101 protein-coding genes and 4 pseudogenes (2 of these 105 running past the window's edge) are annotated in these 115,343 nt (G+C 42.5%); 80 read left to right on the forward strand and 25 right to left on the reverse strand.

Annotated features, from left to right (window positions below; translation table 11 throughout):
• Both NSS67_RS15410 and NSS67_RS15415 read right to left on the reverse strand, forming a co-directional pair.
• Positions 1-484, reverse strand: the 5' portion of a protein-coding gene (locus tag NSS67_RS15410; RefSeq protein WP_339320335.1) for a MerR family transcriptional regulator. 56 nt of this gene lie to the left of the window's left edge; the window shows 484 of its 540 coding nt (coding positions 1-484); it begins with the start codon at positions 482-484; its stop codon lies beyond the left edge, outside the window.
• A 15-nt stretch (positions 485-499) separates the two neighbouring features.
• The gene (locus tag NSS67_RS15415) at positions 500-622 is read right to left on the reverse strand and encodes a hypothetical protein (protein ID WP_339320336.1); all 123 of its coding nucleotides are present in this window, start codon (positions 620-622) and stop codon (positions 500-502) included.
• A gap of 80 nt (positions 623-702) precedes the next feature.
• On the opposite strand from NSS67_RS15415, the gene NSS67_RS15420 reads away from it, so the two are divergent.
• The 5 genes from NSS67_RS15420 to ybaK all read left to right on the forward strand — a co-directional run bounded on the left by NSS67_RS15420 (position 703) and on the right by ybaK (position 3,662).
• Positions 703-1,317 carry a bifunctional transcriptional activator/DNA repair enzyme AdaA gene (locus NSS67_RS15420; RefSeq protein ID WP_339320337.1) on the forward strand — a complete coding sequence of 205 codons (615 nt, stop codon included), beginning with the start codon at positions 703-705 and terminating at the stop codon, positions 1,315-1,317.
• Entirely contained in the window at positions 1,307-1,840 is a 534-nt protein-coding gene (locus tag NSS67_RS15425; protein WP_339320338.1) for a methylated-DNA--[protein]-cysteine S-methyltransferase, read from the forward strand. Before NSS67_RS15420 ends, NSS67_RS15425 begins: the two co-directional genes overlap by 11 nt.
• Positions 1,837-2,655 (forward strand): radical SAM protein, encoded by an 819-nt coding sequence (locus NSS67_RS15430; RefSeq protein WP_339320339.1) that lies wholly within the window; start codon positions 1,837-1,839, stop codon positions 2,653-2,655. The genes NSS67_RS15425 and NSS67_RS15430 overlap by 4 nt, the downstream gene beginning before the upstream one ends.
• A 185-nt stretch (positions 2,656-2,840) precedes the next feature.
• Entirely contained in the window at positions 2,841-3,092 is a 252-nt protein-coding gene (locus tag NSS67_RS15435) for a YolD-like family protein (RefSeq protein WP_283907861.1), read from the forward strand.
• 96 nt (positions 3,093-3,188) lie between these two features.
• Positions 3,189-3,662: a Cys-tRNA(Pro) deacylase gene (ybaK, locus tag NSS67_RS15440; RefSeq protein ID WP_339320340.1), complete on the forward strand. Its 474-nt coding sequence runs from the start codon at positions 3,189-3,191 to the stop codon at positions 3,660-3,662.
• On the opposite strand, the gene NSS67_RS15445 is transcribed toward ybaK, so the two are convergent.
• Complete coding sequence (locus NSS67_RS15445) at positions 3,651-4,403, reverse strand: YdcF family protein (RefSeq protein ID WP_339320341.1); 753 nt, start codon at positions 4,401-4,403, stop codon at positions 3,651-3,653. The two genes, ybaK and NSS67_RS15445, sit on opposite strands and share 12 nt — an antisense overlap.
• Before the next feature lie 188 nt (positions 4,404-4,591).
• Between NSS67_RS15445 and NSS67_RS15450 the strand changes: the two genes are divergently transcribed.
• The 9 genes from NSS67_RS15450 to NSS67_RS15490 all read left to right on the forward strand — a co-directional run bounded on the left by NSS67_RS15450 (position 4,592) and on the right by NSS67_RS15490 (position 13,416).
• On the forward strand, positions 4,592-6,211 hold the full coding sequence (locus NSS67_RS15450; protein WP_339320342.1) for an RNA polymerase sigma factor: 1,620 nt from the start codon (positions 4,592-4,594) through the stop codon (positions 6,209-6,211).
• Between the two features lie 81 nt (positions 6,212-6,292).
• Complete coding sequence (locus NSS67_RS15455) at positions 6,293-6,880, forward strand: AAA family ATPase (protein ID WP_339320343.1); 588 nt, start codon at positions 6,293-6,295, stop codon at positions 6,878-6,880.
• 316 nt (positions 6,881-7,196) lie between these two features.
• The gene (locus tag NSS67_RS15460; RefSeq protein ID WP_339320344.1) at positions 7,197-8,273 is read left to right on the forward strand and encodes a LytTR family transcriptional regulator DNA-binding domain-containing protein; all 1,077 of its coding nucleotides are present in this window, start codon (positions 7,197-7,199) and stop codon (positions 8,271-8,273) included.
• A gap of 160 nt (positions 8,274-8,433) precedes the next feature.
• Entirely contained in the window at positions 8,434-9,282 is an 849-nt protein-coding gene (locus NSS67_RS15465) for an ABC transporter ATP-binding protein (RefSeq protein ID WP_339320345.1), read from the forward strand.
• A complete protein-coding gene (locus tag NSS67_RS15470) occupies positions 9,279-9,992 on the forward strand; it encodes an ABC transporter permease (protein WP_339320346.1) in 714 nt (237 codons plus the stop codon). Before NSS67_RS15465 ends, NSS67_RS15470 begins: the two co-directional genes overlap by 4 nt.
• A 238-nt stretch (positions 9,993-10,230) precedes the next feature.
• Positions 10,231-10,968 (forward strand): hypothetical protein, encoded by a 738-nt coding sequence (locus NSS67_RS15475; RefSeq protein ID WP_339320347.1) that lies wholly within the window; start codon positions 10,231-10,233, stop codon positions 10,966-10,968.
• A 641-nt stretch (positions 10,969-11,609) separates the two neighbouring features.
• Positions 11,610-12,050, forward strand: a complete 441-nt coding sequence (locus NSS67_RS15480; RefSeq protein ID WP_339320348.1) for a GNAT family N-acetyltransferase — start codon at positions 11,610-11,612, stop codon at positions 12,048-12,050.
• A 200-nt stretch (positions 12,051-12,250) separates the two neighbouring features.
• Positions 12,251-12,844, forward strand: a complete 594-nt coding sequence (locus tag NSS67_RS15485; protein ID WP_339320349.1) for an AAA family ATPase — start codon at positions 12,251-12,253, stop codon at positions 12,842-12,844.
• Positions 12,845-13,101: 257 nt separating this feature from the next.
• Positions 13,102-13,416, forward strand: coding sequence for an NUDIX domain-containing protein (locus tag NSS67_RS15490; RefSeq protein WP_339320350.1), 315 nt, complete (start codon positions 13,102-13,104; stop codon positions 13,414-13,416).
• 107 nt (positions 13,417-13,523) lie between these two features.
• On the opposite strand, the gene NSS67_RS15495 is transcribed toward NSS67_RS15490, so the two are convergent.
• Positions 13,524-14,540 (reverse strand): aminoglycoside phosphotransferase family protein, encoded by a 1,017-nt coding sequence (locus NSS67_RS15495; protein WP_339320351.1) that lies wholly within the window; start codon positions 14,538-14,540, stop codon positions 13,524-13,526.
• Positions 14,537-15,610, reverse strand: coding sequence for a ribosome small subunit-dependent GTPase A (gene rsgA / locus NSS67_RS15500; protein ID WP_339320352.1), 1,074 nt, complete (start codon positions 15,608-15,610; stop codon positions 14,537-14,539). The genes NSS67_RS15495 and rsgA overlap by 4 nt, the downstream gene beginning before the upstream one ends.
• 1,389 nt (positions 15,611-16,999) lie before the next feature.
• Here rsgA and NSS67_RS15505 point away from each other — a divergent pair.
• Positions 17,000-17,171: pseudogene (locus NSS67_RS15505) on the forward strand (3-hydroxyacyl-[acyl-carrier-protein] dehydratase FabZ); the annotation flags it as partial.
• Positions 17,172-17,271: 100 nt separating this feature from the next.
• Positions 17,272-17,766 (forward strand): GNAT family N-acetyltransferase, encoded by a 495-nt coding sequence (locus tag NSS67_RS15510; RefSeq protein ID WP_339320353.1) that lies wholly within the window; start codon positions 17,272-17,274, stop codon positions 17,764-17,766.
• Between the two features lie 159 nt (positions 17,767-17,925).
• Here the strand turns inward: NSS67_RS15510 and NSS67_RS15515 are convergent, their stop codons facing one another.
• The gene (locus NSS67_RS15515) at positions 17,926-18,327 is read right to left on the reverse strand and encodes a VOC family protein (RefSeq protein WP_339320354.1); all 402 of its coding nucleotides are present in this window, start codon (positions 18,325-18,327) and stop codon (positions 17,926-17,928) included.
• A gap of 154 nt (positions 18,328-18,481) precedes the next feature.
• Complete coding sequence (locus tag NSS67_RS15520; protein WP_339320355.1) at positions 18,482-19,342, reverse strand: LysR family transcriptional regulator; 861 nt, start codon at positions 19,340-19,342, stop codon at positions 18,482-18,484.
• A 183-nt stretch (positions 19,343-19,525) separates the two neighbouring features.
• On the opposite strand from NSS67_RS15520, the gene NSS67_RS15525 reads away from it, so the two are divergent.
• The 8 genes and pseudogenes from NSS67_RS15525 to NSS67_RS15560 form a co-directional block, all read left to right on the forward strand.
• Complete coding sequence (locus tag NSS67_RS15525; protein WP_339320356.1) at positions 19,526-20,701, forward strand: MFS transporter; 1,176 nt, start codon at positions 19,526-19,528, stop codon at positions 20,699-20,701.
• 399 nt (positions 20,702-21,100) lie between these two features.
• Complete coding sequence (locus NSS67_RS15530; RefSeq protein ID WP_339320357.1) at positions 21,101-21,652, forward strand: glutathione peroxidase; 552 nt, start codon at positions 21,101-21,103, stop codon at positions 21,650-21,652.
• Between the two features lie 136 nt (positions 21,653-21,788).
• Complete coding sequence (locus NSS67_RS15535) at positions 21,789-22,364, forward strand: dihydrofolate reductase family protein (RefSeq protein ID WP_339320358.1); 576 nt, start codon at positions 21,789-21,791, stop codon at positions 22,362-22,364.
• 167 nt (positions 22,365-22,531) lie between these two features.
• Complete coding sequence (locus NSS67_RS15540) at positions 22,532-23,434, forward strand: DUF3885 domain-containing protein (protein WP_339320359.1); 903 nt, start codon at positions 22,532-22,534, stop codon at positions 23,432-23,434.
• A 491-nt stretch (positions 23,435-23,925) separates the two neighbouring features.
• Complete coding sequence (locus NSS67_RS15545; RefSeq protein WP_339320360.1) at positions 23,926-24,576, forward strand: hypothetical protein; 651 nt, start codon at positions 23,926-23,928, stop codon at positions 24,574-24,576.
• Between the two features lie 232 nt (positions 24,577-24,808).
• Positions 24,809-24,964 carry a hypothetical protein gene (locus NSS67_RS15550; RefSeq protein ID WP_339320361.1) on the forward strand — a complete coding sequence of 52 codons (156 nt, stop codon included), beginning with the start codon at positions 24,809-24,811 and terminating at the stop codon, positions 24,962-24,964.
• A 275-nt stretch (positions 24,965-25,239) separates the two neighbouring features.
• On the forward strand, positions 25,240-25,707 hold the full coding sequence (locus NSS67_RS15555) for a GNAT family N-acetyltransferase (RefSeq protein ID WP_339320362.1): 468 nt from the start codon (positions 25,240-25,242) through the stop codon (positions 25,705-25,707).
• Between the two features lie 12 nt (positions 25,708-25,719).
• Positions 25,720-25,815: pseudogene (locus NSS67_RS15560) on the forward strand (aminoglycoside phosphotransferase); the annotation flags it as partial.
• A 169-nt stretch (positions 25,816-25,984) separates the two neighbouring features.
• On the opposite strand, the gene NSS67_RS15565 reads toward NSS67_RS15560, so the two are convergent.
• Entirely contained in the window at positions 25,985-26,797 is an 813-nt protein-coding gene (locus NSS67_RS15565) for a class I SAM-dependent methyltransferase (RefSeq protein ID WP_339320363.1), read from the reverse strand.
• 296 nt (positions 26,798-27,093) lie between these two features.
• Between NSS67_RS15565 and NSS67_RS15570 the strand changes: the two genes are divergently transcribed.
• From NSS67_RS15570 to NSS67_RS15635, 14 genes and pseudogenes are all read left to right on the forward strand, one after another.
• A complete protein-coding gene (locus tag NSS67_RS15570; RefSeq protein WP_339320364.1) occupies positions 27,094-27,441 on the forward strand; it encodes a glyoxalase in 348 nt (115 codons plus the stop codon).
• Between the two features lie 57 nt (positions 27,442-27,498).
• Entirely contained in the window at positions 27,499-28,068 is a 570-nt protein-coding gene (locus NSS67_RS15575; protein WP_339320365.1) for a MarR family transcriptional regulator, read from the forward strand.
• Positions 28,069-28,176: 108 nt separating this feature from the next.
• Positions 28,177-28,683 (forward strand): hypothetical protein, encoded by a 507-nt coding sequence (locus tag NSS67_RS15580; protein ID WP_339320366.1) that lies wholly within the window; start codon positions 28,177-28,179, stop codon positions 28,681-28,683.
• Positions 28,683-29,549: an SDR family oxidoreductase gene (locus NSS67_RS15585; protein WP_339320367.1), complete on the forward strand. Its 867-nt coding sequence runs from the start codon at positions 28,683-28,685 to the stop codon at positions 29,547-29,549. The genes NSS67_RS15580 and NSS67_RS15585 overlap by 1 nt, the downstream gene beginning before the upstream one ends.
• Before the next feature lie 196 nt (positions 29,550-29,745).
• Positions 29,746-29,865, forward strand: a pseudogene (locus NSS67_RS15590) (glyoxalase); the annotation flags it as partial.
• Between the two features lie 269 nt (positions 29,866-30,134).
• Positions 30,135-30,650 carry a hypothetical protein gene (locus tag NSS67_RS15595; protein WP_339320368.1) on the forward strand — a complete coding sequence of 172 codons (516 nt, stop codon included), beginning with the start codon at positions 30,135-30,137 and terminating at the stop codon, positions 30,648-30,650.
• A gap of 141 nt (positions 30,651-30,791) precedes the next feature.
• Positions 30,792-31,370: a DUF4367 domain-containing protein gene (locus NSS67_RS15600; protein WP_339320369.1), complete on the forward strand. Its 579-nt coding sequence runs from the start codon at positions 30,792-30,794 to the stop codon at positions 31,368-31,370.
• A 288-nt stretch (positions 31,371-31,658) separates the two neighbouring features.
• Positions 31,659-32,270 carry a TetR/AcrR family transcriptional regulator gene (locus NSS67_RS15605; protein ID WP_339320370.1) on the forward strand — a complete coding sequence of 204 codons (612 nt, stop codon included), beginning with the start codon at positions 31,659-31,661 and terminating at the stop codon, positions 32,268-32,270.
• Between the two features lie 7 nt (positions 32,271-32,277).
• Positions 32,278-32,871 carry a GNAT family N-acetyltransferase gene (locus tag NSS67_RS15610; protein WP_339320371.1) on the forward strand — a complete coding sequence of 198 codons (594 nt, stop codon included), beginning with the start codon at positions 32,278-32,280 and terminating at the stop codon, positions 32,869-32,871.
• Positions 32,872-33,099: 228 nt separating this feature from the next.
• On the forward strand, positions 33,100-34,701 hold the full coding sequence (locus tag NSS67_RS15615) for a response regulator (protein ID WP_339320372.1): 1,602 nt from the start codon (positions 33,100-33,102) through the stop codon (positions 34,699-34,701).
• 32 nt (positions 34,702-34,733) lie between these two features.
• Positions 34,734-36,515, forward strand: coding sequence for a sensor histidine kinase (locus NSS67_RS15620; protein WP_339320373.1), 1,782 nt, complete (start codon positions 34,734-34,736; stop codon positions 36,513-36,515).
• 216 nt (positions 36,516-36,731) lie between these two features.
• Entirely contained in the window at positions 36,732-38,081 is a 1,350-nt protein-coding gene (locus NSS67_RS15625) for an extracellular solute-binding protein (protein WP_339320374.1), read from the forward strand.
• Between the two features lie 80 nt (positions 38,082-38,161).
• On the forward strand, positions 38,162-39,100 hold the full coding sequence (locus NSS67_RS15630) for a sugar ABC transporter permease (protein WP_339320375.1): 939 nt from the start codon (positions 38,162-38,164) through the stop codon (positions 39,098-39,100).
• 1 nt (position 39,101) lies between these two features.
• The gene (locus NSS67_RS15635) at positions 39,102-39,938 is read left to right on the forward strand and encodes a carbohydrate ABC transporter permease (RefSeq protein WP_339320376.1); all 837 of its coding nucleotides are present in this window, start codon (positions 39,102-39,104) and stop codon (positions 39,936-39,938) included.
• A 100-nt stretch (positions 39,939-40,038) separates the two neighbouring features.
• Here the strand turns inward: NSS67_RS15635 and NSS67_RS15640 are convergent, their stop codons facing one another.
• The gene (locus NSS67_RS15640) at positions 40,039-40,953 is read right to left on the reverse strand and encodes a helix-turn-helix transcriptional regulator (protein WP_339320377.1); all 915 of its coding nucleotides are present in this window, start codon (positions 40,951-40,953) and stop codon (positions 40,039-40,041) included.
• Positions 40,954-41,125: 172 nt separating this feature from the next.
• Here NSS67_RS15640 and NSS67_RS15645 point away from each other — a divergent pair, with 172 nt between their 5' ends.
• The 6 genes from NSS67_RS15645 to NSS67_RS15670 all read left to right on the forward strand — a co-directional run bounded on the left by NSS67_RS15645 (position 41,126) and on the right by NSS67_RS15670 (position 49,428).
• Positions 41,126-43,240: a glycoside hydrolase family 52 protein gene (locus NSS67_RS15645; RefSeq protein ID WP_339320378.1), complete on the forward strand. Its 2,115-nt coding sequence runs from the start codon at positions 41,126-41,128 to the stop codon at positions 43,238-43,240.
• 163 nt (positions 43,241-43,403) lie between these two features.
• Positions 43,404-45,185: a methyl-accepting chemotaxis protein gene (locus NSS67_RS15650; RefSeq protein WP_339320379.1), complete on the forward strand. Its 1,782-nt coding sequence runs from the start codon at positions 43,404-43,406 to the stop codon at positions 45,183-45,185.
• Positions 45,186-45,403: 218 nt separating this feature from the next.
• Complete coding sequence (locus NSS67_RS15655) at positions 45,404-46,432, forward strand: ROK family protein (RefSeq protein ID WP_339320380.1); 1,029 nt, start codon at positions 45,404-45,406, stop codon at positions 46,430-46,432.
• Positions 46,433-46,451: 19 nt separating this feature from the next.
• Positions 46,452-47,654 carry an MFS transporter gene (locus NSS67_RS15660; RefSeq protein ID WP_339320381.1) on the forward strand — a complete coding sequence of 401 codons (1,203 nt, stop codon included), beginning with the start codon at positions 46,452-46,454 and terminating at the stop codon, positions 47,652-47,654.
• Positions 47,655-47,719: 65 nt separating this feature from the next.
• Positions 47,720-48,811: a glycosyltransferase family 2 protein gene (locus tag NSS67_RS15665; RefSeq protein ID WP_339320382.1), complete on the forward strand. Its 1,092-nt coding sequence runs from the start codon at positions 47,720-47,722 to the stop codon at positions 48,809-48,811.
• A complete protein-coding gene (locus tag NSS67_RS15670) occupies positions 48,811-49,428 on the forward strand; it encodes a glycerol-3-phosphate acyltransferase (RefSeq protein ID WP_339320383.1) in 618 nt (205 codons plus the stop codon). Before NSS67_RS15665 ends, NSS67_RS15670 begins: the two co-directional genes overlap by 1 nt.
• A 93-nt stretch (positions 49,429-49,521) precedes the next feature.
• Here the strand turns inward: NSS67_RS15670 and NSS67_RS15675 are convergent, their stop codons facing one another.
• Entirely contained in the window at positions 49,522-51,030 is a 1,509-nt protein-coding gene (locus NSS67_RS15675; RefSeq protein WP_339320384.1) for an MFS transporter, read from the reverse strand.
• A gap of 114 nt (positions 51,031-51,144) precedes the next feature.
• Here NSS67_RS15675 and NSS67_RS15680 point away from each other — a divergent pair, with 114 nt between their 5' ends.
• From NSS67_RS15680 to NSS67_RS15775, 20 genes and pseudogenes are all read left to right on the forward strand, one after another.
• Positions 51,145-51,960, forward strand: coding sequence for a MerR family transcriptional regulator (locus NSS67_RS15680; protein WP_339320385.1), 816 nt, complete (start codon positions 51,145-51,147; stop codon positions 51,958-51,960).
• A 257-nt stretch (positions 51,961-52,217) separates the two neighbouring features.
• On the forward strand, positions 52,218-52,640 hold the full coding sequence (locus NSS67_RS15685; RefSeq protein WP_339320386.1) for an SRPBCC domain-containing protein: 423 nt from the start codon (positions 52,218-52,220) through the stop codon (positions 52,638-52,640).
• A 1-nt stretch (position 52,641) separates the two neighbouring features.
• Positions 52,642-52,974: a metalloregulator ArsR/SmtB family transcription factor gene (locus NSS67_RS15690; RefSeq protein WP_339320387.1), complete on the forward strand. Its 333-nt coding sequence runs from the start codon at positions 52,642-52,644 to the stop codon at positions 52,972-52,974.
• Positions 52,975-53,104: 130 nt separating this feature from the next.
• The gene (locus NSS67_RS15695) at positions 53,105-53,299 is read left to right on the forward strand and encodes a bacteriocin (RefSeq protein ID WP_339320388.1); all 195 of its coding nucleotides are present in this window, start codon (positions 53,105-53,107) and stop codon (positions 53,297-53,299) included.
• A gap of 363 nt (positions 53,300-53,662) precedes the next feature.
• A pseudogene (locus NSS67_RS15700) lies at positions 53,663-53,782 on the forward strand (hypothetical protein); the annotation flags it as partial.
• A 497-nt stretch (positions 53,783-54,279) separates the two neighbouring features.
• The gene (locus tag NSS67_RS15705; protein WP_339320389.1) at positions 54,280-55,314 is read left to right on the forward strand and encodes an ATP-binding cassette domain-containing protein; all 1,035 of its coding nucleotides are present in this window, start codon (positions 54,280-54,282) and stop codon (positions 55,312-55,314) included.
• On the forward strand, positions 55,311-56,132 hold the full coding sequence (locus NSS67_RS15710; RefSeq protein ID WP_339320390.1) for an ABC transporter permease: 822 nt from the start codon (positions 55,311-55,313) through the stop codon (positions 56,130-56,132). The genes NSS67_RS15705 and NSS67_RS15710 overlap by 4 nt, the downstream gene beginning before the upstream one ends.
• Before the next feature lie 153 nt (positions 56,133-56,285).
• Positions 56,286-57,005, forward strand: coding sequence for an SDR family NAD(P)-dependent oxidoreductase (locus tag NSS67_RS15715; protein WP_339320391.1), 720 nt, complete (start codon positions 56,286-56,288; stop codon positions 57,003-57,005).
• Between the two features lie 217 nt (positions 57,006-57,222).
• On the forward strand, positions 57,223-57,789 hold the full coding sequence (locus tag NSS67_RS15720) for a hypothetical protein (protein ID WP_339320392.1): 567 nt from the start codon (positions 57,223-57,225) through the stop codon (positions 57,787-57,789).
• Positions 57,790-58,453: 664 nt separating this feature from the next.
• Positions 58,454-59,212 carry a Wzz/FepE/Etk N-terminal domain-containing protein gene (locus tag NSS67_RS15725; protein ID WP_339320393.1) on the forward strand — a complete coding sequence of 253 codons (759 nt, stop codon included), beginning with the start codon at positions 58,454-58,456 and terminating at the stop codon, positions 59,210-59,212.
• Complete coding sequence (locus tag NSS67_RS15730) at positions 59,160-59,867, forward strand: CpsD/CapB family tyrosine-protein kinase (RefSeq protein WP_339320394.1); 708 nt, start codon at positions 59,160-59,162, stop codon at positions 59,865-59,867. Before NSS67_RS15725 ends, NSS67_RS15730 begins: the two co-directional genes overlap by 53 nt.
• 6 nt (positions 59,868-59,873) lie before the next feature.
• On the forward strand, positions 59,874-61,109 hold the full coding sequence (locus NSS67_RS15735; RefSeq protein WP_339320395.1) for an oligosaccharide flippase family protein: 1,236 nt from the start codon (positions 59,874-59,876) through the stop codon (positions 61,107-61,109).
• A gap of 32 nt (positions 61,110-61,141) precedes the next feature.
• The gene (locus tag NSS67_RS15740; protein WP_339320396.1) at positions 61,142-62,413 is read left to right on the forward strand and encodes an O-antigen ligase family protein; all 1,272 of its coding nucleotides are present in this window, start codon (positions 61,142-61,144) and stop codon (positions 62,411-62,413) included.
• Entirely contained in the window at positions 62,352-63,659 is a 1,308-nt protein-coding gene (locus NSS67_RS15745; protein ID WP_339320397.1) for a glycosyltransferase family 4 protein, read from the forward strand. Before NSS67_RS15740 ends, NSS67_RS15745 begins: the two co-directional genes overlap by 62 nt.
• Positions 63,660-63,721: 62 nt before the next feature.
• Positions 63,722-65,632 carry a nucleoside-diphosphate sugar epimerase/dehydratase gene (locus NSS67_RS15750; RefSeq protein WP_339320398.1) on the forward strand — a complete coding sequence of 637 codons (1,911 nt, stop codon included), beginning with the start codon at positions 63,722-63,724 and terminating at the stop codon, positions 65,630-65,632.
• A 3-nt stretch (positions 65,633-65,635) separates the two neighbouring features.
• Entirely contained in the window at positions 65,636-66,748 is a 1,113-nt protein-coding gene (locus NSS67_RS15755) for an LCP family protein (protein WP_339320399.1), read from the forward strand.
• Positions 66,749-66,771: 23 nt separating this feature from the next.
• On the forward strand, positions 66,772-67,398 hold the full coding sequence (locus tag NSS67_RS15760; RefSeq protein WP_339320400.1) for a sugar transferase: 627 nt from the start codon (positions 66,772-66,774) through the stop codon (positions 67,396-67,398).
• Entirely contained in the window at positions 67,395-68,225 is an 831-nt protein-coding gene (locus NSS67_RS15765; RefSeq protein ID WP_339320401.1) for a GNAT family N-acetyltransferase, read from the forward strand. Before NSS67_RS15760 ends, NSS67_RS15765 begins: the two co-directional genes overlap by 4 nt.
• On the forward strand, positions 68,218-69,327 hold the full coding sequence (locus NSS67_RS15770) for a GNAT family N-acetyltransferase (RefSeq protein ID WP_339320402.1): 1,110 nt from the start codon (positions 68,218-68,220) through the stop codon (positions 69,325-69,327). The genes NSS67_RS15765 and NSS67_RS15770 overlap by 8 nt, the downstream gene beginning before the upstream one ends.
• A gap of 59 nt (positions 69,328-69,386) precedes the next feature.
• A complete protein-coding gene (locus NSS67_RS15775) occupies positions 69,387-70,553 on the forward strand; it encodes an aminotransferase class I/II-fold pyridoxal phosphate-dependent enzyme (protein ID WP_339320403.1) in 1,167 nt (388 codons plus the stop codon).
• Positions 70,554-70,557: 4 nt separating this feature from the next.
• Here the strand turns inward: NSS67_RS15775 and NSS67_RS15780 are convergent, their stop codons facing one another.
• Entirely contained in the window at positions 70,558-72,204 is a 1,647-nt protein-coding gene (locus NSS67_RS15780) for a glycosyl hydrolase family 28-related protein (RefSeq protein ID WP_339320404.1), read from the reverse strand.
• A 99-nt stretch (positions 72,205-72,303) separates the two neighbouring features.
• Here NSS67_RS15780 and NSS67_RS15785 point away from each other — a divergent pair, with 99 nt between their 5' ends.
• A complete protein-coding gene (locus NSS67_RS15785; protein ID WP_339320405.1) occupies positions 72,304-73,248 on the forward strand; it encodes an NAD-dependent epimerase/dehydratase family protein in 945 nt (314 codons plus the stop codon).
• A 27-nt stretch (positions 73,249-73,275) separates the two neighbouring features.
• Entirely contained in the window at positions 73,276-74,394 is a 1,119-nt protein-coding gene (locus tag NSS67_RS15790; protein ID WP_339320406.1) for an acyltransferase family protein, read from the forward strand.
• Positions 74,395-74,584: 190 nt separating this feature from the next.
• Here NSS67_RS15790 and NSS67_RS15795 read toward each other — a convergent pair whose 3' ends face one another.
• From NSS67_RS15795 to NSS67_RS15805, 3 genes are all read right to left on the reverse strand, one after another.
• Positions 74,585-74,743 carry a hypothetical protein gene (locus tag NSS67_RS15795; protein WP_339320407.1) on the reverse strand — a complete coding sequence of 53 codons (159 nt, stop codon included), beginning with the start codon at positions 74,741-74,743 and terminating at the stop codon, positions 74,585-74,587.
• Positions 74,744-74,820: 77 nt separating this feature from the next.
• Entirely contained in the window at positions 74,821-75,741 is a 921-nt protein-coding gene (locus tag NSS67_RS15800; protein WP_339320536.1) for an IS3 family transposase, read from the reverse strand.
• A gap of 11 nt (positions 75,742-75,752) precedes the next feature.
• Positions 75,753-76,073, reverse strand: coding sequence for a helix-turn-helix domain-containing protein (locus NSS67_RS15805; RefSeq protein ID WP_339319020.1), 321 nt, complete (start codon positions 76,071-76,073; stop codon positions 75,753-75,755).
• A 459-nt stretch (positions 76,074-76,532) separates the two neighbouring features.
• Between NSS67_RS15805 and NSS67_RS15810 the strand changes: the two genes are divergently transcribed.
• The 4 genes from NSS67_RS15810 to NSS67_RS15825 all read left to right on the forward strand — a co-directional run bounded on the left by NSS67_RS15810 (position 76,533) and on the right by NSS67_RS15825 (position 81,070).
• Positions 76,533-77,588: an LLM class flavin-dependent oxidoreductase gene (locus tag NSS67_RS15810; protein ID WP_339320408.1), complete on the forward strand. Its 1,056-nt coding sequence runs from the start codon at positions 76,533-76,535 to the stop codon at positions 77,586-77,588.
• A gap of 82 nt (positions 77,589-77,670) precedes the next feature.
• Positions 77,671-78,354 (forward strand): Crp/Fnr family transcriptional regulator, encoded by a 684-nt coding sequence (locus NSS67_RS15815; RefSeq protein ID WP_339320409.1) that lies wholly within the window; start codon positions 77,671-77,673, stop codon positions 78,352-78,354.
• A gap of 108 nt (positions 78,355-78,462) precedes the next feature.
• Positions 78,463-79,275 carry a DNA alkylation repair protein gene (locus NSS67_RS15820; protein ID WP_339320410.1) on the forward strand — a complete coding sequence of 271 codons (813 nt, stop codon included), beginning with the start codon at positions 78,463-78,465 and terminating at the stop codon, positions 79,273-79,275.
• 244 nt (positions 79,276-79,519) lie between these two features.
• The gene (locus NSS67_RS15825; protein ID WP_339320411.1) at positions 79,520-81,070 is read left to right on the forward strand and encodes an acetamidase/formamidase family protein; all 1,551 of its coding nucleotides are present in this window, start codon (positions 79,520-79,522) and stop codon (positions 81,068-81,070) included.
• Positions 81,071-81,148: 78 nt separating this feature from the next.
• On the opposite strand, the gene NSS67_RS15830 is transcribed toward NSS67_RS15825, so the two are convergent.
• Positions 81,149-81,595, reverse strand: coding sequence for an Lrp/AsnC family transcriptional regulator (locus NSS67_RS15830; RefSeq protein WP_339320412.1), 447 nt, complete (start codon positions 81,593-81,595; stop codon positions 81,149-81,151).
• Between the two features lie 573 nt (positions 81,596-82,168).
• On the opposite strand from NSS67_RS15830, the gene tyrS reads away from it, so the two are divergent.
• Positions 82,169-83,428, forward strand: coding sequence for a tyrosine--tRNA ligase (tyrS, locus tag NSS67_RS15835; RefSeq protein ID WP_339320413.1), 1,260 nt, complete (start codon positions 82,169-82,171; stop codon positions 83,426-83,428).
• A gap of 376 nt (positions 83,429-83,804) precedes the next feature.
• Positions 83,805-90,851, forward strand: coding sequence for an RICIN domain-containing protein (locus NSS67_RS15840; RefSeq protein WP_339320414.1), 7,047 nt, complete (start codon positions 83,805-83,807; stop codon positions 90,849-90,851).
• Positions 90,852-91,076: 225 nt separating this feature from the next.
• Here NSS67_RS15840 and NSS67_RS15845 read toward each other — a convergent pair whose 3' ends face one another.
• The 6 genes from NSS67_RS15845 to NSS67_RS15870 all read right to left on the reverse strand — a co-directional run bounded on the left by NSS67_RS15845 (position 91,077) and on the right by NSS67_RS15870 (position 100,083).
• On the reverse strand, positions 91,077-92,237 hold the full coding sequence (locus NSS67_RS15845; protein ID WP_339320415.1) for a glycoside hydrolase family 88 protein: 1,161 nt from the start codon (positions 92,235-92,237) through the stop codon (positions 91,077-91,079).
• A 29-nt stretch (positions 92,238-92,266) separates the two neighbouring features.
• The gene (locus NSS67_RS15850; RefSeq protein WP_339320416.1) at positions 92,267-93,724 is read right to left on the reverse strand and encodes a sulfatase-like hydrolase/transferase; all 1,458 of its coding nucleotides are present in this window, start codon (positions 93,722-93,724) and stop codon (positions 92,267-92,269) included.
• A gap of 7 nt (positions 93,725-93,731) precedes the next feature.
• Entirely contained in the window at positions 93,732-96,530 is a 2,799-nt protein-coding gene (locus NSS67_RS15855) for a heparinase II/III family protein (protein ID WP_339320417.1), read from the reverse strand.
• A gap of 21 nt (positions 96,531-96,551) precedes the next feature.
• Positions 96,552-97,388, reverse strand: coding sequence for a carbohydrate ABC transporter permease (locus NSS67_RS15860; protein WP_339320610.1), 837 nt, complete (start codon positions 97,386-97,388; stop codon positions 96,552-96,554).
• A 77-nt stretch (positions 97,389-97,465) separates the two neighbouring features.
• A complete protein-coding gene (locus tag NSS67_RS15865) occupies positions 97,466-98,323 on the reverse strand; it encodes an ABC transporter permease subunit (RefSeq protein WP_339320611.1) in 858 nt (285 codons plus the stop codon).
• A 143-nt stretch (positions 98,324-98,466) separates the two neighbouring features.
• Positions 98,467-100,083 carry an extracellular solute-binding protein gene (locus tag NSS67_RS15870; protein WP_339320418.1) on the reverse strand — a complete coding sequence of 539 codons (1,617 nt, stop codon included), beginning with the start codon at positions 100,081-100,083 and terminating at the stop codon, positions 98,467-98,469.
• 287 nt (positions 100,084-100,370) lie between these two features.
• Here NSS67_RS15870 and NSS67_RS15875 point away from each other — a divergent pair, with 287 nt between their 5' ends.
• From NSS67_RS15875 to NSS67_RS15885, 3 genes are all read left to right on the forward strand, one after another.
• Positions 100,371-101,981: an extracellular solute-binding protein gene (locus NSS67_RS15875; RefSeq protein WP_339320419.1), complete on the forward strand. Its 1,611-nt coding sequence runs from the start codon at positions 100,371-100,373 to the stop codon at positions 101,979-101,981.
• 112 nt (positions 101,982-102,093) lie between these two features.
• A complete protein-coding gene (locus NSS67_RS15880) occupies positions 102,094-104,370 on the forward strand; it encodes a helix-turn-helix domain-containing protein (RefSeq protein WP_339320420.1) in 2,277 nt (758 codons plus the stop codon).
• Positions 104,371-104,531: 161 nt separating this feature from the next.
• Positions 104,532-104,816: a hypothetical protein gene (locus NSS67_RS15885; RefSeq protein ID WP_339320612.1), complete on the forward strand. Its 285-nt coding sequence runs from the start codon at positions 104,532-104,534 to the stop codon at positions 104,814-104,816.
• 165 nt (positions 104,817-104,981) lie between these two features.
• Here NSS67_RS15885 and NSS67_RS15890 read toward each other — a convergent pair whose 3' ends face one another.
• From NSS67_RS15890 to NSS67_RS15905, 4 genes are all read right to left on the reverse strand, one after another.
• Positions 104,982-106,358 (reverse strand): sugar porter family MFS transporter, encoded by a 1,377-nt coding sequence (locus NSS67_RS15890; protein WP_339320421.1) that lies wholly within the window; start codon positions 106,356-106,358, stop codon positions 104,982-104,984.
• A 202-nt stretch (positions 106,359-106,560) separates the two neighbouring features.
• Positions 106,561-107,898 carry a response regulator gene (locus tag NSS67_RS15895; RefSeq protein ID WP_339320422.1) on the reverse strand — a complete coding sequence of 446 codons (1,338 nt, stop codon included), beginning with the start codon at positions 107,896-107,898 and terminating at the stop codon, positions 106,561-106,563.
• Positions 107,883-109,319 (reverse strand): histidine kinase, encoded by a 1,437-nt coding sequence (locus NSS67_RS15900; protein WP_339320423.1) that lies wholly within the window; start codon positions 109,317-109,319, stop codon positions 107,883-107,885. The genes NSS67_RS15895 and NSS67_RS15900 overlap by 16 nt, the downstream gene beginning before the upstream one ends.
• Positions 109,316-110,311, reverse strand: a complete 996-nt coding sequence (locus tag NSS67_RS15905; protein ID WP_339320424.1) for a sugar-binding protein — start codon at positions 110,309-110,311, stop codon at positions 109,316-109,318. The genes NSS67_RS15900 and NSS67_RS15905 overlap by 4 nt, the downstream gene beginning before the upstream one ends.
• Positions 110,312-110,652: 341 nt before the next feature.
• Here NSS67_RS15905 and NSS67_RS15910 point away from each other — a divergent pair, with 341 nt between their 5' ends.
• The 5 genes from NSS67_RS15910 to NSS67_RS15930 form a co-directional block, all read left to right on the forward strand.
• Entirely contained in the window at positions 110,653-111,072 is a 420-nt protein-coding gene (locus NSS67_RS15910) for a DUF1259 domain-containing protein (protein ID WP_339320425.1), read from the forward strand.
• 54 nt (positions 111,073-111,126) lie between these two features.
• Entirely contained in the window at positions 111,127-111,549 is a 423-nt protein-coding gene (locus NSS67_RS15915) for a DUF1259 domain-containing protein (RefSeq protein WP_339320426.1), read from the forward strand.
• A 211-nt stretch (positions 111,550-111,760) separates the two neighbouring features.
• Complete coding sequence (locus NSS67_RS15920) at positions 111,761-112,984, forward strand: chloride channel protein (RefSeq protein ID WP_339320427.1); 1,224 nt, start codon at positions 111,761-111,763, stop codon at positions 112,982-112,984.
• 284 nt (positions 112,985-113,268) lie between these two features.
• Complete coding sequence (locus NSS67_RS15925) at positions 113,269-114,108, forward strand: amidohydrolase family protein (protein WP_339320428.1); 840 nt, start codon at positions 113,269-113,271, stop codon at positions 114,106-114,108.
• A gap of 9 nt (positions 114,109-114,117) precedes the next feature.
• Positions 114,118-115,343 carry the 5' portion of an AraC family transcriptional regulator gene (locus NSS67_RS15930; protein ID WP_339320429.1) on the forward strand. 1,069 nt of this gene lie beyond the right edge of the window, so 1,226 of the gene's 2,295 nt are visible here — the first part of the coding sequence; it begins with the start codon at positions 114,118-114,120; its stop codon lies off the right edge, out of view.

Here is a 115,343-nt window from a genome sequence, read left to right on the forward strand (position 1 = left end):
TTGTAGTGGTAACGGGAGGGGAAGCTTCATTAGGGGGATAGTAGTTCCCTTTTGAAACTTGCGTTGGTTCTAGAGATGCCGCTATTTCTTTGATCATCATACGTAGATCCTCAAGCTCCTCACGCTGCTGGAGCAGCTGTATCATGACTACTTCGTCAGCCTTTTGATCGAGTGTACGTTCAATATAATGAATCCGGGACAATATATCCTGCATAGGCTCAGCATCTGTGTGATGAATTGGATCTTGTAGTGACTTGGACATCTGATTTTCATTAGGGATAGATAATTGAATGCTCTCTAGGGGTTCTCCGTGATTAATGCAGTCTTTAATATGACTAAGCAAGCTGATTTGCTGCTCTGAGAATGTATAGTGGCCAAATCGGTCCTTTGGAAAAAAATCAGGGAACATAGCAGCCCAACGTTTGATCGTTGTTTGGCTAACAGACAACAGCTCTGCGGCATCCTTTGTTTTCAGAATTTCCATTTTGATTCCTCCAGTTCAGGTAGTCATGTTATGAGTAATTCGCCCAACAATTGCTGCTCCCTGCACGGTTGACAAAGGAAGTGCGGATTCGATAAACAAAGTGGAAATACGAGCAATCTCACCATTCTTGTATTTCACTATCTTGCTTTTACATTCCAGATTGAGTACAGATGACCCAGAAGCAGGGTATACTTGGTTTAGAGGTGAAGCGTATGGAAATGAGCGGAGAAGAGGAAAAAATGACTGAGGAACAATGGCAGGCTATTTTGCAAAATGATGCAGCCTATAACGATAAATTCTTTTATGCTGTGAAGACTACGGGGGTTTTTTGCCGACCTTCCTGTAAGTCCAAAGCACCTAATCGAGAGAATGCGTGCATCTTTCAAAATGCAGAACAAGCGCTAGAATCCGGATTTCGTCCCTGTAAAAGATGCAAACCGACAGGTGAGCGGCTGCCTGATAAGGAATGGGTAGCTGTAATGACTGAATATATCGACAAACATTATATTGAACCCCTCACACTTGAAACGCTGGCTGAAGTCTGTCATGGAAGTCCCTATCATTTACATCGAACCTTCAAGAAAGTAACGGGAATCACTCCAGTGGATTATATCCAGCAAAAGAGAATCGAGAAGGCATCAGAATATTTGGTTACCACGGAGCGGGCAGTAGCTGATATCGGGTTACACGTGGGTCTGCCTAATACGTCGTATTTTATAACCTTGTTTAAGAAAAAAACGGGCTGCACCCCAACGCAGTTCCGTCAGCTGAACAAAATAGAAGCAACGAATCATTCTGAACTTATTGTGGAGGAACAGAAACATGGAGAATAGAACAAATACAACACTATACTGGACCTTGCTAACTTATAAGGAATGGAGTTTCTATATCGCAGCATCGGAGAAAGGGTTAAGTTATGTGGGATCGCAGCAGAAGCCATTCGATGAAATGAGTGAGTGGGTTACGCGTCGGTTTCCTGGAAGTGAACTGGTGCAGGACGAAGAGAAAATGGAGCCATATGCAAAGGAACTGATCGAATATTTGCAAGGGAACCGTCAAACGTTTAGCTTTCCTTTTGATTACCGTGGGACTCCATTTCAACTTGCGGTGTGGAAAGCGTTATGTGAAATTCCATATGGACAAACGTGGTCTTATTCGGACATTGCCACACATATTCAAAAGCCAGCTGCTGTACGTGCGGTAGGGACGGCCATTGGTGCGAATCCGATACTAATTACGGTGCCCTGCCACCGAGTGATTGGCAAGAATGGAACACTAACTGGATACCGGGGCGGTCTAGAGATGAAGACAAACCTGCTTAACTTGGAAAAAGGAGGGAGTGTAAGGGAGCTATGAAAATTGAATCCCGTTACACATCCCCGAAGACTCTTCTGAATAAAGGGACAGGCTACTTGTCTGGTTATAGCCATTCCTTAAATCCGTATACCGGCTGTACCTATGGTTGTTCCTATTGTTATGTACGTCAAATGCCAGTATCGCTGTTCCGCACAGAGGAGTGGGGAACGTGGGTAGATGTCAAACAAGAGGCAGCAGCTATTTTACGCAAAGAACTCCAGAAAGCAAAGTCCAAAGGACCGGTCTCCATCTTTATGTCCTCTAGCACAGATCCTTACCAACCGATTGAGCACAAGGAGCAGGTAACAAGAGCTTTGCTGGAGGTTATGGTAGAGAATCCGCCCGATTTTTTGTTCGTGCAGACGCGTAGTCCGCTCGTACGTAGAGATATGGATTTACTATTACGCTTAGAGGATAAGGTTCGCGTAAGTATGACGGTAGAGACGGATCTGGAAGATATTCGAAAAAAATTCACACCAAGTGCTCCACCCATTTCTGCAAGATTAAAGACACTGCAATTACTGCGTAAAGCAGGCATTCCTGTTCAGGCTACCATCGCTCCGGTATTACCGAGCAGCCCGTCCTTTCCAGAGATTCTAAGGGGTTTGGTAGATAGAGTTTGTATTGATGATTATTTTATGGGAGATGGCAGTGGGGGCAAACGTACACGGAGATTAGGTATTTATTCCCTTTATGAAGAGCTGAAACTGGAAGATTGGTACGATCCATCTGCGTATCGTAAGGTGTACGATGGACTCCGGAATGTTTTTTATGAAGATGAGCTGTTCTTGAGCCAGAAGGGGTTCGAGCCTTAAACTGAAACATGGTATAATAAACGAGAGCATTCATACCTAGTATTTTAAAATATAAGAACGTATAAGTTTCACGCAATACTTTATGTCTTATATTTCTCGCATATACGCTTAGCGTCCTTATAAGGACACCGAAGGCGTTTATGCTTGTATACTTAATACCTGTAATCGCTTATTGGAGGAGTAGAATGGCAAAAGCAAAAGTGGCTAAGCGGCCCACAAGAGATGAATTTGTACTTGAGGAGCTAGGCAATCAGTTAGTTGAAGCCAAGCAAGAAAGTTCTGAGATTTTATTGACTGTATGGGGAAAAGAAGAACAGGTACGCGGAACAATTGTTGAAATGGACTCGCGGACTGGAAAAGTACACATCAGTAATAACCAAGGTATCGAAAAAGTTCCGTTTATGGATATTATGCAAGTTAATTATCCCAGAGATTAATGGGAACGCAGCAATAAGAGGTCCTGTGAGCCATGTTGGCTTTGGGGCCTCTTTGACCATAAAGTATCGACTAGATTAAAGAGAGGTAGATCAGATATGGCAGTAACCAAAACCAACGCGATGCGAATTCTGGATGCGAAAAAGATCGGATATGAAGTGTTTGTTTATGACAATGAGGATGGACAAATCCATGGTACGGCTGTAGCCGAGAAGATTGGGAAGGCGGCAGAGATGGTTTTTAAAACTTTGGTCGCTCATAGCGGAGCAAATCTTTATGTGTTTGTTATACCGGTTGCCGAAGAGCTCGATCTAAAAAAGGCGGCCAAGGCCGCCGGAGAGAAAAAGATTGAGATGCTGCCAGTAAAGGATTTGCAGAAGTGGACAGGTTATATCCGTGGTGGATGTTCTCCGGTCGGAATGAAAAAGCTATACCCAACGTTCATTGACATCAGCGCAGAAAGTCAGGAAACGATAGCCGTTAGTGCTGGAAAGATTGGCCAGCAAATGGACGTATCACCGCAGCTTCTTGCTGGGGTAATAAATGCAAAATTCACAGAACTAATTAAATAGATGAGCAGCAAGTAGACCTAAATACTCCTTCAAGGCAGAGCCTGTAGTGGAGATTGCTCCTGGCGAAGGAGTGAACTTCGAGGGTTGCAGTGAAAATTCAGCGCTGGCGATATAATCTGTAGGATAAGCTTGAGCTGTTAGCCCTGCATTCTTGAAGTGCTGCATCGAGCGGGGCATATGAAACCCTGATGTGACTAGTACAGGACGCTTAAGTCCCTTCTCTTGTAGGATTGCGGCGGTATTTACAGCATTCTGCTCCGTGTTAAGAGATTGATTGTCGGTCAGGATATCCTCTTCGGGGACACCGAGACCAAGTAGTTGTCTTTTGGCGATGTCGGCTTCGTTACCGCTGTCAGAGAATACTTGGCCACCAGAGAATAGGATAGGTAGACCACTTTGGCGATGAAGACGGACCGCGGTAATCAGACGATTCGCCGCTGAGCCATATAGATTACCCTCGCCATCAATATCTGGTGTGCCAGAGCTGGCGCCTCCACCAAGCACGACAATGACATCTCCCTGCAATGTATCCGGCTGTGGATATTTTCGTTCCAAACCTCCGATTAATGCATCGCTGACTAAAGGAGTCATGGAGAAATACATAAGCAGAGTAACGCCAAGCAGTACTAGAGCTGGACGACGATTCTTTTTCCATAACCAAATGACAAGACCGAGCAGAAGAATGATAAATAGACCTGGAGGAAGCACAAAGCTGTATACAAATTTGATGATGTAAATCAACAGTATCAACCGCCTTCGTAAAAAATGAGTTCAGGTTGTATTGTAACATGAGATTGGGTGTTCTTAGTTGCACTAAAGACCGAAACGGTCTTTTTTTTATTTGATGAGAAATCTAAACTACCCAACCTTTTTCGTTTTCGCTGCAGTATATATTTGAGTGCTACCCGATAAGAAGGAGCTTTTAGAACATGAATAAAGAAGATGCTGACCTTGTCATCAAGGATTACATCAAGCCGCTATATGGTTTTGCTTTGAACAAAACGGGAAAGATCGCCGAAGCCGAGGAGCTGGCGGGTAGAATTACGCTGGAAGTATATCAAGCGCTTCTCAAGAAGTCAGAGTTACTGGATCTGAACAGCTACGTCTTTAAGATTGCTCATTATGTGTGGGTGAGATTCGTAGGCGAGAAAGTGAAAGCTTCTAACCAAATGCGGATTGATGACAATGAGGTAATGTCCAAAGACGAGGGCTTCGAAGAGATCATCCGTCAAGAAACGGCTGGCGCATTGCGGCGGGAAATAGCTTTTTTATCTCACCAGCAACGGGGAATCGTAGTCAAGTACTATTACGATGGAATGAAAATTAGCGAAATCGCGACTGAGATGGGTCTTTCTATCGGCACAATTAAATGGCACTTATTCGAAGCAAAAAAGGAGCTGAAACACAAGATGAACACAATTCGATCGATGGGTAATCTCGGTATCAAACCGATTCGTATGACAGGTTTTGGGCATAACGGATCCCCAGGAAACAAAGGTGACACCGCTGACTTTTTAGCTACGGCGATCAAACAAAACATCGCTTTCTCAGCTTATCACAAGCCGCTCACGGTTAATGAAATTGCCGAAGAATTGGGCATTTCACCTGTATTTATCGAGGATGAAATCGAACTTCTGGAAGAATACGGTTTCATGGATAAATTACCGGGTAGAAAGTATCGTACCAATATGTATATTGAAGATCCGTCCCCTATGAAAAGCGAGGTATTGTACTCATTGTTCAAAGAATATGCGGAGATTGCGGTCGAACATTATTTCAAGACATTTTTCTCGATGGGTGAAGTGTTCCAAGAGACGGGTGTCTACATTCCAGACGGTGATGTCAATCTACTGATGTGGAGCCTCATTCCGTATGCTGGTAATCAATTGAGTTTCAAAGAACTCAATAGGGTTAGCCATGAAGAGGTTTCCGTCAGCCGCAAAGATGGAGGACATTACGCCGCTCATGCAACGATCCACAGAGAGTTTGACGTCAGTTTTGATTATAAACAATATTATTATAGTGGCGATATGAATCGGGATTCCGATGAGTTTGCATTAAAAGCAAGGCAGGTCGATACGTGGTGGTGTGGTAGACAGGACAGTTGGCGAGACAATCTAAGTTCGGATTTCATCAGCCTGATGCATGTGATCAATGGGAATTTACCGCAAAACGATGTGAACATTGACGCCTATCGCCGTCTTTTCGACAAACAATATTTGCTGCGAACTGAATCTGACCTTGAAGTTAACATTGTTTATTGCAAGGATAAGCAAACAGGAGAACGTCTGCATGCGGCGATTCCACAACCGTCCGAACGAATCAAAGAAGCTGCCAAGAAATTGGATCAAGCTGTTTATCAAGTGAAACTCGATGGACAACCAGATCATGCACATAAATATGTGCGTTACTGGTCACAGAATTGCATGGCGTCGGGAACCATACTTGCCTTTGTACTCAAACATTTAGTCGACAGCGGCATGTTAAAAGTGCCTGATCTGCATCGTAAAAATGGCATTTCCACAATCATGTTCATGAATCAAAGCTAGCTTCAATTTAACTATAAGAAAATGAAATATTTTGTTAAAGTTATCAGGAAATGAACGCTTAATAAAGGTGGAAGTAGACAAATGAAAGATTTTATTTTTATCATAGGTCCTAGTGGTGTTGGCAAGACAACATTAGCTAAACAAGTCTTTGAATATTACAAGAGTGTTTATATAGAACAAAGCATGATTCCTGAGTTTCTAACTCTTGATGGAAAGGCTGAGATTACTGGAGAGTTTGAAGAAGAAACCTGTTGGTCAAATACAGTTGTTCTTCTCAAAAATTTTAATAAGCTAGGGTATAAGAATGTTATTGGATTAGACTTTGACGATTTAAGAACAAGAGATATTCCAGAAGTCTTTAGAGGATATAACTATATAACTATTAAACTTATCTGTAGTAATTACGAGCAGAATTTAAATCAAATGGTTAATCGTGAGGCGGGAGGTCTGGTTGATACTGAATTACTTGAAAAAATGTATTTAAAAATTCCATCAAGAAAATTACTCATAAATGAATATGAAATTGATGTTAAAGATAAAACACCCAAACAAGTCTTGCAAGAGGCGGTCGAACTTATTGATAGTGGTACGACATTATTAGATTATGAGTATATTAAGCCTGAAAAGGAACAGTTTTATTCCTGGGTTTACAGTAATGGTTTGCGATAGTTGGAACCGTCATATATTAATTCTGTACAGGAATAAATAATAAAATGCAATTAACTGTATCTGGAATTAACTAATGTCCAGAATTGGCCTGACATTCTCGAGAGCATCCGATAAGAACGAAACATGGCTTTCACATGGAATATTGTAGTATAATCGTCCGAATAAGAGACCATTTTCATCTATTCACTAAGTTGCATGAAGCTCCTTAATCGCGACTACTTAGTCCGCCCAACGCCAACGTTACACTCTTATAGGAATAAAATAATATTGAAAATATGCTCATGGGGAATTATTTTCGAATAGCGAGGGGAACTTTATGGCTGTACTTTCGATTGATCATTTAATAAAGAGACAAGGAAATGCACTACTATTACCAGAGATCAACCTGCAGATCACGAGCGGTCAATGTGTCGTTATACAATGTAACAATGAACTAGGCCAACTACTAATCCAATTGCTTCTAGGCGATATTCCGGCATCTGGTGGCCATGTGTTAATCGAAGGCACAAATCTACCTCAGACCTTTAAGAAAAAGGCACACAAAATAGGCGTTTCTCTTCTGAATGATGGAATTTACGGGCGGCTTAAAGTAAAAGATTCGCTCACTTTTTATAAGAACATATACCAGGCAACCATCTCCATCGATGAGGTATTGCACAAAATCGGATTAACGGACAAAAAAAACAACAAAGTTTCTTCATTAACCTTCTCCGAGCAAAAACGATTACATCTAGGAAGAACGATTATACATAACCCTGTATTACTCATTTGGGAAGAACCCGAGCAGAACGTGGATATTGAAAGCCATATCATTATTCGAGCATTACTTTCTGAACTTCTGAACGAAGGAAAGGCCATTCTGATCACAACATCCTACCTTGCCGATGCCATTTCCATCACCAATGAGGTATACAGACTGAATGAGCATGAGTTTAAAAAATTAGATGTTATCGATGATTCGGGAACTGATGCTCAAACGGACGTTACTGCTCCCACTTCGAAACATCCATCACAAACTGCAATACTTCCACTCGCAACCATCGAAGTTCGACCTGTTCGGGTGGAGAAAATTCCCGCTAAGGTGGACGATAAGATCATCTTGTTCGATCCAACAGAAATCAATTTCATTGAAAGCAGTGATGGGACATCCTTACTTCATGTTAAGGGGGCCACTTTCCCTTGTGTGTTCACTTTAAGTGATCTTGAGATAAAGCTAACCCCGCTTGGTTTCTTTCGGTGTCATCGTTCCTATATTGTAAATCTACAAAAAGTGCGTGAAGTCATTTCATGGACACGTAATAGTTTTAGTCTCATATTGGATGATGACAAGAAAAGCTCCATTCCACTTTCCAAAGGAAAATATGATGAATTAAAGGGGACCTTGGGCATCTAAAGGTGCCTTTTTTTAATAGAACAGACACTCCATTCCTCCTCCAAAATGCAGCATTCGACCCCTCGTTTACTCTTTTTATCCTGTAAATGCTGCGCAGTTATGCGGTTTTCCTTACAATTGGTTTTGCATAGCAAGATCAACCGATAAAGGAGCTAACAGGATGGGACATGAGATTGTAATAAGGCAGTTGGTAAAATTTTTTGGAAAAAAGTCGGCTCTGAATGGCGTTGACTTCCATATTCAAAAAGGGGAGATTTTCGGATTGTTAGGACCTAGTGGTTCCGGTAAAACAACGATGGTGAAAATTCTGACCTCACAACTCCGGTATACATCAGGGTCCGTGCAAGTGTTCGGTAAAGATGTAAACAAGCTACGTGATTCATCGCAATTGAAACGGATAGGTATTCTTACTGACAACAGTAGTTTATACGATCGACTGACTGTGTATGAGAATCTGGAACTCTTTTGTAAGCTATATGATGTAGATGTAAAGCGCATTGATGAAGTGCTGGAGGAAGTTAAACTTATTCAAGACAAGAAAACCATAGTAAGAAAGCTCTCCAAAGGAATGAAGCAGAGAGTCACATTAATGAGGTCCTTATTGCATAAACCTGATCTTTTGTTTCTAGATGAACCTACTTCTGCATTAGACCCAACCAACAAGCAACAAATTCATGCAAGCCTGCGTAAGTTGAATGAGTCAGGTACAACCATTTTTTTAAGCACCCATGACATGCAAGAAGCAGAGGATCTCTGTCAGCGTCTCGCTTTCCTCGATAATGGGAGAATTGTAGAGCTCGACAATCCACACAATCTTCGAGTGAAATATGGGGATTCTGCAATTAACCTCGTACTAAGAAACGGTAGTCGTATTCAAATCGAACAAAATGAAGCTGGAGCACAATCGGTTGCCCAATATATAACCAAAGGGGAGTTGATATCCATTCACTCGAATGAACCAACTTTAGGAGAAATATTCATTCAACTCACTGGGAGGTCTTTGCAATGACATTTTCAATTCGAAGAGTATCTGCCATCGTTGTAAAAGATGTAAAGGATCTGCTGAAGAACTCTTATATTATTTTAATCACTATATTTTTGCCATTGGGATTGGCAGCTATGTTATCTCGTTCGGACTCGGACGACGCCAGTCTGCTAGGTACTCCGATTAATCTGGCACTTGTTATAACAGGTGCCTTTGTTCAAGCTACTATGATGGCGGAAGAAAAGGAGAAAAACACCTTACGCGCCTTATTGCTATCTCCAGCTACAAGAATGGAAATTATGTTAGGGAAGAGTTTCCTATCTTCTCTAATTACAATTTTGGTCGTTATTGGTTCGATCTTTTTAAGCAAAATGCAGGTACCTGGTTTTTTTTATTTCAGCATTATGATTCTGCTTTCCTTAATTATATTCATCTCATTTGGCACCATTATTGGACTTGTCTCTCGTACAGTTATGGAAACCTCCATTGTGGGTCTGCCTCTTCTCGTGATCTTTACCTACGGATCGTTAATAAGCACAATGCTGGATAACCCTGTCATCAAAACATTCATTAGCTATCTTCCTACCGAGAGCTTCTCAGCAGCACTCACCAGCCTGGAGCAAAATGGCGGTTTCTCAGAGATCAAATGGCATCTCCTTAATATGCTTCTCTGGGCGATTGGTTCTCTCGTCATCGCAGTCATCGTCTATGGCAAGCGGAGCTTTGATAAGTAATATAAAAAAATAGAATATGAGGTCATATAAATGAAATTTACCTTGAAAAGTTTTATTATTCAACTTGTAATAGCTGTGGTTATTGTCGTTGTTATCATAGCTTTAGCCAAATAATGACCTAGAATACTATAGTTAAACCGGCCGACCTTCTAACTTATTTGTTATGCTAAGAGGATGTCATTTGTTTCAACATTGATTTACATTAGCATATAAACACGAAGCCATTCCGATAAATGGAGTGGCTTCTTTAATAGAATTAGTTCAGGAAAAACAAGTGAAAGGAAAACTAGATTCAGTTGATCCTTATGTTCGCTATGATGATTATAAACTGAATTTTCATGTTGAAAATGAAAAAGGAGAGAAAGTAAAAGATTTAACTAGGGCACTTGATACTCCGCGCAAGGCCGTGGGAGAATACGGTCATTCTAATCGAAAGTATGGATTTGCTCCCCTGTCTCCTGATCATCAATATACACTAGTATTGGATTCTTTAGAAAAAACAGAGCCGTATGAGCTAGGCGTATCATTTGAGCCAAAACAGCTTGCCGAAAAACCTGTAAGAGTAGATGAGAATGGCAAAACGATTGAGATCATGTCAGTAACCTTTGACGAACCATTAAATGAAGCGTCTCCAAAGAATGAGAAGCACGCTACTATTTTACTAGAGGCTTATTTAAAGGATATATCATATATTAATCTAGCAGATACGATTTTAATGGATGATGACACAGATAACATTATTAATCGTTTTGGTTGGACTATAAAGGATGAAAAGGGCAAAATATACAATGTAACAGGTGGAGATTTTAAAATGATAGGAAAGGATGAACAAGGCAGAAACCATATCCGAATAAAATTGCAAAGTGATGAAATGAAAGAACTCCCTCAAAAGCTCAGTCTTACTTCAGAATTGGCAAAAAAGAGCTATGACCTGGATTGGAAAGTACCATTGCCAATGCCAAAAGAAGATAAATAAGAAGAAAATAGAAGCGAGAAAAGCAATAAAGGAAAGGGGGATAATGCTAAATAAGCATTTTGTAATGTCTTTATCGAGACTATTCAACTAACGGGAAACGATAGTGGAGTAGGTTGCAGCGATACAGTTCCTCTTGTTCATTGAAGTAAGGGGCAGGATCGTTGAGCATGTTGCCGAATCGTATAGATAGAAAAGAAATCGATATTTGGAGTGATTCTATATGCGATGAGAACAACAATCATCAGAAATAAGCACGCCATTAAGCTATCGGGGAACGTTAGCTCAATAAAAACAAGAAGACAGCCGATCTCAACGTGATCGGCTGCTTATGTTAATCAAACGGGCAGTTTAATGGGATTTCAAGGTCATTATGGAAGGTAAATATTTAGTGATAACTAATATAGTGATAAACCTTGTATGAGATGGAGATGCACTATGGTCGTCGAGACGTTCGTCACGCTGCTGTCGGTGGTGATGTTTTCGTATAATCCTTTTTTACCATGTTAGTTCATACCAAGTGTTGTATTGTTATGTTATGAATAGGAGGAGAGTTGAACACTGTTTTGTTAACGGAAAGCAATTAGTAAAATAATAAACAAAGGGTATCCAGCGAATGGCTACCTTTAAGAAAGGAAGTATCTGTGCAAATAGAATCGATTATTTATAGCAATAAGTTGTGGGAAATCGTTGCTGAGTATGCGCAGGAATGTTCTTGGAGAGCAGGAACCACTTTAGCGAAACAAATGAAAGAATGCCATTTTTCAGACTGGGAAAGAATTTTTGTGGCACTTGATGGTGATCACATTGCTGGTTATTGCGCTTTAGCAAAAACTGACTGCATACCTGATATTCCCTATACACCTTATATAGGATTTATTTTTGTGGGAGAGCAGTATAGAGGCAATCGATTAAGCGAAAAGTTGATTTTATCTGCCTCGGCATACGCGAAGGGACTGGGTTTTGATAAAGTATACCTTGTCAGTGACCATGTTAATTTGTACGAAAAATATGGCTTCGTGAAGATAGATGAGAAAGAAGCACCTTGGGGAGCAATGGAGACCATTTATATGCAACTGACGTAACGTGCTGCCATCAGCAAAGGATGGCAGCATGTTACAGACAGCGTATCAAACCGTATCAGAAAGTAAACCAGGGCATTAAGCTAACTGGCAGGATAGTTGAAACGTTCCTCGAATATTTTATCAGTTGGATAATCTAATGAAATTTGTTGAAATAAGGTTGTCTGAATGAAACGCAAATCTTATAGATAAGGGTGATTCATGTGAAGCAAGGACTCATTGTGTTTTTGAACGGAACGTCAAGTTCTGGAAAGACCTCCATATCGACTGAACTGATAAATCAGAAAGAGATTCCTTTTTATCATTTATCAATTGATGATTTTTTTAATAATTACAATGATTTTGTTAATAATAAATTTCCAGATGAACCTCCAAGAGGAATAGATCATCAAGTTGTCTCACAAATAGTTGATGATTCCATATTCTCAGTGTACCATTCGACAATTAAATTGTTATCAGAACTAGGTTTTAATGTAATAGTAGATACCATAATCACAAATGACAAGTCGTTTAATGATTTTTATGATTTACTTGTTGATTATCCTATATTGTTTGTAGGCGTACGATGCTCGAAAGAAGAACTCACAAGAAGAGAGCAGAGTAGGGGAGATCGATTAATTGGACTAGCACATTCCCAGTTCGACAGAGTATATTCCTATAATGAATATGATCTTGAAGTAAATACGGAAAAGTTGAGTCCAACCGAATGTGCCGATAAAATATTAAGTTTTATTAAGTCCGATCAGGGTTACTCTGCATTTAAGAAATTAAGTAAAAGAGAGATTAGTGTTTCATAGTAGGCAAATCCATCAGATAACAACATATTCAAGCATTGGGGCTATTGCCTCCTCGGTCTGCCCACAAGATTTCGGAATTAAGCTAACGAAGAACGATAGTTGAATAACACACAATGATGAGCAGGAGCTACGTAGTCTGTTCTTTTTTATTAAGCTAACAGGCAGGATAAGCGAATATCACCAATCCCTAGAGGATCTTTGCTTGAAACTAAGAATACATAACTTGCTATAACTAACCGTGTTGGGAGTTACTGAAAATGAGGATTGTTGTAACAGGCGGAGGTATGAATCCAAGTGAGACTCTTCAAGAGACTATGATTCGAGAAGTAGTTGAGGAAACAGGATTATCTGTTAAGGATTGTGAGTTTTACGCAGTATATAGCGGACCTAGGATGGAATACACCTACCCTGATGGAAACAAGGTTATTTTCGTTATGTTTCTCTTCAATGCTACGACTAATCACTATGAGCACTTATCAGAAGATGGGGATACGATAAAATTTCATGACGATCTAAGTGAATCGTTGAAATTACAGTTCTGGAATATAGAACACGTTAGTTATGTGGAGTAGTGACAGTCTAGGACTTTATTTCCATTGTCGATTCACCGAATGGGAGTAATGAAAGAAACTCCGAAAAACCATTATATTCAAGGGGTTTCGGAGTTCTTTTTTTAGAGTCAACCCTGCGCAGGGCTGGTCTTCATTTCATGGATTTTTTGGAGCGTATGAAGACACTTTGTTTTCTCGTCATCGCTCTCTGTGTGGAGATACCACTCTACAAGCCTGTACCCGAATATGAGAAGGATCATTTCGAAGACGCAATTATCGGCGATAGGGGATGCATCTGCATACTCCGAAAAACCTTTGTAATACGCAGGGACACATCGGTGGTAGTATTCGACCATGTGATCGATATCCGCTTCATCCGCGATCAAGCTTGCGAGATCCTCGCCCATGTAGCCCCAACCGCATGTATCCCAGTCAATGAGTGCGATTTTTCCGTCGGCATAGATCAGGTTGGTCACCCAGAAGTCCCGGTGGCATAGCACTAGGGGCAATTGCACGATGCGGGCGAGTATCTCATCTGCGTGCTCATCGATGTCGATGAGCAATTGCCGCATGTGTTGCGGGAATTCACAGTCCTCCGAGCGTATATAATTGTAGACGACTGGCCACGACCGGTAATGCAGATACGTATTCTTCATGAGATCCGCATGGCTCAGGTTTGTCAGGCTCTGCAGCACAGCGGGCTTCTCCGCATACAGCTTGCCTTGATAGCGTCCTAACTCCAGCGCCGCCTGTTCATACATGTCACCGGTTAAGTCTAAACCGGTTACGCCATCGATATATTCCAGCCACAGCCGGAATTCATTTTCTTCGGCATTCATCTCCGCATGGTAACATGTTGGCCAGCGGAAGGTATCCGAGAACGTCGTTCCCAAGTCAGACATATAGAGATCATATTCCCGGCGCCAGGAATCTGGATCGTTGTAACGTTCCCATTTCTTTTGAATTTTCAGCACGATACGGTACGGCATTTTTTCACCATCCGCGGTTTCGGCGATCCCGTTTACCAGGTGCACATTTCCCACAGTTCCACCCTGTAACGGCATGGTTTGGCAGTCAGCCGAGATAATATCCTTCTTGAACTGTCGGCTTAAGGCATAGATCAGCGTTTCAAATTTAATATTCATTTCTTCCATCCTCCGTTTTTCTTCGTTTGCTTGCTTGACATAGCTATCGTTTTGTTTCGAGCCCTCTTATCGATGAGGTAGCTTGTTTTATCTTGGACATACTTGTGCTCATGCTGCTGGGCAACATAATGCTCCCACCGTTCACGCGGCAACGAACCGTCGGCAAGCGCGGCGAGAACGGCACAGCCCGGCTCGTCCTGATGGCGGCAATCTGCAAACCGGCATTGCGGGAACCATTCCTCCACATCGGTAAAGCTTGCACGTATGCCTTCGCCGGCATCAAAAAGCCCGAGCTCACGCATTCCCGGCGTATCGATGACCATCGTACCGGAGGGGAGCATGAACAGTTGACGATGCGTTGTCGTATGCCGCCCCCGGCTATCAACCTCTCGGATCGCCTGAACCCTCATTACGTCCTGTTCTATCAATGCATTGAGCAGAGATGATTTACCGACGCCGGACATGCCGAGAAAGACGACTGTTTTACCAGGCATCAAGTAGGTAGCGAGTTGGTTCAGCCCCAGGCCGGTATGACTGCAGATCGCATGAACTGGCACATCAGGGATGCTTTGAGTAACTTCTGCGAGCGGGAGACTATAATCTTCAACGAGATCAGCCTTGGTCAGAATGACGACTGGCTGACTGCCGCTCTGTCTGACTTGTGTCAGGTACCGCATGAGGCGGGTAATGTTGAAATCCCAATTCAAAGAAGAAAGAATGAACACATAGTCAAAGTTGGTTGCAACGACCTGTTCCCGCACGGTTTTGGCGTAGCCTACGGCATGCCCTGAGTAATCTGCGCGTGAGAACTTGGAACGGCGGGGCAGTACCGTAACGATGAACGAATCTCCGCTCTCGTTGTAGCGCAGCAAGACGAAATCCCCGACGCATGGAAAATCTACGCGTGTTTCCACGCTGTGATAGAATGCTCCTTTGAGCACCGCCGTTACTTCGTCGCGCTCGGTCATGACCGTGAAGCGCTCGCGCCGAAGCTCTGTCACCCTGCCGGGCAATAATCCGTCGGGAATTGCTTCTATTTCTGTATAGCCATAGGTTTTCAGATTTATCATAGTTTTTTTGTTAGCTCCTTTAATGTTGTTTTTGGACGCAAAAATGCCACGGACAAGCAGCCTCTAAAGAAGCTGCTGTCACGCGGCATCAGGACGCAAAAAAGACACGACCTTCATCGTATCTTGCAAACAGCAATATTCACGAAAGGTTACTTCGGATGGCATACCAAATAATAGGGGCGTTTCCCCGCTTTTTTCACGTATGCCTACTATTCAGTTTTAAGACCAAACCACCATATAAGTAGTTGCCATTAAAACACATCTCCCTTCGTGTCAGGAACTTGCTTATCGCTAAGCTTTCTATAAAATAACCTATTTTGGAAAAAAAATCAATGTCTTAAAGCGGAGAGTTTGTCGGCCTGCTCCATCGAGTCTGTCGTTGATAAAGAACTCGCGAGCATTAAAAGTCAACGTGAACGCTTCCTCAAGTTGTTGGAGGAAACGGCGATGGTATATCAAAGATCGACGTAATTGCAGAAATCGACAGAAACTCATTAAAAACTAATAATTCATCATTCAACTAACGGCAGGTTAAGTGAGAGTTATTTACAGATAGAATCTGTTAGTGTATTTTCTTTTTATGTTATATGAATTTATGATAGGATATGGATTATCTGAATTAGACGAGAATAGAATGAAATTTCATCAAATTATTGATACTTTATTATTGTGATTTATAAAGTAGTAACTCTAAGAAGGCGTTGACATCCTGTAACACCATTTTCCTGCTGAGTCGCATTCACTCCTTGATTTTGTCCGAAGCATTTCTAGGAAGAGCAATCAGGTAGACAATTCAGCATGGCGAAGTCCGACGGACCCTCGCGTCATGTCGTTAAACTCACGGGACACGATAGTTGAATAATACATATTGATAAGCAGGTTACCTTAATAAACTAAGTGATGGATAAAATATAAATATAAGTTCTCTCTCAAACTATTGGAAAATATTATGGTGCGAAGTCCTGATTCGGTTGTTTCAAGGGGAGGGAAGATACCGTGCTAAATACTCAGGATATTGCTATAGAAGCATTAACTTGTTATCTAATTACATGGGTAGATGGTGAACAAAAACAATTTGTTCCAACAGTCAATGATGCCGAGTGTGTATGCGAATTGATCGGAAAGCTTCATAAACATTCATCTTTTTGGGAAATTCCGTCATCATTTACTCGACCGTCATTTGATAATTCTAGAATTTCACAATCATTAGAAAAGCTAAAACTGCTTGCTAACGGTGGTGAGCTCAATAAAAATGATGTGGAAATTCTGCAATTGGCAGGAGAGTGTACAATTTTAATGATTAACGACATAGAAAGAACACCTGGCAATTGGGGGATAATTCACGCAGATTTGATTTCAAGTAATTTTGTGTTTCATGAACAACTGACTGGTATTGATAGTTGTCGTTTCAAACGACAAAGTAAAACCAGGAGACCAACTCCTTCTTGTATTTGATGTAATTCGAATCAAGGGACAAATCGTCAAAGGAAAGGGACTCGCCACGGTAAATAATGAATTGGTATGCGAATCTGAAATAATGTTTGCATTCAGTTCGATTTAGGTTTAAGCTAACGGGCATTTTTGCTTCAGAAGAATAGAGATCATGATAAGCTTAAAGTCGAAAAGAATCTATAAGCGCATAAAACAGAAGGAGAGTTACTTTGAAAAAAATTAGGGAAGCAACAAAAGAGGAAATGTTAGAAATTTATAAGATGGGCTATGATGTTTGGGGAGATAATTTGCTATATGAAGAATATATAACTATGTGCCAGGCTTCTAAAAAGTATAAAAAGGGAAAGTGGTACGTTCTTGAAGCAACAGATACAAAGGAACTATTAAGCTCCCTCATCGTATATGAACTAAATCTTTCTGATGACCAAATTGTAAAAGGCATTGGTTCAATTGCTACCCCTTTATATTTAAGAAAAAAAGGATATGCTTCTTTATTAGTCAAAGAAACGATAAATAAACTTGAACAGGAAGAAAAGTGTAACAACTTTTTCCTTTATAGTGATATTGGAATAGAATTTTACAAAGAATTAGGTTTTATTGTACTACCTAATGAGTTTCAAAAATATAAAGACAGTGTTTGTATGTATTACTCAAAAGAAAATGATATCGACTCCATAGGATTTGATATCCCCGATTACTTTTAAAGCACATCCTTATTGAAGGAATGGGAAACGATAGGCTAACCCAGGTGATTTGTTTAAGTTTCACCCTCGAATTTTCCTTCTAAGCAACGATTTTGTATGAGATTATAGTGGGTGAAAAAAAACGCTTGTCACCTTAAGCATGTGACCGGCGTTTTCGTATTAGCTTTTAGGCATTTTTCTCTCATCCATGTACAGCAGGTTCCAGCGGTGACCGTCCAGGTCGGCAAATCCTGCGCCGTACATCCAGCCGTCAATTTCACTCGGCTTGCCAAAGATGTTTCCTCCGGCAGACTCTGCTTTTTGAATAAAGGCATCTACTTCTTCTCTGCTTTCAGCGCCAATGGAGAATATTACTTCTGCGCTATGGGAAGTATCTGCGGTTTTAGAACCTGTGAATTTCTCAAACGCCGCATCCGGGAACAGCAGAATCGTTGTTTGGCCTATGTCAAGCTTGGCTCTCTCGTTACCAACGCTAACTGCATGGAATCCAATCTCATTGAAAAAGGCAGTTGACCTCTCAACATCTTTGACCGGCAGGTTAATCCAGATCTCCTGTGGCATGGCTAAAGCCTCCTGGAATATATTTCTAACAACTCCTACTACACTCTAATTCTGGCAGCAGAAGCGAATCTTACAAAAGAATCCGCAATGACATTTCTGTCATGCATTATGCGGTTTCCTTAGTAACTTCTCTTCTCTATATCGCAACTCACTCTTAATTGAAATACTCGATAGTTTTCTCAATAAATGCCTTGGCCGATTTTGTCAGAAAACGGTCGGACCTATGAATGATCTCAAAATGACGGTATGGCGGATCGTCTGTAATTCGGATGCAGTGTAGTGTTGGTTCATTCATCATTTGGATCAAACGATAAGGCAGCAATGTTCCTCCGATGTTGGCTTTAACCAAGCTAATAATGGAAGTAGCCGAACTGGTCTCCATGATCGTATTTAAACTGAATCCATATTTACGGCAATAGCCATCAACCAGTTCTCTGCCTGTAAATCCTTCGGGGAACATCACAGTTTGGATATTTCGCAGTTCCTGGATTCCAATCGTACTACGTTCAGCCCAATCATGATTCTCGGAAACGACGAGTACATATTCTTCACTGCACAAAGGAATGCGTATAAGCCGATCATCAGGAGCAGACGTGATCTCGATGCCGATGTCTACTTCATTATCCAGCACTTGATTCAAGACATAGATCGAAGAGATAACCTTCAGTTGTACCTTGGGGAATCGTTGATGAAAATTCACGAGCAATGGGGTGAGCCGATAGTCCAGATCGGAAGGGAGAACACCAATTACCAACCGACCTCGTTGATCATTGCGGAATTCAGTTAACGCATCCTGGGTATTCTGTAAATGCCGAATCATCTGTACACAGTGCTCCAGAAACAGATTTCCTGCCTGGGTCATCACAATCTTTTTGCCGACTCGGTCAAATAAGGGAACACCGAGTTCATCCTCCAACGCACGTATTTGTTGGCTTAACGTAGGTTGAGATATGCCGAGTTTCTCAGCTGCTCGTGTAAAATGAAGCTCTTCACACACCGCAATGAAGTTTTCCATCTGACGAATCTCCATATGAATTACCTCTAATCATTGGTTTTAGTAATCATTTTAATAGAAACTATAGTATTGTTCAATCATTCTAATGATTCTATACTTAATCGTGCACCACCCAACGATCTGTCGTTAACAAATAGGATGTTGGGTGAATGTAACGATACTACTACCATGAGGTGATTCATAATGAAACTTTTTTATATCGTCCTGGCGCTTATCCTGGCTTCACTGAATTTACGACCACCCATTACTTCCATTTCACCTCTAATGAGCACCGTGCAGAATGATCTGAGTATAAGCGGGATTACCGCCAGTCTGTTAACCACACTTCCGGTATTATGCATGGGCATATTTGCTCCGTTCTCCGTAAGATTAAGCAGAAAGTGGGGAAATGAGGGCGCAATTGCTCTGGCTTTAATCCTCATTGGGTTAGGTACGGGATTACGATGGTTTGTTGGTACAACTCCATTGATGATGTTCACTTCTTTTCTGTCCGGTGTAGGAATAGCATTGGCAGGGCCGCTATTATCCAGCTTCATTAAGCAGTACTTCCCTGACCGAGTGGCAGCTATGGTGGGTATCTACTCTACAGCGATGGTGATGGGGGCCAGCATTAGTGTGGGATTATCGGTTCCGCTTCAGCATACGCTGGGTGGTTCGTGGAGGGGCTCGTTGGCTGTATGGGCATTTCTCGCAGCCATTGCATTGCCGATCTGGTTGAGATTAGCCTGGTCTGCGCGCATAGATCGACAATCCGGTAAAATCTCGAGTGTACTTAATTCACCACTTCCGGTGAACAACAAGCGTGCCTGGATGTTGACATTATTCTTCGGGCTGATGGCAGCGATCTTCTACTCGTTGACCGCTTGGCTTGCGCCAGCAATCCAAAGCCAGGGGTATAGTCAAGAGACGGCCGGCAACATCCAAACCTTATTTACATTGATATCTCTGCCCTCTACGTTGTTCATTCCCATGCTTGTACACCGTTACCAAAGACGTGTATTCTGGCTTGTCGGGTGTGCGTTATTAGAGTTGACGGGTGTCCTGATGCTGAACATATCCGTTAGCCCCTGGCTCGCGGCGATTCCACTCGGAATTGGAGCAGGTGGACTGTTCCCGATTGCACTGATGTTGCCCATTGATGAAACAAGCAATGCTCAGGAAGCCAGTAGCTGGTCCGCAATGACCCAATCTGGTGGCTACATTCTCGGAGCGCTTGGGCCGCTAGCCATTGGCTGGCTCCATGATGCAACGGGCAGCTTCGTCCAAGCATTCTATGGTTTGGCTGTAATCATCGTGCTTCAGATTATCGTTCAATTGGCTATAGGCAACAAAAAAAAGTTCTCCAGCGAGTTAGGATAAGCCCCAGAGCTGAGATGATGTACTATTTTCATGATTAATTTTACAACCCTGAGGAAACTGAAATTATTCATTCAAAGTCCGGAAAGTTTAAACTTGAAATCCATCACTATAACCATGTAGAGGATATTAACAGATATAATTACACAAAAGGGATTGTTAAGGATAGTGAGAATAAAACCATCGACATAATATATAAAAACGGATTTTGTTGGGGGGATATAAGTAGAGGAGCTTCCTATATGGTAGCTCCTCTTTTCTAGTAAATTAAACGGGCAATATACTAAGGTAATATTGGATTATAGGTTAATTCTATAAAGATTATTTCTTTTATATATTAGACCAATAAAAGCCTGTAGCGATATTATGTTATTTATAATAATAATGCGGAGGAATGGTCTGATGTCTATTTATGATTTTCAAGCGAAGTCAATTAATGGTGAGCCTGTTGAATTGTCAATTTATCGTGGAAAAGTTCTACTTATTCTGAACACTGCCAGTAGATGCAGCTATTCTCGCCAATTACCTGATCTTCAAAGGCTTTACGAAATTCACCATGAGCAAGGGTTTGAAATACTAGGTTTTCCTTGTAACCAATTCAACGAGAAAGAGCCAGAGAGCAACTCGGAAGTACATGAATATTGTGAGAGCAACTTTGGAGTTAAGTTTCCTTTATTCGAGAAAGTTGAGGTTAGGGGACCGTCTGCTCATCCGTTATTTAAATATTTAACACAGCAAGCACCATTTCAAGGATTCGATACTGAGACATCAGGTGGTCAATGGATGCAGGATTTTCTGGAGGAAAAGTATCCGGACATATATGTCGGTGACGGGATCAAGTGGAATTTCTCAAAGTTTTTAATCGATCGAAACGGCCATATATATGGTAGATATGAAACTACGACTGAACCATTTGACATAGAGTTATTTATTGAATCACTTCTTTTAAAGTAAATGAATCCGATTAGTGATTAAGCTAACGGGCAGGTTTTGGGATTAGCAATCCATAAGAAACAACCCAAGTTGAATTCTGCTAAAATGTAGTTAATGTATAATGTAGATATCCTTCATGAACAAAGGAGAACTGAAAATGAGAAAACTCGTTCTATTTCTTCACGCATCGCTTGACGGTTTTGTAGAAGGGCCGAATGGTGAAATGGACATAGGCTGGGTTTCCTACGATGCTGATTTGGAGAATCATGCGAAAGAAATTCTGAGTACTTCCGACACTGTCATTTGGGGACGTGGGACTTATCAGATGATGCACAGTTACTGGCCATCTGTGCCTTCGAACCCATCAGCTTCGCAGCATGAACGGAATCATGCCGAGTGGATCGAAAAGACAGCCAAAATCGTTTTTTCCACGACGCTGGAGAAAGTCGAATGGAATAATTCCAGACTCGTGAAAGAAGATGTCGTGGAAGAGATCAATAACCTCAAACAGCAGCCAGGCAAGGATATGGTCATCCTCGGCAGTCCTAGGTTCGCACACCACCTTATGCAGCTTGATTTAATTGATGAGTATAAAATTACGGTTTCTCCCGTCCTGATCGGTAAGGGATTGCCGTTATTCCAAGGTCTCAAGGAGAAGATCAATCTTAAGCTAATAGAAAACAAGACCTTTGATTCTGGAGCCATAGGTCTCGTTTACCAGACGGTAAGATGACCTTGTCCCTTAAGGTGATTACGCTAACGGGACACTATAGTTGAACGGAACAAGGAACAATTTGCTTCGGCAGCTGTTCCTTGTTTTTATTAGCAAAAGGGCAGTTTAGCGTGGAACATTATTATGATAAGATCCTCCTATATATTAAGTCGAAGGGGATAATTGCATTGAATATTGTAAAAGAATTCATGGCGCATGGTCCTTATATTCGTTTTGAACTAGGACTCGAAAATTTGATGGATGAAGCGTATAGAAACGAAGGTCTTCGTCGTGCGAGTGCCATTTGGCGTTCCATATTCGATCCTGAAGATGATGTGATTTTTATGCATCGCACCAGCTATGGTACCAATGAAAAACGAGTCGGAAAAATACGATTAAAGCGTTTTTTCAAAACACAATTGAAACAAATGCTATTGAGCACTTTGCCGTATGAGTTAGATGAATCTGATGACGAACTTTACACGAAAGAATGGTCCGTTGAGATTAAAGCAAAAGAAATCCGAATATCGTACGTACTCGAATCCATTGAAAACGCCGATTTCATGCGTAAACCGAACTCCGACGGTCAAATTTACCTCTACAACAAAACAAAGGGTATTTTGTTTCACATGTATGACGATCGTGGCTGTGATGTTTTCAGTTCCGACAAAGGCAAACTTCTATCTCTCTACCACCAGCATAGAAAATGGATCTTGGACTATAACCGTTACCAAATTGACAACCTTATCGGAGAAGGACTCGCTGGCATCACTGAAACAGAGGAAGAACGAAAGAATCGATGGCAACTTGATGACAGTAAAGTTTCTCCTTCCGGAATCAATCTTAGATGTGTGAATACTTGTCTCATATCGCATTTTTTTGAGATTCCTTCAGTTAACGCCGATAAGTTTGAAAATGAAATTTCATTCACGTCGTTCGATATTCGACGAAACTCAATAGTGGGTAATCAAGTCTCGTTTATAGCTAGCAAGACGCAAGCCCTGGCGCTTATTGATTCTCAAACGCATCTCATGAGTATGTATGGCAAAAAATACGGGACCTATACCGGTTGGAGTTTTGAAAGAGTATAATTTAGGTCAACGTTATCGACTGCCTTTATTCAACTATGGGCAGTTTAGCGTAGTAAAGTTAGTGATAATTGACCATTGTGTCGGGAAGAGTTTGTTGTTAAATGGAAGTAGCCTTAGAGCCCTTCATTAATCTGTCGCCCCGCGCCCCGCAGAATTGGTTCAACTAACGCGTATGATATCTTCAAATTTGAAGGGGACATGAAATTGTAAAGAAAGATATTTCTTTCAATGCATGTGGCACCATACATTTACTCAGAGACTCAAGAAAAACTTGAGGAATGGGACAAAGAACTTTTTTAAACAGTTGTGATATTCATTAATTTGTTGTTAATCAGCCGGTAAGTAATTAGCTGCTGTTGTGTTGTTTTGAACGAAAGAGCGGGATAGTGGAATAGTTAGAGGGAATTAATAAACACACATTTTATATTACATATATATTTTTTATATGATAGACATTTGCATTTGATTAATCTGTACGAGGGAGAATAATTATGGGGTCCTCATGGTGGAAAAATTTATTTTATTTTGTTGTTTTCGTATTTGCGTTATTCATGACAATCAATGATTATCCCCCACTCCTGACAGTCGGGGTTGTTATCGTTGCAGCCTTATTAGCGTTTCTACTGTTCTTTTATTATCCATTGATATTTGAAAAGCGCATAGACCGCTTGGAGTCCTTTTTGCGCAAACAGAAAAAAACGCCTACGATTTATATTAACTATGTCTTAGCGAACAGGCTAGAGGGTGAAGCAAGATTGATTATAGATCAGCTTATGAGTAAATATAAGAAGGCAGAGACACAGGCACAGTTCAAAGCGGCTTTCGGTGTTTATCAGAAGGATATGGCTACTGTTCGGGAAGCTGTGCCTCATATGCGTAAATCCGATTATCGCACGTATTACGAAACGTTTTTGCTAATAGAAAACGGGGAGAGCGATCAAGCGAGAGAAACCCTTCGGTCAATCAAGAAACACTGGATGAGATTAACGCTGCTTGTGGAAATAGAAATTAATGCTGGCCGCTATGAAGCCGCCACTCAGTATGCTAGGGAAGCACTAAACTCTTCCAGAGGCGTCCACCGTTATGTGCTATATAGGAAATACGAAGAGGTATTGCCGCAAGCTGTTGAAGGCATAACATAAATTCACAAGTTTAGCCAGGTTGTTACCATGCATCAGATTCGCCATCAGATGGCCACGTGAATTGAACGGCGCGCAGTCGTCCTGCTTTTTGATTAAGGTAACGGGACACTTTAGTTCAAAAATGAGAGGGCTGCCGTGAGGTAGCCCTTTGTTCAACAAACAGGCAGGATAGTTGAAAAGAAAATGGTACAGTTTTCTTATGAAAATTTGAAAGTTTGGGGGTAATGTAATTATGCGTTTATCACTTTTAGGTATTTCAATATCACTTTTTGGAATAGCACTTATATTAACCTCAAGTGGTTCAGCAACTGCATTGGGACTTGGTGTTTCATTTTTAGGTTTGATAGTTTCATTAATTGCTTGTTTTAGAGGTGAACATAAAGCTTAGAAGACAAGTAACTCACGGGACACGATAGTTGAATAATACACATTGATGAGCAGGTGCTTCGGTATTCTGCTCTTTTTATTAAGCTAATGGGCAAGATAGCGCAACATTCACTTGCTATCTGCGTCCTAATTTATGGAATTAGATTCGGTTTTCAACTAACGGAGAACGTTAGACTAATTACCTTGGGAGCAGTTACCTCCACGGAAGCTGCTCCTTCTGTCGTTAAGCTTAAGGGCTAATTACATAATGTACGAAACCGATGTAGGAGGCGGAAAATGGAATACAGTATAAGAGCGGCGGATGAAGAAGATATTAATGGCTTATGTAATATTAGAAATAATAAGGACTTGTTTGTTAAGTATTTGAAACAACATAAAAGTAAGGAAGTATATTTGGCGGTAGCCGCGGAAGACAATACAATTCTAGGTTTTGGTGTTCTAAAACTAAAGGGGAGTTTATTACCCAAATTAAGTGACCTTTATGTAAAGGATATTTATCGTGGCAAAGGAGTCGGTACAGATTTAATAAGATATCGCGAGGAAATTGCAAAAAGTCTTGGATATTCTGATTTAATCGTTAGTGTTGACCCAATAGAAAATCCAAAGATGATAAAGCTCATTACAAAACACGGGTACGAGGCTATTTCCGAACCATATATTAAAACTGCTATTTTCTACAATGATGACGGGACTACTTATGAGAAAACTTATTCAAGAATTGACTTGAAGAGGTCGTTAAACTAACGGGTAGTATAGAATGTCTCTAACGCTTATCGTTCGGGAGATACAGTACGACGAGAATTAAAGCCAGATAGTCACCAAATTCACAAGCTATTGAAGCATATGGAGAACACAAAGGTTTCAGTTAAATTCATTCGTGAATGTGGAAAAGAGTGGACTTTAGAGTAGGTTTTTTTGATCTAATGGGTAACGTTATCTCTATAAACACGATAAGGCAGCTGGTTACTCAACGTATCGGCTGCCTTTATTCAACTAACGGGCAGTTGTCTTTAACTATTAACTATAGTTTTCTTGCCTTGATTACAAAAGTTACAGGAAGCATCTTTGCTTTTTTTGCAAAATCGTCGTTATCGTCCCGCAATTGCATAATTTCATCTTCAGATTGCTCAATCATTTCTTCAATGACAAAACCCGCTCTTGAGAGCGCATTCACATAAGTTGATAGTTTACGGTCCGATAGTGTTAGCGTACTTTCGTCAAGAGATACCGAATACCAAGATTCATCGAAATAACATTTTTTAAATACAAGCATATCATTTTCTGCAACAACACATTTATGTATAGGGTGAGACCAACTGAAAATAAATACGCCGTCTTTTTTTAGGTAAGAAGCAATCCTGCAAAAAGTACCCTCGAGGTCGGTGGTCCAGCCTATTGCATAAATCGAATAAACAAAGTCGAAATAATCCTCTGGTATGCCACATTTTTCTTCCATGGGAGAACAGATTAATTTTGCTGAAAGACTACACGCCGTCAAATATTGCCTTGTCTTTTCGATTTGGTTTTCTGATAGGTCCATACCCCATAGTTCAGATGCTTTACGTTCCCCGTGATATTGCAAAGATTGACCGCTACCACAGCCTATCTCCAACATCTTTTTTCCTGAAACATCACCAAAAAGTTGGCATTGTTCTTCTGATACAAATGCTCCATATAAAGGAAGTGCGGTTGCTCCTAAAACATCATTTCCTTTTGTATCCCAAAATAAGCTGTTTGTTTCATGAATAACTTTCTTGTCCATGTCGACCGAGAAAGCGACGCCAACTTCACCAGCGCCTATAACGTTTGTTCTATAACCAGAATTTTTGTCCATGCCGGTACCATCCCCCAATATTAAAATATGAGTCTAAACTTATATCCCGACCCCAAAATAATGTACCATTTTTCTATGAACCAATCCACCTAAAATATTCCATTAAACATCCATTTAATCTAGCAGAACTCACTGCGCTAACGGGAAAAGATAGTGAAATAGTGGCTACTTCGGCAGCAGTTTTTATTTGTTCAATTAATGGGAAAGATAGTTGAAAAAGGAACTTAAATTTAAATCTCGAATATCTAATGTAAATTGATAGGTGAAAATTTGATGACAGACAGGAGTTAGATACGATGATAAAAGGTTTTGGAGGAATATTTTGGAGAACTAAGAATCTTGAGGTTATAAAAAAATGGTACAGTGAGGTGTTGAAGATTGAAATAGATAATTGGAATGGGACTGTGATAAAACCCCAATTAGGAAATGAGACGATCTTTTCGTTCTTTACCGAAGATGATAGTTATTTTCCTACAGAACAACAAGTGATGTTAAATTTCCAAGTACACAATATAGACGAGACTATTAAGCATCTTGAACAAATTGCTGTACCACTTGCAAAGAAAAAAGAGATTAGTGAATTTGGAAAGTTTATTTGGATTGAAGATCCTGAAGGTAGACTGGTCGAACTTTGGGAGAAATAACGAGTTGTGTTAGAAGAATATGTTGACACAAAAGTAATTAGGGACCATACTATATTTATGAACAACAACAATAATAAAAAAATAAATGACATTGAAGCTATTCCCTCGCTTGTACAATCCAAGCGTCAGATTGATCGCTATAACCTAGACATAGACGCACAGGCTATACTCGTCGCGTCTAGGCTAATGGCAGCGGGAGCCAAGCTTGGACATGCCTCGGAGATTCATTTCTCTAGATTCGGTTTATCAACAGGGCGATATCGTTTATTGGCAGATCTTGAAGATAACGAAGGAGAAGAGTTGCCTTCGCAATTAGCGGAGCATCTAGGTGTTACACGTGCTACAGTGACTGGTCTTATCGACATTCTTGAACGAGATGGCCTAGTATCTCGGCGAGCAAGCTCAGAAGATGGCCGTCAGAGAACGGTCATTTTGACGGAAGAAGGAGCGAAGAAGCTCCGTGAAATGGCTCCAGAGCATTTCGCTCGGCTGGAAGCGATGGTGGGCTTACTCAATATCGATGAGCGAAGCGTATTTCTCGACTTGCTAGACCGAGTTACACAAGGCATCTCAGCACTTACGGGCGAGCTAGGCTCGAAACCAAAGGGAAACATCAGTAATGAGTAGAATGGGCTAGTGAAGCTAGCCCATTTTTACTCTTATATAGTTAGGCACCTAATTATATCTCGCTGAAAGCAATCGTTGAGCTACTTCAAAGAAGAAAGGAGCAACTAAATGAACCAGATGAAATACTCGAATCAGACAGATGATGTTTACGGCATCAAGGCTGCTGGTTCCAAGAAAAAGACTTTTGTACTGTGGCGTGAAGTTGTAATGGCCTATGCTGCTCCTGCCATTATGGCAGGTATCGGGGGATTGGTTACTGCTGATAGGGGGCTTCTACTAGGAGCATTGACCACAATTGGCGGTGCATCGGCCTTGATGGCCTTGATGATTGGCCTCTTGTTGCGCAGCAGAGTGGGCCATATGCGATGGGTCATCGGTGCACCTCACTTGGTTGTAGTAGGAGGGTTCGCATTAGTCGGGGCCTCGTTTGGACTATATGCCGCATGGGTAACATCTGTTGTAATTGAAATTATGATTCCGAGTAATCACTTAGCTTGGGTCGGTCGTGTCTGGATTGATTTCCCATTGTCTGGATTCATAGCAAGCACGATTGTTACATGGCGGTGGCGCTTTGCCGTTACAACTAATTATTCATCCAAAAGGAGAAAAAAATAATGATAGTTATTATGGGAGCAACAGGTACGATAGGTAGTGCGCTTTTGGAACGTTTGGTTGATCTTGGCATACCTATTAAGGCGCTGAGCAGAGAGCCTGAGAAATTGCTTGATCAGATAGGAGAAAAAGGTCGATCGACTATCGAGGTCGCTTTTGTGGATGCTTCCGACCCCGAATCGCTGCGCCGCGCGTTTACAGATGCTAGTCAGCTCTTCCTTGCCATGTCCAACAGTCCAAGACAAATCGAATTGGAAACTTCGATCATTCAGATTGCCGCCGAATCTGGAATCAGACACATCGTAAAAATATCCAGCCCTGCCTTTGAGCAAAGCTCTCCAGTGGCAGTGGCGGGCTGGCATCAAGAAATTGAGAAAACGCTGAGGGAATCGGGTCTCATCCACACCGTATTGCGTCCTTATGCATTCATGCAAAACTTAATGCGCCTTGCGCCAACGATCAGAACCCAAAATGTTTTCTTCGGCTCCATGGGCGATTCACCATGTAATTTCATTGACTGTCGCGATATCGCAGATGTTGCCGCAGAAGTTCTGACCAACCGCGAGGTATCCGGTCAAATATATACGCTTACTGGTTCGGAGATTTTCAGTTATCCCCAGATCGCGAATCAAATATCTGCCCTGCTTAATCGGCCGATAAGTTACATCAACATGGAGCCCCAAGTACTACTCCGTAATCTTATCGAACACGGGCATATGCCTTCTTGGCTCGCGAACCACGTTGTGGAAATTCAAACCATGTCTACGGTTGTACCAGAAAGTCCAAATGACACTGTAAAGCGCTTGCTTGGCAGAGAGCCACGCACATTAGACGCCTTCCTGCATGAGTATGTAGAAAATTTCCGGTAGAGGTGGAGTTCACCTATTTTGAAATTAAGCTAACGGAGAACTATAGTGAAATAGCGGTTGCTTCGGCAGCCGTTTTTTTATTTGTTCAATGAATGGGAAGGATAGTTAAAAAAGGAACTTGAATTTAAATCTCGAATATCTAATGTAAATTGATAGCTGAAAATTTGATGACAGACAGGAGTTAGATGCGATGATCATTAAGCATCTTGAACAAATTGGTGTACCACTTGCAAAGGAAAAAGAGGCTAGTGAATTAGGGGAATTCATTTGGATTGAAGATCCTGAAGGTCGACTGGTCGAGCTTTGGGAGAAATAACGAGTTGTAATTCATTGCTATTGAACTACTCAACAAGAGCAAGAAATGGAGCGAAAATATGGTTGAGGAAAGATCTACAATTACAATTGATTTCCCGGAACGGTATCTCAGCGGGGTTACGTAAATCTTTGGTCCCCTGCTTCTCTTTGTTGGTGTGACTCTGCGATATAATTTTAACTTTTTCTTTCCGGACCCAACTTACGGCATTTCATGAACACCCTACTTTATTGATTGCATCTTACAGCACATTCGCCGCAGGAAATGTTTTGATGTGGCCAGCCATCATTATGTTAGCAAAGATGATAAGCGCCAAAAGACCAGGCTGGGCCTTTTGGGGAGGAACATTCGCAATCTTTGGTTTGTTTGCTCGTACATTTCATGCTGGTATTGACCATCTTGCCTTCCAACTGGTGCGGGAAGAAAATGTGGATTTGGCTACCAAGGTGATTGCTAATTCATACGGTTCGTTTCATATTTTTAAAACTTTCAATCTTGCCATTATGTTGGGTTGGATCGTCCTCGCAATTGGTGCATACCGGGCTGCAACATTGAAAATCTATCAGTGTGTTGCATTAGCCCTTATGGCGTCACTTCCATTAGGCGTCTTGAAAGGTAGCACACCATTTTCATTCATTGCGACTTTGGGGCTTTGTGTGGCACTTTTACCTTTAGGGATCAAAGTTCTTCGAGAAGACCCGAAACCTTCGACAATTGTCATCTTTGGTTGGATTATATTATCCATCGCATTGATCGGTTTCTTTTATTTCTTTGGTCAAGCGGGATAATGATAGAATCCAGTTTAACTAACGGAGAACGATAGTGGATTAACGGTTGCTAAGGCAGCCGTTTTTTGTTTGCTAATTAAAGGGCAGGATACTTGAATTAAACAAGGGCATAATTGTACCGAAAATTTGGAGGAATTACCCATGTTTAAATGGATTATTTCATTGATTTTTATCTTTACACTGTCTATCGGAATCAACAATGAACTACTCTTCGCATCAACTAAAACTACGCTAGCTTTTTCAAATGTGGAATTGGACAAGCTGAAAAATGTTTCGGATTTCAAACTACTAGTGCCGTCATACTCGGTACAAAGCTATAAGTTAGAAATTAAGGAACCATATCCGCTTGTTCTTAGTCAATCCGTTTCGAAAGTTATACTTTATTTTTTTGATGAATCAGGACAGACATATTTGTTTGGAATTGAAGAACATAAGGCGGTTGGTCATAAAATAAACCGAGTTGTCACGAACATCGATGTTCGTAACCAAATAAGTACAACAAGAACTATAGTGGAGGATTTTAAATTTAATGAACGTGGAGAGAAAATTAACATAAATGGAATCGAAGGACGGTTTGAAGCATGGGCAAATCATACACCAGGAGGATACTTACGTTGGGTACAAAATGGTACTTTCATTGAAATCGACAGCGGAGATTTGACTAAAGAGGAAATGGTCGAGTTAGCAAAATCAATGAAAATGAATACGTGGTTGAACTAACGGAGAACGATAGTTGAATGGGACATCTAAAGAAGAATTAGATGTCTCAATTAGATCTATACATGTAACCCTTGCCGAAGCAAAGAGCTATATTAAAATGCTGCAAGAAGGAAATAGTTAGGCGATTGAGCTTACGGAAAAAGATAGTACCATGACAACAGGCAGCCGAGGTCATCCGCTGCCTGTTCAGCTCACGAGCAGATTTACTAACTGGAGTTGAATATTGTTATTGCACTCTCAATATTATATAATGAGTAAAAACTCATTCATTAAAAGGGAGCGGATTGTTTGCCACGTAGCAAGGAACAGTTTGAAGAAATGCGCAATGCCACTAGGGAAAAAATTCATTCAGCTGCGATGAAGTTATTTGTTCATCAAGGTTTCGGCTCTACGAATGTTCAAGAAATCGCGGATACAGCTGGCATTAGTATTGGGCTGCTGTATCGTCATTACAAAACGAAGGATCAGTTATTTAACGAATTGGTTGCCTACGCTGTTGAAGGATTGAAACGTAATATTACTTTTTTTGAATCCGATGATTCCCCTAAAAAGTTATTGGCACAGTTTGTCGACGAAGTCTACACTGACATGATTAATGGGGAGGAACTAGCCAATCTGCTGATCCTTATTAATCAATCACTATTAGCTGGAACTGTTACAGGCTCAAAACATTATGAAGAGATCCTCCATGTAAATGCCAGACTGCTTGATTCTACAGCACAGCTCATTCGCAAGGGTCAGCAGCTTGGGGAATTTCACTCGGGTGATGCACAGGAAATGGCTGTCCTTTTTTATGCATCGATTCAAGGCTTGGCACAGATGAAAGTATTACTAAAGAGCAACTTTACTATGCCCTCGCCATCTATCCTCACCGCATTTCTATTGAAGGAAAGGAAGTGACCCTGTCATGATTAACGTGGTTAGAGCCGATCAAGCTGGACCTGATGTGAGGCGAGGAATATCTGAAATATTCGCTGAGGGATTCACACAGTGGCTAGGGTATTTCTCTAAGGATCCGAAAAGGATTGCTGCTGCTTTCGCCCATATATTCGTTTTGAACCAATTTTATGTGGCTTTATACAAGGGGCAAGTGGTCGGAATGGCTGCATGTACGGATGGAACTTCACCTTCAGTTAAACTGGATAAAAAGGAGCTTTGTAAACATTTGGGGTTTTATAGAGGTACTATGGCCAGTATTTTCTTGAAAAAAGAATTTGAAACTACCTTCGTTCAACCATCACCTGGTGTAGGCTCCATTGAATTTGTAGGAACGGCCGCCGAATTTAGGGGGCAAGGCGTAGCTTCGCAACTGATTCGTCAAATTCTTGAGTATACACCATATGACGTTTATTTAATTGAAGAAGTCGCAGATAGCAATATTCCAGCCATGAAACTCTATAATAAATTAGGTTTTGAAGAATACAAACGCAAGCAAATACCAATTAAACGTGCAAAGAAAATCGGGATCAATTACGTTGTATCATTGAGGTATTCGAAATAATGGAGATTAGAAAAATCTGAAGACAACAGCGGCCGGAAGTCCAAACATTCCCCGCAGTTACGACCGCCACCGTATAATATTTTCTTTAAATAAGATTCTTAAAAAACTGCACTTTCTCCTTAAGAAAGTTCATCCCTGTAGAGACACCAAAGATTGTTTGTCTGTTATCATTAGAATAAGTTTATTGTAATGCTGTGTGATGATTTTTTTAGGTAGGAGGACTGCAGCATGAAGACAATTCGAGTACTGCTCGCTGATGATGAACCGGTGATATTACGTGGCTTAAAAAAACTGATCTCGTGGGAGAAGCTTGGAACTAGGATCGTTGGAGAAGCCAGTGATGGAATAGAGCTGAAACAACAGATTGAAGAACACAATCCTGACCTGATCATTAGTGATATAAGCATGCCTGGTTATACAGGAATAGATATCATTCGAGAGATTCATGAAGCTGGCAGGTCGGTAAAGGTTATTTTTATAAGCGCTTATCAGGAGTTTACTTATGCCCGTCAGGCATTGCAGTATGGTGCGCTAGATTACTTGGTGAAACCAGTGAATAAGAACCAGTTGGAGCAGGTTGTAAGCAAAGCTGTTTCTCTTATTCGTCAGGAGACTGAAGGAGAACGTAACAAAGAGAAGCTGAACCATTACGAACAGAGAAATCACAGATTAACCATCGAAGAAATGCTCGACAAGCTGACGGACGGTAACAAAGGGACAGCGGATACCCTGCTTGATATGGGGATTATTGCGCTCAGTCGGTACGTTAGTATTTGTTTAGTAGAGACAGACGAGGCTTCAGGGCAGCCCTCAAGATGGGAGGAACGTGAACGTAAGCTGATTGACTTTGCGCTCTCTAATATTATTAAAGAAACCGTAGAGCAAAGAGAGAATAGTTATATGTTCCGCAAAGGTGAACGTTTTTGCATTCTTCTTCAACATGAAGATTCGAAAGAACCAGAGAGACTGGCAGAGGATCTGCACGGGAAAATAAATGATTTTCTAAAATTAAAGGTTTCTATTGGTGTGGGCAACACCGTTGACGGAATGGACGATGCGGATGATTCTTATCGTAATGCTTTGAAAGCGCTACAATGTAAGTATTTCGCTGGGTTAAATCGTGTCATCCCATATAGAAAGAAGGAGTTCGAAAACGAATCATTGATCGTAACTCCTTTGTATGAAATCCAATCCGCACTAAGCATCGCCTTGAAATCTCAGAACAGAGAGCAAATCGCGCAAGAAAGCATACGATTATTTCAGAAGATTCGGATCATGGCAGACGGGAATAGAAACCAAGCGGTGTCCACCGTTTATAATACGATCATTCAGCTTGAGCAGGAGCTTATTCATTTTGGAGTGGAGGCAGCTCCTTCAGTTCAGGATTCCAGCCCGATTCTAGAGCGAATGACTAGTCTTTCTACGTTCCAAGAAGTGGAGGAAGAATTCCGTATGATTCTATGTAAGCTGTCAGAGCAAATCGGCAGTCGTATGGGCAGCAAGGAGCTGAAGCAGCTTTCTCAGGTGAAGGCTTATATTGATGAGCATTATCCAGAAAATATTACGCTGGAGTCTATGGCAGGGATGATGTTTATGAATTCCTATTATTTCAGCAGCTTTTTTAAAAAGCATACGGGACAGAACTTTAAGAACTATGTAACCGAGGTCAGAATGAATCACGCACTCCGCCTTTTGCTGCAAAGCGATATGATGGTTTATGAAATTGCCGACAGTGTAGGATATAACAACGCTCGGCATTTTAGCGATATGTTTAAGAAGAAATTTGGCAAACTGCCTCAAGAGTATAAGCAATCCTTAAAAAGCCAATAGACAGATGGATAACAAAGGGGATACCTTCATTCATGCATATCTGGGGACGAAGATCCAAAAGCATATTTGTTAAATTCTCAGCTTCATTTTTACTAGTCGGCCTGATTCCGTTAATTGCGCTCAGCTATATTTCAGTACAGACATTCTCAGGATATGTCGAGCGTTACACTACAAGTAACTTGCAGCAAATGGTGCTATATATGAGTTATAACTTGAATTCTGCTTTTAATCAGTACAATGAGGTCTCCAAACTGATGTATACGGGGCGTTATGAAGGCTTTATCGAGAGTTACTCGCAGAATCAGGCCTATAATGTAAATGAGCTGGAGCAGATTAACACGATCCCTATTGAATCTTTTCTAAAAACGGTGCTCTACAGCGACCCTTATATCACCAGTGTTTATTTTCATAGGAAGTCGGATGATAAGCTATATTATCAGGAAAAAGAAAACAAAGGGATCAACTTCGATCTGTTGCCCTATAAAGAGTGGTTAACAGAAATGGCCCCGAATCCTTCTAAAGTAGCCATATTCCCAACTCATTCCGAGGATTATTTCATAGGCTCAAAACGTAATGTATTCACGATTGGTCGTACGCTGATTGATATTTCCGGGCGTGTTACCAAAGAACCTAAGGTCGTAGGGACCTTATTTATGGACGTGGATACATCACTATTTAACCAGTTCTTTAGGGAGCTAAATCTCGGTGAACAGGATGATCTGTTTCTGCTAGATGGCGATGGAAATGTATATTTCACGAATGAGAACCTATCAGAGAACGGTGAGGAGCAGCAAGCCAAGAAAGATGAGAAAATGATCGTTCTCAGTGAGGACATTCCCTTCCTTAATGGTACTGTGACTGCAAGAATACATAAGTCCGATTTGTTTGACCAGCTTTTTTCCGCCCGAACGACCGTGTTTATAGCGATGTTTATTTGTGCGATTGTAATGATCATCATGGGAGTCTGGTTCTCTAGGCGTCTGGCTGCCCCGATTCGGAACTTAATTAAGCAAATGGCCATCGTAGAATCCGGTAATTTAGATACCCAGATGATCGTAAATAGCAATGACGAGATGGGAAGACTCAGTCATGGTTTCAATCGAATGGTTGAACGACTGCAAGCCTATATTGATGAAGCCTACGTTGCCCAGATCAAGCAGAAGCAAACCGAGTTAAATGCATTGAAAAGCCAGATTCGTCCTCATTATTTATACAACACATTGGAAGTCATTCGAATGAATGCGGTGGATAAAGATAATGACGAGGTCGCAGATATGATATTATCGCTCTCCAACCAGCTGAAATATGTAATTGACTATGGAGAGGATAAGGTAAGCCTCCGTCAGGAGCTCGAGCATTTACGGGATTATTTCTACATTATTTCTGTTCGATATGAGAATAAATTTGAGCTTGTTGTTGATCTTTCTCCTGAAGTGGATTTGAACTGGTACATTCTGAAATTGTCTCTACAGCCGATTGTTGAAAATGCTATACAGCATGGCTTGCGCAGTCAGGGAAGAGGGACAGTTGGGCTGACGATTGAAAAGAAGGATGAAATGCTGCTGGTTACGATCTATGACGATGGAATTGGAATGAACAAGGAAAAGGTGCAGCAGCTATCTGAAACCTTAGAGGAGCCTAGTTCGCCCAGCAAAAATGTCGGCTTAAAAAATGTGCAAGAACGGATTCGTACAGTGTATGGTGTGGAATACGGGTTGTCCATCAGCAGTCGGGAGCATATTGGGACATCCATTCTGTTGTTGTTTCCGATTGTAGAGAACCCGTATAAATTTGTAGATGGGGAGAACGAATAAAGGGATATGCGATGAGCGGAAGGCTGCGGTCTTTCGTTCTTTTTTTTGAAATATCCTGAATACTTCTTAAATTCACTACACATCCTGCTTAAAAAAGTTCATTCAACCGATCTATAATGAATGCTATTCTATTAGCAACGGAAACGCTTTCGAGAGATGATGCGCACATCTTGCTTCAGTTTCCACAGTGTATACAAAAGGGGAGGCTACTAAGTTATGTATAAAAAAACAATGATGAAATTATCCGTAATGTTACTCGCTACAACGACAGTTCTCACTGCTTGCGGTGGAAATAATAATAATGCCAGCAATAGTGCTGGAAATAAACCAGCATCTGAAACACCTGCAAATACGACACAAGAGACGAAGAAAGAGGTTAGCTTTACGATTGGATACGCATCTGGGGACCCGGCAACTAAAAAGGCTATTGCTGATACAGTCAAAAAGTTCACCGAAGCTAATCCGAACGTCACCATCAAAGATTTAAGCGAAACTTCATCCGCTGCCTATCTCGACTGGCTCAAAACAAAAGATGCGGTGGGTGAATTCCCAGACCTGGTGGAAATGCGTGATACTGAAGTCTTTGCCGATGCAGGGAAAATCGTGGAATTGCCTTCAGATTTGCTAGATTTGTTCGAAGCTCCACCTCAAGTGGATGGAAAGGTGTGGAATGCTCCGCTGCAAGTGAATGCACCTCAAGGAATCATCTACAGTAAAAAAGCATATGCGGACGCAGGGATCACAGAGCTTCCCAAAACGTATGACGAATTCATCGCCATTCAAGAAAAATTGAAAACATCGGGCATTACTCCGATTGTAGTAGGCGGAAAAGATATTTTCCACATGGGCTTCTGGGTTAACAAATTTTTGATTGATGATGTGTACACTAAGGATCCAGATTGGAACTCCAAACGTACGGCCAAAACCGTCAGCTTCACGGATGCAAATGTAGTTCAAGCCATGACGGATTTTAAAGATTTGTTTAAAAATTATGTCGATAAAGGCTGGCTGAGCACGGGCGATAACCAAACGGCTTCGATTCTCGTTTCAGGTAAGGCAGCACAGTTGTACTCCGGTACATGGATGTTTACACAAATCGCAGAAGCTGACCCGAGCTTCGAATTCGGATTCTATGGTCTTCCTGACCGTGAAGGGAAAATCAATGTGATTGGTCTTCCGTCGCCAGCAGGCTGGTCCTTATCCACTGAAGCCGCTAAAGATGCTGATAAAACAGAAGCGATCAAACAATTCATCCGGTTCTTCTTTGCGCCAGAACAGTATTCGAGTTATTTAGCAACGATTAACGCGATTCCATCCACTAAAGAGAAAGTAACTTATGATACAAGCGAACAAATGCAAGTCGCTTTGGATCTTATTTCAGACCCGAATGTTGTTAAATCCTTAGCGATCAACAACTGGTGGGGAGATAACTTGATCCCTCCACAGTTCCGTAACTGGTATTACAAGTTGCTACAGGATCTTGTTGTGAAGGATGGAGAAGTAACTAAATATATGCAGGATGCGGATACAGAATATGACAACCAAGTGAAAGCTAATCAGATGTAAGAGCAGCGCCTGTTAGAGAGCCTCTGCTGCTGCAGAGGTTCTCTTTATAATAAGCGCGTCTTAAAGGAGGGAGAAGAGCTATGGCTACATCCGCAGTAAATGCTGACAAGTCATTGATAACCACTGTGAACCAGAAAAAGAAAAAGAAAAAGTGGCAGTCTTACGCACTGCTGTTCATATTACCATCATTTATTTTGTACACAATGTTCGTCATCGTCCCTACGGTGGGGAGTGTCTATTTAAGCTTTACCTCGTGGGATGGCATAAGTAACGATGTGAGATATATCGGCTTTGCTAACTTCGTGGAAATATGGAATAGTCCAAGGGTGCATAATGCGCTGAAAAATACGATGGTCATGACTATTTCACTTGTTGTACTCGAGAATATTGCAGCCATTGCAATGGCAATGATGGTCGACAAGGTGCGCTGGTTCCGGAATTTATTCAGAAGTGTATTTTATTTTCCTACGCTCCTTAGTGGGATCGTAATGGGCTTTGTTTGGGCGATGATTCTGAATTACAATTTTGGTGTATTTAATCAGATTCTGGAGTCTGTCGGTCTCGGAAGCTGGATTGTGGATTGGCTGGGCAACCCTAAATACGCGATGCTATCGATTGTTTTGTCTACCGTTTGGAAAAGTGCGGGCTATTATATGATCATCTATCTCGCCGGATTGCAGGGGATACCGCAGGAATTGAATGAAGCGGCCAGCATAGATGGAGCAGGTGGATGGCAACAGTTCCGGCACATCACATTTCCACTACTTGCTGGGTCAATGACAGTGTGTATGGTACTTTCTATGATCAGTGCACTGAAGATTTTTGATCAGATAGCGGTGATGACAGATGGTGGCCCGGGATTTGAGACGGAGACATTAACTTATATTATTTATAAAGTAGGGTTTGGTGAATTAAGGCAAGGCTTTGGTACTGCGCTAGCGATGGTCTTATTCTTAATCATATTGATTATTACAGTCTTCCAAGTGAAGGTTCTCCAGAAGCGGGAGGTGCAGCTCTAAGATGACTATGCAGACACGCAGAAGAGTTGGGCAAATCGCACTTTTTATTGTTACATTAGTAGTGGCCATTATATTTTTCTTTCCTATTTTCTTTAATTTGATGTCGGCCTTTAAGAGTAATGCAGAGATTATGAAGGATGCTATTGCGTTTCCGAAAACACTTTATTTGGACAGCTTTAAATACCTGTTGACTGAAACAGAGTTTCCACGAGCGATTCTGAATAGTCTGATTTTGACAGCGGTGTCCATTGCCGCACAGGTCTTGATCATTCCGATGGCAGGTTATGCTATTGAGCGTAGAAATGCTAGATGGACTCGCTTCATGTTCGTATACTTTTTGGCTGGAATGATGATTCCCTTTCAGGCATACATGATACCTTTGTTCAAAGAGCTTAGAATGCTTGGATTGTACGGCAGCCTTGCAGGGCCGATTCTTATTTACGTGGCCGGTGCGGTTGGCTTCGGATGTCTGCTTTATACCAGCTTTGTAAAAGGAATACCTAGAGAAATTGAAGAGGCGGCTGAGATTGATGGCTGCTCGAGGTACGGGATATTCTGGAGAATTGTCTTCCCACTGCTAGGGCCTGTTACAGCGAGTATGGTCGTCTTGAACGGACTTGGAATCTGGAATGATTTCCTGATGCCGATGTTGGTATTGCCTTCAGGACAGGCTAAGACTATGGTCGTTGAAATTTATCGTTACATTGGAGAATTCTCTTCACGTTGGGATATGATTTTTGCGGGAACTGCGATGTCGGTTGTGCCTGTGTTGATTGTATTTATTGCCTTGCAGAAGTATTTTGTTAAGGGAATTGCATCAGGGGCGACGAAAGGGTAGTTCTGTGCAGAGGTAGGATTGGAGTATGTATAAAGGGATGTATCCTGTACCCCTAAGTGGGCAGCGGGATACATCCCTTTTTGTATACAAAAAATGATCGTTAAAGCGTGCTTGGATTTGCTGTTAAGCGTCGGTAGCCCATCGGTGGAAGCCCTGTCCAGCGCTTAAATTGCTTGCTGAAATGAGAGACATCACGGTACCCAAGTCGATAGGCAACGGATTCAACGGATAGATTATTGTCCATAAGCAGCAGTTTGGCGTGACGAATGATCAAGCGGGACAAATATTGTCTTGGCGACATGCCATAGATTTGGTGAAAAGCACGATTACAGTGAGTAGTGCTATATCCGAGCTTGGCAGCAATGTTCTCAATTCCGCCGCCTCTTTCGCCTGTGACCACCGCCGTAGTGACTGATTCTTGCAGCAACTCCTCAATAGCGTTAGCAAGAGCAACAGTATTTTCTGTAGCTTTTGTATCGGCTGGGAGAGGCATTTCCGAAAGCACCCAACCGCTGAGCGCGGTCAGAAGCTGCAGGGAAGCATGCAGTGTAATCAGGCGATTTCTATGTGTGTCCTTTGACTCTGACAAGATGGAAGAATTAATGATTACGTCTAGAGCGGAACGGATGGCCAGCAGCTCAGGGGTGTTCCCGCTCAGGCTAACAGCATCTGCTGTGAGTAAGGCGCGCCGTAAAATTAGATCGTCGATATCAAAATGCAGGCAGTAATAAGACATGTCATAGCTGGCATTTGAACCAAGACTGCTATGTTCAACGCCAGGGCGAATGAACAAAATATCGCCGCTTTGTTGTACAAAAGACTTATTGCCGACCATCATATGCTGCTCACCCTGAAGTACTACGTTTATCTCAAACATCGGATGGGTATGAACCGGATATCGCCAATCCGAATTCACTTTTCGCCAATGCGCGGCGAAAATATGAAAGGCTGCTTGAATGTCTGGAGACATTTGACCGTCTATAGAATTATGAAAGGCGGGATCATTTGAGATCATTACAATCCTCTTTTACTGTAAAGTTTGGCTTCATTATAACATAGGTTTTTGTCGATGTTTGATTTGCCCAAATAATAGACTGCTTTAACCCTGTTGCACTTCTAGGAATATCGCTAACATGTAGCTATAGCCCGGTTGGAACCGGTATTAAGCGGAGGGAGTGCATTCACTTATGTCGCAACATAATAAATTTTTTAATGCTCATCATTCACCGATCGGTGCTTTTGCAAGCTTCACCTTAGGGTTTAAAGGAGCTAGCGGAGGTTTCGATCTGGAAATTGGGAAACCCCCTAGACAGAATATATTTATAGGATTAGAACGTGCAGATGGTAAGGGTTATGACACCCTGCCATTTCACGAGAATGGGGGAGAGGACGAGAGCAAACGCTACGATATTGAGAATCCTGATCCCAATCCAGACAAGCCTAATATTCTATTTCCTTTCCCAGAGGATGAGATTACAAGAGATTTCCATGTAGCTACGGATAGCTGGAATGCAGGAGATTTAACATTCAGGATTCTGTCCCCGGTTCGTTCTGTGCCAGATCCTGAAACTGCTTCCGCAGAGGAATTGAAGGATGTGCTGTTGCCTGCAGTCTTGGTTGAAATTGAAGTGGATAATACTTCATCCTTAACAGGTCGTCGTGCGTTCTTCGGCTTCCAGGGAACAGATGCTTATAGTGGAATGAGAAGGCTGGATGATGTGTCATCTGAGGTTACAGGGGTTGGACAAGGAAGATTTATCGCAATTGCTGCGGAGAAGGGAACGGCGAAGTCTGCTCTGCATTTCACAATGGAGGATATTTTAACGGCTGATTTGCAGGAGAATTGGACGTTTGGGTTAGGTCAAGTTGGGGCTTTGATCATGGATGTGCCAGCGGGAGTAAAAAAGACGTATCGCTTTGCTGTATGTTTTCACCGTTCTGGTTATGTTACCTCCGGTATGGATGCTTCATATTACTATAATCGCTATTTCAACAATATTGAGGCAGTGGCAGAGTATGCATTAGCTAAATTCGATGTTCTTAATCAAGAAGCGAATAAAGCTAACGAGATGTTTGCTCATGCTGACCTATCTGAAGATCAAACCTTCATGCTAGTGCATGCGATTCGTAGCTATTACGGTTCTACTCAATTGCTTGATTATAAGGATAAGCCGTTCTGGATTGTCAATGAAGGCGAATACCGGATGATGAATACTTTCGATCTAACCGTCGATCAGCTGTTCTACGAACTGCGTATGAATGCTTGGACCGTACGTAATGAGCTGGATATGTTCGTAGAAAGATTCAGCTATGAAGATACCGTGCGTTTCCCTGGTGATGATACAGAGTATCCAGGTGGAATTAGTTTCACACATGATATGGGGGTAGCTAATGTAGTTTCACGTCCGGGCTTTTCCGCTTATGAGTTATATGGCATTGATGGTTGCTTCTCGCATATGACACATGAGCAATTGGTAAACTGGGTGCTGAGTGCGGCAACTTATCTTGAGCATACGGGCGACCTGCGCTGGATGGAACGTAATCTGACTATCATGGAGAAGTGTCTGGATAGTATGTTAAATCGGGATCACCCAGATCCTGAGCAAAGAAACGGTGTCATGGGGCTTGATAGCTCACGCACGATGGGCGGAGCAGAGATTACTACGTATGACAGTCTGGATGTCTCCTTAGGTCAGGCACGTAACAATATTTATCTGGCAGGAAAATGCTGGGCGGCTTACTTGGCCATGGAAAAAATATTTGCAGAGTACGGGCGTGCAGAGCTGTCCAAAACAGCAGGTGTTCAAGCAGAGAAATGCTCTGCAACGATGGTAGCAAGTGTTACTGCAGATGGGTATATTCCAGCTGTCATTGGAGAAGGAAATGACTCCAAGATCATTCCGGCTATCGAAGGGCTTGTATTCCCATACTTTACTGGGTGCAAGGAAGCGCTAGATAGAGAAGGTAGGTTCGCTGCCTATATCGGCGCTCTCGATAAGCATCTACATGCTGTCTTACAGCCGGGTGTCTGCTTATTCGAAGACGGCGGTTGGAAAATTTCTTCGACCAGCAACAACAGCTGGCTGAGTAAAATCTACCTCTCTCAGTTCATCGCCCGCCATATTCTTGGCTTAGAGTGGAATGAACGCGGAGCGGCGGCAGATCGCGCTCACGTCGCTTGGCTTACCCATCCGGAGCTTTCAATTTGGAGCTGGAGTGACCAGATTATTTCTGGTGAAATCACGGGTAGTAAGTACTATCCTCGTGGAGTAACGGCGATATTATGGCTTGAGGAGAAATAGGAATTTAGAGCTTAATGGAATAAAGGGCAAACGAGTCTCCTATGTGGGGAACCGTTTGTCTTTTTTAATAAAATTATTTATATCTTTTTTTGATTTATATTCCCAAAACTAGTACTATAGTATTAATTTGTAATAAATTCTAATAGGATGCGGAGTGGAGTATATGCTTAAAGTTACACGGACTAGGTTACGATTAACGATTCGGAAAAAACTACTGCTGATGTCACTCACTCTACTAATTCTCCCCATCGGGATCTTAGGAGCAGTGATTTATCAGATCTCGGTCAAAGAAACAAATCAGCTAATTGAGAGTAAACTGAGTTCAAGCGTAAATCTGGCTGTAGCCTTGATTGAGAATTTGGAAGTTTCCGTCCAATCGGGATTGTTGACTGAAGAGGAAGCACAGGAGCAGGTTCGGACCTTACTTCTTGGAAACAAAAATGAGGACGGAACTAGACCCATTAATCAATCGATTGATCTGGGTCCAAACGGATACTTCTTTATCTTAGATAATAAAGGAGAGTTACTCGCTCATCCCAAACTAGAGGGAGACAACATATGGGATAAACAAACTTCTAACGGCACTTATTACATACAGGATTTGATTAAAGCAGCGCAGAACGGTGGTGGAGCTACCTACTATAAATGGCCATTGCCTAAATCGGATGGTACAGGAAACGCTGTAGGAGAAGAAGCGCTTAAGATATCGTACGCTAAACTCTCGTCCTCTTGGGGCTGGGTCGTAGCAGCAGGCTCCTATATGCGAGACTATAATACTGGTCAACAAACTATTCTTAAGGGAATTATTATCACATTGATTGTATGCGTTATCATCGGAATCGCTGTAATATACATATTTGCACAACATATTTCAAGGCCAATTATCCGTATAGCTCGTGAAGCTGAACGGATCGCTCAAGGTGACCTTAGTGGGGAAGAACTTACTGTACGTAACCGCGATGAAATTGGTCAATTAGGAATCAGCTTCAATCAATTATCTGGTAATATTCGACAATTAGTTGGGAATTTAACGGTAAGCTCAGAGTTGCTAGCTTCTTCATCCAAACAGTTGTCTTCAACGTTAGGTGAAACCACAGAAGCACTTGTTCAGACTTCATCATCAATGACTGAAGTGGCGAATAACAGTGAGAAACAAGCAACTTCAACGCAAGAGACTTCTCAATCGATGGAAGAGATGGTTCAAGAGATTCAGCGAGTAGCCGAAGCTTCTACGCATGCTTATCAGCTGTCCATGCAAACACTGGAAGAGGCTGATAAAGGAAATAGCCTTATCATTAACTCTTCCGAGCAAATGAACGCAGTAAGAAATACTGTCCATAATTTAGGAATCACTGTTACTAGTTTAAATGAGCAGTCTCAACAAATAGGCACGATTGTTAGCACCATTAAAGGAATATCCGAGCAAACGAACTTGTTGGCGCTTAATGCAGCAATTGAAGCTGCTCGATCAGGAGAACAAGGTAGAGGATTTGCAGTGGTAGCTAGTGAAGTTCGTAAACTGGCAGGACAAACAAGTGAAGCTGCTGAGCAGGTTTCAGTCATGGTCGAAGAAATTATTACGAGTATAGGTCATGCCCATCATTCCATGAGTAAAGGTCAAAATGAAGTCGCAGCAGGGGTTCAAGCGATTGATGATATGGGTAAAGCATTTGAACGCATTTTGCAGGCTACCCGGGCCATCGTTGATCAGGTGGAACAATCCTCAACCGCTGCACAGCAGATGTACACCGGCTCCGAACAAATATCTGCTGCGGTGATGGAAGTAGAACAAGTTTCACTACACTCTGCGTCCGCCGCACAAACCGTCTCTGCTGCCGTAGAGGAACAGCTTTCCTCTATGGAGGAAATTGCGGCATCTGCTCGCAAGCTGAAAGAGGGTTCGGATGAGATGCGAGCTTTAGTAAATCAGTTTAAATTGGGATAGCAGTTCATACATAGCGTTGCAAAAGATGAAATATACAAGTACTAAAGAGGGGGCTATTCCCTCTTTTTGTTATGTCGACGGTTATACGATATTTCTGTGATTCCGTACTTATATTATTTTTTCTTAATTTATGTTGTCGTTAGGAAGTATTCCTGCTATAGTCATACTGACTTATTAAATGCGTTTAATAAGTCAGTATGACTATAGGTGGGAGAGCCATGGCAAGTGATAAACGAGTTCCTTCACAGCAAATGAAATCTGAAATTATACGAAATATTCGAACAGCATTATTAGAATTAGGAAGAGCTACGAAGGCGGAGTTAAGTCAAAGATTACAGTACAGTTTTCCAACGATCAGTAAATTTCTAATGCTGATGGAAGAGACCGGAGAAGTAACGATCATCGGCCTTGATGAGTCAAGTGGTGGAAGAAGGGCAATAAGATACGCCTATAATCCGAATTATCGATTAGGGATGGCTATTTTTTTGGAAAAAAATGAAACGAACTATACCATCTATAATTGCATTGGTGAGGTAATAAAAGAAGGAACCTTGCCCAGTATTCTTGAGGAAGATGTAAGTACACTAGTCTCACTTATTGAAGGTGAAAAAAAGACCAATCCAAAGATTCATTCTATTGCTATTGGTGTTCCAGGTGCAGTGAAACATGGGAAGATATTTCTGATCCCAGGGTATCCGAAATATCAAAATTTAGATTTGAAAAGATGTATAGAAGATCAGCTCTCTATTCCGACAATCGTGGAAAACGATATGAATGCTGCTGTAATCGGCTATATGACGCAAAGAAATTTGAAGGAGAATATTTCTCTGATGTATTTGTATTTAGGGAAAAATGGTCCGGGAGCTGGGATAGCAGTTAATGGTGAAATTGTTCGAGGAAAGAGCTTTTTTTCAGGAGAAGTTCAATTTATACCCCAGTATGAAAATAGAAATTTCATAGAAGCATTAACTGGAGATCAGGTTGGTTCAACTATGCAGTTGGATCATAGAGTGGATGCAATTAGTCGGTTAGTGGCTACAGTTACCTCTATTTTGAATCCGCATTATATTATTTTTTGTGAGGATGAATTAGCTCCAGCTATGCTTAATCTAATCGCTGATCGAACTGCTACATACGTTCCTAAGGAACATCTTCCAGAGTTAGCGGTAAGTGACTTGAAGCATGATTATCTGAATGGATTACAAAGTCTTGGATTAGGTTTATTAGTTTCACAACAAATAGATTAGAACAGTTAAGGAGATAACAATGGCAACTTTTTTTCTTATTATTATTTATTTAGCATTTATTAGTTTAGGACTGCCAGATTCATTGCTTGGGTCCGCATGGCCGGTGATGAGAATTGACTTAAATGCTTCATTAGGTACTGCTGGAATCCTTTCGATGGTTATTGCAATAGGCACAATTGTCTCCAGTTTGATGAGTGGTACAATCCTTAAACGTTTTGGTACGGGGAAAGTGACCCTTGTAAGCTGTATTATGACGGCTGTAGCTTTACTTGGTTTTGCATGGTCACCTTCGTTAGTATGGCTAATTATTGCTGCGATTCCACTCGGTTTAGGTGCGGGATCTGTAGATGCCGGATTAAACAGTTATGTGGCTACGCACTATAAAGCCCATCATATGAGTTGGTTACATTGTTTCTGGGGAGTAGGCGCTACGCTCGGTCCAATTATTATGGGATCTTTTATCTCTGGTGAGGGTCTATGGCGTCAAGGGTATCTTACGGTTGCTTACATTCAATTGAGCTTAGTTGTTATTCTATTCGTTACATTGCCTTTGTGGGATAGAGTGGCTGGAAGCAACAGCAACCCGAATACTGAAAGCGATCAAGAGTTCAATCATCCGGAGCTAGAGCAAGCCGCTGAGAACACAAAACCTTGGAAATTAAGAGGGGTTAAGCTTGCGATGTTAACCTTCTTATTTTATTCTGCCATCGAAACGAGTATGGGGTTATGGGGGAGTAGCTTTCTAGTAAATATCAAAGACATCCCTGCATCCACTGCAGCGACATGGGTGTCGGTTTTTTATCTAGGGATTACCTTCGGTAGAATGGTGACAGGGTTCATTACGTTTAGAATGAGTAATAAAAAGCTAATTCGATATGGTCAACTCATTGCTTTAATGGGTACAGTGCTGCTAGTATTACCATTTCCAACTATTGTTTCACTAGTAGGATTTATGATTATCGGTCTGGGGTTAGCTCCCATTTTCCCATGTATGCTACATGAAACTCCTGTACGTTTCGGGAAAAAGCATGCCCAGTCAATTATGGGCTTTCAGATGGCAACGGCTTATACCGGTACCACTCTGGTGCCGCCTTTTATCGGCTTACTGGCCTCAAATTTTACGCTGGGTATTTTCCCTGCGATGATCGTTATTTTCGCTATCGTCATGCTCTTATGCACAGAAAAGCTTAATCAATACTCAGCTAAAGTAAATGTAGGTTGAATTTGAAATGAATATATTACGGTTTCCCCCTTCATATATATAGATATAGAAGGGGGGAACCGTAAATGTGGTTGTTAATGGTTATAGGCGTTGGATGTCTCTCCGGTTTTATTCTGTTCAGAAAGAATACGTTGACTACTTATTACGAGCCTATTCAAGGAATGGAGAAATTGTCCATCATCATTCCTGCAAGGAATGAAGAATATAATTTGCGTTATCTGCTCGATTCGCTTCAGTCTCAAACCATCACACCCTATGAAATTATTGTGGTGGATGACTTCTCAGAGGATCGGACCAAAGAAATTGCCGAAAGCTATGGAGTTAAAGTTATTGCGAACAGCAGTCTCCCAGAAGGTTGGACAGGTAAGAGCTGGGCAGTCTGGAATGGATATTTACAGGCCACGGGTGATATTTTTGCTTTTCTGGATGCGGATATCCGATTAAAGCCTAACGCTTTGGCCTCATTATTAAACGCGAGGGAGCTATCGAAAGGTGTCATTTCGGTAGTTCCTTTTCATCATACAGAAAAGCTGTTTGAGAAACTGGCCTTAATCATGAATATGCTGGGGATCTTCACGTTCACCTCGATCTTTGAAAGGAATAACCGCAAAAAAGGGCTATACGGTTCTTGTATTTTGGCTTTAAGACAGGATTATGAGAAAGTTAATGGCCATCAAAGCATTAAATCCGAAGTGTTGGATGATTTATCTTTAGGAGAAAAGTTTATTGCGGCGGGTGTTCCGATCACCAATTATATCGGGTATGGCTTAGTATCGTTTCGCATGTATCCGAAGGGATTGAAAAGTGAAATTGAAGGCTTTAGTAAAGGAGCTGTTTTAAGCACCTCAACGATAAGTCCGGGGACAATTATTCCAATTGCGCTTTGGGTAGTCGGGCTTATCGTATCAGAAACCGTGTTTATATTTGCGAATACTTCATGGGGGCTGCCATTATTTATTGGTTATCTCCTTTATATGTTCCAGCTCTTTTATTTTATTAAATATGTAGGGATTTTTGGCATCGTCATTCCTGTATTTCATGTGGTGGCTACCCTTTTCTTTATCTTGATCATGCTCTATTCAATGTATCAGGTCGTTTTTCTGAGGCATGTAAGCTGGAAAGGAAGGCATATCCAGGTAGGAGGCCATAGGGACTAATGATCATATTGTGGGTCGCGGGTTTATTTCTGTCGGGATCTCTTATGTTTTCCTATTGGCTTGGTCTGGCGCGTAAAAAGAATTTGAAAAACATTGGCGACGGTAATCCGGGGGCTTTGAATCTATGGAAGTCGTCAGGCTATAAATTTGGCATTTTAGGAATTGTATTGGATTTTCTAAAAGGGTACCTACCTCTTCTATGGATAATGGGAAGTCATTATAGTCAGGGGTATCTTATTATTCTGTTAGCCTTAGCACCCATTGTGGGTCATGCCTTTTCTCCCTTCCTTAAAGGAAAAGGTGGGAAGGCAATTGCCGTAACCTTTGGGGTATGGAGTGCGTTGACAGGATTCAAAGCTTCTTTAGCGTTAGCAGTGATTTTAGCAGTACTGAAATTGCTAAGTGGCTGGTACAAAAGCAGAGGCAAATCTCCTGTATCGGATGGTGTGCAAGTGGTTAGCGGAATGCTGCTGCTTTCTGTCTATTTGTGCATCAGTAAATGGTCTGCGCCTATCTTGTGGGTTTGGTTTGGGAACTTAGTGATCCTAGCGTATACACACAGATTTGAATGGAGCTGGATAAGGAAACATTCAACAAGGGAACGAAAAGGAACATAATATAGGCTTGGTATAAATAAGGGTGTCCCAGCAGCTATCGCATAGCTGTTGAGGCACCCTTATTGGTGAAGCAGTAGCTTCGTTGTTCTAACATTAGTGTTCTATGATTGGGGCTTTACGCTTTGACACATAACGGATTATAAAAGCAGAAGCTAAAAGAATGACTGTTGCAGTAGCAAGGACAACTATAAACGACTTATCAAAAGCTGATTGTGCGGCTTCAATGAGCGTGGAGCCAGCTGCGGCGGGTATATTTTCTGCGGCTAGAAGAGCTTCGTCAATGCTGTCTCGAACAATCGGCGGAACTGCTAATCCATCAGGGAGAACTAATGATGCAGTATAGATGAATGACGCAAGACTGCCCAAAAGCGTAATACTTAGGGTGCTGCCGAGTTCGAACGATACTTCCTCTATAGATGCAGCCATGCCAGCTTTTTCGACGGGGACATTTAGCATGATTGAATTTGAGGCGGCAGTCATCGCTCCCCCAAGCCCTGCACCAAGAATCATTAAGGCTGCAAACTGTAAGAATATATTCCCGTCATGAAAGAGTAGAAGGGTGCCCATTCCTACACCAGACACTAACAGACAGACCCACTGTACTTTTACCTTATCAACACGATGCAACACGGATCCGATGAGTATACCTGAGATGAAGGAGGCTATCGAAGTAAATACAACGTACAAGCCTGCTTCTAATGGTGAATACCCAAGAACAAGTTGGAGGCGCTGGGTGACAATCAGTTCCATTCCAATAAGCGCGAAACAAGACAATAGAGCGGTGGCCACTCCCGTTGTAAAGTGTGAGTCTTTAAATAATGCGAAATCGATTAATGGATTCTGGCTCTTACGTTGATGGAGCATTAATAAGATTATAGCTACGACACCAATCATGGCAGATAACAAAGCGATAGTATAAGAGCCTTCACGTCTGCTGATCTCCTTAATGGCATAAACAAGGCCAACTAAACCAATCATAATTTGAACGGAACCAATGAAATCCCATTTTTTATTCCTATTTCCTTTAAGATTTGGGATCAGAAAGATAGCCAAGATTAGCGCGAGAATAACTATAGGAATATTGATGAGGAACACCGATCCCCACCAGAAATGCTCCAATAATAAGCCGCCAATGAGTGGACCCATTCCTGCGCCGACAGAAGAGACGGATGCCCAAATACCGACGGCCAATGAACGCTCACGCTCATCCGAAAAGGTAGTTCGAATAATGGAGAGTGTTGCAGGCATCATCATGGCTGCTCCAATAGCAAGTAGCGTACGCGCAGCAATAAGCACGAGAGGTGTCGGCGCGTAGGCAGCGATCAGTGAAGCGATCCCAAAGACGGCAAGGCCCATAACGAAAAGTTTTTTATGCCCAAGACGATCGCCTAGTGTTCCTAGACCGAGTAATAATCCTGCCATTACGAGTGGATAAATATTTACGATCCATAGTTTTTCTGAAGCAGATGCAGCAAGATCATGGGTTAGTCGTGGTAGAACCGAATACAGTACGGTCATGTCGATGACAATCATAAATAATGCGCTTGACACAATCGCCAGCACGATCCAGCGTTGAAGTTTAGATAGATTTGATGAAACCATGGGTAATCCTCCTAAGTTGATAGTAGCTAATAACGTTACCTTGACAAGGTAATGTTGTTCCGTTATTGTACTTTGAAGTATAGGGTTACCCGATAGTCAAGAGGAGTGATTTGAATGTCTATTGATTATGATCAATACTTTACAACGAGTGAGTTCGCTAAGGTCTGCGGGGTAACGAAGCATACGTTATTCCATTATGATGACATTGGTATTTTAAAACCGGAGATCGTTAAGGAAAACGGATATCGTTATTATTCCTATAAGCAGTTTTATACCTTCGATATTATTGCTGTATTGAAGGGAACAGGAACGTCGTTAAATGAGATCAAAGAATATATAAAAGATCAAAATACATTGCATTTTTTATCCATGCTTAAGCAAAAACAGCTGCAGTTGGTTGAAGAACAAAGAAAGCTAGAGCGAATGCAGAGGCTTTTACAAGGGGCTATAGATAATACAAATCGCGCGCTCCATGTTAATTGTGGAGAACCCTGGGTCGAGGAGTGTGATGAAGAGTATTTTATTGCGGTGAGACTTTCGAAGGAGAAAGGTGAGAAGGACCATGTTCGAAAAGTATATCGAATCTTCGATTATTGCGATGAACATCATCTTGAATATGACTTCCCTATAGGTTCGATTATATGTAAAAGCAGTGTGGAGGAAGGCGTCTATGACCCGGATTATTATTGTAATAAAATCAATGATAAGCATGAAGGGGAGTTACTCTATATCAAGCCAAAGGGTAAATATTTGATCATGAATCACAAGGGTTCGTACGAAAGCTTACCTGCGTCCTATGAGAAGCTAAAGTCATATATTGCTGAAAATGATTTTCTTATAACCGGAAACGCCTATGAGTATGAATTGCTTAGTTACTTAGCAGTTGGGGATCCAGATAAGTACGTTATTCAAATTGCGATCCAAATATAAAGAATTGAACTCTATGAACTGATCAGTGTTATTCACTTTTGATGTAAAAAAGATAAACAGCGATTCTCTGGTTTTGGGAAATCACTGTTTTGTGCTTTTTGAATAGTTATTTTAGTAACTTTTTAATCAAAAGCAGCGGAGAGAACGGAAAATAACCCATTAGGGAAATCTGTTAAATTGACATAACACCAAATGGTGTTATAATAAAAACGAAACCAAAAGGTGTTACATTTAAAAATTAATTTTGGAGGCCATTTATGCAAACTCAAGGACCACTACAAGACATTCGTCAAACGATTACACTCAACGCGCCAATTGAAAAAGTATGGAAAGCTGTTGCCACAGCTGAAGGAATAGCTGCCTGGTGGATGCCAAGTACATTCGAGCCAGTGGTAGGTCATGAGTTTATCCTGCATGCTGGGCAATTCGGGGATTCCCCTTGTAAAGTAACTGAGATTGATCCGCCGAACCGTGTCGGTTTTAATTGGGGGAAGGATTGGCATCTTGCTTTTGAATTGAAAGAAATCGATGGAAAAACGGAGTTTACCGTGATTCATTCTGGATGGGACCCTGAAAAGGTTACTGAATTTGGTCAACCGCATCCAATTGTTCGTGGCTTTATGAACAGCGGCTGGGAGAAAATCGTCCAAGAAAATCTTACTGCTTATATAGAGGCTTAATATGCCTGTCGCTGAATCTGGACATGATGTATTTCAAGCCATAGCAGATCCTACCCGCCGCAGTTTGCTAAAGCTGCTTGCCAATAAGGAAATGTCCATAGCATCCATTACGGAATGCTACCCGATCAGTCGAACCGCTGTGAATAAGCATCTACAGGTTCTGTTCGATGCGCAGCTTGTTAGCAGTCAGAAAGTCGGTCGGGAGACTCGATACAAGCTTCAGCCAGAGCCTTTACTGGAGCTACAGGATTGGCTCACCTTTTTCGAACAATACTGGGCCAACAAATTATGTGCGCTCAAAGAATATGTTGAGTCAGATCATAGCGATGAGTGATAAAAACCGGGAGGCGTATTTATTGCGCTTCCCGGTTTTTTAAACTGCAAAAAAGACAACACAACTTTAGTTGCTTGTTTAACCTCAGAATTGCCTTTATCCTAAAAGGTAATTATTGGAGGTGAATTTAATGTCAGAAAAGCTTAATCAAGAAAGCACTCAACCAGAAGAAAAGCTGCGTCTGGAAGAATTGCAGGAAGAAGTCAAACCTCTTAGTGACGCAGAAATGAAGCAAGTCTCTGGTGGAGCAGGAAAGAATAGAGCCCCTTTGATATCTACAAATCCAAGCGACTTCAAAAATGGAAAAACAATCTTCAGTGGATAGATTTGTTCAATCAAATTCAGCTTATAATTACAATCACCCCGTGATGCTCTTTAAGGGGGGATTTTTTCTTCGAAGTATCTCTTCTCGATAGATTAAATCCAAATGAGGTTATAGTTATGTCTTTAGAAACGATCGTCGCACTAACGGTAGACGGGAAGTCTATTAGCCTAAATGAAGTTTTTACGTTATGCAGAATCCCAAGGCATTCAGGTCAGCGTAAAGGAGTTGCAACAAGGAATCGATGATTTCCGCAGAAAGAATGGTCTTTTGCAAGTTGCAGCGGCTACGGAGTGGCTTCAGCGTAACAGAATGACACTCGATGATTTAGGAGAGTGCGTTCGTGAGAAGCTAATTGAATCCAAGTTGATGCATATAATACGTATTATCGTGCTCGACCAAGGGGTAGTGGTAGAAAGCGGAACCCATGAAGAACTTTTACAGGCAAAAGGCCTGTATTATTACTTAGTCAGTCAGCAATTATAATGAGCTGGACTAGCAAGGTGCGAATTCGGATTGTACAGTCCCAGCGAACTACGAACCTAGTGAACCTACTGATCTGGAGGCGGAGCATTTCGTTTCGGACTCAGATGCAGTTATTTGCTCATTTTGAGGCTTTTTGGGCGAGTTGCGGACTCGAGAGACGTTAATCATCATAATCAGGGGCGATATTGTGTATTTTCAGTCCGATAAAGTCCCTGGAGTCCGTTAGCATTCCAGAACAGCGCAATTGTTGGTAATAAGGGTTCTGGTGTCCGAACGCATTGCTGGTCAGGTAATAGATGAACATAAGGACAAGGGAGAAGACTTTTCAAAAGAAAAAACGGCGTAGCATTGAGCTACACCGTTTTTTCTGCATTTACAGGATATCTTTCAACGGAAAGCTAATCTCAATTATAAACTCAGTTTAAACCTTCGTTTAAATTCAGTTTATAAATGGGGTTTACTATCACAATACAAACTGAAACGTTGGAGGAAATACAATGGTACTTGAGCAGAAAAAAATAATCACACCAGGTCAAGATGAATGGGCAGTCGAAGCAAAAGGATTGGTCAAAACATTTGGTGACAATCGCGCGGTGGATGGTGTGAATTTAAACGTAAAAGCAGGTACGATCTATGGAGTTCTTGGTCCAAATGGAGCCGGGAAAACTACCGTCATTCGGATGCTGGCGACCTTACTTCGCCCTGATGCAGGTTCAGCGCGAATCTTCGGACATGATGTAGTGAAGGAATCGCAGATTGTCCGGCAATTAATTGGTGTGACAGGACAATACGCCTCAGTCGATGAGTCACTAAGTGCTACGGAAAATTTGGTCATCTTCTCGCGTTTGTTAGGACTAGGCCGCGCGGAATCACGACAAAAAGCTGCTGAACTGCTTGAAGAGTTTGGGTTGACAGAGGCGGCTAAGCGTCCATTAAGAAATTTCTCTGGTGGTATGCGTCGTCGTCTGGATCTGGCGGCAAGCCTCATTGCTCAACCCCCGTTGATCTTCTTGGATGAACCAACTACAGGGCTTGACCCGCGTACACGCTCACAGATGTGGGATACGATTCGCCGATTGGTGAGAACAGGGTCAACAGTTCTTTTAACGACGCAGTACCTTGAAGAAGCAGATCAACTAGCAGACCGGGTGGCCGTTATTGATCGTGGGCAAGTCGTCGCCGAGGGCACTGTGGATGAGCTGAAATCATCCGTGGGTACCACATCCTTACTATTGAAGGTCCGAGAACTAAAGGATATCAAGCAAGCTCGTCAGCTTGTAGAACATGTTCTGCATGTCCAATCCAATGTGTCTTCTTTGGAGGAAGGGCAGATTTCTGCACCGATGGCGAACGCGGATCTAGTGACTGACCTACTTATTGCTCTTCGCGAAGCAGGCATTCCACTCGCAGAGGTGAGTGTACAGAAACCAACACTTGATGAAGTATTCTTAACAATCACGGGTCAAGGTGTATCAGATGACGCTTCTAATACGTCTGGGCAGTCAACCAAGAAGGAGGCAGTAAGAGTATGAGTACGAGAACTTCTGCAATAAACTCAGGAACTACAAGACAATTGAAAAACCATACGAGCCTCAGACAGAGCATACGAAATTCATTGACAATGGCGTATAGAGGTATACTTAAAATACGGCGTACACCTGAGCAATTGTTCGACGTTACGCTTCAGCCTATTATTTTTACTCTGATGTTCACCTATATCTTTGGTGGAGCAATCTCGGGTGACATTGCTAGCTATTTGCCTGTTATCATTCCCGGTATTCTCGTTCAGACCGTAATTACTACTTCGATCGTTACTGGAGTTCAATTACGTGAGGATATGGATAAAGGTGTGTTTGATCGATTTAAATCACTGCCAATTGCAAGGATAGCTCCGTTAGCAGGTGCTCTATTAGCAGATACGATTCGGTATACCATAGCGACTGTGCTCACTTTCACCATGGGCTATATTATGGGATTACGGCCTGAGGGAGGGCTGGGGCATGTCGCTATCGCGGCACTTCTTGTTATCGTCTGTGCTTGGTCGATTAGCTGGATCTTTGCCTTCTTTGGTGTCATTGCAAGAACAGCTTCAAGTGTACAAGGGATCTCGATGATTGTGCTGTTCCCACTCACATTCTTGTCAAACGCCTTCGTGCCTGTTGATACGATGCCTACCTGGTTACAATGGTTTGTCAAAGTCAATCCGATCTCACATTTGGTGTCCGCCGTCCGGGAGCTTACTAACAATGGAACCGTAGGTTGGGATTTCGTAATCTCTTTGATCGGAGCAGCTGTCATCGTTGCAATTTTTGCACCAATTACAGTTCGTGCTTATATGCGCAGAACATAATTTAACAAAAGCCACTATCATGGAGTAATCCATAGATAGTGGCTTTTTTAAAAGTTATTTGCCTAATTTCAACTTCTAAATCCTACTACTTCATCTGCTTCAATGGTAATATGATATAAAAAATAGAATGATGCACATGGAAAGGGCGACAGTATGAGAAACTATCTAATTGTGGGGGCAAGTAAAGGTCTGGGAGATGCATTTGTGAAAGGGTTACCTGAGCCTGGCGATCAAGTTTGGATCGTTTCCAGAAGCAAGCCGGGCAGTCTAGATCTTAATGATGGCATAAAACGAATCTGGATTGCAGTAGATCTATCGCAGCCAGATGCCGCGAAAGTCTTATCTAAGGGCGTTCAATCAGAGAAGATCGATGTTCTAGTTTATAACGTGGGCATTTGGGAGAAAGAAGGTTTTGAGGCCCACTATACGTTTGACAATGATGAAGTGACTGACATTGCCAACATTATTAATGTGAATATAACATCAACAATTACCTGCATACAGGCTGTGCTACCTAATCTTCGCCAATCGGAGGCAGGAAAAATTATTCTAATTGGTTCCACTGCAGGACTGGACCATACCAATAACGACCAGGTATCATTTGTAGCTTCCAAGTTCGGTCTGCGTGGCATTACTCACGCATTACGAGAGCATGTTCGTAAGGATGATATTGCAGTTACATGTGTGAATCCGGGTGAGCTAGCAGCAGAAATTCCTTATGAGGATGGCGCGGAAAAAGCAATTGCAGAATATAACGGCACTAGAATTCCTGTTCAGGACATTGTCTCCATTGTGAAATGTGTGGTTAACCTCTCTAGAGCATCTTGTGTCAAAGAAATCCATATTCCAGCAATGACGGATTTGAATGCATAATAAAATTTATATGTCCTGCAAATAAATTTAAAAAAGACGCTATTTATGGATTATTCGATGATAGCGTCTTATTCTTGTCAAAGGTACTGTCGACAGTCAGGCCGTGCTGAAAAGTGAATAAAGTTGTGATAGAATCGGGGATGGGCTGAATGGAGAAAGGGATAAACCCACACCAATGAATGAAAGATACAAAGTGATTTAATAAATAGGAGGAAATATGTCCTGGAGCAAATTGAAGCAACAACTGGAGAGTTTTCTCTGTCCTGCGTTATATGGAAGGGTCGAATACCGCGCAACCAGTTATCGTTATTTACTTGATAAATCAGGGATTTGTTATATTGCCGTAGATAAAAAGAACGTACTCAATATGAGTGATATAAATAACTCGATCAGATGGTATCAGACGGAACAGGAAATTAAAAATGATTCAGATCTCCAAATCCCTATTAGCAATGAAGAAATTGAAGCGGTCAGAAAAGATACGAAGGGAACGGTTCCGGAGGATCGTTTAATAATAATTGCAAGAAGCAGGAAAATATCAGTACTTGCTAAGGAGCTTTTGACAGTCCAGGCGTCATTAAATAAATCCAATTTTATCGTTGTAGCTAATAAGTTTTTATCTACTTCTATAGAAGAATGCCTAGAGAGCAATGATATCTTATTGAACATTCTAGCTTTAGTGGACAGACGAGTTGGGAAAAAGCGAATTTTAAACATGTCGGAGAAGATGAAGCTAAAGCATCCCATTGTGCAGTATTTTTATGAACTACGGCGTAGTACTTAATGATATGACGAATAACTTTCATTGAAGATTATTCAAGAGTAGATAAACCGCCAAGTGTCTTGTTTTTTCTCAGAGCCGATGACCCTATTCAATCTAGGTCGTCGGCTTTTCATTTGAAGGGGGCACATCGTGTCAGGGGTGTTCTCACTAAACAAGCGTTGTAAGTTTTCATTGAAAATTTATGTATTCGTTAAGATTTCATTAAGATTCAATACGAAGATAATCCATATAATTTGATTATAGAAAGGTGATCAAAAAGTTGCTACGTTTGCGCGCCAATCAGCACGACGTATTATTATGTAACGAAGTGTCGATTTCGTCTTTTGTCGAATCCTCTAGTACAGTGATTTCACATTCATCCTTATTGATATGGTAATAAATCTATCTTGTAAAGATTTAATCGATGAAAAAATAATTTTATAGTTTTTAAATGAATTTCAAAGAGCAAAGCAGTAAAAATATAAGGCAGTCTACCAGTAGATCATACTAGTAAACGGCCTATTTCTGTTGGGATTTAATAGAGAGTCGGGTGGTTTTCTTTAAAAGCAGGATTATAAATTCCCAACTTTTTTTGGACATATATTGGGTTAACGAGAATATCAATATACAATAAAGCACTTGTTGAAGAAGACGAAAATACATTAACGGTTAGGAGAAATGAACGATGGAATTCGAACTAGGCAGCATTTTGAAACTAGTGAAACGTAGGCTGCTGTTCATCATTGTATTATGTATTGTTGCGGTCGGCATTGCTAGCTTCGTAAGCTACTATGTCTTGAAACCGAAATACGAGGCGACTGCTTCAATTCTTATTCAAGGGGATAGGCAACAGAAAGCAATCAATGACATTATGGCTGGGCAAAAACTAGTAACCACTTACGGAGAAATTATCCGAAGCAGTAGAATCGCTGAAGAGGTTGTTAGAAAGTTGGAATTAAACGTGAGCCCTGAAAAACTATTAGAAAAAGTTAAGACAAGAACAAGTAGTGAATCACTCGTGACGACGGTAATTGTGACGGATTCTAATGCTCAGCGGGCAACGGATATCGCGAATGGCTTTGGAGAGGCCTTCAACGGGAACATCCAAGCGATTATGGGGGTGGAAAATGTGGTGTTTCTTGATCGAGCCAAGGTTCCTTCTGAGGCGATCTCTCCCAAGCCGGTCTTCAATATGGTCGTTGCTTTCGGATTAGCATTGATTGCTGGGATCGCAATTTCCATTCTACGGGAATTGGCGGAGAAGCCCGTGAGAAGCGCCAAGAACATTCAGTTGGATTTGCAGCTTCCTCTTCTGGGAACGGTGGGGAAATTGAAGCCACGGAAACGGCGGGCGAAGACGAAATCCAATTCAGTAGAAGGAGCTAGTGGACATGAAGAAGAAAACGCCAAGCTTGTATTGCCTGGAACAACCGAAATCATCTAATGGAGATCAATTCCGAACGATACGCTCCAATATTCGCTATACCCGAGTAGGTGGAGAAATCCGATCTTTATTGGTCACAAGCTCACTTCCAGATGAAGGCAAGTCGACAGTGGCAATGAACTTGGCCATAGCCATGGTGGAAACGGGTAGAACCGTGCTGCTGATAGATGGAGATTTGCGCACGCCAACTGTGCATAAGGCATTCGATCTACCCAATTGGGTCGGATTAAGTAGTATCCTAGTGGATCAAACCCGTGTGGAGGATTGTATTATTCCTATTGAGGATTCAGAAGGACTTTTTGTACTGACATCGGGTCCGATCTCCCCCAATCCGGCTGATTTACTAGGATCAACAGGAATGAAAAGGTTATTCGCAGAGCTTAGTGAGAAATTTGATACGATTGTCATCGATTCTTCTTCTGTGTTAATGCCTTTTTCGGATGCCCTTATCTTGGCGAAGATGACCGAGGGGGTACTGTTAGTTGTAAAATCCGGGAAAGTGCTCTTGAAGCATACCAACTCTGCGAAACAGATACTTGAGCAGCAAGGGGCACATATTTTGGGAGCGGTTTTGAATTATCGAAAAGGTAGAAAACGTTACAAAATTCGCAGTGAAGATTTTGCCGATTGGGCCTCATCTTCAGGACTGGTCTAACGGATTATGACACTTGCTTCTCTTCGTTATTTATTCGGGAATATCACATACGCAGGCGCTCAATTCGTGATAGTAATATTGCTTAATAAATTTGGCTCAACCGAAATCGTTGGACAATATTCGTTAGGGCTTGCGGTGACTGCTCCCATCTTCATGCTGTCGCATCTGCATCTGCGTTCAGTCTTGATCGTTGACACATCGGGGAAATATCTTTTTGGAGATTTTTTTGGACTTCGCCTCGTGACAACCGCAGTGGCGTTCACGATTACAGCAGGCTGTTGCATAATCAGTGGTTTTGATTGGAATACAGCTTTAGTCATATTTTTCATCGGATTGTATAGAATTGTTGAGTCGGTCAGCGATATTTTATTGGGTATCGTTCAGAAGCAGGAACGGCTAGATCAAATCTCTTTCTCGAGAGCTGCTAAAGGATTGTTCTCCATACTTGTCTTCGCCCTCGTATTTATCCCTACACAGAGTCTCATTCTAGCGTTATTAGTCATGATTATCGGGTGGTTAGCGATAACCATTGGATATGATGCACGCAAAGCGAGAGCACATACGTCGCTCAGACCTCTTTTTAACAAAAGACGTATATGGGGCTTACTAATCGTAAGTTCACCCCTTGGTGTTGTGCTGGCGTTGATGTCGCTAAATACGAATATCCCACTATACGCGATTTCATACTTTAAAGGTGAACATGACTTAGGTGTATACGCTACGCTCTCATACATGATCGTTGCCTGCAATGTTGTTGTTACTGCACTCGGTGAAGCGATAACACCACGTCTTGCCCGCTGGCACGCTGCCGGACGACATAAGGAGTTTGTCTCTTTACTCAGTCGAATGATTGCAATGGGCGTAGGAATTAGTGCGATCGCTTGTTTGATCGGATGGATGTTTGGTCATCAGCTACTAACATTACTATTCAGTCCAGATGTGGCTGCAGAGATAGGTTTATTTCATTGGTTGCTCATTTCTACCGTATTGGTATTTGTTTCGTCTTACTTGTGGTATGCCATAACGGCTACCGGGAAGTACAAAGCGCAGATTCCATTGTTTCTGTGTTCGGTGATCACTAATGGGCTTTCTTGTCTAATATTCGTGCCTATTTACGGGGTGTTAGGTGCTGCGATGGGCGCTAGTTTGGCATTATTCGTTCAGATGATTGGCAGTGTGATCGTACTTTTCTTGGTCATCCGTCAGGCAAGGAATCAGGTACAACGGGAATTGGCCGCATAGAGGCAATTTCTCATAGGAAAGTAGGGGCTTGTATGACATCTGTACCCGTTGTAGGGAAACCCTACACCATGCGTAATTTATTTCTGTTTGCGGTTATGGGTTACATCATCTGCCTTCCAGCTCAAATTGATATCGGCGGCGCCTTTCGAATCGCACCCTCTGATCTCTTCTTAATGCTAGGTTTGTTTGCAGCAGGTTTACACCTCAAAGTGGACCCGAGGCAATTCAGTTCATGGCATTGGGGGATGTTGTTTATCTTCGTCCTCGCTTCATTTGTATCCATTTGGCGCAATGGATTCATTACGCAATACGCGCTATTGCAAAAGGATGTTGGCTTCATTCTCCTACTGCTGACTTATATCATGCTTATCCAGGCTGTAGACAGCTGGGATCGGTTATATAAAATGCTACAAGCCTTTCTGATCAGTGTGCTGATTTTCAATGGCGTCGCTTTGTTCGATTTTTTTAGCGGAGTCAAAGTGCCGTTTATGGTGCAAGACGGTCGACTGTCCGGGATGCTAATTGATCCGAATGCATACGGCGGATTATTAGTAACGGCTTTCGCCATTCATATTATGACGAGCGGTGATGGGGTGAAGCTTCTTCCGGGATGGGTGAGTACGTTAGCGACGATAACCTTAGCCGGGGGCATTATGATGACCTTTTCACGATCGTCATGGATTGGCCTTTTCCTTGTTCTTCTTACACTTCTGCTGACTAATCCTTCTCATCTTCTCAAGATCGGCATGGGGTTTAGCGTCGCGTTTGTAGCATTGCTGTTGTATAAAGGCACAGCTTATCTGGATGTGCTTGGGAATATGGCCAGTAGACCTTCGCAGATTCAGTCACGTCTTGACATCATTGGGAAGGCGGTGGATTGGATCGCACAAAGTCCATTGTTAGGGATTGGACTCGGTACTTATAACTATGAACTGCGCATTATTATCCATAATACTCCGATCTGGTTTATGACGGAATTTGGCTTACTGGGCCTGATCGTGTATGGCGGATTCATGCTCTGGTTCTTCATCGTTGGGATCCGTTCTTATCGCGCGGCTGACAAGGTGAACAGACCGATCATTATGGCATTACTGCTGTCTCACGCAGCGATGATTGGACTTTCGATGGGAATAGAAGCCTTATTCCAGCGGTACTGGTGGTTCATGATGGCTATGAACGCAGCTTGCATCCGATTAACGAATACGGGGTGGAAAGGAGTGAGGCGGTATCGAACCAAAGGCATTGAAAGGCCAACCGGGGGTAAGCTACGACAACCAACCGAACAGGCGCAACAAGCGCATTAACAAGAGATTCGGGAGCATACCTGCTGAAGACTCTAGGCCAGTAAGAGTTGCTTTTGTAGCCTCCATTTATGGGCATTTCGTGAGTTTTCATCTACCTTACATGGAGTTATTACAGCAAAAGGGTTGTGAAGTTCATGCTTACGCGCAGCCAGGGGAAGCGAGATTACGCTTAGAAGAGAAGGGGATCGTGTGCCATGATGTGCCCATTCAGCGCAGCCCTTTGCAGATGCGGAACTGGGCCGCTCTAGGGATATTAACGGAAAGCTTCAAGAAGGAGGGGTTCCAGTTCGTCCATGTACATACGCCAGTCGCCTCGATTCTCGGACGGATTGCGGCCCATAGAGCAGGTGTACCTTGCACATTGTATACAGCTCACGGCTTTCATTTCTTCAAGGGAGCCCCTCTGCTGAACTGGATGCTTTATTATCCGTTAGAACGGCTGATGGCTCGTTGGACAGATGTGTTGATTACCATAAATAGTGAAGATCATGAACGTGCCCAGAAATTTTCTGTTCGAAAAAAAGTGACCTATGTAAGTGGTGTCGGACTTGATCTCCAGGTTTACGGTAGTGAACAGGAGCATTGTGAAGCTGCGAAGGAAAAGGCAGAAAGGCGACGCCAACTATTTAATCTGCGGAAGAGTGACAATGATGAACTTCCTTTCGTCGTCCTATGCGTTGCTGAACTGAACGCTAACAAGAACCAGAAGCAGCTGATCGAAGCACTGGGACAGTTGGGCGTTCTAGCAGGTAATATCCATCTGGCTTTTGCAGGTACGGGGCCGTTCGATCACACACTAACGGAACTTGCTAATCGGCTAGGAGTTAACGATCAGGTGCATCTGCTTGGGTACCGTAAGGATATTCCGGATCTACTTAGAGCGTGTGATGTAGCTGCTCTAGTATCCTATCGCGAGGGATTACCTCGGGCGATTATGGAGGCGATGGCAGTAGGAAAACCTGTGATCGGTACGCATATTCGGGGAATTCGCGATTTGATCGAACATGAGTCAACGGGCATGTTGGTTCCAGTTGATGATATTACCGTTACCGCTAAGGCATTAATTCAACTACGTGATGATCCTGCATTAACCAAGGCGATGGGGGAAGCGAACAAGGAGAGGATCATTCGCTATGGTCTGCCTGCGGTGCTTCGTGCAATGGACTCGATCTATGTTGAAGCGCTGAATAAGGGGGAAACATTGAGGCTTCCGTCTGAAATGCATGCGAGTCTGTCGGGAGATTGATCATTCACGCACCTATAAAAGGCGAGTAAATGAACTTTTAGTTAATTAGGGAGAAAGAAGTGATGAGAATGCGGATCGTCCGTTTGGTCATGTTGGATGCGGGGATTATTGCAGCTTCAGTGTGGCTTGTGTTTTTACTTCGGTTTGATTTTCAAATCCCTGAGATGTACGTATGGATGCTTCCGTGGGCAATATTCATTCACATTGCGGTGTATGCGGCCTTCTCATTCGGATTCAAAGTGTATAACAACATTTGGCGATACACGGGAATGAGAGAGTTACTCCAGCTTCTAAAAGTGAGTGCATTAACACTCGTTGGAGTGATTGTTGTCAATGTATCCACGCATGCAGTGGTCCCTTCCTATCGACTACCAATTTCTATTTATTTTGCAGCGGGTTATGTGTTTCTCGGCATTGTCGGATTACGAATGGTAAAACGTCTTCTAAATGATGGGTTTGAGACAGCGGGTGCGAAGGATTCCTTCGAAGGAAATCTTCTAATCGTAGGAGCTGGTAAGGCAGGAATCCTCGTTACTAAAGATATCAAGCATTCAAAGTTTAAATTTATGAATCCGGTCGCCTTCATTGATGATGATACATTCAAACAAAAGCTGGAGGTTATGGGGCTGCCGATTGTGGGTAACCGAAAATTCATTCCCGAGGCAGTGAAGCAGTTGGATATTTCTTTCATTATTATTGCGCTTCCGACGGCTCCGCATAACGACTTAATGGAGATCATCGAGATCTGTAAATCAACAAAAGCACAGATTAAGCTAATGCCGAGCATGACAGAAATTTTGGACGGGAAAATGGCAATCAATCGGATCCGTGAAGTGTCCGTAAATGATTTGCTAGGTAGAACTCCAGTAGAAATTAACACGGAAGAGATTCGCGAGAATTTGGGGAGTGAGTGTATCCTCATCACGGGTGCAGGAGGCTCCATTGGGTCGGAACTGTGCCGACAGCTCGCTGCCTATCGTCCGAAGGAGATGCTGCTTCTTGGACACGGGGAGAACAGTATTTACCTGATTGAACAAGAGCTACGCAAGCTATACCCTGAGCAGAAGATTCAGCCCATCATTGCTGATATTCAGGATGTTTCTCGGATCGAAAGTGTTTTCCAGAATTTCCGACCTTCGATCGTGTATCACGCCGCCGCGCACAAGCATGTTCCCCTCATGGAGATGAATCCGGTGGAGGCAGTTAAGAACAACGTTATCGGAACAAGGAATGTAGCGGAGGCGAGTGCCAAATATGGCGTTAAGCGGTTCATACTAATTTCTTCCGACAAAGCAGTTAATCCAACCAGTGTTATGGGAGCTACGAAGCGGGCTGCAGAAATGATTATTAATGATCAGAATTCATCCAGCAAGACAGTTTTTGCCGCTGTACGTTTCGGTAATGTGCTTGGTAGTCGGGGGAGCGTTATCCCGTTATTCAAAAGACAAATCGAGAGCGGTGGCCCGGTTACGGTTACCCATATGGATATGGTGCGGTATTTCATGACGATCCCTGAAGCAGTGCAGTTGGTAATCCAGGCAAGTGTACTGGCGCAAGGGGGCGAGGTGTTCGTGCTTGATATGGGTAAGCCGGTTCGTATATATGATCTTGCGAGAGATTTAATACGTTTGTCAGGCCTAGAACCCGATAAAGATATCCCGATTGTGATCACGGGGATTCGTCCTGGAGAGAAATTATATGAGGAGCTCCTGACGGAAGAGGAAGGCCTTCAAGTCACCAATAATTATCGCATCATGATCAGTCGTCCGCAAAGTGTTTCCAGATCCGAACTGAATTTGGTCCTTGGTGTTCTGGAGAATTTGTGCAAACGTTACGAATTTGTGCCAAGCAGCTATCAGATTAAGAAATTGTTAAAGCAGCTTATTCCGAGTTATTCGGGCTTTCAAGAAGAACCTCAGGTGGCTACTCATGAGCTTGAACGGATCAAATCCGAAGTTCATGCGGGGATCTGAGTGATGAAGTCGTTTATGAGCGCCTGGAAAAAAAGATTGCGGGGCAAGCGGGACAAGGAAATCACAGGAAAGCGTATAGTCTTGAGGCGAATTGGAAGATTCGCCCTGATTGCTTTTTTTATTGTGATTGTCGTTGGTGGGATCTGGATTAAAGGGGTGTTAAATCCTGAGCAGCGATTTCAAAAGGCTGTCCTTAATCCATTGACGATACCTAGCTCTAAAATTTCTGTGGAACCTGCAGCAAGCTCACAGTCAAATGGGATTCTGAATAGCTCAGCAATTACGGATGACCTAGTACTACCATCGTCTGAACCAACAGCGACACCTGCTGCAGCCGATAAAAAAACTTCATCTTTCAATGTGGTGTTAATTGGAACAGATACCTGGGGCGGGGAAATCTCGCGCGCTGACACCATTATGGTTGCACATGTGATGCCGGATCAGCGAAAAGTGAATATTGTCTCAGTACCGCGAGACACAAAAGTTTATGTGCAAAATGTTGGATATACCAAGATTAATCATGCTCATATAGTTGGGGAGTCAAAAGGCGGGAATCAGCAGGGAACGCTGACGCTCATTCAAGCAGTCAGCGACTTTATGAATATCCCCATTCATCATTACATCAAGACGAACTTCTCCGGTGTTCGTGATTTCATCGATTCGATTGGCGGGATCGATATGGTAATCGATCAGGATGTGACCATAACCCCAGAGATCACCATCAAGAAAGGTGAGCAGCATCTGGATGGCGTGCACGCACTATACCTAGCGAGGGAGCGATATTCGACTCCGGATGGTGACTTTAGTCGCCAAGAGGAACAATTTAATATCGTTAGAGCAGTGGCCAATAAGCTATTAAGCCCTGAGCATCTTCCAGATCTGGCGGGATTATTACTTCATGAAAAGAAAGACATTATCGATACAAGCTTCAGCGACAGTGATTTGCTCAGCTTGGCTTGGTTGTTCAAGGGGATAGCTTCCGCAGATTTCAAATACGAGCAGATTCCGGGTAAAAACAGCTTTGCACCTGATCCATTAGTCGGAACTAAGGTGTACTACTGGAGTGCTGATTTAAAGCAGGTGAACTCACTTAAGGAACGTCTTTTTACGGATTAAGAGAAAGACGGGAGGAGACTAACATGTATCGCTATATGAAACGAAGCTTCGATCTAGTGGGAGCGATCGTTATGTTATGTATATTTAGTCCAGTTCTGGCTGTGGTGGCGTTGTTGATTCGAATGAAGCTTGGAAGCCCAATCTTGTTCAAGCAGCAGCGACCAGGACGGGGAGAGAAACCCTTCTTCATCTACAAATTTCGAACCATGGCTGAACTTTATGATACGCAGGGACAGCTATTACCGGATGAGCGACGATATATCAAGTTTGGTGGAATCATCCGCAAGCTAAGTCTGGATGAGCTGCCGCAATTGGTGAATGTTGTGAAGGGAGAAATGAGCCTAATTGGCCCAAGACCCTTACTCATGCGTTACAGCCCGCACTACTCCGAACGGGAGAGATTGCGATTCTCTGTAAGACCAGGAATTACGGGATTAGCACAGGTGTCAGGACGCAATACTTCGTCGTGGAAAGACCGTCTTTCGTATGATGTCACCTATGTCGAGAATCTAAGCTTAAGACTTGATGCGCTGATTTTATGTAAAACCGTATTGAAGGTGATTCGCCAAGATGACGTTGTAGCCAATCCAGGTCGGCATAGCCTACCTCTGGATGAGTATAGGCTGAATAAAAAGGAGGGGCAGGCATGAATGTGCAGTTTAGACCGCTGCATGAAGAAGATATAAATCATGCATGCCGGCTCTTGAAGAGCAACTTACCGGAGCATGTTTACAATCAAACGATATTTGCTTGTGCTGGTTATCCAGCATATCTACAAGCAGCTTGTAAGTGTGGCGCCCATTCAGCCACATTGTTAATTGGAGCCTATATTGGAGATCTGCTCATTGGGTTCGCTGAATGGCGTCGAATGGAACAGATGTTAGTTCTAAATAACTTGAATGTGGATGCGGTGTATCGCAAGGATGGCATTGGCGGCATGCTCATGGCTTACGGAGAGAAATTAGCCAAGAGAGAGGGCATTAAGAAGCTGGTACTTGATGTGTTCTCATGGAATGAACAGGCTCATGCTTGGTATCTTCGCCTAGGCTTTGCGGAAGAAGGACGTACTTATTGGTACGTGAGAGATTTGGAACGTTCATTAGTGGCTAATGCAGATGTTATTGCTGCTAGCGCGCATATAGATGATGAAGAAGTGGCTTACATCATTGATGATTACCCAATGGCAGAGGCACATCATCTAAAATACGGATTCTCTTCTTTTAGGATTAGAACAAATCAGAAGACTTCAGTTGTGGGTCGACTCGGCGAGCAGTATTTTCGCATCCAGCTGCAAATTGGGGAGTGGGATGGTGGGTACCCACTAACTGATGTGTTACTCGACCTAGACCGGGAGAGAAAGTTGTTGTTACTTTCATCCGATGCATTTTTACGAGAGAGAGACCCTGCGCTTAGCTTAAGCACTGAAAGTATACGAATGATTAAGATATTGGATTATCAGGAGGCGACATATGAGTAACTTCATTGTCCTTAATAGCTCGCATTCTGAAGAATGGGATGCTTATTTGAATCAGATGGATCGAAAGGATATCTATTTCTCTGTAGATTTTTTTCGACTGTTCGAGGATGAAGATCATCAACAGGCAGAGCTGTTTGTATTTAAGCAGGGTGAACAGCTCATCATTTATCCTTACTTACTTCGATCGATAAGCCATCTTCCCGCAGTCATCCAACTGGGTCTTGAAGGGGAATGGTACGACATTAGTACACCTTATGGATACGGGGGACCGATATCTAATGTTCCTACAGGAGCTGAACGAACAGAGCTGTATCGACAATTCAGTGAAACGTTCACAGATTACTGCAGAGAGAAAAGGATTATGACCGAGTTTGTAAGGTTTCATCCTTTAATAGGCAATGCCACCGAATACCAAAAAGGGCTTACTACGGAGTTGAACCGGAATACAGCTTATATGGATTTGACGGTTGGTTCGGAGTCAGCGCTTATCCAGAATTATGGCAGCAATCATAAAAGAAATATTCGCAAATTAAAGTCAGCTCCATTTACCATTCGAAAGTCGGATCTTAAGGATCGGATCGAGTCTTTCACCGAATTATATTACGGTACGTTAAATGATTTACAAGCAGATCCCTTTTATTATTTCCCTCAAAAATTTATAGAAGATACAAGCCTTTTGCCAGAAGGGCAGGTAGAGCTATTCGAGGCGGTGGATGGGGAGAAGACGGTAGCGGCCTGTATTGTACTTCTTGATCGACCATGGATGCATTATCACTTATGCGGTTGGGATCGGGCTTATCTGCAGTGGTCACCAACCAAATTTCTCATCCACTCAGCAGCCGTGTGGGGGATGGAGAATGGATACGAAAAATTCCATCTCGGTGGGGGATATAAGGGCAACGACGAACTGTTTCAGTTTAAGCTAAGATTCGCTACTCAACTAGAGCCACTGGACTATTACTTAGGTAAACGAATATTTTTTCCTGAGGTGTATGAACGTATTGTATCATTCTGCGACACGGAAATTGCGGGAAATTACTTTCCAATCTATCGGCATCCGTCTATTTTCAATCAAAATATATTGGACCACGCTCTGAAGTAAGACAATAAGATATGTAATCCATCTGGATTAAAGCATCCAAATGGAGAAAGGAGCAAGGCATGAGTATTCGTCAACCAAGCATTCTACCACGAATCTTGTTGTCCCCGCCGCATGTCAGTGGACGTGAACAGGCTTATTTGGAGGATGCAATTCATTCTGGCTGGATCGCTCCCATTGGACCACAAGTCGATGCTTTCGAGCGGGAGATGGCCGACTATACAGGCTCAAAGGGTGCACTTGCGTTAAGCTCAGGTACAGCGGCAATTCATCTCGCTCTACGTCTTGCTGGCGTCTCTCAAGGAGATTACGTGATTTGTTCGACGCTCACGTTCGTAGCTAGTGCCAATCCTATTCTATATTTGGGGGCTACACCTGTATTCGTAGACTCAGAGCCAGAGACATGGAATATGTGTCCACTAGCCTTTCAGCGGGCCTGCCAGGATTTGAATGATAGAGGGCTACTTCCTAAAGCAGCCGTTGTTGTCAATTTGTACGGTCAGAGCGCAGATATGGAGCCTATTGTAGAAATTGCGAATCGTTACGGTATTACTTTGATAGAAGATGCTGCTGAATCACTAGGTGCTTTTTATCACGGAAAGGCTAGTGGTACTTGGGGCCGCTTTGGAATCTATTCTTTCAACGGGAATAAGATCATTACAACCTCAGGTGGAGGGATGCTTGTGTCGGATGATACCGATGCATTGGAGCAGGCGCGTTTCTGGTCTACGCAAGCACGTGACACTGCACCACATTATCAGCATTCCGAAATGGGTTATAACTATAGGCTCAGTAACCTATTGGCAGCCATAGGCCGCGGTCAATTGGAACTGCTTGAGGAAAGAGTAGAACGGCGCAGACATATTTGTCAGACGTACTTAGAGCGACTGGGTTCTGTTCCAGGTCTTCATTTCATGCCGGAAGCGCCTAATTGTCGCAGTACACGCTGGTTAAGTGCGCTAACAATTGATGAAGAGATTGCTGGATTCTCCGCAAATCAACTCTTGAAGTGCCTGGAATTTAACAATATAGAAGCGAGACCTGTATGGAAACCGCTGCATCTACAACCGCTATTCGAGAATGCCTTCTATTATCCTTACATGGAGGGACATAGTGTATCTGATCAGTTGTTTACAAAAGGTGTATGCCTACCCTCTGGAAGCTCCTTATCGGATGATGATCTGGTACGTGTATTGGATGCAATAGAGACATGCATTCAGAAGCGCTAAATGATTACTTGGCAATCCAACCGTTAGCACCGGTTCCGCTTTCCTTCACATAAAAAGTAGCTTTAGCTACACCGTCTGTTCGCATAGCTAGACTGCCAACCGGAGCGGTTAAGCTTCCCTCGGGTGAACCTTCCACGATGAATACTGCGGGAAGTAATGTTCCCCCAACGAGTCGCATCGCCCGTTTGAAGTTGCCATAGGTTGAGAACCATTCAGTTATTGCATACGGATTATACAAAGTGCCAAGAGACGTACCCTGCATGGCAACCAACGTTTCAAATTCTAGAATGCGTTTTACCTTTACAGAACGAGTATCAAACACCGCTACATTGTTCAAATGCAAGAATGGCTTAGATGAACCATAAGAAGAGACTAGAACTACCTGATTGGTCCCGCTGTTACGAACGATCATATTGTCAACAGTAACCATCGTGTCTGATTGCGTAGCGAACAAGTATAAAGCATTACCTGTTAGATCCTGTACATCCATTGTCCCCACATAAAGATCTCCTCCGTCGATTCGGACTCCGCTAGCTAAGCTGGAGCCTGAGCTGTACACTCCTAACGATCCGATATGCAGTCTTGGTTTACCTCCGGAAGCATTGAACGCAGCATAGATGGCAGGACCTCCTATGCCATCGAACTTAGCACTCGCGATATCGATAAATTGTGAGTATATCGTCTGCAAACCGTAGCTAGCTTTATGATCTGTGGAACGAATAGATAAATGACTAATTTTCATAGTCAATCCATAAGACAGTAATGCTGGACTTACGGTTCCAGCAACACGCATATCAAGCGAACCGATGTCGAGGGTCCAGAGTTTAGCGATTTCATCTGTAAGCCCTGCCGACAGATCATTGCCGAAACCAGTAGTAGTCAAGGAGTCGAAGCGTTGATAAAAGCTGCGAGTTCCTTTAAACTCGTCGGGTTCTAAGTCTAGCGAGTTAGCCCCATTGAAGCTAGGTGCACCACCGCGGCTATTGTTTAGAACCGCGCTGTTAACATGAAGCTGATCTACAAAATGAATGACGAAGTTCTTTCGTCCAGCAGTTTCACAACGGGCATACCCGATCTGCACATTAACGGATGGAATTTCTTCCGTGCCTCCAATAAAAATATTATCACCGTAGCAATCATGGGAGTACACCGATTCGATGGATATATTTTGCGAAGAAGAAATGAACAAGCCGTGAAGCTGATCGTTGACGTTTGTTTTCACAGTTGAAGCACTTCCATCAATTTCGAGAGCGCCAGTGATCGCGATATTTGAGGCATTTAAGATGACGAGTACTCTAGTGTCTGATGGTGGGTTTGGGGCTAGGACTAATTTGGAGCCGGGTTCAAAACTTAGGTTGGTTCCAGCTGGAATACGAAGACACCACCATTCAAGGATGGAAGGATTACGCATGCGGCCGGATGAGACTTTGTATACACCAGGCGGGAAAATAACAACTTTGCGTTTAGCGTTTCCAGCATTGATTGCATTTTGAATCGCAACGGTGTCGTCTTTAACACCATTCCCAGTGGCTCCGTATGATCGAACATTCACGTAACCGTTAGTCTCTGGGTCTAATTTAATTGAAGTGACCGCGCCGTCCACAATAACGGACGTTGTTACAGAATTATCTGGAATAGGGGCAGTTGCCATATACTTCACTCCTTTATTCTTTGATTTAGTATTTTATGTGAACTTTTCTATAGATGCCTGTACAAAGAACACTCATATAGGGCGAAAGGAGTTTTTTATTTGAAAGTATTGGTAACTGGGGGGCTTGGGTTTATTGGGTCCCATGTTGTTGATAGGCTCATAAGAGAAGGCAATGAAACTGTAATTGTAGATAATGTATCGGGTGCCTCCGGCTCATTCTATAGAAATCCTTCCGCACTTCTATATCCGTACGATATTCGGGATGAGACACTGAGCGAGGTCTTTAGCCGTGAGAAGCCGAACGTGGTCATTCATCTGGCTGCACAGATCGACGTAAGAGAATCACAGCGAAATCCGTTGTTTGATGCGAACGTGAATATTGTTGGAACACTAAACGTCCTTCGTATGTGCGAGGCTCATCATGTTGAAAAGATTGTTTACGCCTCATCAGCTGCTGTATATGGTAACCCTGAATATTTAAGCATTGATGAGAAACATCCCTTAAATCCAGAGTCTTGCTATGGCGTATCCAAAAGTGTTCCTGAGTCCTACATTCGGATGTTTGCCAGCATGCACGGCCTGAAGTATACGGTTCTCCGTCTGGCTAACGTATATGGACCACGGCAAAGCTCGCATGGTGAAGCTGGCGTTGTTTCGATTTTTCTGGATCGTATGAAGCAAGGCAAGGACTTGGTGATCTACGGGGATGGAGAACAGACCAGAGATTTTGTCTATGTTGAGGATGTGGCACAGGCGTTTGTAGATGCGGCTCTTACGGTTGACAGAGTGGATAATCAGATCCTGAATATTAGCTGCGGAGTAGCTACCTCGATTAATACAATGGTGGAGATGATGGGTGACATAACGGGTAGAGTTTCTCATACAACCTATGAACAGGCTCGACCGGGCGATATTATTCACAGCTATTTAAACAATAAGAAAGCATGGGAATTGATGTTCTGGTCTCCTAACCATGCTCTTCACGAGGGACTTGAGAAGACGATTGCAGCCCGATTGACTGTAGGAAGTGCTGTGAATTACTAATCGCAAATATCGAAAGGGGTCATCCCCATGGAACGAAAATTGAATTCGGAAATGTTTGTTCTGCGTAGTATAGCCTGTTTAAGTATAGCGCTGCTGCATGCTTTATATCGAGTCTATGATGACGGAAATACGACTTGGGTAGAGTCGGTGGGTCTATTGCTTACATTTGGCACGCCAGTGTTTATATTTATCTCCCAATTTGTATTATCGTTTGCTTACCCAGATGGAATTCCCGCGAGATTTTGGGAGAAACGAATCAAGTATATTTTACTTCCCTACTTTTTTTTCGGTGCTTTGTACGCAGGTTTAAAAGGTTTGGATATGTCGAGCAGTGAGGGCATTCCACTACTTCAGGCCTTTTGGTATTACCTCTGGCGCCATATATTACTTGGAGATTTTCATGGCTACTTTATCCTCATTATCTTTCAGTTTTATGGCCTGTTCATCTTGTTTCAAAAGCATGCCAAAAAATTCACACCCCGCTCATTGCTGATTGCATCGTTCGTATTAAACGTAGTGTACTTAGCGTTCTTTAACTTCACCAAGCCCGTGGATACGGTAGCTGCTCATTATATCTGGGATAAACTGTATTGGGTTTTCTCACCTGGGTGGATTTTCTACTTTACTGTGGCTTATTACTTGGGGCGAAATGAGACTTGGTTCCGGGCAAAATTAAAACAGTTCCGATTAGCCGTCTACATGCTTCCGGTTGTAACTGGGGCGCTAGTGCTGTTCGTGAATGGGCAAGGCTGGATTACGGCACATAGTTCTAAGAGAGTGGATATGTTACTTTTCGCTATGAGCATGACTTTTCTACTGTTCACAGTTGCTTCTTCATTAAAGAAAGTGCCGCGTGTGCTGGAGTGGAGCAGTAAATACTCCTTTGGCATATACTTGCTTCACCCGTTGCTATTGGCTTTGTTTGTCAAACTTCCTTCTTCATTCGGGTTGCAAAATCTTGGACTATTCAGTGTTCTGCTACAATTTGTCGGGTGTGTAGTGGGTTCGGCAATCATCATGAACCTTGCGAATCGTATTCCAGGGGGAGCCTTTGTATTCGGTCGAATCGGGATTGGAATTAATCAGAGAACACCGCCGAAACCGCTGGATAAGCCCATAAACTCGAGCATTGGGAACATAAACTAGCTAAAAATTGACCACTAACCTTCCGTTTTTCAGGTGATTAGTGGTCTTTTAATATTCTCTTGGTAAATCGCCATTACATCGCACTAGTTACACCCACTCAATCCTCATTAAAAAGGCTAAATAGTTGTAAAAAGTACAATTGCGCTTTTTCGTTTGCTGCTTAGTTCCAGTTTAATTGCATACTGTACAACTATTTTCCGAGAATTTCGCTATATGGAGGTAAATGTTCATTTTTAAGTGTATAGAGTGCAACTAAATCCCAGTAAACTACCTTCAAAGCGTATATAGTTGCACAAAATACAATTAAACCAACTTCGTCATCGCTTGCATTAGCTAAACTCTCGCACATTCGGCTAGACCCCCTTAATCCGGAGTCCTGTCCACCAAAAATACTGCAGACGTAGAATTACTCTTTCTTTCGAGCAATTACATCGCTCTATGAAATGCTGAAGAATCCTCTAGTGTTTTAACCCACGCTGAAAACACGGCTGGAGGTTTCGATTTTAAACTACCGTGCATTTTTCGGTTATTGTAGAAATCCATGTACTGGTCAAGCGATTCATAGGCCTCTTCAAATGTCCTAAAGTCCCTTATACGGAACAGATCGCGTTCCATCAAACTATGGAAAGACTCAATGTAGGCATTCATATTTGGTGTCCTTGGGGGTATGCGCTCATGGATAATATCTAGGCTCTCGCACATATCTCCAAATAGTTTACTGGTGAATTGAGGGCCGTTATCTGTACGAATCGTAGGTATCTCTTCACCTGCTGTTATCCGACTCTGAAGGGCGTAACAAAGCGTCTGAACGGCGTGCTTAGCTTCACAAGCGGGCCCTCTGTACTGTTTGACAACAACGCGATCAAACACATCAATGATACTGAGCACAAAAAAGAAACGCTCCAAACCACTGACGTAGCCGTACTTAATATCCATTTGCCAGAGTTGATTAGAGCTTGTAACGATACGGTTTCTCGGCAGTCTACGCGGATGTGACTGGACTCGCTGGCGTGGTTTTTGAAGAATGCCTAGCTCGTCACATAACCGGTAAGACTTCTTTTTATTTAGTTTCACGTTGTATTTATCCTGAATACATTTTGCGAGAAGTTTGTAGCCGTAAACATACTCTTCACCTTCAATCAGTTCAAGAAGCCATTGATTTATCTGTTCGTCGCATATGCGTTCGCCCTCATACGTATAAGAGTATCCGGGCACTGGACGGCCACGTCGGCCTCTTGTAGGGCGTTCAGATGGTGCAACATTCGCTCTTTTTTTGCGGTCATAATAGGTGGATTCCGAAATGCCTAAGATGCGCAGAACCACTGCTACTGGTTCTCCCCGCTTAATAAATGGTTCTGCTACTTCGAGTTTTTCAGATAAGCGGGGGCTTGCTTTTTTAGCAGTTCTCGTAAGATTTCAAGCTCGAGTTCCCTCTCCCCGAGCACCTTAACCGCCTTTTCGTACCGCTGTTCGACCTCTTGCAGCCGTTGTAGCTCCTGGAGGTGCTCGTCAGCAAACGGAATCTCTTCAGCAGGGATGAAGTCACGATGATCTCTTATCCAACTACGAATGGTTTCAGGATGGATGTCATACATGCGAGCCAATACCCCCACCTTAATACCAGCCAACGCTTCTTTAACGATGTTAAGCTGCGTTTCTTTATTCAACCTTTTTCCCATACTGGATCACTCCTTTAACTTAAGTTTAGATTATTGGGTGTAAAGACTCCAGTTTAATTAGGGGGCCTAGGAGCATTCGCGGCGTGGTCCCAGTTTAATTGTTGTATTGCAGCCAGATAGCACGTAATCCTGCCGTTTCGGACCGTATTGCAGCTATTTGAGCTTTTTGCATCATTTTGCTATAGATTCGGACTGTGTAGCTCTTATTTCCATAAAAGCACACTTTTTTGGAGTAGTTTTGAGTAAATAGTTGCATCTGAGTCCGATAATCTAGCAAAATGGCCAAAATCATTAAAATAAGGGCTTCTCAGTCCGGTTTATAATCGTGAGGAGCTGAAATAGTTGGAATTATCGGGGAATCCTATTATAATGGGTTTCTTGCTTAAATGTAATTATGAATATTTAACCATTTACATCCAGAGAATAATGCAACTCGCAGACATTAGGAGGAAATGAAAAGTGGAACTTGGAATTAGCACATTTGTCGAGACAACCCCTGATGTCCAAACAGGTGAGACAATAAGTCATGCAGAACGGCTGCGTGAAGTGGTGGAGGAAATTGTACTCGCCGAAGAGGTGGGACTAGATGTATATGGAGTGGGCGAGCATCATCGTCATGATTATGCGGCGTCTTCGCCTGCAGTTGTATTGGCCGCGGCTGCGGCTTTGACTACAAAAATTCGGTTGACCAGTGCCGTAATGATCCTGTCTTCAGCAGATCCGGTTCGTGTGTTTCAGGATTTTGCAACGCTGGACGGTATATCAAACGGACGTGCGGAGATTATGATCGGCCGTGGCTCGTTTACGGAGTCTTTTCCTTTATTCGGATATGATCTGAAAGATTATGAAGAGCTGTTCAATGAGAAGCTCGAATTGTTATTAGCTATTCAGAAGTCTGAAAAAGTAACCTGGAGCGGCAAACATCGAGCGGCCATAGACAATTTGGGTATTTACCCACGTCCGGTTCAAGATCCTTTACCGATTTGGATTGGGAGTGCAGGAAGTCCAGAGTCAGCGATCCGCACAGGGGCATTAGGCTTGCCTTTTGTTTTGGCCATTATTGGAAATGTACTACCGCTTGATTACGCATCACATGTGCAGCTCTACAAAAAAGAAGCGGCTGAAGCCGGCTACGATATTTCAAGCTTGCCCATTGCGTCACACTCTCACGGATTTATTGCTGAGACTAATGAGTTAGCACTGGAGAAGTTTTTTCCTTCAACGTTTGCTCGGACCAATGTGCGGGCGAAGGAAAAAGGGTCGCCTCCATACCATCGTTCCGATTATGATGCCGCGTGCAGCTTTGATGGTGCTTTATACGTAGGTGATCCAGAAACTGTCGCTAACAAAATCATTCATCTTCGCAAGCATGTGGGGATTACGCGATTCTTTTTACATATGCCCCACGGTACAATGCCTCATGAGGATGTAATGCAAGCGATTAGACTGCTGGGAACGGAAGTAGCCCCTCGTGTTAGAGAAGAAGTAGCGCGCTGGGAAGCAAGTAATCGTTAAGCCAATAAGCTGCGTCCTTAGGACGTGGCTTTTTTTGTGAGGTATACTAAAGTAACGAATAACGTTATTTACAGGAGGGGCAATGGAGAATATTCATTATTTATCTCAATTCAATTTGCTTCAATCGTTAGCGCTAGAAGATCTAATAGAAATGGAAGATTTAACTCAAATAACAGTAGTCCCGAAAAAAACATATATTCAAACACCGGACACCTTTTCTGAAGGATTGTTTTTTGTGAAAAAAGGGAAGGTTCGCTTATATCGATTGAATGCGGATGGGAAGCAGTTTACGTCGGATATTTTGAGTGAAGGTAATGTTTTTGGTGAAATGGATGTGATATCTTTTGGAACTGGAGATCATTACATTGAAGCAATGGAAGAGTGCCATATCTGTACAATTGATCCTGCAAGATTTGAAGAATTCATAGCTCATAGACCTAGATTTTTGATGTCACTAATGCAAGTATTGAGCGATCGAATAAAAAGTATGAGTCAGTTAACACAAAATCTGGCCATCGGAAATCTGCATGATAAAATATTGTGCGTTCTTTTAAAGCTATCTGATCAACATGGGATAAAGAATGAGGACAATTATTATAAAATCAATGTTCCACTGTCACATCAAGAAATCGCTAATTTGATTGGTGCGAGCAGAGAAGCGGTTACGGTTGCATTACAAGAATTGGTGAAGTCTGAGGTGATTCAGACAGGTTTCAGAACCGTACATATTCATCGTGACAAGGTATTAGAAAGAAATTTAACATAGCGTTCGAGTTGTAAATGAGATTACATCTATTTTTCTTATGAAAACGGTATCCTTGATATGACATGAAGCTTAATAAGCTTTCAAATCATAGGTGAAGGGACGATTTTCATGGAACACAGGAAGGGAGCTCGAAAGGTTAGTGACATTCCCGTTGAAATTATAGAATTACTGAATACGGGGTATTTACAAACCGTGAATTTAACAGAATGGCTTGCTGTGGATCATATTGTGCTGCTGGAAAATGTGCTTGAAGAGCTTGGTTTTGGGCAGGAATCTAAACCTATCCTACATAGGCTAAACGATTTATCGGAAAAGAAAATAATGAAGCTCATACCCGCTATTGCGCGGGAGTGGCGACAGGCATTGGACAGCAAATCAGAGGGGGAACAATCCCGAGTATTCACAGCTTTAGCGCAGCATCGTTCCGATAGTGTCCGATGTTGGGCTGCCTATATGGTCGGTCAAAATCAATCCTTAAGTCTATCGCAAAAGCTAACAGCCATACGTCCTTTTGCAGCGGATGATCATTTTGGGGTGCGTGAGATTTCATGGATGGCTTTAAGGGAATCAGTCATTGCCGAGCTGGAAGATTCCATTGAATGGCTAGAGGACTGGGTTCATGATCAAGAAGTGAATATTAGAAGATTTGCGATCGAATTGACGCGTCCACATGGGGTATGGGCGAAGCATATTACAGCACTCAAAGAAAATCCGGCGATTGCACGTTCGCTTTTAGAACCGCTTAAGTCTGATCCGGCAAAATACGTTCAGGATTCTGTTAGCAATTGGTTAAATGATGCTAGTAAAAGCAATCCAGCATGGGTACAGCAAATTTGTGACGACTGGCTGATCCTTTCAGATACGAAGGAAACAAAGCGGATTGTAACTCGAGCTACAAGAAGTATCACTGATCAACATTGAAATTACTTAATTGAATTTGAATTAAAGATAAAACGCCAAACACTATGCGTATAAGTGATGGCGTTTTTTAGTATGGAATTAGAAGTAAACTTGGATAATCAAAGGAAATTAATCATTGCTATTTATTATTTAAACCGAAAAACGAGAAAATATTTATATTGTTAATCTGTATTTCATCTGTTATACTCAAAAACACAAAATGTTATAAAAACTAACATACAAAAAGATGGAGGAGGAGTTTAGTATGGAGAAACAAACATTTCGCAAGATTGGTGTCATGTTATCAATGTTTTTAGTGGTGAATTCGTCAGTTGGTGTTATGTATGCTAACACATATGATGGAGTGTATAAACCCAAAACACATATTCTCAAGGCGAATTCGGACACTGTTCGATGGGGGAATATTGGTAAGGGGAATCCAGCTTTAACTGTACATTCGGGAGACATCGTAACGGTTGAGGGCATTACGCATCATTCAGGTGATGATTACGATCGAATGATTAAAGGGGATGCGGGAGTCGAAGATATTTTTCACTGGATTGAAGGGGAGAAGAATGAAGAACTTCGCGGACCGGGTGTACATATTATGACGGGGCCTATCGCAGTAGAAGGTGCTGAACCAGGAGATGTTCTGGAAGTGAAGATTTTGGATATGAAGCTGAGACCAAATGGGAATGACCAATACGCTGGCAAAACATATGGCGTGAATGCCGCGGCGAACTGGGGTTATCTATACGGAGATATGGTCGAGGAGCCGAAAAAACGTGAAGTGGTAACAATCTACGAGATGGATACGGAGGGGGGAACGGATTATGCAACAGCAGTTTATAACTATAAATGGACTGTGCAAACTGATCCGGATGGTCAAGTGCACCCGACAATTGACTATCCAGGTGTTATTGTAGACCATAGTACGATTGATAAGAACTTCGATGTGCTGAAAGGCGTGAAAATTCCGGTACGTCTACACTTTGGTACGATGGGCGTAGCGCCGAAAGAAGCGGATATTGTTGATTCCGTTCCACCTTCTTACAATGGCGGCAACGTAGATGATTGGCGGATTACTGAAGGTGCAACCATGTATTATCCTGTATCCGTACCAGGTGCACTTCTGTCGATAGGTGATCCGCATGCCGGACAAGGCGATTCGGAGATTAATGGAACTGCCATCGAGACCTCGGTAACAGGTGACATACAAGTTATTCTTCATAAAAAAGCATCACTAAACAACAAACTGAAAGGTTTAAACTTCCCATTACTTGAAAATGAGAATGAATGGGTTGTACATGGATTCAGTTACGCGAATTATTTGGAAGAGCTTGGAACGAATGCGCAGAAAGAGATCTTCAATAACTCTTCCATTGATAAAGCGATGAAGGATGCGGCTCATAAAACGAAAGATTTTTTAATGGCAGGAATGGATTTGAGCGAAGATGAAGCTTACTCTCTGATGTCTGTATCCGCTGATTTTGGAATTACACAAGTGGTGGATGGAAACTGGGGCGTTCATGCCTTGATAGACAAAGGTCAATTCGGCGAATCGGAGAGAAAGGCAGTGGGATTACGCAGCAGCTTTGAAGGCTTTGGAGCGAAAGTAAGCTGGAAAACAGCTAGCCAGATCGTTACAATAAGCTACAATGACAATGTGCTTGAGATGAAGGTCGGAGCGACAACAGGTACGTACAACGGGAAGACAGTGAAGCTTGTAGCCCCAATAAGAGTTGTAGACGAGAAGGTTGAGGCCAGCGAATACTTCGTGAATTTTTATAAATCTAAGCTGTCAAAGACAGAGTAGGGCGTATTAGCAATTATTAGATAATAATAATATAAGCATCCATATAAGAAAAGAACCGTCTTTTGCCGGTTCTTTTTCTTATATATTTAGACCGTCCTGATTCTTGTGGCGCTTTAATAAAATCTGGTTTTCTACACGTACTAGTCCATCGAGACAGTAGATCGATTCATGCATAAAGCGTTCCATCTCTTCAAGATTCTCAACTAGAATGTGAATATGAAGAATGCAAGGACCTGTCATTTCATAAAGTACGGCTACGCGTTCATTTTCTTTCAATACCTCGACAATATGATTTAGATGAGCAGGCTCTACTTCAAGTTCCAGGTACGCGGAAATTTTCTTTCCCAGCTTTTCTGCACTAATGACGATAGAGAATTGCTCGATAATGCCTTGATTGACGAGCCGATCGATGCGATCCTTCACCGCGACACTTGATAAGTTAACTTCTTTAGCTAGATCAGTATAGGATATTCTGCTGTTTTGGGTCAGCCGCTGTAAGATATGATTATCGATAGGATCAAGCATGTGGATTATTTCACCTCTTTTTTCGTAATTGTAACAGAAAAAAAGTGGGAATGCCTAGTAGTGCATCACAGCAGAAGTGTGTCTTAGCATTCTGAGCTTAAGATAGTTGACATTAAAGAATTATTTCACTATACTGGCTGTAATCTTATAAACGATATACGTTGAAGGAGCCCAGTAGTAGCTTAGTCCCTGTTCCAGAAAGCCGGGGGTTGATGAAACCCGGTACACACTAAGACTTACGAATTACACTTTGGAGTATCTCGGCTAACACCGAGCGGAATGGCGAACGATATCTCGTCAAGAGTGGTATCCATGTTATGCTTGAGCATAAGCGTTTCATTGGTGCAATCTGGGTGGTAACACGGTTATTCAATCGTCCCTATGTCTACAATAGACTAGGGGACGATTTTTTTTGTTTTTTTAAAATATAAGGATTTATATGTTTTACTTCATCAATTATCCTTATATTTCTCGCTGAAACGGTACCGTCCTAAAAAGAACGGCAAAGCCGTTTCCGCTTGGCGGACTAATGATTCGTTATAGGATATCTACTAATTTAAGGGGTGTTATGCAATGAATATTATCGACGAACTAGAATGGCGCGATGCCATCAATCAACAAACCGATGCCGAAGGGCTTAGAGAACTGACTAATCAAAAATCGGTATCCTTGTACTGTGGTGTAGATCCAACAGGTGACAGTATGCATATCGGCCATTTGATTCCGTTCATGGTACTTAAAAGATTCCAGCTTGCAGGACATCGTCCAGTAATTCTAATTGGTGGTGCTACAGGTACGATTGGTGATCCAAGTGGACGTCAGTCCGAACGCTCTTTGCAGACACTGGAGCAAATCCAAGCCAACGTGGATGCACTTACTGCACAAATGAAAAAGCTGTTCATAACCGATGGCGACAATCAAATTCGCATGGTGAACAACTACGATTGGACGCATAAAATCAATGTTATCGAATTTTTGCGTGACTATGGGAAGAACTTCAGCATCAATTCGATGCTTGCCAAAGATGTAGTAGCCAGCAGATTGGACAGCGGTATTTCCTTTACGGAATTCTCCTACCAAATCCTGCAATCCCTAGATTACCTGCATCTGTACCAGCATGAAGATGTACAATTGCAAATTGGTGGCTCTGACCAATGGGGCAACATTACAAGCGGCCTTGATCTGATTCGTAGAAAAGAAGGATCTGAGGCTGTAGCATTCGGACTTACTATTCCGCTTATGCTAAAAGCTGATGGCACGAAATTCGGTAAAACAGCTGGTGGAGCAATCTGGCTAGATCCGAACAAAACGACCGCATTTGAGTTCTACCAGTTCTGGGCAAATACAGATGACCGTGATGTTGTGAAATACTTGAAGTACTTTACATTCCTCTCGAAAGAACAAATTGATGGACTTGCAGAAAAAGTGCAAACCGAACCGCATAAGCGTGAAGCGCAAAAAACACTGGCTGAGGAAATGACCAGATTCGTACATGGAGAGGAGCTGTTGGAGCAGGCTAAACGTATTACGGCAGCTTTGTTCAGTGGAGATATTAAATCCCTAACCGCTGACGAGATCGAGCAGGGCTTCAAGGAAATGCCAACGTACGAAACGACATTAGAGTCCAAAAATATCGTGGAATGGCTTGTTGATTTAGGAATTGAGCCATCCAAACGTCAAGCACGTGAGGATATCACCAAAGGTGCAATTTCGATGAACGGTGAGAAGGTTAGCGATGTTGGAATGGAAGTTACAGCTAACGAAGCTATCGGCGGCCGATTTATTATTATCCGTAAGGGTAAGAAAAACTATAGCTTGGTGAAATTGTCTTAGCAAAAAATGATATTAAGAAGCCTTCCTTATATGTATAAGGGAGGCTTTTTGTTTTAATAGTACAAAAAATGAATTTCAAACACAAACCCAAAAATACTACAAATATCCAAAAATGTTACCTAAAAAATTCGAAGGCGAATTCTAATAGGTGATAAAAAAACCAAATCATCTAAATATTGTTATAGAGATATTTTTTTTAGATGTTAGAATGAAAGCGTTATCATTTTGCTGGTAATAAGTAGTAACAACAAAACTTTAAATATTAAAAATGGGGTCGATGACAATGAGATGCTAATTGTTTTTATATTGGTCAATGTTGTCCTTTTTACAACAACAAATGCTTTAATATTATTTGTAGGAAATGGGTGAAGATAACATGTTGAGGAAAAGAATTATAGCGATGGGACTTACAACGGCTCTTTTCACGTCGTTGTTCGCAACAGCTCCTCAGGTTGTCCGTGCGAGTAGCACTGACATCAAGCCTACGGAGATGCGAGGTATTCATTCCAAACAAGTGGCAACGTGGTGGAAGGATGCAATGGTTAGTGGTAATGGTTTACTAGGAGTTATGGATTATGGAGATCCTCTCAATGACACGTTTATTTTTAACAATACTAGATTTAATGTACCCAATAACGGTGTGCGCGAAGCGCCAGATATTAGTGGTGTCTTGAAGGAAGTGCGTGATCTTGTTATGTCCGATAAAGGAAAAGATGCGGCTAGTAAGGTGAATCAAGCAGCGTCGAATTGGCTTCGTGAATATTCAGGAGACAGCAGTGCGAACTGGGATATAGTCAACACCTACTCGTTTCATCCTGGTTACAAGGCTATGTTAAACCTAACATCGTCCGGCACGCAAATGAATTATGATCGCTGGACAAATTATGAAACGGGTGAGCTCGGTGTACAATGGAGCGATGCGAAAGGTGATTGGTTGAGAAAAACTTTTGTGTCACGGACCGACAATGTCATCGTTACATATATGGAAAAGCCGACACAAGCGAATGACTTTAGCGCTACGGTGGAGATCGATGCTAAGTCTATGCCGAATTTCGCTAGCACCGGGATTTCATTGAATAAAAAGGTTGATTCGAAAGGCAACTATTTATCGTTAAAAGGGAAATACGCATCGCAAGCGAATTCGCCACTAAAAAGTGGTGGTTATGCAGGCGTTACCCAAATCGTTACAGACGGTATCAAAAGCGTTGTTGATGAGCGTGTCAATATTTCGGGCGCAACGCATATTGCTCTAATAACAAGCCTTGATCGCCAGGATAAAGATTTCGAGCTTAATGATGACAAGCTTGTAGATAAATTGCTGGCCGATATTTCAACAGTTCTAGAGAAGTATACGAAAAATGGAAAACTTGATTATTCGAAAATGCTAGCCCCACATGCTGAAATTCATGGTGAGATGATGAATAGAGTCAAGCTCGATTTGGATGCGGATTTGTCAGATCGTTACCTTACGAGCGAACAACTTCTTGATAAGCAAAGAGAAAACAAACAAGAATTAAATACAGCTTTAGTTGAGAAGATGTTCGATAGCGGTAGATATGCTTACATCTCTTCAAGTGGCTTTGGACCTCCACGACTGATGGGGATATGGACAGGTGAATTTATGCCCCAATGGATGGGCGATTTCACGACCGATGCGAACGTTAATCTGCAGATTGCTGGCGGCAACATTGGAAATACACCTGAGGCTATGGAAGGTTACTTTAACCTCATCATGAATCAAATCGAAGACTGGGAACTCAACGCAGAGCGAATTTTCGGCTTCAAAAATGCGATTTTAGCTCCTCCAAGAACGGATGGCGAGGGCGGGGCATTAACGCATTTTACGACTAATGATTCTTTTCCGGGTCAATATTGGCTTTCAGGAGGTAGCTGGCTTCTAATGCCTTTTTATGAGTACTATTTAACTTTTGGTAATCGCCAGATACCTGATGGTAAAGGTGGAGAGGCACCTGTACTTGATATTCTGTATACAAACTTGACAAAGGTAGGTAATTTCTTTGAACAGCTTTTGATGGAAGATTATATGGATAAATACGGTAAGTATATTCTGGTTCCTACTTATTCACCGGAAAATTATCCCTCAAATAAATCTTCAACACTTCAGCCAAATGCAACAATGGATATTGCATCGACCAAAGATGCGCTAAAAATGCTGATTGACGTTGCCGAGGCAAGTGGGCATTCTGAGGATATTCAAAGGTGGGAGGGTTTGTTGAACAAACTCCCAAGTTATGTATACAACACAGACGGCTCTTTGAAAGAATGGGCGATGGAAGGAATTGAAGATCAAAATTATCACCGACACATCAGCCATTTGTATCCAGCGTGGCCAGCACATGAAATTGAGGAAGGAGATTCTGCTCTTTTCGAGGGATCAATGAAAGCCTTAGACAACCGCGTCCAAGAAAGTGGTCAAAATGCCGCACACGGACTTGTTCATAATGCTCTAGTTGAAGCAAGACTTAAACGAGGTGCTGGTGTTTATGATGCAATCAAACCACTTTTTACAGATAATTATTTCTTTTTGAGCTTAATGACTTCACATAATAGTAATTGGCAAAGTGTGTATTGCACCGATGCATCGATTACTATACCAGCTATCCTTATGGAAGCATTGGTATATTCGAATGATAATTCGATAGAACTTCTTCCTGCGTTACCAGAACAGTGGCAAAAAGGAAGCATTGCAGGTACAAGAAGCAGAAACCAGACGACCATTAAAAATCTTTCATGGGACATGAGTCAAGGGACGATGACAGCTGTCTTGAACTCCGATATTAATCAGGATCTATTACTATCTAGCAAAAAAGGAATCGGAAAGATAGAAGCAACAGGCGCACTTATTACTGCGGTACCAGGGAAAGTGGATACACGCTCATTAGCAATGGTAGCGGGTAAAGATGTTACAGTGACAATTAGCTTGCCTACGTTTAATTCCGACAAATCTTATGCACTCTCAAATTCGTTTAGTAACATGTTTTTGCAGGTCAATGACGCTTCGAAGCTGGATGATGCACAAGTTGGACAAGGACAAGGTGGGATAGATCCGGCTCAATTATGGAAAATAGTGAAACGAGATGGTACCTATTCTTCTATCGTCAACGTCAACTCGGGAAAGGCGATTGACGTTTCTGAGGGCTCATCTTCGGATAGTGCAGATATTATCGAATGGGATGAGAATGGAAATAATAATCAACAATGGTCTATTTCGGATGCATCCGATGGCTACTTCACCATCGTGAACCGTTCGAGCCAAAAAGCCCTAACTTCTCTTAGCGACAGTACTGGAAAAGAGATACGTCAAAGAACGTTGAGTAATGCGGACAATCAGATGTGGAAGCTGAATGATGCTGGGGGTGGGAACACACAGATCATCAGCAAAAGTAGTGGGTTATCGTTGAAGGTTAAACACAATCCAACTTTTATAGTACAAGATAACGTTTCTTTCAAGGCAGCTGTAAATCAACAATGGGGTTTTGAGCCCATAGATAGTGAAGATATTTATAAAATTACCAATATAAATAGTGGCAAAGTGCTTGAGGTTCAGAACCTACCGAGCGATGCACAGACTATTGTACAGCAGAATCTCTGGTCAGGTGGCGATCACCAGAAATGGAAAGTCGAGCCAACAAATGACGGCTACTTTAAGCTAACCAATGTGAAAAGTGGGTCGGTACTCCAGCTAAGCCAGCTCTCGCTTGGGGAAGGAGTACATGTAAATTTGGGGGCATGGGATGATTCTCCTCTGCAAAAATGGAGAATAGATCTTGATCTATTCCAACAACCTTTACCTATAGGTTTAACATCCGCGTTAAAAGGTAGTGAATCGGTTAAAGTAGGAGAAGCTTTCGACTTGACATACGTAATCAGCGGATTGAAAGAAACGGAAAAAATTAAGAAGTTAGATGTCGTTATTGCTTACGATCCTGAATTACTTGAGTTTGTCTCAGCTGAATCGCAAATTTCAGGTCTTTCAGTTAAATCATCGGATGCTATAGCGCCAGGACAAATGCGCATCGTTATTGAAGGGGATTCTGAAGGTATCACTGAATCGTTTGATTCGCTTACACTACATTTAAAAGCGAAATCAAGTGATAGACCATCAGCTATTGTAACGGTTAGAGACGTTCAAATTACCAAGGGGCTTGGGGAGGAAGTGCGAGTATTCGGTAATGCTATTACCTTAAATCTATACTCTTCCATATCGGGTATTCAAGTGACTGGACATGGAGACAAATCCGTCATTGATACGAACCGAGGGACATTACAGATGACTGCAGCTCTTACTCCGGACAACGCTCAAAATAAATCCGTGACATGGTCTGTTATTAATTTGGACGAAACGGCTACTGATAAAGCTACGATAAGTGCTAGTGGTTTACTGAGTGCTGCTAAGAATGGGCAGGTCAAAGTTGTAGCGACGGCTAATGACGGGTCTAGTGTTAAGGGTGAAGCAATAATTTTACTTAGCAATCAGTTAAATAAGCTATCAGGTCAAGTCTTCGGTACAGGTCCATCATATAAAGATTGTTCCTCATGTACATTCGATAAAGCGATGGATGGAGATACAAGTACCCATTTTGATGCACAAAATGCAGACGGACAGTATGTTGGCATAGATCTAGGCAAATCAAATGGAAGTAATATACAAGTTATCCGCTATTTTTCTCGCCCAGACAATGAATGGAGAATGACAGGTGGGAAATTCCAAGGTTCAAATACGTCTCAATCTGCTGGATTTAAGGATCTGTATACGATTGAGTCTAAACCTTCTCCTGGTTGGACTGAAGTGAATATTGCTGATCAGGCGACAGCATACCGGTATATTCGTTATTTATCCCCTAATGGTGGTTATGGGAATATATCTGAAGTTGAGTATTATACGGGACTACCTCCAATCAATGAGATTACTGTATCGTTTAACAGCAATGGTGGTAGCAAAGTGGAAAGTATTTCTGTAACATCAGGCACCACAATTACAGAGCCAGCAGTACCGACAAAAGAAGGTCATATATTCATTGGTTGGTACAAGGATGAGGAATTAACAGAGAAATGGGATTTTTCATCTAATCATGTGGAAGATCAAAATATTATATTGTACGCGAAGTGGAAAGCTACGGTTGTTAGTGTAGAATCTATTACTTTAGCTACCGCTAATGACTCAGCAGTGATTGATGTAAAAGGCGGAAGCCTGCAGTTAATCGCGGAGTTACTCCCAGCTAATGCCACTGGTCACATTGTTAAATGGTCCGTATATGAGGCAGATGGCGTGAGCGCAACGGATAAAGCAACGATTGATCAAAACGGATTGTTAACAGCAGTGAAGGATGGAACAGTCAAAGTAATTGCAACTGCAACGGACGGATCAAACATTCAAGGTGAGAAAGAAATTACCATGACGAATCAAACTTCTGACGGAGGAGAGAATGGTGGTAATGATGTAAAGGTAGAATCTATCACTATAGCTGGCGCTAATGACTCAGCAGTGATTGATGTAAAAGGCGGAAGCCTGCAGTTAACGTCAGAGCTGCTCCCTGCTAATGCTACGAATCACACGGTTACATGGTCCGTCTATGAGACAGATGGCGTGAGCACAACGGATAAAGCAATGATTGATCAAAACGGATTGTTAACAGCAGTGAAAGATGGAACAGTCAAAGTAATTGCAACTGCAACGGACGGATCAAATGTTCAAGGTGAGAAAGAAATTACCATGACGAATCAAGCTTCTGACGAAGGCGAGAACGGTGGTAGTGACGTAAAAGTTGAATCTATCACTTTAGCTGCCGCTAATGACTCAGCAACGATTAATGTAAAAGGCGGAAGTCTGAAATTAACGGCGGAGCTGTTCCCAGCTAATGCTTCTATTAAAATGGTTGCATGGTCCGTTTATGAGGCTGATGGTGTAAGCGCAACGGATAAAGCAATGATTGATCAAAATGGATTGTTAACAGCAATGAAGGATGGAACAGTCAAAGTAATTGCAACCGCAACGGACGGATCAAACGTTCAAGGTATGAAGGAAATAAACATTACGAATCAAGCTTCTAGCGGAGGAAATGACGGCGGAAGCAACAATAGCGGAGGAAACAACGGTGGAGGTGTTAACGGCAGTGGTGGCAACAGTGTCATTACTAAGCCTGCTGCAGAGCACCCTGTTACAGAGAACCCTGCTGTATATGAACCGAAAAAATCTGAGCTAACCATTGATACTGCACAAAATAGTATAACTGCTTCGCTTGATAGGAATCAGTTTGCGAAAAAGGCGGCAGAATTTGCGAATTCTGCACAAGCAGGGTCGACATTAACTGTTGAAGTGGCTGGAGCTTACGAACGTTATGATATTAGCATTTTAATGGAGGCTTTACGTGAAATAGCTACGACTAAGCCGGATACGATCTTGTTAATTCATACTGAAATGGGAAGCTATAAATTCCCTGTTGCTATGTTAAATACGCAGGAAATGAAAGGAAATGTAGCTGCTGATGCGATGCTTATTGTAACCCTACAAAAAGTAGGTACCGAACTCGATCAGAAGCTTGATATGATTTCTGACAAAGGAATGAAGAGTCTAAGCGGTCTTATTGAATACAAAGCAATGCTGAAAACGAAGGACGCGTCATACGATATCCATTCTCTAGGTTATGTGGAACGGACATTAGTATTAGATCAAGTGATTCACAATCTAAATGAAGTAACCGTAGTGAAGTACGACCCAGTGACAGGAGAAATGCGATTCGTGCCAGCACTATTTACTGTTAAAGATGGTAAAACAATCGCTACGATTAAAGATCACTCGAATGGAATTTATGTCATCGTGCAAGGTAAAAAAGTATTCGAAGATTTGAAAGATCACTGGGCAAAAGCTGATATAGAAGCACTTGCATCTAAGCTAATTGTTACCGGAATAACAGATCGAACCTTTAATCCTGAAGGTGAAGTTACTCGTGCGCAATTCGCTTCTCTGCTAGTAAGGGGCTTAGGTTTAATGATTAAAGATACTGATCAAGTATTTGACGATGTTGCAGCAAAAAAATGGTATGCAGCAGATGTGAATACAGCAGCTCAGTACGGTTTAGTAGAAGGGGTAGGGAACAATAAGTTCAACCCTGACGCATTCATCACAAGAGAGCAAATGGCTGTCATGATTATGAAGGCCGTTCAGCTCATGCAAGGTGATGCGGGTGCTGGAAGTAATCAGTTAAGCACTTCATTAGTTGCATTTGCTGATCAGGCGCAGTTATCTAGCTTTGCTCGTGATGCGGTTCAATGGGGAGTAGATGTGGGAATTATGAGCGGCAAATCGGCAACGCTGCTTGCGCCGAAGGAAACAGCAAGCCGCGCTCAAGCAGCGGTTATGCTGAAACGTGCTTTAGCATTGTTGAACTTTATTCAGTTATGAATTCCTGGACAATAGCTCCATAAGACCCAACGATAAAATTACTCGTGCACAATTGACCGTGTTTTTGATTACCAAGTTTTATTGCCAATGTAATCAATAATCAACCCTGTAGGCTTCGGCTTACAGGGTTTTTTAATGTTAAACTTGAGTTAATCAGTAAAGAGCAGGACATTATGGTGCTGATAACCACCGGCTAGGCTACATCGCTGGTTCAATAAATTTATTTTACCAGACGTTTAAGTCGTTACCCTTCAATTTGAAAACAGCTTCCATAAAATAATAGTCCCCGTAGATGATAGCTGAATGTTTATCGTTATTATGATAAGCGGAAGAACCATTGATAAGTATACAATCGGAGCCTGTCGTCCAGTCACAGCGGTTTTCATCCAGTTTTTTCAACAGCTTAAGTGCTGTATGAAGGTAAACGTCCTTTTCATACGGGTCGACGACTTTTGCGATTTCAATAAGTCCACATGCAGCGATCGCTGCTGCCGTGGAATCTTCATAGGCTGGTTCCTTAGGCTGCCGGAAATCGATCGGAATGATGCCATTGTCCGGAATGTTGGCCATAAAATAATGCGCTACACGCTTAGCTGCGTGTAAATACGCCTTTTTTCCCGTATGCAAATAGCTAATCATAAAGCCATACAAAGCCCAGGTTTGTCCACGAGTCCAAGATGAGCCATCTTCGTAGCCTTGGCCACCGTAAGTTTTAACTATCCCGCCATGAAACGGATCGAACTCAACGATATGGTGAACGGATCCGTCCGGCCTGATGAAAGCTTCAAGAGCGGTGTCCGCATGCTTCATGGCGATATGCATAAACCTCGGATCGTCACTTTCTTCAGTCGCCCAGTACAAGAGCGGGAGATTCATCAAGCAATCCACGATTGCCCAGCCTCTCGTATCTGAGGCTTCGTCAGCGTTCCAGGCTCGGATGAACCCACCGGCCAAATTAAAGCGTCCGGCCAGTAGATTGGCCGCGTGCATCGCTCTTTTGCGGGACTTCGGATTACCAGATACTTTATAATTCACGACACTGGTCGGAAGCCACATAAAACCCACGTCATGATGAAGACCGTAATATTCCCGAAAACATTCATCTAGCGCGTCTTCCGAAAAATTGGCGATTTCCTTATATGATTCAATTCCGGTCTCATGAAACATGAGCCACATCATGCCACCCCAGAATCCGTTAGTCCACCAGTTGATTCCGTTCGTAACTGTGCCGTTTGGATTGTCAGTTATGCGGTTGTCATGCGTCCCGTCGATAGTTGTGTAAGGGATTTTATGTTTGGATTTTTCGCTGACCCAGCTCATCTTGTGCGCGAGTTTACCGATAACTTCGTTTAACCAAATTTGATCTTGCTCTTGTAAAATTATCATTGGTGTTTGCTCCTGTACATATTTTTAGACTATGAATAAGATTGAATGAATGCGGTATATGGATCGCCAGGCAATGTCAATAAATCGTCGGTAGTCAACATATGATTCCTTAAATGTCCAAGCATCATGTTGATTCTTTCCCTGTACAACTCTTCAAACGCGAGATTGACGAGTTCCTGTGGATCAGCTGCTGTCTCGTACAGCTCAAGGTATAACTCATCCTTGAACATGTCGACGATCAGCTTGTAATTTCCTTCGATAACGCATCGTTGGAAGTTACCTCTGCCACCGTTGCCGTCGAATTGAATAAAGAGACGTTCGCGCTCCAAGCCTTCGCCTTGAATGAGAGGAATTAACGATAACCCAGTTACGTCTTTAGGCACTGGAATACCTAAAACATCACATAATGTTGGCACGATATCAATTGCACTGACAAGGGCGTCCGTTTCATTTGTTGAGGACTCGAATCCAAGCGGAAATTTGATAGACAAAGGTGTCTTCACAGATTCCTCATACATGCACATTTTTTGCCAGAGCTGGTGGGAACCCAGCATTTCACCATGATCACTCGTGAAAATCAGAACCGTATCGTCATAGATGTCTTGCGCCTTCAATTCCTCTATGATTTGACCTATGCAGTTGTCCAGAAGCCGGACAAGCCCTGCATATACAGCCCATACCCGATGCCATTCTTCCCTGGAGTAGCGGGTGCCGACCGCTCCAGTCAAATTGTAGAGCTGAAGTGGCGATTGATTCCTCGCCCATACACCTACGTTTTCGGGAAGTGTTATGTCTGCCTGAGCGTACATGGAATACCAAGGCTCAGGAATCTCTAGAGGAGGATGGGGGGCAAGGAACATGGAACTTAAAAACAACGGTTTGTTCCGGTCCCGTTCTCGCAATGCCCGAAGCGCATCGTTCACAATGAAACCGTCGAAAAAAGCGTCGAAGCCTCCTTCGTAACAACCTGTTGTCGGGATGGAGTACCCTGCTACATGAGTAGTGGTGCCGCCAGTCATTTCCGGAACGAGTCCTTGGAACGGAGCACCTCCAGGTTTGCGTTTACCTTGCTCCTTGAGGTGCTGGTCATATCTTCCTTCAAGCGGCAACCAATGAGTGAGTGAATCTTTGGAAAGATCAAATCGGTCTTCGGTCAACAGATGTTGTTTCCCGGTATGCCAACTGTCCCATTCGTTTTCAAGCAGTTGGTAGAGATTTGAAGTACCTTCCCTTACGAATCCATGAGCGGCATCCCGCTTCTCCCAAGGATTAATAATACAACCGGTTTGATTTGGATACAGCCCGGTGAAGAAGGATCCGCGTGCGGGAACGCATAAAGGAGAAGTACAGTATGCCCGGTTGAACCGGAAGCTTTCCTGCGACAGGCTGTATATATTAGGCGCGAACATGGGAGTGATCATGTCAGCTCGTAATTGATCCGCCATAATAATCACGACATTCGGCTTCGTAACATTATTCGTGTGCATAGTCTAATCAACTCCTAACTTTTACATAAATGTAGTTATCATAAGCGGTAAATTCCTTCACGCAATCTCCGTTTATACGTATTGCCGTTACTTCAGGAGCATAGATTGCAATCGCGGAATTACCTTCAGGAAGATCAACAATAGCGAGATTGGAGCCGGAAATAACCATAATTGAGCCTTTCCACTCGACGGCGATGTCGTTAATGTTTTGAGCGGATGAGATTAGTGGGATCGAGCTGTGTATGAGTGTTTGCCCTGATTTGACGATGCCTAATCGGACGTCCCCATTTCTGTCTGTCTCGAGATAAGCCAATTTTCCGTCATAATGAAATGCATCGAATCGGCGTAGCTCACGCGGCTTCTCCTCATGTGATAAGTAGTAATATCCTGTTCCACCATTCTCGCAGATATTGGTGATTCGAAGAGAGCTGGCAATCGTGATTGGTACGTCGGGTGAAAGCTCAAGTCGCTGAACTTTGATATCCAATCGTTCTCCGCCAGCGATTGGATAGAGAACGGTGTCAAACGTAACATTGCCGAGCGCATTCTCTTTCGTATAAGCCACATATTTAGAGTTGGACACGGTATAGAAGGCGTTGGAATAATAGCCATCTTTCATAACCGCATCAGATAATTGTTCCGGGTTGGCGGGGATAACGAGAATATCGCCTAGATGATCATGGAAGTTCGTCCGCACTTGTTTTGTGATAGGATCCAGATCAGCATTTGCAGTAGGAAGGAAATGCCAATGTTGGCGATACTGATGCTTGCCTTCTGGTGCACGGATGTAATCCGATATGATGGTATAGGAAGACTTTAAGAAGAGGACGTCGCGAGAATAGACGAAACCAGGCACATTATAAATAACGCCCTCTAGAAAATTAAAGATGTCATTATCGGTCCAATGTCGTAATGCTCCTTCGGTCAGGTCTTGGGACTGCTGATTGATTTCAACCGTGTTATGCGCTTCCGTAGAAAACCGCAGCCAGTTAGAGATGGGTTCGTTACTATACGAATAGGTGCCCGGGTCGACGAGCAGCTGCCTCCCGTATGCATAATAAATAATGCTATTGTCGTCTGTATGTCTGTGAGAGGGTTCTTGCTTCACATTCATGAATAAGTATCTAGCATCGGCTCCCCAACTACTGCGCATCGTAGCCGATTTGCTAATCGGATAGATGGAGGAGGTATGCGCAGGCGGAGCTCCTAACTCCCCTCCCGATCCTAAGTACAGTAGTGCTTCATCTTCGTAGAGCTCGCCCAATCTTTTAACTGTAGTTCTGCTGTTTAGGCTGCTGCCGTCGCCGAAGAGTGGAAGATACCCATTCGGAAAGGCGAGATCGGTGATATAATATCCCATCCTTCTCAGATAGATATCAAAGGTCTCGCTGAAGCTTTTTCCATTCATCTGGCCTAAAGACTTAATGGCCATACAGGCATCCGCGGCGCCGATCGAATAGCTGGAGCTTGATTCGGAATAAGAACCATCACTGAAATTCAATTTGGTGATTAGTGCGTCTAGCCGACTGTTGGCCAATACAATCCAGTCATCTGATTCGGTGAATTCCGGAAAATAAACGGCGATGCTATACAAACCTTGAGTCTCATAGATGCCATGATTGTTGCGGGGGTCATAACCGGCTTCCGTCGATAATGCCGCCGCTTTTTTCCACAATGCTTTTATTATCATCGTATGATCTTCGGCATTCATGGAGGGGCTATCTCTTAACAAATGGTATGCTTTCACCCAGTTCGCTGCCCGCAAAGATGCTTGGAAGCATTTCGGGAAGGTGCCGGCTCCCATATTGATGGCGCCGGGAGTGATGTATTGCTCGGCATCTTGAATAAAATCGACCATATAATCGATATATTTGGCCGCGTAAGCTTCATTGTTCGTGGCGGCGTATTCGGCGATAAGAGGATTCAGCCACGTAAAGTTTCCGATTTGCATCGGATATTGGTTGTCGGAGACTGTTGCGGGAGGTCCGATCCAATCCGTGCCACCTGAAATTCCTTGCCAAGAGAAGGTTTTCCCATTGTGAGTATCATAAGTAATCGTATGTTCATCCCAAGCGGTATCACCGGTTTGGAATACCATGACGCCAACGGGTTCTTTGGAATCGGTGTACCCCGATAATTGCAGTGTCGCAGATGTCACGTCGCCACGAATGCTGGATAAATCGAATTTCAGATAAGCTTTTCTTGTATATTTGTCATAAGGAGAGCCGGACTCCAGCACCTCGATCAGCGGTTCCTGGCTATGATCACCGTTGTCGAAACCACGAATATACGTATCCATGATAGGGACGAGAGGGGCAGTGTATGCCCCTTGATGAACGATGTATTCTACGATAAGAACGGGGGAGTCTCCGTCATGTTGGTTGCTATAAATATAAGCGGGTGCGTTCCCCTTATTGCGCCCCATAAGCATGCAGCTGATCATCTTGTCGGAGCCCACCGCTGTCTTAACATTGGTGAGTAAATCCAATGAAAAGGTGGAGGGTGTTTGGTTGACATAGAACGTATCCAAATACGTTTCTTTCAGTACGGGAATAATTTGGTCTTCGAGCAGAGGTGCAAGTTTGGCGTTTGCTGCGTTGCTCTCATAAGGTGGTGCTGTTCTCGTCTGCCGCTGCTGGAAGTATTGAAGGAGCTCAATTTCGGCATTCTCGTAATCCCCATGCTTGACATAGGATTCTACGAGATTTAAATTCGGGTAATCGGCGTACTTCAATTTTCCTGCTTCGGCCCATTCTTTAGTCTCTTTATTCCAGACGCCGAAGAAATCGGTATGTGGTATAGGCATTCTCTATCATTCCTTTCTCACTTATTCTTTGATGGCACCGACCATTACGCCTTTAGCAAAATATTTCTGCAGAAACGGATAGACGAGCAGGATCGGTACTGTAGCAATAACGATGGTTGCATATTTAATACTTTCGCCAATGGAAAATTTGTCATCAGATCCTCCGGCTGCGCTGGTCATAGAATCTACACTGTTTTGGATAAGAATTTCACGCAAAATGAGTTGAAGTGGATAAAGCTCCCGATCACGTAAATAAATCATCGCAGAGAACCAAGAGTTCCAATGTGCAACACCGTAATATAAGATCATAACCGCGATGACTGGCATGGATAGGGGAAGAACGATTTTAATCAATATCGTAAATTCTCCGGCACCGTCGATTCTGCTTGATTCGATCAGACTATCGGGAACAGCGGCAAATGAAGTACGCATGACGATTAGATTAAAGGTGGAGATAGCCGTTGGCAGAACGAGCGCCCACAATGTATTTCCGAGGTTCAGTCCGTTGTACACGAGCAGATATACAGGGATTAAGCCACCCGAGAAAAACATCGTAAATACAATCGCGATCGTCAGCGGTCGGATCAGCATTAGTCCCTTACGGGATAGAGCGTAGGCGCCAAGAGACGTAAACATCAAGTTAATCACGGTGCCGCCGATAACGATTAGCAGCGTGTTTCCGTACCCGGATAAAATATTAGGGTTAGAAAATACCATTTTGTAAGCATCTAACTGTAATCCGAGCGGTTGAAACAATAAACCTGTGTGGCTGACCAGCATATTGGAATCACTAAACGAAGCAAAAATAACATAAATGAAGGGATATGCTGTTATGATGATGAGTAAGCACATGAGCATGACGTTTACTATATCGAACAGCAAGGAGCCAAATGACTTTTTATGCACAAAATTTCCTCCTGCCTTTTTTCTGTAAACTACCATAAGCTTGTTTCATTTAATTTGCGGCTGATAAAGTTCGCGCTAATAAGCAGGGTGAAGTTTATGATGGATTGGAATAGGCCGACAGCGGTCGTGAAGCTGTATTCAAAGCTGCCTCCCAAACCTTTACGGTAAACAAAAGAATTAATGACATCGGCGGTTTCGTAAGTATTCGGATTGTAAAGCAAGATGACTTTTTCAAAGCCGACATCCATCATATGACCGACCTGCATTATAAACAGAATGACGATGACAGGCATAATCCCTGGCAAGGTGATATTCCATAGCTTTCTTAATCTACCCGCACCATCGACGGTAGCCGCTTCGTATTGTTCGGGATTGATACCAGACAATGCAGCGAGATAGATGATTGAACCCCATCCAATTTGTTGCCATATCCCGGAGGAAATGAAGATGGTACGGAAGTTTTCTGCATGTGCCAGAAGCGCGGTTCTCTCACCGCCGAACCAAACGATAATATCCGTAATAAAGCCGTCGCGCGCCATAAACTGCGTAATCATACCGCCAACAACGACCAAGGAAATAAAGTGCGGCATATAGGAGATCGTTTGAACGATCTTCTTGAACCATTTTTTTGAAATTTCATTCAATAGCAGCGCAAGGATGATAGGCGCCGGGAAAGCGAAGAGCAGTTGATATACGCTGATTAGTACCGTATTGCGTAGTACCCGCCAGAAGTAAAAGCTCTCAAAAAAATCTTTGAAGTTTTGAAAGCCAACCCAAGGACTGTCCCAGATACCCGAGGCAATATTGAATTGTTTGAAGGCGATAATAGCTCCATACATCGGCCCATAATGAAAAATTGCATAATAGGCAATGACAGGAATTAACATGATGTAAATTGCCTTATTGCGGACAAGATCCCTAATTAATCTGCGGCCGAAGTTCGGTTCGGGGGCTTCCCCGGTTAGTTGAACCTTGGCTGCAGCTGTCTGGCTGGACGGTAACTGCGGCATGTTGCTCACCTCTCTCGTTGTTATCTTTTGTTGAAACGTTCCACGGCAGCTTGCTGCAATTGGATCGCTTCTTCGATTTTCATTTTTTTCATTTGCTCTACATATTTGTCGAAGTTGTCGAGTGATTCTTGGCCCTGAATGAATCGGATATACATTTCGTCCGCATACGTGTTCACTTCGGCCATAATTTTGGCGAGCTGCTGCGACTCTTCCGGCGTAGCGCTAATTAAAGGCATTTTTACGCCTACTGTATTATTCTCGTATTTGCCCCATATTTTTATGGACTCTTGCTGTTGTGGAAGCTGGTAATATTGTTCCAAATATCGATCGTCATTCACGAAGCCTGGCGACGGATAATTTGCTCTCAAATATTTGCCCATGGCTTGAGCGATTGAAAGCTTTTCAGGGTTTTTCATAATCAAATCCGTATATTTTGGATAGCCGTTTTCGTTTGTGTAGGTCAACCCTTCGACGCCAAAGTTTTTCAGAATATTGCCTTCTTCGGTGAAATAATAGTCGAGCCATTTGATCGAGGCTACCGGATCAGGGTTTTTCGTTGTAATGGCAACGCTTCCAGTCATGCGATAACGATCGGCTATATTAACAAATTTAGGCTCGTCGCCTTTTTGGAGTACCGGATATTGTGCGGCCGTCAGATCGTATTTCGGATCTTTATCTTTGTTAGCATTCATATAAACGCCTATGCTGCTTCCAGCAAAACCATAAACGGCACCGGATTTACCCGAGGCCATCTTCGCATCAAGCGTTTTCTTGTCATTGGCTCCAATGTCAGGATCGAGTAATCCTTCTTTGTACCAGTTGTGCATTAAGCTGAGATAATCTTTGAAGGCAGGCTCCATCGGACCGAACTTTACTTGTCCATTATCTAAGTAGAATTGGCGATTGACACCGAATGCTCCGACAATGATGTCATCTTCTTTTCGGTTAAGTAACATCGTTAATGGTGCGGTGGCTCCCTTTTTCTCTTTGAAATTGCGCAGCATCGTCGTCCATTCATCAATGGTTTCGGGTGTCTGTAAACCTAGATCTTCCAGCCAATCTTTACGTACAAGCGGGCCGCTGAACGTGTTTACAGTACCGGTTCCGATGGATGGCACGACATACAACACGCCGTTATCTGTCTTTACTTGTTTGGCGAGCTCAGGATTTTCGTCGAGATACTTCTTAATGTTAGGGGCATGTTGGTCGATCAGATTATTGAGTTCGATAATAACGTTGTCTTTGATTGCTTTCTCCGGACCACCAGGATATACTAGCCAACCATATTCCATCATGTCCGGCAGATCCCTAGAAGCGATAAGCAAGTTGAATTGCTCATCCTCGCTGCCCACCGGAGGGTGGGAGAAATCAATTTTGATTCCGGTTTTTTTTTCTAATGCTTTATAAAACTCGACTTCGCCAAGCTGAGTAACGGAGGAGGAAGCATTCGCATCCAAGATCGACCAATAGGAAAAGCTGCTAGTTTGTTGGGTTCCATTTCCATGGTCATTCGTTGAAGGCGCCGTAGTTTCCTTAGAACAGCCGGCAATAAGACCGGCAAGTGTGGCAAAAGCGAGTAGTGCACATACGGTTTTTCTTTTTCCGCGAGACAGGTTGCTTTGTTTGCGGGTTAACATAACATTTATTCCTCCTTAGAGTTTAGAATGATTTTGTTTTTATTTGTATACGTTACCAATTCATCATATTTGGCATGTTGTTAATAGAAAATCCTCCATATGAATCAGCCATCATCCAAACGCAACATTTGCCATACTCAGAATCCAATCTCGATATTCCATTTGCTACTTATCGCAAGGATTGATTGACAAGAATGCTTCTTCTCCTCTAAAGTAAAGACATTTCAATTACTGGAAATGCTTAGAGCCGGAGTCCGCTAGATACTTAAATGGGAGGAAAGTTCGTTATGAAATCGGTCACCGAAAATCATTTGGCAAGTCTGCTGCTTACAGGTATGTTGGTTGGAGGCTTGATAACAGGGTGCACGGATAATGATTCATATATAGAAAGCGTAAAGTCTCCAGCCAATAGTTCTGAGAAAATAAAATTTACATATTGGTCACCACTTAATCCAAATGCCGCTTCCGTCGTTCAACATTTAGGTGAGGTGGAAATGTATAAGGAAATGGAGAAGCGATCGGGTATACCAATCGAATTTAATCACCCGCCTCAGGGGAATGAAAAAGAACAGTTCAACCTGTTAATTGCATCAAGAGATTTACCAGACATGATTGAATTTGATTGGTTATCGTACCCGGGGGGACCAGAGAAGGCCATTAATGACGGGGTAATCATTAAGCTGAATGATCTCATTAATCAGCATGCGCCTAACCTAAAACAATTTTTGAACGACAATCCGGATATCGCTAAGGAAGTCAAGACGGATAGCGGAACAATGTATGTTATCCCATCTATTGGGATCGGCAAAGTGAATACGTTTAGCGGTCCTATTATTCGCAAAGATTGGCTAGATGAACTGGGGCTCTCGGTTCCGGAAACACTGGAGGAATGGACACATGTTCTCTGGTCATTTAAGGAGAAGAAGGGTGCAACGGCACCATATACGACCTATATTGACAAAACTGATCCGAGCAAGCTCAATGACTTCATTGTAGGCGCTTTCGGAGTAGGAAGAGATTTTTACTTGGACGATGGAGAAGTTAAATATGGTCCGATGGAACCTAAGTTTAAGGAATATTTGAATTTTTTAAGGGGCTGGTACAAAGAGGGTTTAATTGATCCCGATTTTGGCGCTAACGATATGAAGACGATCGATGCAAAAATGCTTTCGGGTAAATCGGGTGCTGCTTTCGGTTTTGCCGGTAGTGGTATCGGTGTCTACATGAAGAATGGCTCGAAATATAACCCTATTTATAATTTGGGAGCCGCACAATACCCCGTACTGAAGAAAGGAGACGAACCTCAGTTCATCAATAGTGCGAACAAGTATCGGACCCATGGAAGCACAGCGATTACTGCAACAAACAAGAACCCGGAAGAGGCTGTGAAATGGCTAGATTATTTCTTTAGCGAGGAAGGTCATATGTTGAAAAATTTTGGAATAGAAGGAGTTAGCTATAAGATGGATAAAGGTTATCCGAAATATACGGATCTGATCATGAAAAATCCGTATAAACTGCCAGTCTCCCTAGCCATGACGAAATATACGCGTGCCAACTACCCGTCTCCTGGGTTCGTAAATGATGATCGATATCTAGAACAATTTTACGTGCTCGAGCAGCAAAGGGAAGCCATTCAAATATGGGGGGAATTCGAGGGAAACGTGGAGAATGTTATGCTGCCTCTTGTAAGTGCAACCAAAGAAGAATCTGAACAGCTCGCGAAGATAATGGCTGAAGTAAGGTCGTTCAGTGACGAAATGTACACGAGATTCATTTTGGGTGAGGAGCCGATAGAGAACTATGATCAATTCGTCAGTCAGCTGAAGATGATGAATATCGAGAAGGCCATCCAGTTACAGCAGGCCGCGGTGGAGCGCTACAACAAGAGACCATGATCATGGTCCTATAATTTCAGTAATCGCACGTGTGTAAGCCATTTCCATTAAGAGCTTAAGTCAGAGAAGATGAGATAAAGCGGCGGTGATTACATTGAAAAGAAAATTCGAATTGAAGCGATGGAGCATATTGTGGTCATGGTTTATCTCACATTCCCTTATCCTCCTAATTCCGATCCTGATAGGGTTGTTCGTATACGTACAAGTTCGTCAATTGGTAGAAACGGAGATTAACCGTGCCAATGCAGCTCTTCTCCAGCAGGTTAAGCAAGTATTGGATGGGCAAATCGAAAGTGTCAACCGAATGAGCGTTCAGACGGCCTTTCTACCCCAAGTCCGGGGACTTCTTTATGCTGACCAGCCGTTAACCGAGGAGGACCGGTATTCTATCACTCTTGCGCTCAAGGAATTTAAAGGATTAACAATGGCACACGAAATGGTCACTGACTCCTATGTGTATTATAAGAGAGGGGATTTTCTTTTATCGGAGAGCGCTTTGTATGATCCCGATGATTATTTTCAAATGCATCATGAAACGAATGAAAATACGAAAAAAGATTGGTATGCGTTGCTTGACCAAAAATATATGGGGGATTGGATCGTGTACCCTTACACGACCGATACCGGTAAAACCAAACAAGCTATTCTTTATATGCGATCCCTTCCGGTTGAAGACCGGGGTGAGTGGTTAGCAACAAGTGTTATCGTGCTGGAACTAGAGCGGTTTCAAGAACCGATTCAGAAAGTGAACTGGATCAATCAAGGATCCGTCCTTATTTTGAACGAAAACAATGAAGTACTGGCATCTACCAAAGATAAAAGCCTCCCTTCCTCTATTTCTTATGATCAATTATCCGGTGAGAGCGGTATCGTTTATGAAACCTGGAATGAAGAAGAGATGGCGATATCTTACATTTCTTCTGAAAGTGCGAACTTAAAGTACATATCAGTTCTTCCAGTTAAAGTATTTATGGAGAAATCATCCTATATTCGCAATTTGATGATCGTTGCATTGTTGATTGCCTTATTATTAGGTGCTGCTGCTGCTTATTGGCTCGCCAGACGTAATTATCATCCGGTTCATAATTTGGTGCGGTCATTGTCAAGCCAAGCTCAGTTTTCATTGGCTGAAATCAGGAATGAATATTCCCTTATTTTTCATGCGCTGGATCAGCAAAATAAAGTACTGCGCAACTATTTCTTCGAGCGTGTGATGAAGGGCAGGTTAGAGACGAATTTTCCGCTCTGCGAAGCATTAGATACGCATGACATCTCGTTTATCGGTGAACGATTCGTTGTGGTTCTAATATATATTGAGGATTATGCGGAGATGTTCAAACATCAGAATGGGGATGTTGAGCGACATCGAAAGTTTGTTCATATGATCGTAGGCAATATAGTAGAGGAGAAGTGTAGGCAGAGCCATCTCGCTTATATTTCGGAGTTAGACGATATGCTGGCATGTCTGGTCAATGTGCAAGCCGATTCCGATGAAGAGGCACAGGGAGAACTTTATCGGTTAATTGGAGAAGCAAGGCAATTAATTAACAGTAAGTTTAATATTCATTTTACAACTTCGATAAGTCGTGTTCATACGTCAATTGGAAGTATTCCTTCTGCTTATCAAGAAGCTTTAAAGGCAATGGAGTACAAAATGCTGCTGGGGAGCACTGAAATTATCCAGTATGAACAGCTGCAAAGCAATGAACCTGAATATTGGTTTACATGGGAGAAAGAGCAACGGTTAATCACATCGATTAAAGCCGGTGAGACGGATTTGGCGCTCCTTATTCTCGAAGAGGTATTCGAAGAGATGCGATCCCATGGGCTTCTTCCGATCGAGATGGTTCGATGTTTCCTCTTCGACATGGGCGGAACAGTTATGAAAGCTCTTTATGAAGCAGATTACAGCCGGTCCTCCATGACGACACATCAGAAGGTATTGTGGAGGCTGCTGGCATGTGACAGTGTTACCGATATTCGGGTTGGACTGATCGACATCATTAAACAAATCACGAATGAGCTAGGACAGAAGAAGAGTCGGCCTTCCGGCCTGGTGGACGAATTGACGGCTTACATCCAAGCCAATTATCAGGATTCTAATTTGGGAGTAGCAACGATCGCCGAGCATTTCGGAATGAATCCAGTCTATTTGACCCGTGTGTATAAAGAACACACGAAAGACACCTTGCTGGACGCAATAAATAAGGAAAGACTACAGGCAGCGAGAAGATTACTCTCCCATAACGAGCTTGCGATCAAAGAAATCGCTGAAGAAGTCGGTTTCTACAGTAGTAACACATTTATTAGAACGTTCAAAAAAATAGAAGGCATAACACCTGGCATGTATCGAGACATGCTAAAAGGAATTGCAAAGACTGAACTTTAATAGTGATAATCGGACATAACCGTTAGGAAATTTCCTCATGGGGTTAGGGTAAAAAAGTGAAAAATATGTTAAGCTTAGGATTCGTGTGATTTGTGGAGTAACATGATAGTCTGAAACCATATTGGAAAATTAGGAGTGGTAATTTGAGAAGACAAAAACCAATGACCATGGAAGAATTGATGAATGAGTTGCAAGGTCAGAAAACGAATCAAGAAGATCCCAATCATATCTCTTTCGAGAAGTTGTTTAATGAAGAGTTTATGAGTAAGTATTCCAATTGCAAGAGTTTCGATGAGTTTGTAATCAAAGGGAACTTTCAAGTAAAGACAGAAGAAGATGTTGCTGACATACCTGATGAACTTTTTGATCGTCATGTAGTTAGAGAGACGAAGTTTACGGATTGGAAATCAATGTTGGAAACAGCGAATAAGGAATATATCCGTTAATTATGAATCACATTTACCAATGAATAGTCTCGTTTAGAATATTGACGCTATTAAAGTAAAGTGCATGAGAAAACATAGAAAATAAGGCGGATTTCACTCTATTCTGAGTGAGAATCCGTCTTATTTTTTAGGCACATCTTATTTAGACTTTTTTAATGCTCGAATCTATATATGGGCATGTAAAACATGCTTTTGTTGTTTTTTTTCTGAACGATCGGCCATTTCTGTTTCGATTTGCTCCAAAGTGCGTCCTTTCGTTTCTACCACTACAAAACGTATGAAGAGCAGTCCCAGAATACAAATGACACCGAAAGCTGAAAAAATGATTCCAAGGCTGAACTTATCAGCAAGAATTGGGAATACAAGCCCAATGGCAAGTGAACCCGTCCAGTTAAAGGCCGATGAGATTCCTCCTCCGATTCCGCGTACAGAAAGCGGGAAAATTTCCCCGACGATAATCCAGGTAAGCGGCGCCCAAGAAAAAGCGTAGCAAAGGATGAAGCCGCAAAGGGCAATTAATGTTACCCAATTCAGCATGCCATCATTGATTCCGAACGCACCAAGAATAGCTGGTGTAAAGAAGGAAAGAGCCATACCGGCACTGCCGATCGTAAGAATCGTACGACGGTTAAATTTATCGACAAATTGTAAAAAGATTATAGTAGTTACAACGAAGATCACACCGACTATCACCGTAAATCCGGCAGCTAACTGCGATGACAAACCAACGTTACGCGCAATACTTGTGGCATAATAAACGATTGAGTTTGCTCCTTGGATTTGTTGGAAAGTCGCCATGCCGACCCCGATAATTAAAGCCAATCGAAATTTTTTATGGAATAGTTGGGAGATGCCCGATGATTTATTATCAGCAACGTTTTCGATCTCAGAAATTTCAGCATCTATTTCAGCTTTTGAGCTTCTCAGAGAAGTTAATACTTCCTGTGCTTTTTTGGTCATTCCGTTTTTAATTAAATATCTAGGTGATTCCGGGAGCTTTAGCATTCCCAAGAATAATATGATGGCAAACAGTGAAGCACTGCCTAGCATTAATCGCCAGCTGTTTGGAATCGGTTCAAAAATGAAAGCTACGATATAACTTAACAGCATTCCAATTACAATCATTAATTGGTTTAAACCCGACAGTTTCCCGCGCATATTCGCCGGAGCGATTTCAGACATGTACGCTGGAACGAGGGAAGAGGCTGTACCGACTGCTATCCCCAAGAAGACACGCGCAATTGTCAAGGTGATTTCGTTCGGGGCAACAGCTGAACCGATTGCACCGACAAAGAAAATTAATGAGGAAATGAGGATTAGCTTTCTGCGTCCAAACTTATCCCCTAATAAACCGCTTAAAATGGACCCGATGATCGCTCCGCCCATTAAAGAAGATACAACAATCCCTATCCATAGGGAACTTAAATTAAAATCGGTTTTGATATGCCCTTCTGCACCAGCAATAATCCCGATATCATATCCAAATAAGATGCCGGCAAATGAACCGAAGAAAAAGATAAACTTACTAGATACTTTGCTCATAATTTCCCATCTCCTTCTGTATGCAGATCTAATAAGATCTTCAGAAAGAAGTATAGCATGCGCTTGTTGGCGAGAGATGGGGATTCGTCTGCACTAATTCGTGCTATTCCCGCACTATTTTAACCTCCGCCGGAGTTAGAAGAGTGAGGAGCTCTGGAGTAGCATTATCTTGTCTTGGGATATCAAATAAATCCATGTCTTGCTATTTTTCATCCTTGTACCAGGTAGGTGCAACGCCAGTGATTTTCTTGAAGACACGGCTGAAATAGTTGGGATCTTTGTAACCCACTTCGAAACAGACTTCCTTTAAGGATAATTTTCTCGTGTTCATCAATAGGATGGCTTTCTCAATTCGGAGGCGAGTAACATAGTCGATAAAGGTTTCGCCGCATTGCTGTTTAAAAATTTTACTGAAATAGTGAGGGTTCAAGTGGACGAAATCAGCTACATCTTCCAGTGATAAATCGTCCGTAAACCTTTCTTGGATATATTGTTTGGCCCTATCTAGAACAGTCAGCGTTTGCTCCTCGCGCTGCTCGCGCATCTGCTGCAAAGCGGAGGAAACATAGGATTGCAAAGTTCCATCGTTCGATATTTCGTCAGTCCCGAAAGAATTGGCGTTGACATCACGTTGCTTCAACTCATCGAAGTGGCATACCTTATCCTCTTTATCCAGCATCGTAGAGGCGAAAATCGCTTCGAAATACGATTTGCGATATCCCTCCGTTCTGCAATGTGTCGATCCAATTCCAATGGAGACTTTTAGATCGAAATGTTGCTCGGTAACGCTGCACAGCTGCTCAGCCAGCTGCTTTGTTTGCTGACGCCAACCGTTCTCGCTGACGGAAGAGGGCTTTCTTAAAAAAATGGCCATATGTTGGTTGATAAGGGAACTGACAATGGAGTTAGGACTTTGGGTTTTGACAAAGCTACGAAGCTGATCATAGATCTTGTTTTTTTTCTGCGTATAGACTTCGCCATTGAAAGCTGCGACGACTGCACATCCGTGATTGAGGGGAATGTCAAGCCATTCCGACAGCTGCTCGGCACTTGTATCCACTGTTTGGTCAAGCATGAGCATTAAAGCCAGTTCATTTTCAGCAAGCGGAAGAAGCTGGGAGACTTTTTGTCGTAGTTCCAGTTCCCGCATTCTTATGTGGATTTCCTGATCAATTTCTTTTACAAGGCGTTGAAAAACTTCGATGAGCTGTTCCTGTTTCGCGGGCTTTAAAATATACTCTTTTGCACCTAACGAAAGTGCTTCGTGCGCATATTTGAAATAATCGTATGCCGTCACTACGATGAACCTGGTGTCGGGGAGCCTACGTTTCATCTCCCGTAAAGCCTCCAGGCCGCCAATGCCTGGCATGTTGATATCCATGATGGCGATATGCGGGCGGTTTTCCTCTGCATATTCAATTGCCATCCGGCCGTTAGAAGCATGAATGAATTGGAAGATGCCCGGCATCGAGCGTTCTACAATACACTCCAGACCTTCGCGTTCAAGCGGTTCGTCATCTGCGATCAACAATCGGTACATATGGATGACCTCCTTCCTATGGCGGGAATCCGTATGAGGATAGATGTACCTCTTCCGGGTTGGCTTTCGATTTCGATAAGATCCTCTCTATCATAGAACAGATTCAGCCTTCTGAATACATTGCGGGTTCCGATTCCAGTGGATCCTTTATTGGTTGTTTCTGCTTCTAATTGGAGCATAGACAACCGGGTCTCCTCCGACATGCCTGCTCCATTATCCGAAATGGAGATGCTCACTCCCTCAGGGATGCTTTGGATGGTTAGACGAATAATTGCTCCGTGTTCCATACCTGCAACACCGTGAAGAAAAGCATTTTCGACTAGAGGCTGGAGCGTTAGAGCTGGAATCGCCACGTACAATGCGGAAGGATCGGCATCAAGCTCAAACCGGATGCGGTCGCGAAACCGGGTCTGCTGAATCGTGGCATATTCCTTGATATGGTTGATCTCATCCTGTAAAGTGACCGGTTTGTCCAGCTTCTGTAGACTGTAACGCAGTAAATTAGACAAAGAGGTTGTAAGATCGCTTGTTTTCTCCGCGCCTTCTAGATAAGCTAGCTTCGACAGCACATTTAAAGTATTAAACAAAAAGTGAGGATTGATTTGGCTTTGCAATGCCTGAAGCTCCAGCTCCTTCACGATGCGCTGCATTTCTAAGCTTTTCTTATCCTTTTCGATCAACACACTTAAATCAGCGGACATTTGTTGAATGGCATTCGAAAGTAGGCCTAGCTCATCCTCTCTTTGCGGTTCTGGTGTTATCTGGAGATCTCCTTTGGCTATTTGCTTCGCCATCCTGACCAATCTGCTGACCGGACCGGTGATTCCGCGCGAAGCCCAAAGCGCAAGTAGAACTCCCAGAAGAGTGTTCATCCCGAACAAAGCTGCACCGCGCTGGTTCATGCGCTCATTCTCGGCCCTGATACTCTCAATGATGGGGCGGTAAAAAGTGAGCTCCGAATGAATTAATTGCTGGCCTTCCTCGCGAATAAAGCCGGTTGTTTTCTCGGTATCCACATAATACTCGAATGCGGATTGAAGCTCCCCATTCTGCGCTGCTGCAATTGCTGATTGCTTCTGTTCCAGCATTGTTTCAAGTAAATTGCTGTAGCTCTCCGGGTCAAAGGAATGAGTGGAGGAGTCAAGTCTGGGCATCTTCGTGATCTGGTCATGCAACTGCTTCAATTGGCTCTCGGCCGTATCTATCCCAGTAGCATCTGCAGGATTGACTAGATATGCATAAAGGAGTCGTAGATTGTTGTCGGTCGATTCGGTAGTTCGCTCTATCAGAAGGATGCGCTCCATCATTTCGTCGTAGCTTGTCTGTACTATTTTCCCGCTTTGAAACACGAAGAAAGCGACGGAATTGGCAAGAACAACAAGAAGAGGGATGAAGATCAACAGCTTCATGCGTATCGTCATTGCCGTTTCACCCCCGCTTCAAGATCTGAGGGACCGGCAGTTAGCACGGAGGTCTCTGTAAAGGTTACAGTCGGAGGTGCTGTCCCCTGTAAGTGCCCGTGCAGCAGTTCGACCGCTTTAAAGCCCATCTCCACAGGTTCCTGGACAATCGTTAATTCTATTTTACCTGACCGGACGGCTTCAACCGTTTCGGTCTTGTCGTCAAAGGCAAATATATGTAGCCCCTCCGGTCGACTCCTTTGTGCCGCTTCCAGTATACCGAGGCCGTCTGACGAACTGAACCCGACCATATATTTCATCTGCGGATACCTGGTTAGCATGCTTTGCGCCTCTTGAGCCGCCTGGAGCATGGAAATGTTGGAGGAAGCTACTTCAATAATCTGCAGCCCTGGGTATCGGCTAATTACCGACCGGAAACCCTTGAGCCGCAGTCTTTGATTTTCGGCATGTTCATCGCTGATCAGAACTCCGATATCGCCACGCTGCCCGGAGGCTTTTGCTACTAATTCGCCCATTTGTTTGCCAGCTCCCAGATTGTCTGTACCAACATAGGCTAGTCGTTCTGATCCGGGTTCATCCGTATCGACAGCAATAACGGGGATGCCCTTGGCAGTCGCCTTACTGATTAATCGGCGATATTCTGGATCATTAATCCCTTGAATCAGGATGGCATCGGCTTTGGCAGAGATTGCTTTATCAAGCAATCTGATTTGCTCGTCAGGATTAATGCGATCTGGCCCGATATACTCAAGCTCCATGCCATAAGTGGTTGCAGCCTTGCGTGCCCCTTGCTCAATCGCTCGCCAAGAATAATTCTCGAGTTCTTGTGAAATCAATACGATGTGAACCGGATTCTTATCGGATGACGAATGCGCTTGCAACGGTTCGGCAAGATTATGGATCTTAAGTAGTGAGCTGGTAAATTGCAGCAACAGCCACGCGAACATAAAGATGATAAAGACAATAGTAAAAGTCCATTTACGGTTTGGCATAGTGGTGCTCCTTCAATCAGTAATCATATTGCCCATTATACATTAAATGATTACAGACAGGGCACCAAGCTGCCTTTTCGCAGTTGGAAAGGAAACTATGAATTAACCGTCTCAGAGGATTGCAATCTAGCAATACATATCCCCCCTAAGCCGACAAGATTCAGGGATTTATCCTGTTTTTCATTCGGGTTTTTCTTATGACAAGAATTTACGATTTTCGGGGTAAGTGCATAAATGATCAACGTAATTACCTATTTGCTTCGTTTTTCCTCAATGTTTCGTCCATACACTTTTCTCCTTTGGTCATAAGATAATTTGAAAATGAGTAAAGGAGGATTTATATGGCAGAAAAAGTGAAGGTTAGCCCGCAATTCAAAAGACTTTGTATGCAATTCGGAAAAATTCTAGGTGGTGAATCGGAAGTTGATGAAGGTCCGGTTTGTTTTGTCATGCGCATGACGAACTTAAGGGAGACGATCCTGGGAAGAAGAACGCGTTCGCCTTTGGTGCAAATGCAAATGTTTTCGTTTGAATCTCTTGATAAGTCAGGCCGCGCGCTTTGTTTGGGCGAGACTGCCGTACATCAAAATCAAGTGAATCGATTGATGTCGAATCTCCGTAAACGTGGGATTAAAGTGACTGCGCTTCATAATCACTGGTTAAAAGAAAACCCTCGTTTAATGTATATGCACTGGGAAGCCATTGACAATCCTCTTACGTTTGCTAGAAAAACCAAAGACTCCATTGCGTTCTTGGGTTAGAGCGGTAGAGTAATGAAGTTGTATTCTTAACTTATTCTGAAAGGATGATTTCAAATGGTCGAACAAGTGAAAGCAAGTCCCCGTTTTAGAAGACTATGTAACCAATTTTCAACCATTTTAGGTGGAACCGAGCATGAAATTACAAAGGGGCCGGTTTGTTTTGTCACCAGAAACAGGAAAGTAAACGCCTCAATTTTAGGAAGAGCTACCACATCTCCATTGGTTCGTTATCAACTGTTCTCGTTTGAATCACTGGACAGTTCAGGCCGTGCACTGTGTTTAGGAGAAACGGCCCTTTTTCAGAACCAAGTCAATCGATTGCTGTCAAACCTTCGTAGGAACGGGATCAAAGTAACAGCAGTCCATAATCACTGGCTGTTTGAGAATCCACGTCTTATGTATATTCACTGGGAGTCGATCGATAATCCCGTTGCATTTGCACGAAAAGTAAAACGTTCGATTGCCTTCTTAGGTTAATGATGAGGAATCATTCAGTAAGCATTTCGGGGGATATAACGCGTACTGGTTTTCTCATTCGACACATGTGGAAACGATAACTCCGCTGAGACGTATAACCTCAGTATTGAAAAGAAATAATTAAACTTTAACGAGCTCTACCTGTGGCAACGTCAGAAGTTATTTATGCATCAGGATCTGTGCTTATTTGGAAAGGTGGGGCAATAAGAGAATGAAGTTATTAGGAGCAGGCACTTTTATACTTTATAGCATCGTTACAGGAGGGATTGTTGGGCTTTTCGTATGGAGCTTTCTCGCTATTCTTTCTGTAACGACTCGCTTTTTATGGGTTGATTTGCCGAATGTAATGGATATTGGATATTGGACACTAATCGTGTGTGTAGTTGGCGGTATTTTAATAGGTTTATCTCAAAAGTACCTTGGTAATTATCCGCGATTAACAGATGAAGTAGTGGCAGAATTCAAGCAAACAAAACGAATTGATTACAGATCAGTATTTAAGGGCGCCATAATTGCAATTTGTGTACTTTCTTTTGGAGCCAGTCTTGGTCCAGAGGCGGCTTTAGTCGGGATTGTAGGAGGCCTTTCTACGTGGGCAGGAGATGTTTTGAAATCATTAGTTAAGAAGAAATCTGTATTAAATGAACATGGAGATATCATCATCGAATATAGTATTGAGACAACAATGGGTATGGTTTTTAGGGCGCCGCTATTTGGTGTTAGTACATTCTTTGAAGATAAAAAAGAATCAAGGTATATTAAGATAATAAAGCTAGTTGTATATTCATTAACTACTGCCGCAGGTTTTTCTGTGTTTATACTATTATCCAAAATAGATAACAGACATTTTTCTATAGCGGATTTTGGTACACCAGCATTAGGCGGATATGAAATATTAGCTATAATTCCGTTGATCCTTTTAGGAGTATTGCTTGCAAGATTATATGAATTTTTTAGTCATAGTGTTCAAAAAGTACTCAAACCACTTGAAAATTATAAAGTTATTAGAGCAGTGATTGGTGGGATAGTACTTGGGTTAGTCGGTACGATTCTCCCTATTACTTTATTTTCGGGGGAGCATGAGTTAACCGAGATCGCTGCTAAGTGGACCGATATGTCAGCTTATTTATTATTGGCAATAGGTATTTTAAAGCTATTTTTAACTGAATTTTGTTTAGCTTCTGGTTGGCGTGGAGGACATATCTTTCCTATTATTTTTGCAGGGGTAAGTATAGGCTATGGAATTGCGTCGATATTTTTGATAGATCCGGTAACATCTATTGCCATAGTCACTACATCTCTCACCAGTGCAGTACTCGGGAAGCCGCTGGCAGTTTTGTTGCTTTTAATCATGATCTTCCAAGTAAAGCTGTTTATACCTATGTTAATTGCAGCATATTTGCCAATGTATTTATTAAAGCTGAAACGGGGATAACTTATTTCTGTTTTCACAAGGCTGTGAAATGCACGTACTGAAATAAAACCCTAGGCTGTAAGCTGCTTCCGGTACTCTAACGGAGGCAGCTTATTTAGCTTTTCTATGGTAGATATTTGTTGTGGAATCGAATATAATCCTCATTTCTCCGTTGTGCCTATCCATATTTCGCACACCATAAGGATAGCGGTTGAAATATTTTTATCTTGAAAAATTGCACAAGTCGAACTACTGTAATCAATAAAGATGTAAATCTGCTAAAATCAGGAATGGGGTTGTATGTCATGATAATAGACGCTCATCAGCACTACTGGATACTGGATCGGGGGGATTATGGTTGGTTAACTCCAGCCGCGGGTCCCATACTATTTCAAGACTATATGCCGGACCTGTTAAAAGATGAATTGCATCATAACGGTGTTCAGGGGACGATTGTAGTACAAGCGGCGCCGACGATGGAGGAGACTTCATTTCTCCTTGATTTGTGTGACAAAGAGGACACCTTGATTGGCGTAGTGGGATGGCTTGATATCAACGCTTCAAATTTTGAACAGCATTATCTTCGTTTTCGAAGCCATCCGCGTTTTGTGGGGATTCGTCCAAATTTCCCGGATTTAGCAGATGGAGAGTGGAGAGATCACAAGCAGCTCATACATAATTTATCAATACTTGCTGAGGATGATTGTGCTGTTGAATTGTTAGTTCGTCCACCTGCCTTGGCAGGGATGGCAAACCTATTGGAGCATGTGCCTAAACTATCAGCTGTTGTCGACCATCTGGGTAAGCCGGATTTGTCCGGGAAGGATTATCAACTATGGGCGGACGGAATGCGCTCCATTGCGAAATTTCAACGTACCTCTTGCAAAGTGTCTGGATTGATGACGGAGGGGGGATTTGGAGATAGGAAGCCTGCCCAAGTGATACAGCCTTTTATTCAGCATGTTATTCAGGTGTTCGGTTCTTCCAGATTGATGTTTGGCAGCGACTGGCCGATTTGTTTGCAGGCTGGCAATTATAAGGAAATGAAGTCCATGATCGAGGAGGCGTTATCCATTTACTTGTCTGCTGACGAAATCCGTCATATTTTTGGCTGTAATGCAGCTAGGATATATGATTTACAATAGGAGGAAGCCATGTATAAGTCAAAAAAATATCTGTTCCAGCTACTTCTCTCCATTTCTGTCGTTACGGTTATTTTTCTGACGGTGAGTTCTTCACTACTGTATTACACTTCTGAGAATAAGATGCTCAACATGCAGCAGCACGCAGATTTGAAAGTGCTTTCACAAATTAAGTATAATGTCGATAATTTAAATGAAACGGTCAAAAATATTACGGTTTCCACTTATATGGATCCGGATGTCGTTTATTTATTGAATACGTCGGTCATGGATAAAGGAGAGCTCGCACAGAAGCTGAACAGATTAGAAAAAACAGTTTCTGGATCCATGTTCCTACAAAACATTACGATTTATAATGCGAATACCAAGTGTTACTACTCGACCAAAAGTAGCATAAATTGCTTGGACGATGGCATGAACGGTTTGATATCCAGCTATATAAAGTCTCAAAAAGAAATACCCAAGCTAGAGTTTATTCCCATATCGGGCGAAAATGTTAAGTCGCCGGTTTTCTCGATGTTTATCTATGAGAAACTAACAGAAAGCAAGCTGATTGTGACCTTAAAGCCGTCTTGGCTTTTCGATAATATCAGTAATATGAATCATGTGAACAGTGAACAACAAGGAACTATTTTTATTACGGACAAGTCGGGCACGCCACTTCTAGAGACTAACATGAGCACTCCGATTCCTTTAGAGGAATACCGTGAGGTGATTCGTAATCGAGCTGAGGCCGGGGTTGATCAGGATTATCTCGTCCATGAGAGCGGCAGCAACAAGTTTATACTTAGCTTTATGTCATCGAGTCAGAGTAATTGGATCATTGCGAGCTTACAGCCTTATGATGTTGTTCTCGGTGAGCTCCATGAGATGCAAAGGAATTCTTTGATTATTATAAGTATAATTCTCATTCTATCTATAGTAGTCTCCTTTTTTATAGCCTTTCGCCTCTATCGACCTATTGAAAATATGCTGGAGCAGATAATTGGGAAACGATTCAGCGGGACAGAAAAACGTTCGGATCTCGATGAGCTCAAGCTTATTACAAGCGAATATCAAGACGCGATGCAAAAATTAGTTAAGTTGGAAAAGGAAGAATATTCACAGAGGGATACGCTAAAAACCTTCGCACTCCGAAGACTGATCTCCGATACAAGCCTGTTAACACCGCAGGAGATCAAGGAGACCCAGTGGGATATCGATCTCCATCACAAGCTGCGTCTTTGCGTGCTTTTAAT

The organism is Paenibacillus sp. FSL R10-2734, assembly GCF_037963865.1.
In the GTDB taxonomy this organism is placed as follows: Bacteria; Bacillota; Bacilli; order Paenibacillales; family Paenibacillaceae; genus Paenibacillus_AQ.

What these genes read in the sequence shown, in the direction of transcription:
- NSS67_RS15595 (WP_339320368.1), top strand. Translation starts at nt 30,135, where the DNA reads ATGTGGCCAGCCATCATTATGTTAGCAAAGATGATAAGCGCCAAAAGA.
- NSS67_RS15735 (WP_339320395.1), top strand. Translation starts at nt 59,874, where the DNA reads ATGACACTTGCTTCTCTTCGTTATTTATTCGGGAATATCACATACGCA.
- NSS67_RS15530 (WP_339320357.1), top strand. Translation starts at nt 21,101, where the DNA reads ATGTCTATTTATGATTTTCAAGCGAAGTCAATTAATGGTGAGCCTGTT.
- NSS67_RS15865 (WP_339320611.1), bottom strand. Translation starts at nt 98,323, where the DNA reads ATGTTAATTCCTGTCATTGCCTATTATGCAATTTTTCATTATGGGCCG.
- NSS67_RS15765 (WP_339320401.1), top strand. Translation starts at nt 67,395, where the DNA reads ATGAATGTGCAGTTTAGACCGCTGCATGAAGAAGATATAAATCATGCA.
- NSS67_RS15430 (WP_339320339.1), top strand. Translation starts at nt 1,837, where the DNA reads ATGAAAATTGAATCCCGTTACACATCCCCGAAGACTCTTCTGAATAAA.
- NSS67_RS15455 (WP_339320343.1), top strand. Translation starts at nt 6,293, where the DNA reads ATGAAAGATTTTATTTTTATCATAGGTCCTAGTGGTGTTGGCAAGACA.
- NSS67_RS15695 (WP_339320388.1), top strand. Translation starts at nt 53,105, where the DNA reads ATGTCAGAAAAGCTTAATCAAGAAAGCACTCAACCAGAAGAAAAGCTG.
- NSS67_RS15820 (WP_339320410.1), top strand. Translation starts at nt 78,463, where the DNA reads ATGGAACACAGGAAGGGAGCTCGAAAGGTTAGTGACATTCCCGTTGAA.
- NSS67_RS15825 (WP_339320411.1), top strand. Translation starts at nt 79,520, where the DNA reads ATGGAGAAACAAACATTTCGCAAGATTGGTGTCATGTTATCAATGTTT.
- NSS67_RS15725 (WP_339320393.1), top strand. Translation starts at nt 58,454, where the DNA reads ATGGAATTCGAACTAGGCAGCATTTTGAAACTAGTGAAACGTAGGCTG.
- NSS67_RS15570 (WP_339320364.1), top strand. Translation starts at nt 27,094, where the DNA reads ATGATAAAAGGTTTTGGAGGAATATTTTGGAGAACTAAGAATCTTGAG.
- NSS67_RS15795 (WP_339320407.1), bottom strand. Translation starts at nt 74,743, where the DNA reads ATGTGCGAGAGTTTAGCTAATGCAAGCGATGACGAAGTTGGTTTAATT.
- NSS67_RS15840 (WP_339320414.1), top strand. Translation starts at nt 83,805, where the DNA reads ATGTTGAGGAAAAGAATTATAGCGATGGGACTTACAACGGCTCTTTTC.
- NSS67_RS15635 (WP_339320376.1), top strand. Translation starts at nt 39,102, where the DNA reads ATGACTATGCAGACACGCAGAAGAGTTGGGCAAATCGCACTTTTTATT.
- NSS67_RS15465 (WP_339320345.1), top strand. Translation starts at nt 8,434, where the DNA reads ATGGGACATGAGATTGTAATAAGGCAGTTGGTAAAATTTTTTGGAAAA.
- NSS67_RS15435 (WP_283907861.1), top strand. Translation starts at nt 2,841, where the DNA reads ATGGCAAAAGCAAAAGTGGCTAAGCGGCCCACAAGAGATGAATTTGTA.
- NSS67_RS15815 (WP_339320409.1), top strand. Translation starts at nt 77,671, where the DNA reads ATGGAGAATATTCATTATTTATCTCAATTCAATTTGCTTCAATCGTTA.
- NSS67_RS15655 (WP_339320380.1), top strand. Translation starts at nt 45,404, where the DNA reads ATGGCAAGTGATAAACGAGTTCCTTCACAGCAAATGAAATCTGAAATT.
- NSS67_RS15670 (WP_339320383.1), top strand. Translation starts at nt 48,811, where the DNA reads ATGATCATATTGTGGGTCGCGGGTTTATTTCTGTCGGGATCTCTTATG.
- ybaK (WP_339320340.1), top strand. Translation starts at nt 3,189, where the DNA reads ATGGCAGTAACCAAAACCAACGCGATGCGAATTCTGGATGCGAAAAAG.
- NSS67_RS15915 (WP_339320426.1), top strand. Translation starts at nt 111,127, where the DNA reads ATGGTCGAACAAGTGAAAGCAAGTCCCCGTTTTAGAAGACTATGTAAC.
- NSS67_RS15615 (WP_339320372.1), top strand. Translation starts at nt 33,100, where the DNA reads ATGAAGACAATTCGAGTACTGCTCGCTGATGATGAACCGGTGATATTA.
- NSS67_RS15715 (WP_339320391.1), top strand. Translation starts at nt 56,286, where the DNA reads ATGAGAAACTATCTAATTGTGGGGGCAAGTAAAGGTCTGGGAGATGCA.
- NSS67_RS15855 (WP_339320417.1), bottom strand. Translation starts at nt 96,530, where the DNA reads ATGCCTATACCACATACCGATTTCTTCGGCGTCTGGAATAAAGAGACT.
- NSS67_RS15675 (WP_339320384.1), bottom strand. Translation starts at nt 51,030, where the DNA reads ATGGTTTCATCAAATCTATCTAAACTTCAACGCTGGATCGTGCTGGCG.
- NSS67_RS15420 (WP_339320337.1), top strand. Translation starts at nt 703, where the DNA reads ATGAGCGGAGAAGAGGAAAAAATGACTGAGGAACAATGGCAGGCTATT.
- NSS67_RS15515 (WP_339320354.1), bottom strand. Translation starts at nt 18,327, where the DNA reads ATGCCACAGGAGATCTGGATTAACCTGCCGGTCAAAGATGTTGAGAGG.
- NSS67_RS15720 (WP_339320392.1), top strand. Translation starts at nt 57,223, where the DNA reads ATGTCCTGGAGCAAATTGAAGCAACAACTGGAGAGTTTTCTCTGTCCT.
- NSS67_RS15630 (WP_339320375.1), top strand. Translation starts at nt 38,162, where the DNA reads ATGGCTACATCCGCAGTAAATGCTGACAAGTCATTGATAACCACTGTG.
- NSS67_RS15805 (WP_339319020.1), bottom strand. Translation starts at nt 76,073, where the DNA reads ATGGGAAAAAGGTTGAATAAAGAAACGCAGCTTAACATCGTTAAAGAA.
- NSS67_RS15885 (WP_339320612.1), top strand. Translation starts at nt 104,532, where the DNA reads ATGACCATGGAAGAATTGATGAATGAGTTGCAAGGTCAGAAAACGAAT.
- NSS67_RS15845 (WP_339320415.1), bottom strand. Translation starts at nt 92,237, where the DNA reads ATGATAATTTTACAAGAGCAAGATCAAATTTGGTTAAACGAAGTTATC.
- NSS67_RS15625 (WP_339320374.1), top strand. Translation starts at nt 36,732, where the DNA reads ATGTATAAAAAAACAATGATGAAATTATCCGTAATGTTACTCGCTACA.
- NSS67_RS15830 (WP_339320412.1), bottom strand. Translation starts at nt 81,595, where the DNA reads ATGCTTGATCCTATCGATAATCATATCTTACAGCGGCTGACCCAAAAC.
- NSS67_RS15520 (WP_339320355.1), bottom strand. Translation starts at nt 19,342, where the DNA reads ATGGAAAACTTCATTGCGGTGTGTGAAGAGCTTCATTTTACACGAGCA.
- NSS67_RS15680 (WP_339320385.1), top strand. Translation starts at nt 51,145, where the DNA reads ATGTCTATTGATTATGATCAATACTTTACAACGAGTGAGTTCGCTAAG.
- NSS67_RS15710 (WP_339320390.1), top strand. Translation starts at nt 55,311, where the DNA reads ATGAGTACGAGAACTTCTGCAATAAACTCAGGAACTACAAGACAATTG.
- NSS67_RS15575 (WP_339320365.1), top strand. Translation starts at nt 27,499, where the DNA reads ATGAACAACAACAATAATAAAAAAATAAATGACATTGAAGCTATTCCC.
- NSS67_RS15770 (WP_339320402.1), top strand. Translation starts at nt 68,218, where the DNA reads ATGAGTAACTTCATTGTCCTTAATAGCTCGCATTCTGAAGAATGGGAT.
- NSS67_RS15610 (WP_339320371.1), top strand. Translation starts at nt 32,278, where the DNA reads ATGATTAACGTGGTTAGAGCCGATCAAGCTGGACCTGATGTGAGGCGA.
- NSS67_RS15910 (WP_339320425.1), top strand. Translation starts at nt 110,653, where the DNA reads ATGGCAGAAAAAGTGAAGGTTAGCCCGCAATTCAAAAGACTTTGTATG.
- NSS67_RS15580 (WP_339320366.1), top strand. Translation starts at nt 28,177, where the DNA reads ATGAACCAGATGAAATACTCGAATCAGACAGATGATGTTTACGGCATC.
- NSS67_RS15790 (WP_339320406.1), top strand. Translation starts at nt 73,276, where the DNA reads ATGGAACGAAAATTGAATTCGGAAATGTTTGTTCTGCGTAGTATAGCC.
- NSS67_RS15525 (WP_339320356.1), top strand. Translation starts at nt 19,526, where the DNA reads ATGAAACTTTTTTATATCGTCCTGGCGCTTATCCTGGCTTCACTGAAT.
- NSS67_RS15860 (WP_339320610.1), bottom strand. Translation starts at nt 97,388, where the DNA reads ATGCTCATGTGCTTACTCATCATCATAACAGCATATCCCTTCATTTAT.
- NSS67_RS15640 (WP_339320377.1), bottom strand. Translation starts at nt 40,953, where the DNA reads ATGATCTCAAATGATCCCGCCTTTCATAATTCTATAGACGGTCAAATG.
- NSS67_RS15690 (WP_339320387.1), top strand. Translation starts at nt 52,642, where the DNA reads ATGCCTGTCGCTGAATCTGGACATGATGTATTTCAAGCCATAGCAGAT.
- NSS67_RS15470 (WP_339320346.1), top strand. Translation starts at nt 9,279, where the DNA reads ATGACATTTTCAATTCGAAGAGTATCTGCCATCGTTGTAAAAGATGTA.
- rsgA (WP_339320352.1), bottom strand. Translation starts at nt 15,610, where the DNA reads ATGATAAATCTGAAAACCTATGGCTATACAGAAATAGAAGCAATTCCC.
- NSS67_RS15755 (WP_339320399.1), top strand. Translation starts at nt 65,636, where the DNA reads ATGAAGTCGTTTATGAGCGCCTGGAAAAAAAGATTGCGGGGCAAGCGG.
- NSS67_RS15460 (WP_339320344.1), top strand. Translation starts at nt 7,197, where the DNA reads ATGGCTGTACTTTCGATTGATCATTTAATAAAGAGACAAGGAAATGCA.
- NSS67_RS15495 (WP_339320351.1), bottom strand. Translation starts at nt 14,540, where the DNA reads ATGAATATTAAATTTGAAACGCTGATCTATGCCTTAAGCCGACAGTTC.
- NSS67_RS15685 (WP_339320386.1), top strand. Translation starts at nt 52,218, where the DNA reads ATGCAAACTCAAGGACCACTACAAGACATTCGTCAAACGATTACACTC.
- NSS67_RS15565 (WP_339320363.1), bottom strand. Translation starts at nt 26,797, where the DNA reads ATGGACAAAAATTCTGGTTATAGAACAAACGTTATAGGCGCTGGTGAA.
- NSS67_RS15760 (WP_339320400.1), top strand. Translation starts at nt 66,772, where the DNA reads ATGTATCGCTATATGAAACGAAGCTTCGATCTAGTGGGAGCGATCGTT.
- NSS67_RS15650 (WP_339320379.1), top strand. Translation starts at nt 43,404, where the DNA reads ATGCTTAAAGTTACACGGACTAGGTTACGATTAACGATTCGGAAAAAA.
- NSS67_RS15450 (WP_339320342.1), top strand. Translation starts at nt 4,592, where the DNA reads ATGAATAAAGAAGATGCTGACCTTGTCATCAAGGATTACATCAAGCCG.
- NSS67_RS15490 (WP_339320350.1), top strand. Translation starts at nt 13,102, where the DNA reads ATGAGGATTGTTGTAACAGGCGGAGGTATGAATCCAAGTGAGACTCTT.
- NSS67_RS15730 (WP_339320394.1), top strand. Translation starts at nt 59,160, where the DNA reads ATGAAGAAGAAAACGCCAAGCTTGTATTGCCTGGAACAACCGAAATCA.
- NSS67_RS15780 (WP_339320404.1), bottom strand. Translation starts at nt 72,204, where the DNA reads ATGGCAACTGCCCCTATTCCAGATAATTCTGTAACAACGTCCGTTATT.
- NSS67_RS15665 (WP_339320382.1), top strand. Translation starts at nt 47,720, where the DNA reads ATGTGGTTGTTAATGGTTATAGGCGTTGGATGTCTCTCCGGTTTTATT.
- tyrS (WP_339320413.1), top strand. Translation starts at nt 82,169, where the DNA reads ATGAATATTATCGACGAACTAGAATGGCGCGATGCCATCAATCAACAA.
- NSS67_RS15705 (WP_339320389.1), top strand. Translation starts at nt 54,280, where the DNA reads ATGGTACTTGAGCAGAAAAAAATAATCACACCAGGTCAAGATGAATGG.
- NSS67_RS15550 (WP_339320361.1), top strand. Translation starts at nt 24,809, where the DNA reads ATGCGTTTATCACTTTTAGGTATTTCAATATCACTTTTTGGAATAGCA.
- NSS67_RS15555 (WP_339320362.1), top strand. Translation starts at nt 25,240, where the DNA reads ATGGAATACAGTATAAGAGCGGCGGATGAAGAAGATATTAATGGCTTA.
- NSS67_RS15875 (WP_339320419.1), top strand. Translation starts at nt 100,371, where the DNA reads ATGAAATCGGTCACCGAAAATCATTTGGCAAGTCTGCTGCTTACAGGT.
- NSS67_RS15750 (WP_339320398.1), top strand. Translation starts at nt 63,722, where the DNA reads ATGAGAATGCGGATCGTCCGTTTGGTCATGTTGGATGCGGGGATTATT.
- NSS67_RS15920 (WP_339320427.1), top strand. Translation starts at nt 111,761, where the DNA reads ATGAAGTTATTAGGAGCAGGCACTTTTATACTTTATAGCATCGTTACA.
- NSS67_RS15660 (WP_339320381.1), top strand. Translation starts at nt 46,452, where the DNA reads ATGGCAACTTTTTTTCTTATTATTATTTATTTAGCATTTATTAGTTTA.
- NSS67_RS15900 (WP_339320423.1), bottom strand. Translation starts at nt 109,319, where the DNA reads ATGACGATACGCATGAAGCTGTTGATCTTCATCCCTCTTCTTGTTGTT.
- NSS67_RS15645 (WP_339320378.1), top strand. Translation starts at nt 41,126, where the DNA reads ATGTCGCAACATAATAAATTTTTTAATGCTCATCATTCACCGATCGGT.
- NSS67_RS15425 (WP_339320338.1), top strand. Translation starts at nt 1,307, where the DNA reads ATGGAGAATAGAACAAATACAACACTATACTGGACCTTGCTAACTTAT.
- NSS67_RS15895 (WP_339320422.1), bottom strand. Translation starts at nt 107,898, where the DNA reads ATGTACCGATTGTTGATCGCAGATGACGAACCGCTTGAACGCGAAGGT.
- NSS67_RS15775 (WP_339320403.1), top strand. Translation starts at nt 69,387, where the DNA reads ATGAGTATTCGTCAACCAAGCATTCTACCACGAATCTTGTTGTCCCCG.
- NSS67_RS15905 (WP_339320424.1), bottom strand. Translation starts at nt 110,311, where the DNA reads ATGCCAAACCGTAAATGGACTTTTACTATTGTCTTTATCATCTTTATG.
- NSS67_RS15620 (WP_339320373.1), top strand. Translation starts at nt 34,734, where the DNA reads ATGCATATCTGGGGACGAAGATCCAAAAGCATATTTGTTAAATTCTCA.
- NSS67_RS15585 (WP_339320367.1), top strand. Translation starts at nt 28,683, where the DNA reads ATGATAGTTATTATGGGAGCAACAGGTACGATAGGTAGTGCGCTTTTG.
- NSS67_RS15870 (WP_339320418.1), bottom strand. Translation starts at nt 100,083, where the DNA reads ATGTTAACCCGCAAACAAAGCAACCTGTCTCGCGGAAAAAGAAAAACC.
- NSS67_RS15600 (WP_339320369.1), top strand. Translation starts at nt 30,792, where the DNA reads ATGTTTAAATGGATTATTTCATTGATTTTTATCTTTACACTGTCTATC.
- NSS67_RS15535 (WP_339320358.1), top strand. Translation starts at nt 21,789, where the DNA reads ATGAGAAAACTCGTTCTATTTCTTCACGCATCGCTTGACGGTTTTGTA.
- NSS67_RS15850 (WP_339320416.1), bottom strand. Translation starts at nt 93,724, where the DNA reads ATGCACACGAATAATGTTACGAAGCCGAATGTCGTGATTATTATGGCG.
- NSS67_RS15890 (WP_339320421.1), bottom strand. Translation starts at nt 106,358, where the DNA reads ATGAGCAAAGTATCTAGTAAGTTTATCTTTTTCTTCGGTTCATTTGCC.
- NSS67_RS15740 (WP_339320396.1), top strand. Translation starts at nt 61,142, where the DNA reads ATGACATCTGTACCCGTTGTAGGGAAACCCTACACCATGCGTAATTTA.
- NSS67_RS15925 (WP_339320428.1), top strand. Translation starts at nt 113,269, where the DNA reads ATGATAATAGACGCTCATCAGCACTACTGGATACTGGATCGGGGGGAT.
- NSS67_RS15545 (WP_339320360.1), top strand. Translation starts at nt 23,926, where the DNA reads ATGGGGTCCTCATGGTGGAAAAATTTATTTTATTTTGTTGTTTTCGTA.